Genomic DNA, 115,343 nt, shown 5'->3' on the forward strand with positions numbered 1-115,343 from the left:
GCTTAGGGGCAGGCGCCTCTTCTCCGTGGTAGAAGCCGGCCAGGTCGCGAATCAGTATGCCGGTGGAGCTTCCGTCCGTAATAATATGGTGCATATCGATCATCAGCAGATGGCGTTTTTCTTCAAGCTTCACGAGCTCCGCCCGGACGAGCGGCGCCTTATTCAGCTCAAACGGCCGGATAAATTCTCTGATCGCCGCTTCGGCTTCCGCTTCTTCCGCCACTGATTCCGTCAGGTGAAAAACCGCGTCTTGATGGATGCTTTGAACGATTTCTCCATCGATTAATTCGAACGATGTCCGCAATGTTTCATGGCGGCCGATCAAGGCCCGAAACGCGGCTTCCAAACGCTCCTTATCTAATTCGCCTTCCAAAAGCAGAACCGCCGGCACATTGTAGCTCGTGCTTGCTTCTTCGAGCTGATTGAGGATGTACATGCGCCGTTGGGCGGACGAAACCGGGTAATTCGGACGGGATGGTGCCGGCGTAATCGAAGCGGTTTCCTCTTTTGTTTCTCCTTGAAGAAATTCGGCCAGCTCTCTGATCGTCGGTTTTTCAAACAATACTTTGATCGGCACCTCTTTTTGGAGCTGCTCTTGTATTTTGGCAGTCAGCATCATCGCCTTCAGCGAGTGTCCGCCGATGGAAAAGAAGTTGTCATCGATTCCCGGCTGCTTGATGCCGAGAATCTCTTCCCAGATTGCCGCCAGAATTTCTTCCGTTTCATTTTTTGGCGCTTCGAATCTAGCAGTCTCTTCAGCGATAGGAGCCGGAAGCTGACGTTTGTCAACCTTTCCGTTGGCTGTCAGCGGCATGCTGTCGAGTTCGATCAAATGAGCCGGAATCATATACTCCGGAAGCGACCGGGACAGCTCTGTCCGCAGCTGTGCGGCCGGCCTCGTGCCAACGGCAGTGTAATAGGCGCAAATCTCGTTTTCTCCGGCGTTGTTTTCCCGAATGACAGCGGCCGCTTCTGAAATCCCCTCAAGGCGGGCTAAAGCCGCTTCAACCTCGCCTAATTCGATCCGGAAGCCGCGAACCTTCACTTGATGATCAATTCGGCCGAGGAATTCGATATTCCCGTCGGGAAGCCATTTTGCCAAGTCGCCCGTACGGTACATCCGCTTCCCTTCGGCAAAAGGATCGCCGACAAACTTTTCATCTGTCAGCTCAGGCTGATTCAAGTAGCCGCGCGCCACCCCGTCTCCGCCGACACACAGTTCACCGGGCACGCCGATCGGCTGAAGCGAGCCGTGTTCATCAACGATATAGGCGGTTGAATTTCCGATCGGCTTTCCAATCGGGATCGTCCTCTCATATGCTTGATCGATCAAAAAACAGGTCGAAAATGTCGTATTTTCGGTAGGCCCGTATCCGTTCCAAAGCGACAGTTCCGGTGATTCGCGTTTGACTCTGTTGACGATTCCCGGAACAAGGGCATCTCCGCCGATAATCAGATCGTTCAAGGTTGCAAACATTCCCGGATCCTGCTGAGCAAGCTGATTGAAAAGAGGCGAAGTCAGCCACATTGTTGTGATTCCGGTTTCCTTCAGAAACATGTTGAACCTTTTTCCATCAAGGAGCGTCTCTTTCGGGACGGGATAAAGGGTTCCTCCGTTTAGCAGTGCGCCGAATACTTCAAATGTACTGGCATCAAAGCTGACAGCCCCTGTCTGCGCCATCTTCACGCCGCTCTTCAGCGGGATGTAGCCCGCATTTTTGACAAGGCGGACGATATTGCGGTGTTCGACCATAACGCCCTTCGGCCTGCCCGTCGATCCGGAAGTATAAATGTAATAGGCAAGATCTTCGGGCTTGTTGACATGTTCAAGGTTGGCGGCATCTTCTTTTTCTGCATCCATCGCATTTACGGCGAGCACCTCATACCCTTCCAGCGAAATCTGCGTACTGTCTTTTGTAAGGACGATCTTTGACCCGCTGTCTTCGAGCAAAAAGCGAATCCGCTCTTCAGGATATCCGGGATCGATCGGCACGTACACGCCGCCTGCTTTCAGCACCGCCAGCATGCTGACGGCTGCTTCAAGCGACCGCTCCATCATAATGGCGACGGCATTTCCGTGCATCAAGCCTTTAGCTTTCAGTCTTCTCGCGAGCTGATTGGCTTTCTCATTCAGCCTGCGGTAAGTCAGGCTTCTTCCGTCAGCGGCAACAGCCGTTTTGTCAGGAGACGCTTCAACCTGTTCTTCAAACAGCACCGGGATCGTCTTTTCTCTTGGATAATCGGATTTTGTTTGATTAAAAGCGAGCAGCGTTTGTTGCTCCTGTTTTGATAACACGGCGGCGCTGGCTGCTTTTGATTCGGGGTTTGCAATCGCCTCTTCTGCGAGTCTCGTTAAATGCCCGGCGGCCTGCTCAATGAAAGCCGCGTCAAAAGCCGCACCGTTGTATTTCAATTTGATCGTCCACTCAGCTCCCGGATAAACGATCAAATTAAAGTCGTAATTCGTTTGTTCAAAAGCTCCGGCAGCCTTGATGGAAAAGCCGAGCCTCTCATGAATCGTTCCGTTTTCAAGCTCCTTATCAAGCGGATAGTTCTCAAACGCGACAAGGTGGCTGATCAAGCGGCGGTCCAATGCCGATTGCTTTTGAATCTCATAGAGCGGTAGATAGTCGTACCGCTCCGCGTCAATCGCATGCTGCTGTGCTTGTTTGAATAGCTCGGCAAACGATACGTTTTGATCGACCTTTAAACGGACAGGGATCGTGTTGATGAACAGCCCTGCCATATGCTCGATTCCGTCAATTTCCGACGGGCGCCCGGACACAACCGTGCCGAACACCACATCATCGGTTCTGTTATATTTGGCAAGAACCGCTCCCCAAATCGCCTGAAAAAGGTTTGGAGCTGTGACATGATAGCGGTTTGCCGCCTGTTGAAGAGCATCTACCATATTCTTGTCCCAAACAAACGTAAACTCCTCGTTCCGGTACGATTCTGAATCCGGCCGCGGTTTGCCGCCGGGAATGACGCTCGGACTTTCTAAACCCGAAAGGCGGTGTTCCCAGTAGGATGCCGCTTCACCCTTATCCTGCCGGCCGAGCCATTTAATATAGTCCGCATACGGTTTTCCCTGATCAAGCGGAACCGTCCGGTTTGCTCGAAACGCTTCATAGTTTTGAAAAAGGCGTTTCATTAATATCCCCATGCTCCAGCCGTCCATCACGATATGATGGTTGCTCCAGACGAGACGGTACTTGTTCCGGTCAAGCCGAAAGACTGCCGTTTTAAACAGCATGTCTTTCGCTAAATTAAACCCGGCAGCCTGTACCTCTTGTTTATACCGGTCAATGCGGTTTGTTCGCCTTTCCTCATCCAAGTCCGCAAGATCCTCAAATTCCACTATTGCCTGCCGTTCAGCCAGGACAACCTGGCGCGGTTTTTGCAATTGCTGGTGAACAAAAACCGTTCTGAGAATATCGTATGAATGCACGAGCTGATTCACGCTTTTTTCAAAGATCCCCAAATCAAATTCCCCGTCTATGAATAGCTCCAGCTGTGTGAAGTAAGAGGAAGATTCCGGATCAAGCATTGCGTGGTACAGCATCCCTTCCTGCATCGGTGTCAAAGGATACACCTTTTGAATCTTTTGTTTCCCCATAAGGCACCTCGTTTTTTTGTTAGAAAATCTCCATCAGTTTATCTAATTCTTCAAGCGTGAGTTCGTCATCTCCAAGATCGCTCGGGGTCAGTTCGCCCCCATCCCGCTCTAAGCAATGATCGATCAATTGCAGCAAATAAGTTTTAAAGCTTGCGGCGACAGCGGCGACGGTGCTTTCTTTATATTCGAGTGAATGATAAGCGATTGACATTGTCAAAATGCCGTCTTCGATATAGCCGACGATGTCCAGCGCATTCGGTTTTTCCGTTTCCGGGCTGAGCGGATCGCCGGATGGCAAGATGGATCTCGTGAACAGACCCGAATCCGCCATCTCTGTAAACTGGCCCAAATAGTTGAAGCTGATATCATGCTTGATCGGCTTCGCCTTTTTGCCTTCTTCGGTCAAATAACGATAAATGCCATAGCCGATTCCTTTATTCGGAATGTGGCGCAATTCTTCTTTGATCTGTTTGATTTGATAGCCGATATCCCCTGAATGGCGCATTTGAATCAGCGCCGGGAACTGGCTTGTAAACCAGCCGACCGTCCGGGAAATATTCAAGCCGTCTATGATGTCCTCCCTGCCGTGTCCCTCTAAGCAGATGATAAAGTCTTCCTGCCCCGTCCACTCTTTCAGCGCCAAGCCCAACGCCGTAAGCAAAATGTCGTTCATTTCCGTGTTATATGCTTCATGAACTTTTGTCATCAACTGTTCCGTTTCTTCTTTTGAGAGGGAAAACTCAGCCGTTTTCGTATGGCGCATCCGCTTGTCCTCTGCTTCATCGTCTTTCGGGAGCGCTGCCGTCTCCGCCTGTTCGATTTCCTGCCAATAGCCGATTTCTTTTGCGAAAGCTTTTGACCCTGCATATTCTTCCAGGCGAGCCGCATATTCAGCAAAAGAGTGCGTCTTGTCTTGAAGAATAATCGGCTCCCCTTTTTCAGCCTGGGCGTACCCGGCGGCGAAATCCTCAAGGAGGATTCTCCATGAGATTCCGTCCACAACGAGATGATGAATAACTATGAGAAGATGATCGCCTTGATCCGTTTTAAAGATCGCCGCTTTCAAAAGCGGGCCTTCGGTTAAATCGATACTGCTTTGAATCCGGTTTGATGCCTTCAACACGGCAGCTTCAAGTTCAGCGCCCGATTCATTGAAGCGGATGACTTCAGGGCGAACCGCTGTTTCTTCCAGCCCTCTGTTGTACTGAACAATCCCGTCTCCATTTCGTTGATAAACCATGCGAAGTGCGTCATGATGTTCGATCAGCTTGCTTAAAGCCTTGCCTGCCGTTTCCGGGTCGAATCCCGTTAAAGCGTGAAGCATGACCGACTGATTCCAGTGATGCTCGTTCGTAAATTTGCGTTCAAAGAACCAGCGCTGAATCGGCGTCAATGTGACTTCGCCTTCGACAGGGTTCTGATCGATCGGCTGATCGTCAGCCGCTTGAACATAAGCACTCAGCTCTCCGATCGTCGGGTGCTGAAACAAGTCCTTCATCTCCAGCTTCCACCCGTGCTGCTGAAGCCGGCTTGCCATTTGAATTCCTTTGATCGAGTCCCCGCCGAGCGCGAAAAAATTGTCTGTGATCCCGATTCGGTCTATACCGAGAACCTCCTGCCAAATGTCCGCCAACAGCTGTTCCGTTTCTGTAAGCGGCGCTTTGTATTCGGCTGTCTGCGCTTCGACGTCAGGCTGAGGCAGCGCCCTTCGGTCGACTTTTCCGTTCGCCGTAACCGGAAGCTCTTTAAGCTGCACCCAGAATGACGGTACCATATAGTCCGGGAGCGTCTGCGCCAGCTTCCGGGCGAGGCTTTCTGTATCAAGCTGTTCATTCGCAACGACATAGCCGCACAGCGCTTTGTTGCCGCAGGCGTCTTCGATGTCGGTGACGACGGCTTCCTGCACTTCAGAGAGCCGCGCGAGCTGGACTTCGATTTCAGAAAGTTCGATCCGGAAGCCGCGGATTTTCACCTGCTGGTCGATTCGGCCGATGTACTCAAGCCGTCCGTCTTCCAGCCATTTGACCGCGTCCCCCGTCCGGTACATGCGCTCGCCCGGCACAAACGGGTCTTCCGTAAAACGCTTCGCCGTTTCCTCTGGCTTGTTCAGATAGCCGCGCGCAAGCCCGCGGCCGGCGATGCACAGCTCACCCGCGACACCGACGGGCTGGACTTCGTTGTTTTGTCCTAGCACATACGCCCGCGTATTGGCGATCGGCTTTCCGATTGAAAGCATTCCTTCATCAGGATCAATCGCCGTGCTCGTCGCGACGACCGTGTTTTCCGTCGGTCCATAGTTGTTGACGAGCGTGTAGGAGCGTTTTGCGATCCGTTTCAGCTTATCTCCTCCCGTAAGCAGCACGCGCAGCGACTGGTTGTCCAGCTCCATGAACTGTTCGCACAGCTGTGTCGGCAGGAACGTGATCGTTATTTTGTTCTCTTCAAAGTATTGATTTAAGCGCGTAATATCCATTCGGATCGCTTCATCAATGATGTGAAGCTCCGCTCCGGCGATCCAGTACGGGAACATCTCCCAGACGGAAGCGTCAAAGCCGAAGCCGGCATATTTCGCGCTTTTGTCGTGTTCGGTGACCTTAAAGGCGTCATTATGCCAATAACACAAGTTTACGAGCGACCGGTGTTCGACCATGACGCCTTTCGGCTGGCCGGTCGTGCCCGATGTGTAGATCAAGTAGGCCAGGTTGTCAGACTGTGTACCTGCCTGTGGGTTCACCTCATCGTCTTTTGTGATTTCTTCGCTCAGCATCGAATCGAGAAGAAGTGTTTCACCGCTGAATTCTTCAGGTGCGGCTAAGTTTGTTTCCGTCAGAAGCAGCTCTGCGCAACTGTCTTTCAGCACGTATCCGATCCGTTCAGCCGGATAGCTAGGATCGATCGGCACATAGGCCGCTCCCGCTTTCAAAATCGCGAGCACGCCAGCGGCCATTTCAAGCGAAGGCTTGACCATGATCCCGATCCGCTGTTCAGGACGGGCCCCTTTTTCGATCAGCAGCCGGGCCAGACGGTTCGCCCGTGCGTTCAGCTCTTTATACGTCCACTTCACGCCGTTGTACACCGCTGCCCCACGGTCAGGCGTGCGGAGAACTTGCGCTTCGAACAGCTCATGGACCGTTTTGTCCTCCGGCACATCAAGCTTCGTCTCATTCCAATTTTGAACGATCCGCCGTTTTTCCGCTTCATCCAGAAGCGAAAGCTCTGAAAGGCGGGCATCCGGGTTTTCGGCAACCGCTTCGAGCAGATTGACCCAGTACCCGCGCCAGCGCTCGAGCGATTCATGCTTAAAGAGAGCTGTATTGTATTCCATTTCAAAAACGAGAAGTCCGTCCTCTTCCGCCGCTGTCAGCGTCAGGTCAAACTTCGCAGTCTGATGGGCAAAATCATACGGCTTGAGTGTGATCCCTTCCATTGACAAGTCCTTCAAATCAGCATTTCGCATTGAAAAGACGGCATCAAACAATGGGTTTCGGCTCATGTCGCGCTGGATGTTCAGCTTCTCGATGAGTTCTTCAAACGGGTAATCTTGATGCTCAAACGCGCCGAGCGTCGTTTCTTTCACTTCCTCAAGGAATGCAGAAAACGGCTTGTCTCCTTCAGGACGCGTTCTTATTGCAAGCGTATTGACAAACATGCCGATGATCCGGCTCAAATCAGTATGCGGCCGCCCGGCAGCCGGAGAGCCGACAATGACCTCGCTCTGTCCGCTCAGTTTGGATAAAAGCGCGCTGTATGAGGCAGCGAGCACCATGTATAAAGTGCTGTCCGTTTCCTTGGCCAGTTTTCTCAGCTGCTGGACAAGCTCCGGTTTCAGCGCAAAGCTGAGACGGCTTCCTTCAAACGTTTGAATAGAAGGACGCGGATAGTCTGCCGGAAGCGTCAAAACAGGCAGCTCGCCGGCCAGCTCCTTGAGCCAGTATTCCTCCTGCACTTTGTGCCGTTCTGTCAGCAGATGCTGCTGCCATACAGAAAAGTCTTTATACTGAATCCTCAGCGGTTCAAGCGCCTCTCCCGCATAAAGCTTTGTCATTTCATCGATCAGGACGCTGACAGAAGCGCCGTCTGAAATGATATGATGCATATCCACAAGCAAAAGATGTTTTTCTCCCGTGAAACGTATGATGCTCATTCTAAATAACGGGGCTTTTGTTAAATCAAACGGCCTGATGAATTCTTTAATCAGCTTTTCCGCTTCTTGTTCATCTGCATCGATGACATCAATGGTCAATTCCGCAGCTTCCCAAATCCGCTGAACAGGTTCGCCGCCCTTGATTTCAAATGTCGTGCGGAATGCTTCATGGCGCTTGATCAGCATTTGCGCGGCAGACTCGAGGCGCTTCAAATCAAGCTTCCCTTCAAGCTGGAGAACGGCCGGCATGTGATAGCTTTTCTCAGCGCCTTCGATCTGCTGTAGGACGTACAGCCGTTTTTGCGCCGAAGATACCGGGTACGTTTCCTGATCCGGCGCCGCTTCAATATAAACGGCTGATTTTTTCTCAGTTTTTTCCGCAGCCTGCGCCAGGGTTTCGATTGTCGGCGCCTGGAACAAATCTTTCAGCTGCAGATCAACATTCATCTCTTGCTGGATACGGGCAATGAGCGTCATTCCGATTAAAGAGTGTCCGCCAAGTTCAAAGAAATTGTCATGCACACCGATTTTCGGTACATTGAGCACCTCCTGCCAAAGATCGGTAAGCTGTGCTTCTGTTCGGCTCCTTGGCGCCGTATATTCCTTTTGCGCGGCCTGCGTGACATCCGGCTCAGGCAGCGCCCTTCTGTCGACCTTTCCATTGCCTGTGAGCGGAAGCTCCTGCAGCTGCATAAACACGGACGGGATCATGTAGCCCGGCAGACCTTCTGCCGCATATCGGCGAAGCTCTTCACTAGAAAGCTCCTGATCGGCCGTAAAGTAAGCACAGATCATTTGATCTCTCTTCCCGGTGTCAACAGCAAGAACAGCGGCTTCCTGAACCATTTCATGTGTGAGGAGATGGTGCTCGATTTCGCCCAGCTCGATCCTCTGTCCGCGAATTTTGACCTGATGATCAATCCGTCCGATAAATTCGAGACATCCGTCGGCAAGCCATCTCGCCATATCGCCCGTCCGGTAAATCTTCTCACCGGTTTTGAACGGATGTTCCGTAAACTTTTCAGCCGTCAGTTCCGGGCGGTTAAAATAGCCGCGGACAAGGCCGTCTCCGCCGACGCACAATTCTCCCGCAACCCCTGCCGGCTGTACATTGCCGAATGAATCAAGAATCAGAACCTCCGTATTGCTGACAGGCTTTCCGATCGGTATAGCCTGCGCATCGTCCGGCACTTCGTTGACTGGATAATAGGTTGTAAAGACAGTGCTCTCAGACGGGCCGTACATATGAAGCAGCCGTCCTTTGCCAACTGTGTTCAGAGCTCTTCTGACATGATCGACAGATGCACGTTCGCCGCCGAACAGAACCCTGCGGAGTCCCTTCAAACTGTCCGGCCGCATGTCTGTCAGCAGATTGAATAATGCGGTCGTGATCATTAAGACGGTAACCTTTTCTTTTTCAAGTACATGTGCGAGCCGGCTCATATCAAGAATCGTGTCTTTTGGAGCTATCACCAGCTTGGCGCCGTTCAGCAATGAACCGAACACATCAAACATAAAGGCATCAAACACGTAATTTGAAATTGAAAGAACGATATCGGATGTCATCACATCCAAGTAATTTGTGTTTTTTACCGTACGCAATATATTCCGGTGAGAAACCATATTGCCCTTAGGCGTCCCAGTCGTTCCGGATGTATACGTTAGATTGGCCATTGCTTCCGGTGAAATCGGAAGGCGCAAATCAGACGCATCTCCCAGATAAAGGTGTTCATCCTCAAGAAATAGAATGTCGCCGCCAAATTCAGCCGCCTCAGCGAGCGGCTTCATCGCCTTTTGCGTTAAAAGAACCGCCGCTCCGCTGTCCTCGAAGAAATGTTGCACACGTTTTTCAGGATGATCCGGATCGATCGGCACATAAGCAGCGCCGGCTTTCAGCACAGCGAGAATGCCGATGACCATTTCAGCCGACCTGGCGGTGAGAATGGCTGCCGTCGTGCCGGGCTGCACACCTCTTTCGCGGAGGCGCCTCGCCAATTGGTTCGCTTTCCGATTGAGCTCACCGTATGACCATACTTTGTCTTCAAATTGCAGGGCGGGATGTCCGCCTCTTTCCGCCGCCTGTTCCTCAAATAGCTGAACGATCGTTTTCTCCCTCGGATAATCGCTTGCCGCGGGGTTGAACGCGACGAGCTGACGATTCGTTTCCTCTTCTGTCAAAAGGCTGTACTCGCCGATTCTGCGCAGCGGATCAGCCGTCATGCCCTCCAGAAGGTGCAAATATGCTTTCAGCATCCTTTCTGCCGTATCTTTTTTAAACAGCTTCGTACTGTAATCCAAATCGAGAATCAATTCTCCCTGCTCTTCTTTCGCCTGCAGCGTTAGGTCGAACTTTGCAATATTGAAGTTCGTTTCATAAATCGAGAGGTGCAAATCGCCGAGCATCGGAATGTCTTCCCATGCATTTTGCAAAATAAACATCGTGTCAAAGACGGGATGACGGCTTAAATCGCGCGATGCACCAACCTTTTCCGCAAGCCGCTCAAACGGATATTCCTGATGCTCAAAAGCGTCGATTACCGTTTTCTTTACATCATGCAGGAAGTCTCTGAACGTTCTGCCCGACTCCACTTTTGAACGGATCGCCAGCGTATTGACAAACATGCCGATGATTCCTTCCAGATCGGAATGTCTGCGGCCGGCCGCCGGCGTTCCGACGATCACATCTTCCTGCCCGGAGTACTTTGCTAGCAGCATGTTGTATGCGGCCAGCATGACCATATACAATGTCGCGCCGTTTTGCTCTGCCAGCACGGCTAATTTTTCTTTCATGTCTTTTGGCAGGACTGCGGATACCCTGTCTCCTTCAAAGCTTTGAACAGACGGCCTCGGCTCATCCGTTATCAGCTGCAGTACGGGAAGCTCGCCGGCGAACACGCTTTGCCAATAAGCCTCTTCTTTTTGAAAACCTTTTTGTGCTTGCGTCCTTTGCCAGAAAGCATAATCTTTGTAATGCAAATTCGGCTCCGGCAGTTCTTCCCCTTTATACAGTGCGGCCAGCTCATTCAATATGATCGAAATCGATACGCCGTCAGACACAAGATGATGCATATCGAACAACAGCACATGTCTGCCGTCTGCGAGACGGACGAGACCTGCTCTCATCAGCGGAGCTTTGGCGAGATCAAAGCGGCGGACAAAAGATTTCGCCATTTGTTCGATCGGCTTCCCATCTGCTTTAACCTTCTCAATCTTGAACTGAACCCTTTGATGAATGTTCTGTCTCGGCTCGCCATCGACAACTGTAAACGAAGTGCGCAGCGCCTCATGCCTATCAATCAGTTTTTGAAAAGCAGCTTCAAGGCGCTGAACATCAAGGGTGCCCTCAAGCATCGCCGCGGCCGGCATATTGTAGCCGACTCCGGCATCCTCCAGCTGGCTGACGATATAAATTCGCTGCTGCGCCAATGAGAGAGGATAATCGTCACTTTCCGGCGCAGGTTCAATAACCGTGAATCCGTCTTTCTCCGCTTCAGAAACAAAGCCGCTTAACGCCGCCACTGTCGGTTTTTCGAACAGGACTTGCAACGGAACCTCGACACCGAAAGCTTTATGAATTTTTGCCAGCATGGCCATCGCTTTGAGAGAATGGCCGCCCAGTTCAAAAAACTGGTCGTGGATTCCGACTTGTTCAGTTCCGAGCACTTCCTGCCATATACCCACCATTTTTTCTTCATATTCATTTCTCGGTGCCGCATACTCTGCAGTCCCGCTGACAGAGACTTCATGGCAAAGCAGCGCTTTCCGGTCGACTTTGCCGCTTCCCGTCAGCGGTATTTCATCAAGCTCGACAAAGTGGGAAGGTATCATATAGTCAGGCAGATGCTTGGATAAATGCTCCCTCAGCCCCTGAAGGTGAATTTCCCCGCTTTGTTTTGGCACGACATAAGCGCAAACCTCAAGGCTGCCGCCGGTTTCGGGCCGCGCGAGGACAACTGCTTTTCCGACAGCAGGGGCTCCTTGCAGCACCGACTCTATCTCGCCAAGCTCGATCCGGTAGCCGCGGATTTTCACTTGATCGTCTTTTCGGCCGATGAAATCAACCGTACCGTCAGGAAGCCAACGTACTGCATCCCCTGTTCGATACATGAAACCTCCGGGGACAAACGGGTCTTCCAAGAACTTGTCTGCGGTCATGTCAGGTAAGTTCAAATAGCCTCGGCCGACTCCGTCTCCTGCAATATACAATTCCCCTTCGACACCATCAGGAAGGAGTGCACCGTTTTCATCCAAAATATAAAAACGGTTGTTTCCAATCGGTCTGCCGATCGGGACATAGGCCGTATCGCCTTGAAGATCTGCGTGGTTTGTCATCGTAAAAGAAGAAGCATCCACACAAGTTTCAGTCGGGCCGTAAACATTCGTTACATCAGGCACGGATTCAGCTGTTTCTGCAAATAATTGAAGCAGCCTTTCCGTTGCGACCCTTGATAATGCCTCTCCTCCAACAAGCATATGCCTCAGTTTGACACCTGAAAGATCATCGGCAGCAGACAAAAGCTGCAAATGAGCCGGCGTACCGTCTGTCACATCGATTTGATGGCGGCGGTAATAATCCGATAAAGCGCGTCCGTCGGAAACCGTCTTTTTCGGTACGATGTACAACGTTTGGCCAAGCAATAGAGACGTAAAAATCTGCTGAACGGAAGCGTCAAAATGAAACGGAGCCAGAAGTGCCAGCTTCAAATCATCCTGATCATATGCACCAACGGCCTGCTGAAGCCCTCTTACAAGGTGGTGGACCTGCCTGTGTTCAATCATGACGCCTTTTGGACGGCCCGTTGTCCCGGAAGTATAAATGATATATGCAAGGTGCCCGGCGCCTGCCTCTGAAGACGGATGACCGTTTTCCAGCGATTCAGAAAGCGCTTCGCTGAACCGCACAGTTTCGGCCGTTTCAAAAGTCAGCCCGCTGTCTGTGATAACCACTTTGACCTTTGAATCCTCCAGCATAAAGCGAATTCTTTCTTCCGGAAATCCGGGATCGATCGGTACATAAGCTCCGCCGGCTTTCAAAACGCCCAGCATCGCCGTAATAACCCGCTCTGACCGCTCCATCACTATCGCAGCCGGAGCGTCAGGCCCGATGCCTCTTCTTCGAAGCGCCCTTGCCAGACGATTCGATTGTTCATTCAGCTCACGGTACGAAAGTTTTTGTCCCTCATATACAACGGCGGTTTTTTCGGGATGATCGGCTGCTTTTTGTTCGAATAAACCGTGCAGGGTCATGTTCTTGTCATATGCGATGGTTTGGCTTGATGCACGCTTTAACAGCTGCTCTTTTTCAAATGCGGGAACAATCTCCAGTTCAGCGATTGTTTTTTGCGGAAACAACAAGGCATCTTCAAGCAGCGTCATCAGCCGTTCATATAAAACGGCCATTTCTTCACAGGTGAAAAGCTCCTCCCTGTAATCAAAATCAATCGCAAGCGTCCCGGTATCCCATCTCTCTTTCACGTGAATGGAAATATCGTTTACTTCACTGCCGCTGAAAATCGGCTCAGTAAGAAATGACAACGTTTCTTTCCTCTGCCATTGCATAACTTGATATTCCAGTGAGACGGCGAACAATTTGCTGACATGCGGCTGTCTTTCCCGCAAATCATTAATCAGCAGATTGTACGGATACTTTTGATGCCGAATGATCTTCAGCTGATCTTTCATTCTTTCCTGCACAAATGCACTAAAGTCCTGGTGTACATCAATGGAGGCTTTCATTGGAATCGTCGATACGAACATCCCGAGCATCTGTTTTTCTTTTGCATTTGTCCGGTTACCCATAAATGTTCCGAGAACGACGTCTTTTTGTCCGGTTATCCGGTGCATATAAATGTGCAAAATGGATAAGAACAGGGAGAGCACACTTATGTTGTGTTCCTTACAATACGTTTGAATTTTTTTATACAGGACAGGGGAAATCTCTTTTGAAAAGCGGGCTGCATTCAATTGGATCTGATACGTATCGCTCGCCTTTAACGATACGGGCTCCGGAATCACTTCATATTGTGCGTTCCAATATGCTTTATCCTTCTGGAACCGCTTCGAATTTTCATACTCCAACTCACTCTGAATATGTTCCGTAAATGATGACTGAACAGGTTCGAGGCCGGTTTCCCCTTTAGCAAGCTTCAAATAAATGTCTGTAATGCGGTTGCCCAAGATCGTCATCGAAATACCATCGGAAATCATATGATGAACTTTTGCAAAAAACCAGCTTTCTTCCTCACTGATGCGAACGACGGCAAATTTAAACAGCGGACTTTCATACAAAGGCAGGGGTCGGCGCGCCTCAGCTTGTCCCCATTTAAGAACGCCGTCCGCTCCTCCGATTTCTGAAGCGTCGAAATATTCAATCCGGAAAGGTTCGTCTTCCGCTATATATTGCTTCGGCTCATCCCCTCCTTCAAACAACAGTCTGAATCGCATGGTTTCATTTGTACGGACAAACTGGCGAATGGCTTCAGTCAATAACCCGGAATCGATTCCGGAGGCAGATTTTAATTTTCCAAAACCGCTCAAATTTGAAACACTTGTGCCGGGATAGAACTTTTCAGTGTACCAAATTCTCCTTTGAGCATGTGTCAGCGGGTAACATGTGTTTCCCATTTTTTATTCCTCCTTTATCTTTTGCTATGTATGACGATGCGAACAGCCAAGCCGCAATGCAATGTTGCGGTATTGCGATGAGCGAAAAACGCTGTCACAGATTTGTCATTTCCAATAAAACATTATTTTGGAAATAAAAAAGAAAAGAGTCCACCCGAATAAAAACGGGCGAACTCCCTGTTTATTCGGCAACCTGTCAACCGTAGCACCGTCAGTACCTTAGGCCATGGCTTTGCGTCCCTGCGTTTCCGCAGGTTTGCCTTTATCTGCTTTTATTGCTATAAATTCATTTTCTGCTCACAGTTCACTTTAAATGAAAATTTTGTTTTTTTCACCGAAAAATAGGTGAAAAGTTTCATGCGGGATGCCGAATGTTATCCATGAATGTTAATGCGTGATACCGAAATTGACAAAAAAATATGCGGGAAAACGAAAAAAACCGCTTAATTCCGCAAAAAATTCCAAATCCTAGATAAAGAATATATTAAAATATTAAAAAAACAGCCTTAACTTCATGAATAAATCATGAAAATCCGTTAAGGCTTAGGCGTTTTCTTTTACAATGTTTATTCAAATAAAACGTTTCTTTTACCCAGCCGTTTAAACTGACGAGAAAAAACAAACAGCTTGCGAAAACATTGAAGCAGAACGGAAAATCACTGAACTGTCTCCTCCTAAACGGTATCTTGAAATACTTTCGGTGTTCCATACAAAAAAGCAGGCTGAGTTTCGCCTGCTACACGGTTTTTGAAAGCCCGATCGTCCGCTCGATGATGATCAGCGCGATCACTGAAACTGTGATAAAAATAACCGAAATCGCATTAACACTCGGATCAAACGTCTGGTCAATATAGCTGAACGTTCGCACCGGTACAGGCGTGACAGCAGGTGAAGAAACAAACAGACTGATTGATACTTCCCCGAATGACGTCACAGCGGCAAAAACGGCTCCCGCAATGATTCCCGGTTTAATGAGCGGCAAGGTAACATGAAAAAAGGTATACCATGGACCTGCGCCGAGATTCATGGATGCCAGTTCAAGCTTCGGATCCATGTTCGCCATGCTGACCCCGACCGTCCGTAAGACATACGGAAGGCTGATCAGCATATGCCCGGCAGCCAGGCCGGCAAATGTGCCGTTTACCCCAAGCATTGTCAATAAATAGAGAAATGACACGCCTAATGCGATTTGAGGAATCATCAACGGCGATAAAATAAAAGCTTGAATCCCCTGTTTTCCAGGAAAGTTCAGCCGCGCCAATGCATAGGCTGCAACTGTTCCGAGGATCACCGCAAGAGGCGTTACAACGAGAAGCAGCATACCGCTGACCCAAATCGATTCCATCCAGCCGCTGCTGCTGAAAACTCCGGCAAACCAGCGCAGCGAGACGCCGGATGGCGGGAACTTCGGATATTCGTCCGGGCTGAAAGCCGACAGTATAATCACAAATACAGGCAGCGCCAAAAAAAGGTATACCAATAAACCCGCCGCCCAAACGCACACATCAATCCACTTTCCCCCAGACAGACGGCGCAATCGTCTACCCATTTATTCTCGCCTCCCAACGCTTTTGGAAAAAGCCAAGGATTCCAATAACCACGCTGACAACGGCTAATAAAGTAATCGACATAGCTGCTGCAAGAGGAAGATGAAAGACTTGCATGACCTGCTGATAGATTGATAACGGCAGCAGCGGCTGCATCCTTCCGCCGACGAGAAGAGGCGTAATATAGCTTCCGGCCGAAAGCGAAAACACGATCATTGCTCCTGTCAGCAGTCCTGGAACCGTCATCGGCAAGGTCACGAAAAAAAATGTCCGCAGCCTCCCCGCTCCAAGGCTCATCGAAGCAAATTTAAGATCCGGTTTCATTTCGCTTAAAGAACCGGCAAGCGGCAGCACAGCAAACGGCAGCATAACCTGGACATATGCGATGATGACGGCGTTCATATTCCATAAAAGCGGCAGGGGCTTTTCAATCAGCTTCAAGCTGATAAGCGCCTCATTGACGATCCCGTTTTGCGAAAGCAGCACAATCCAGGAAAACGTCCGAATGACAACACTGGTCAGTAAAGGAGAAACAAGCAATATATAAAACAAAGCCCGCAGCCTGCCGGTCGGCGCCTTAACGAGTAAATATGCTGCCGGATACGCCATCACAAGGCATAATACAGTGGTCTTCAACGCCGTCCAAAGCGTTATACCGATTGTTTTCAAATAAATGTCCGAAGAGAACACTTCGACATATTGAGAAAAACTGTACGTATCGAGCGTATTCATCATAGCGTCCACGTCTCTGAAACTTAATAACAGCAGCAGAACAAGCGGCAACACGAGAAAAACGCCGAGAAATAAAAGGACGGGAACAAGCAAAACCCAATAAAACCGTTTTTGTTCAAGAGCACCCATCTGCATCCTCCTTTACATCGAGCGGAACAAAATCGTCCGGATCCAAAGAAAGATACACTTGATCCCCCGCCTTCGGCAATCTTGGAAATTGAGGATCGGGCGCCTGAATGATCCATTCTCCTTTGAAAACAGCGGCTTTCAGCCTGAGAGCATGCCCGGCATAACTGACTTCCGTTATCGTTGCAGGCATTTCAATCAGCCTGTTCTTCTGCTTCTCGAAAGAGACTGAGATTCTCTCGGGCCGCACCATGAACAATACAGAGGATTTTTTTAAGAGATTCCGGCTGATTTCAAAAGTCAGCGGAACACCTTCATATATTTCAAAATCGACCGCTTCATAGCCATAAACGCCTGATGAAGGCTGTATCTCCGACGCACGCGCTTTCAGCAAATTGACCTGTCCGATAAATTCGGCGACAAATTGATTAGCAGGCGTGCGGTACACGTCCAACGGAGTGCCGAGCTGCTGAAGCCTGCCGCAGCCGAGGATTCCAATTCTGTCTGATAAGCTTAAAGCCTCCTCCTGATCGTGCGTCACTAAAATCGTTGTAATGCCGACGCGCTTTTGGATGCTGCGCAGCTCCGTCTGCATTTCTTTTCGAAGTTTCGCATCCAAGTTGCTCAGCGGCTCGTCTAGCAATAGCACAGACGGCTGAATCGCCAATGCCCGGGCAATCGCCACCCGCTGCTGCTGGCCCCCGCTCAGCTGACGGGGCATGCGATTAGCAAACGCTTCAAGCCTGACAAGGGCGAGGCTTTCCATCACCCGTTCTTCAATCTTGCGGCGGGGCCATTTTCGAACTTTCAATCCGTATGCAACATTGTCAAATACGCTGAGATGCGGGAATAAAGCATAATCCTGAAAAACCATTCCAATATGTCGGTCGTATGGCGGCAAATCAGTTACATCTCTTCCTCCTATATATACAAACCCTGACGTCGGTTCAAGGAACCCGGCAATGATATGAAGGAGCGTTGACTTTCCGCAGCCGCTCGGACCGAGGAGAGAGAAAAATTCCCCTTCTTTGACTTCAAGCTGTACGTCTTCCAATGCGATGGTGTTTCCGAAATGCCGGCTGACATGCTGAATCTGAATTGCGCTCATGTTTGTCACCTATTTTCCGCCAAGTACTTGATTCCAGCGATTTGTCCAATCGCCTAGATCTTTTGCCGCGACTTCATAGTCAACCCATTTTAAATTCCTGTAATAGTCCTCCCCTACTTTAATCTTTCCTTTTAATTTATCGCTGTATTTCACTTTTTTATTGGCCATGCCGTAAAATGTTCTATCGGCAAAATCTCCTTGCACTTTTGGACTGAGCAGGTGATTTAACAGCTTGTATGCGTTATCCTGATTAGGGCTTCCTTTCATCAAAGCCCAGCTTGCAACTGCTGCGACGGCACCTTCCTCGGGATATGCAAATCCCAGGTCAAGACCGGCGTCCTGCAAAGAAAAAGCGCGTCCGTCCCAAAACGGGACAACCCATGCATCCCCGCGTTCCAAAAGCGTTTGTATCGAGCCCGGATTATCGGGATAGGCTGTTATGTTGTTCTTTAAATCCGTCAAACTGTTGAACGCTTTATCCACGTCTTTCCCATTTGACTCCAGGCCGCCCTGGGCATTGATTAATCCTACAAAAAACTGAAGTCCCGCCGAATAAGCCGGCGATGATATGGCCACATGACCTTTATAGCTGCTGTTCCAAAGATCCGTCCAGCGTTTAGGCTCCTGCGGTACAAGGTCCTTTCGGTAGACAATTCCGAGCTGCCCCATACTGAAACCGGCCGCATACTGCTTTCCATCATCAGTGAAGCGTTTCTGAACGGAATGATACAGATCGCGGACATTCGGAACCTTTTCCTGATCAATCGGCGCCAGTAATCCCGCCGACTGTGCCCTGTGAATCGTATCCGGCTGCAGGATTAAGAGATCATACGGAGCATTTCTGCCATTTGCAGCTTTGAGCTTTGTAAACCACTCAGAGTCTGTCCCTGCGACGACTTTGACCTTCAGCCCTGTTTCTTTTTCAAAAGATTCAAGGCTAGGCTTAATATGTTTTTCCCAATCGCCTCCATAGACGCCGATAACGACTGTATCTGATTGTTTGCTTTCCTGACTACCTTTTCCGCCGCAGCCCGAAAGAAGGAGCACCGCTACAAGAGACAGAATAAATAAAGCAGAAATTTTACTTTTCATTGTCATCTCACCATTCCCGTGTTATTTTTGCCAGCCAGTTTTTCCACAGCGGCCGCAACATCGCCTTTGCTGATCGAACCGTTATGTTCTTTTGAAAAATAACGGTGGACTAGATGTTTAACATGTGATCTTTGATGAGCCGGAAACTGTCGCAGAATCCGGGCCAATGTGCTGCTGGCTTCCTCTGTCCAGCACCGTTCGTATTCTTCTCTAGCAAGCCCGAAATCCCAATGTTTCCGAGGTTCGCCTGCTTTCTTTTTTCTGATTTCAGCTGTTTCTTCCAGATCAATAATGAATGAGCCTGCATCGTTTTCTTTTACAGCCGCGCCGTATTGATGGTATGCTGCTTCCGGGCTCAGCAAGCCCGATTCAACTTCCCTCAAAATCGATTCAGCTTCCCGGCTGTATGGATCTCCCCAGCCTCCGCCGCCAGGCGAATGAATGCTGATAACATCCCCTTTGTTGAGCTTTAGAACGTCGATCTTCGAAATCGTTTTCTCCTGAGGCTGCTCCGGATAAAGACGCACCCGTCCGAGCGCTCCTGCCGTTCCCCCGGCGAGCCCCCACGGATGAAATCGCATTCTCTCCATCCCTCTTGCGGTCACAATTGATTCTGGCGCCGTCGCTTCAAACTCCAGCCCGATTGCATGGCCGCCCCTGTGAAAACCGGCTCCGGCGGTATCTTTAATCAGCTCATAGCGGCGGACATGGATGTCAATGTGCTGTTCAAGGCTTTCAATCGGCGTATTTTTTAAAAATCCGGATGCATGGTCAATACCGTCTGCTCCGTCCATGTCATGCTGGCCGCCTCCTCCGCCTCCCATCGGTTCGACCACAGACATCTTCCGGCCGCCCGTTGATTCGCCGGGAACCGACAGTACGACAATCGCTGACTGACCGGCGCCTGCTGCAGGCACAGCTTTCGGAAGCGCCTTGGCCAAAGCGCCCAGTACGGCATTATAAAGTCTCATCGTAATCGAATGACGAATTCCGACGGCCGCTGGATATTCCGGATGAACCAGTGTACCTTTCGGAGCGATGACTTTGATCGGCCTTGTCAGTCCCCCGTTAACCGGAATATACGGGTCTTCACTTATGATAAAGTTGATCAGGCCCTGAAATAGAAATGAATGTTTGCTTCCATTAGTGACAAGGTTAAATGCGGTTTTCACCTGGGGATCACAGTCTGAAAAGTCCAATGTGATTTCCCCTCCCGAGACGTTTGCCGTAACAGCCAAGCGGATCGGAACGTCAGAAATCATATCGTCATCAAGATAGTCTGAAAAACTGTATGTGCCTTCCGGAATCCCGCTGATAACCCGGCCGGCTCTCATCGCTGCTTGTTCGAGCAAATCATCCATTCCTTGTTGGACCGCTTCTTTTCCAAACTTGCCGACCATCTCTGTCAATCGGTTCTCCGCCGTATTGACCGCGGCCACCATCGCATGAATATCCCCTTCATTTAAGTCGGGAACCCTGCTGTTTGCCCGCAGCACATTCAATATATCGCGATTTTCTCTTCCCGTTTTGTAAATTCTCACCGGCGGTATCCTCAGGCCTTCCTGATGGATGTCTGTCGCTGTCGGCGAAATGCTTGCCGGAACAAGGCCGCCGACATCGCTGCAATGGACAAAACACCACGCGTAACTGATGACCTCGCCCTCCATGAAAATCGGCTTCACTACATGTATATCAGGCAAGTGGGTCGCTAATCCGTCCGTTGTATAGGGATCATTTGTGAGGATAATGTCTCCCGGTTCAAATGGGCCGCTTTCTTCGATGATACGTTTTAATGAAAGGCCTAAAAAAATCGTGACGCCGACCGTTTTCGGATAAACGAAAAACTCCCCTTCCGGCGTCGCAAGCGCAGTAGCGAAATCAGCTGACTCTTTTACAAATGTGGTAAAGGACGTCCGTTCAATAACGTGTCCCATTCCCGCGGCTATCGCGTTAAAGTAGCTTCTCATCATTTCCAGCCGGGCAGGATCTGTGCGCATGGTCAGCTCTCCTTCCGTTCAATGATCAAATTTCCGGCATGATCAGTTTTTCCGCTCCAATTTGGCAAAATCAGCGTCGTTGTATCATCTTGCTCAACAATGGCCGGCCCATTTATTCTCTGACCGCAACTTAAATCTGAACGTTGGTATACAGCGGTTTGATATGTACCGCCTTTTATGATGATCTTTCTTTGGCTGACCGGTTCAGCCTCGGGCAGATCACTTCGGCCTCCTTTACCGCCTGGCGGCTTCGGTGTCTTGCCTATGATGCGGACGCGTATATTCATCAACTCAATGCTTGCTTTCTCATCGCTGTGTCCATATTGCTTTTCATGTAAGAGGTGAAAGGAGTCCGCGATTTCACTCGTGCTTTTGCCTTCCAGGCATTCCGGTGAAACAAGGAGCTCAATTTCGTATGCCTGACCTTTATAACGGGCATCAAGCAAGTAAAGAAGAGAGGTTTCCGGCAGCATCTCCGCCTGCTGTTTCCGCAGCCATGTTTCCGCTTGCTCTTGCAGCCTTACAAACTCCGCTTTTAACTCGGCCGTTTTTATTTGTTCAAGCAGCACCTGTCTTGAACATACAGCATCATAAATAAAATCCGCCGTCAGTGCGCCCAAAGCGGACAAGGTTCCCGGATGCGGCGGGATCAGCACATTTTTGGCCTGAATTTCCTCAGCTAAAAAATTAGCAGTGACCGGTCCTGCGCCTCCAAAGGCCATGAGGCTGAATTCACGCGGGTCAAACCCGTTTTGCTCCATAACATTGCTTAGTTCCGTGTACATATTGGCAAGCGCAACCTGAATCATCTGATCCGCGGCCTGCTCCACATCTGTGCCTAAATATTCGGCAACCGGGAGGAGCGCTTTTTCGGATCTTTCCCGGTACAGTTTCATATTTCCTGATGCAAACCGGTTTGGATTTAAATAATGACATATAAGAAACGCATCTGTAAGTGCGGCCTTTGTTCCTTTTCCGTAACAAGCCGGCCCCGGATCAGATCCAACTGACTCCGGTCCTACTTTCAAGAGACCGCCGCTGTCAATCCATGCCACCGACCCTCCGCCAGCACCGATCGAATACATCGCTACAGACGGAATCGTAATCGGAAATCCAGAGATTTGATTTGACTGTGTAAAAGTCGGCTCCCCTTCTTCAACAATCGAAATATCCGCGCTAGTTCCTCCGACATCAAATGTGATGATATTCGCCTCTCCGGCGGTTTCCGCCGTTCTGATGGCACCGATGACCCCTGCTGCCGGTCCGGAAAAAAGCGTTTTGACAGGTGCCTCGGCAGCCGATTCAATGTCCATCAGTCCTCCGTTAGACTGGGTGATAAACGGCTGCGCTGAAATTCCTTCCAGGGCGAGCCTCTCTTTCAGCGTTCGAAAGTAGTGATGGACATTCGGTTTGATGTATAGGTTTGCGACGGCCATAACCGTCCGTTCGTATTCCCTCATTTGCGGCCAAAGCTCCGCAGACGTTGCAACCTCAAGCTCAGGTGCTATTTGTCTGATCCGTTCTGCAGCCTGGCGTTCATGAAGCGGATTCCGATAGCTGTGCAAAAAAGAAACAACGATTCCTTTTAATCCTTTTCTTAAAACTTGTCCAACCGCCTCATCGATCTCTTCCTTATGGAGCGGCAGCTTTTCAGAGCCGTCATAAAGCATTCTTTCTTGAATGGGAAACACGTTTTTCCGGGGAATAAGGGGCTCCGGCATTCTCGATCTAAAATCGTACGGTATCGGAAGCCGGAGGCGTTGAAGCGAAAGAATATCACGGAAACCTTCGGTTACGAATAAAGCAATATCAGCCCCTTTGCGTTGTAATAATGTGTTCAAACCGATTGTCATGCCGTGTACGAAGTGATGAATTTCTGAAGGGTGAACACCCTGGGTCTTCAAGAGAGCCAAACCGTTGATGATCCCTTGGGCCGGATCTTCGGGAACGGTCGGCGTTTTAACTGCGGTCATGCTCCCGTCCGCCTGGTTTAACAATGTAAGATCGGTAAAAGTTCCTCCAATATCAATTCCAAGCCGGTAACCTTCTTCATTCAATCCCGATCCCCCCTTTTAAAAATATCCTTTTTTAAAAATATTTTACTATTATACTAATCAAGCATGAGAAAGTAGTCAATTATGTTTAATTACAATATTCCGAGTCTTTTTTATTTAATATTTAATTTTAAGATACCATATCATCACATTTTCAATTGTGTTGTTCACAGTATTTCACATTTTTAGTTGTCTGCTTTTCTTCAGTCCGACGACACAACTCCGCCATAAAAGGGACTAATTAACTATTAAATCAAAAGTCTCCTATCACGACAAAAAGCCTAAAGAGCTTACAAATTTGATCACAAAGATTCATTTTCATGGATATTCAGGATTTATTGCCCAATCCCCTGTGACAAAGTGGTACACTCTGTACTATATAAGTCGCAGGAAGGGCAGATTTCCAATGAAAGTCTACGAAGCGGAAACCCTATTATCAGCTATGAAGCAAAGATCTGATGAATATAAAAACTTGAGAGAACAGCTCGTCAGCTTAAAACAATCGTTAAACAGCGTCACAGAACTTGATGAGTTCCAAGGAAAAGGCGCTGATGCCATTAAAGCGTTTTACAGAGACCAATCAGGGATCGTAGACGGCTGGCTGGATTTAGCTGATATGCAGATTCAGTTTCTGAATGGTGTATCTGCTGCGGCCGAAAATGCCGGACTTTCAGAGGACACATTCGTTGATGTTCAATTTCTTGAACAGGAGCTTGCAAATGTCCACATTCACTCTCAAAACATGGTCTCTGCACAGCAACAAGAACTGTCGAATATTTTAGGACAGATTGATGATTTAATATCGCTACAGCCATTCTCTTCCGATGAAATCAAACAGCAGCTCGATGCTGCAAATCAAAACAGAAAAGACACGATTAAAGCTGTCGAGGATCTTGACGGGCTGCTCAAAAGAGAATACTCGGCCTCTGAGCAAATTCAGCAAATGATCCAGTCCGACTACTCCGCCTTGATCGACGCAACAGGAAAAGGGAAAAATGCATCTCAGCTAAACTACAATTCACATATCTATCAAAACAGCGAAGTCTACAAACTGAAACAGCGTATGCATCAAGAGGCTAGAAGCTACATCGCAAATAAACAAAAACAGTATGAAACAAAAAAAGCCGAAAAAGCAGAGGAACTTTAGGCTTTCAAATTGTTTAAAACCCCGTTTTCACAACGGGGTTTTTTGTTCATCTTGTCAAAACGTCTCCGTCTTAACCGATATGTATATACTGGTGAAACAAAAGGAGGAATGCAGTAAAAGAGAAAACGATTTAAATTGAAAATGGGGACAAAAATTAATCTTCTCGCGTTGACAAAATCCCAAAACGACTTTTAGTTTTGGGATTTTGTCATCCTTTCAGCGTGACCCGCATCCCTTACAGTCTAGGAAGGCCGAGCATCGGAGAAGACTTTCACAGGATATAATGACGCGGTATTCAGGCAGGAGCCTCAGAACGTCAGCCTCCCGATCCTCCTTCTATTCGTCAGACCGACTTAGCAGGCCTGACAACGACTGCGAGGGTTTGTCGACACGCTGGGCTGTCGTTAAAACGGCTGCTTCATCTTTTTCGCCGTACAGGAAGTCAAGTCGCCGATAATATCTTCTGCACGCTCATACGGCTGATCAATTTGCAACATCTTCCTCAGAACGGATGTAAACCCGGACGATAGGCAGAGTTCTTCTTCCCAGCTTTTTTCTTCCTCGCCGGACGGAGTTAACTCGGAGTACAGGAGAAACAATGCGAAATGTCCCAGCGCATAAAAGTCACTTTTGACGGAAACAGCACGCATCAGCCTTTTTTCCGGGTGCCGGTCATCAACACGTTCTCTTTCAGTCAGATGGCATGCCAGTCCGAAATCTATAATGCGGATCGTTCCTCCGCTCACAATCAAATTGGGAATTCTCAAATCGCGGTGAATAATCCCTCTCCTGTGAAGAAATGAAACGCTGTGAAGCACTTCCTTCAATATGCTGATCGTTTGCTGTTCATCAAAGACATGTCCATCATAAAAGAGCAAATCTTCAAAGGTTTTTCCTTCGATATATTCCATTACGATAAACCGCTCGCCGGCCGCTTGAAGCACCTCATATATACGGGGCGCGGCAGGCAGATCCAATTCCCGCAAAATTTCAGCCTCGCGGTTGAAAGACCTCCGGCCGGCTGATGTCCATGCTTTTGTCTTTCTCTGCTGCTTGATGACGCGGAAACCGGCTCTCCCAAGTTCTTCGGCAAGATATGTGATACCGTAGCTGCCCATCCCGAGCACACGGTTGATTCGATATCTCCCCTCCAAGACGGTTCCTTTTTTGAGCGGGCGGTCAAACAGCCATCTCATCAATGTTTTCACGCGATTTAGCTGCTGCCGAAAAATTTCTTATGCTTTCTTTTGTAATGGTGATGACCGTAACCTTTTCTTTTATAATCGCTGCTGCTGTATTTTTTGTATGATTTCCGTCCGTAGTCACTGCTGCTGTATCGTCGGTTTTTACCGTTTTGAAGTGCCTTCAATAGCTTACGAAGCAACTCAGTCAGCTCCTTTTCTGTCTTGTATTTCATATCATTCGCGCAGGAAAGCTTGATAAAGGGGGCTCGAAAGTTTTTCTTCCATATGAGAAATTTAAATTTTGAACCTCTAAAACCTTCTAAACGAACCGGCAAAATTTTAAAAAAAGGCGATATGATAGACTAAAATTCAGCTTTTCAGGAGGAAAAACCTATTAATCTCCCCTTTATTTCTCAAATCATTTTTACGATAATAAAGTTGTATTTACTTCCGGCCCGCTGCGGCTGAGTGATTCAACTTATAAGAAAGCAGGACAACACGAATGGACAAAATTAAATCTTTGCTGATCACCTTGCTCGCCGTCGCCGTCGTGATCATCGGCATTATATCCGGCGATTTTTTCACTTCAGAACACCAGCCTTCAGGCCGGCAAAACGGCTCAGACTATGATGAAGTGCTGATTTTCCCGTCGGACCGCTATCCTGAAACAGGCGCGCACATTCGAAAGGCCATCAAGAAAGGGCATTCTAAAATCTGTACGATCGACAGGGACGGAGCCGACGAACGCCGAAAGGAATCGTTAAAAGATGTTCCTTCCAAATCGGGCTATGACCGCGACGAGTGGCCGATGGCCATGTGCGAAGAAGGCGGAACAGGTGCTTCCGTCGAGTATATCAGTCCTTCTGATAACCGTGGAGCAGGATCTTGGGTGGGCAATCAGGTAAGCGATTATCCGGACGGCACGAAAATACTTTTCAAGATTAAATAACACTGGAGGTACGTTCTTTGATCAAAAAGTGGGAAGCAGAAGAAATGACGATGTCATACCATCAGTTTACCGTTTATCAAAAAGGCGGAAAGCCGCCCGTTATGGATTGGACAGACGAGGATATTAAAAGAGGCTACACAGCGGGAGAACACGCGGTCTCGTTTGAAGCTCTCGATAATACGGCATCATTAGTAGAAGTTCGTTTGAATGTCCAGGAACAGGTTCCCTCCTTTAACAGGCGCGTCACCGTTTCTTTCGACGTGCTTCATGGCGGGGTCGAAATTGCAAGCGTCCTATCCAAGAAATTGTCATGCGACATCCCGCAAGGCGTCTATCAGCTGACATGCTATACGATTATGCCTGATCAAAGCAGCACTGCGAAGATCACCTATATTCTCGATTTTAAACAGGCCTGATCAAAGAATAAAGGCGCCGGTGTCACCGGCGCCCTTCTCCTAAAGCTCTTCCCCGTTTGTCTGAATGACATTTTGGTACCAGTAAAAGCTGTCTTTTTTAATCCTCTTCAAGTCCTTTACATTCTCTTCATCACGATTAATATAAACGAAACCGTATCTCTTCTGGTAGCCGTTCAGCCAGCTCAATAAATCTGTAAAAGACCAGCTGCAGTAGCCGATTAAATCGACTCCGTCGTTTAAAGCCTGTCTGCACTGTTCAAGATGCGCACGCAAGTAGGCAATTCTGTAATCATCATGAATTGTGCCGTCATTTTCAACCTTATCGAATTCCCCAAGCCCGTTTTCCGTTATGAAAAGCGGAAGCCCGTAGCGGCTGGAAATCCTGCGAAGCCCGATTCTTAGACCGATCGGGTCAATGGCCCAATCCCAATTCGATGTCTCAAGATGAGGATTCCTCTTTGTTTTGTATAAACCGGGCATACCTGTTTCCTGGTTGCTGCCCTTTTGGCCGGTCGTATTCATCTTTCCTTCCGCTACTCCGTCTAGAGGATTCATTTCATATGTGATGGTTTGATAATAATTCACACCGACGAAATCAGGTTTTCCTTTTGCTAAAAGCTCCATATCCCCCTCCTCAATTGTCGGCGCCCAGCCTTTTTCCTTCAGATATTTCAAAGGAATGCCCGGATATGTTCCCCGGCAATACACATCAAGCCACCAATAATTTGTAAATTCCTCAGCATTTTCGAAAGCGAGGATATCATCCGGACGGCTGGAGAGCGGATATGCAGGCGAATAAGCAAAACTCGGTCCGATTTTTCCATCGGGAACATACCGGCGAAAAGAATCGATTGCCTTTGCATTCGCCAGAAATGCAATATGGTTAGCCTCATAGAAGCGTTTCCTGTCCTTCACACCCGGAGGATGCATCGCTGTGATAAAGGCATGATTAAAATTGTAATTTTGCTCGTTAAGGGACACCCAATATTTGACCCTGTCCCCATACCGCTTATAGAGCGTCACGCAATACGTATTGAAATCCTCTATAATCCTTCTGGATTCAAAGCCGCCGTATTCATCCATTAAAGCCTGGGGAAGATCCCAATGATAAAGCGTCAAAACGGGTTCAATATCATGAGCAAGGAGCTCATTAATCAAGTCATCGTAAAATCTCAAGCCCGCTTCATTGACTTCTCCCCTGCCTTGGGGAAAAATCCTCGGCCAGCTGACTGAAAAACGGTATGCTTTTAACCCCATCTCGGCCATTAAAGCAACATCTTCTTTAAAACGGTGGTAATGGTCGACCGCAATGTCTCCATTGCTTCCTTTAAACGTTTTGCCGGGAATCTTTGTGAACACATCCCAAACCGAGAGGCCTTTGCCGTCTTCCTTCCAGGCTCCTTCGATCTGATAGGCTGCTGAAGCTGATCCCCATAGGAAATGGTTTGGAAATGGGCGTAATTGCTGATGAATCATATGGCTCACTCCTGTTTCGTATTTTGATCCGGATGCACTTTATCATATCCTATGAAACGCGTTTCAGATCAAACATCATCTAAAAACAGCTCCGCCAGAAGCTTTTCCCGGTGCTGAAGAAAATACTTGGTTAAGGTGTAATGATCCGTATCCTCATAGTTCAGTTCAGTGATTTGTTCACCATCAAAACTGAAGATGTCGGCTTCCGGATACCCTAATAAAATGGGGGAGTGAGAGGCGATAATAAACTGAGCTTGGTTTGATTTCGTCAAATCATGAAGAATTTTCAAAAATGCCAGCTGTCTTGCCGGGGACAAAGCAGCTTCAGGCTCATCGAGAAGATAGATACCCTTCTCTTTAAAACGATGTTTGAAAAGCGATAAAAAAGATTCACCGTGTGATTGCTCGTGAAGAGATCTGCCTCCGTAGCCTCGAAAACCGGTGATGTCTACTTCATCAATATGAGTGGCAAAATGATAAAAAGATTCGGCGCGCAGAAAAAAGCCGTTTGTTACTTTAGGAAGCCATGACAATCTAATATAGTCTCCCAAATCCGAACCGGAACCGTACACTTCATATGTATTATTTCTTCCCCCGCCAGCCGTGTTAAATTCGCATTTATCTGCGATTGCTTCAAGCAGCGTCGATTTGCCTGATCCGTTTTCCCCCACAAAAAATGTTACGTTTTTTTGAAACGTCAGTTCTTTTAAATGTTGAATAGCAGGAATTGAAAATGGATATTTTGCATAAGAAGGAACTTTTTCCCGAAGTAAAGTCAGCTTTTTTAAAAACATGCGAGCACCCCCTGCTTTGCTTTTACTCAACTGTATCACGTTTTCTTAGCGGATAACGAAAAAAGAGGTTTGCGCCTGAGCACAAACCTCTTGACTTAAATCGAAAATACTTCTTTTAAATGGGCGTCCAAATCAGCTAAATATTGATCTACTTGCGGATTGCTGATGACATCATGAACAGAGAATGTTTTTAAAGGCTTCATGCCGACGAATTCCTGCATTTTGTGCAAATGAAAGAGCGCTTCATCAAGGCTTTTACCTTCGAAGAATGTCCCCTCTTTGGAGAATACATCCTTGGGCGCGTTCCATGTGGTTGAAAACATATACTTTTTGTCTGTAAACAGCCCGCCTCTGCCGTAGTCTTCAGACCCTTGATAAAAAAGCCCGTACTCATAAATTTCATCAATATATTTTTTAAATAAAGCAGGAACACTGAACCAGTAAACAGGCGTCTGATAAATAACAGCATCAGCCCACTTGAATTTCTCGTGCTCCTCAGGGATTTGATATCCGTCTGCCACCACTGTTTTTTTCACTTCATATTTTTCACCCAGCTTGTCCGCCAACGCTGTAAAAATAGTGTGATTAAGCTGTCCTCTTGCATGGGGATAGGCTTCATGTCCGTTGATGATTAAAATATTTTTCATCTTTTCTTATCCTCCTTGTGTTTCAATTTACCAATATCTTTATGATTCCATCTTTCACCTTAAAAAGTAAAGCAGGTTGCACTATCAATTATTTTATTTTTTCCCAATACTAATTATCTTATTGCCTAATCCCTACTTCAGTGCTATGGTTTACTTGACTAAAGGAATAGGAGGATTTTTTAAGTGAATAAATTGCATACGTATAAGCGCATTACATTGTTGATAACGGTGTTAGCGCTCGCTCTTATAACAGCTGCATGCAGCACTACTCAAAATAAGGCTGAAAATCAAAAAACAGCCTGGGATGAGATAAAGGAAAAAGGGAAGATCGTTGTGGCGACTTCGGGAACCCTTTATCCTACTTCATATCATGACACTGATTCCGGCAAAGACAAGCTGACCGGCTACGAAGTGGAAGTCATCCGTGAAGCGGCTAAACGGCTCGACCTGGATGTCGAATTTAAAGAAATGGGCTTTGACGGCATGCTGACGGCGGTCGGGAGCGGACAAGTGGACGCTGCTGCCAACGATATTACAATGACCGACGACCGCAAAGAAAAGTTTTTGTTCTCTACGCCTTATAAATATTCATTCGGAACGGCTATCGTCCGCAAAAAAGATCTATCAGGCATCCACACGCTTGAAGATTTAAAGGGAAAGAAAGCCGCTGGCGCAGCTACGACAGTTTACATGGATATCGCGCGCCAATACGGAGCTGAGGAAGTCATTTACGACAACGCAACAAATGACCAATTTTTAAAGGATGTAGCGAATGGAAGAACCGATGTCATCTTAAACGACTACTACCTTCAAAAACTCGCGCTCGCCGCAATGCCTGATCTGGATCTGACTATTCATCCCGATCTTAAATACTATCCGCATCAGCAAGGCATGATCATGAAAAAAGGAAACGCAGAACTAAAAAAACAATTCGACAAAACGATTGACGAAATGCTGAAGGACGGCACAATCAAAAAGATTTCGAAAAAGTTTTTCGGCGGTGCCGATGTTTCGAAAAAGCAGGATATCGACTTTGTCGATGTCGATGTGAATAAATAGAGGGATGTCAATTGGGCTCTATTCAATGGGAGTATATTTTTAATGCAGAATTGGCTGCGAAATCGTTTCCTTATGTGATGCAAGGCATATGGAATACGCTTTTTATTTCATTTGCGAGCATGTTTGCCGGTTTAATTCTCGGTTTTTTCATCGCGCTTGGGCGCATGTCGGAGATCTCTTTGCTTCGTTGGCCGGCAAGAATCTATATTTCGTTTATGAGAGGCGTTCCGATCCTTGTCATTCTATTTATTCTTTATTTTGGTTTTCCTTATATCGGAATCCAATTTACGGCTTTGACTGCTGCCTTAATCGGCTTCAGCATGAACAGCGCCGCATACATTGCCGAGATTATCCGCTCGGCCCTGTCGTCCGTTGACAGAGGGCAGTGGGACGCTGCAAAATCGATCGGCTTTTCCTACTGGCAGACGATGTGCCACGTGATTGTCCCTCAATCGGTTAGAATTGCACTCCCGCCTCTTGCAAACGTAATGCTTGATCTCGTTAAAGCGTCTTCCCTCGCCGCCATGATCACCGTGCCTGAATTGTTTCAACAGGCAAAAATCGTAGGCGGACGGGAGTTCGACTATATGACGATGTATATTTTAGTTGCCTTGATTTACTGGGCCGTTTGCTCGGCGATCGCTTTGCTCCAGGATTTCCTGGAGAAGCGGACAGAGGTTTATATCAAAAAATAGCAAGAAGCTGCCGGGTGCTCCGGCGGCTTTCCATACTGTGAAACGGAGGCGGTATTATCCATATCCTCAGATCGACTTATTTTCACGCAGATCACCTTTATACGATCGACAGAAACAAATTAAGCTATCAAACCGATCCATCAGGCCATTTCCAAGCATCATACGTCTGCTGCAACCATACGAATGCCGAAGACCGCATCCATATATCCGTTTTCTTTGAAGGAAATGACCGGCCCTCGCAAACCTTTCCATCCATCGTTCCCGCTCATTCGTCCAAGGAAATCAAAATCAGGTTCCAGCATGTTCCTGCGGGCAGACACATCGTTTATATCATCACCCAGTCCTTCATGTTCGACCTAAAGGCTGAGCACGATTGCAAATGGAATCGGGATGCCGACGATGTAGCACCCTACTATTTTGAATTGATTTCACATGCCCCGCATTCTGACCGGCTCTCGACTCATCCTGCTTGCATTGAACCTGTTAACTGTCAAATGAACAGCGGCAGCCCATCTCAAACAAGATTGATTTACTTGTCTGACAAAGCAGGAAACCCGGTTAAAAAAAACGGCCGAGAAGATCTGTATATCTCTTTGGTCAACCAGGAAGCGCATCGTTTAAAGGGCTATTTATATTGCTTTGAAAACGGGGAATATCAAAAGTTCATGGTCAGTCAATCTAAAGCTCAAGCATTCTCCTATGAACTCGCTCCTGAAACCGTCCAGACTTATCCGATAAACTTAAAAATACTCGGGAACCATTATTTCCGATTTCTGTCGACATCCATCCCACCCGAGGGGCCATACAGAGACGTTCCTTTTCCGGCGAGGATGATTTATTACTCCAAGCTTTATACGTGACAGTCTCATACAGGGGGGTATGCCGCTCCCTGATCGTTTCAGCCGCTTGTGCGGCAGCACAAGCGGCTTCTTATTCCATTCCCCTTCACCCGAATATCGCATGGATGAGAGCCTTTTGCAGCATTAAACACCCGCCCCATCCGCATACTCCAAACACAACAGAAATGACAACCGGAAATGATGCTTTTAAACTCAAAACCACGATCAAAAGGAGAACCGCCGTGGCGGGAAACCCCCATAGCACGCCTTTCGCGAATTGGCTTAAATGCTTTAAAGATTCCCCTTGTAAACTAAGCCAAAATAAACTCAGCAGACTGACAAGAGGCAATGCCGCAATCATTCCGCCCATTTCAGGCGATTTTCGTGCAATTTCGGTTATAATGGCGATCAATATTGCAGAAACCCCGATTTTCACTATTAAAAACATGATTTTGCCTCCCGGCTCAACAAGGAAAATGCTGTTTTAATCATTTCGACTTCTTCCTCATTTAATTGCTCCAGCACCTTTTGCAGTTTTTTCGGATGAAGTCTCGTATGCCGTTTCACTGCTTCTTCACCTTCAGGCGTTAACGTGACGTAGACTTTGCGTTCATCGCTGCTGTCCCGGTTTTTCTGTACAAGTCCTTTTTGTATCAGTCTTTTCACATGTTCTGATGCCGTATTATGAGAGACATCCAATAATTTTGCTAAATGGCCAATGGTCACCAAGCGGTTTTTTTCGATATGCTGAAGCATTCGAACCGCGTGGTGAGACAAATGATCATCATGCTTTGTGTGCAGATGGTAGTAAATATCCGTCCAGTCCTGATTCATCATTTCTATGATTTTCTCTGTATTCATTTTCATCACCCTCTCTAATTATATCTTATAATACGATATATTCTTAAATCAAGACATAAAAAAACCCGGCTTCACCGGGTGTTCACTTTTATTCATTTCAGGTGCTTTCTCAAAAACGCCAGCTTTTCGGTTTGGAACGGCGGGATGTATTCGTGTCCAAAATAGCGGTACACTTTTATTTCTTTATCCGTTTTCAAGTGATTGTAAGCCGCAAAGACGGTGGATGGCGGTGTGATGGTGTCAACCAGTCCGATCGACATGAGAACGGGCGCTTTGACCGCTTGAGCAAGGTTCATGATATCAAAATAAGACAGGGTCCGCATGGCCGCCTGTTCAATATTCGGGCTGGTGTTTCTTCTGAAAAAGGAGTTGATTTCGAGATAAGGCTGGTCGATCGCTATATCGATCGCTCGTTGAAAATTGCTTAAATAAGGGTATTCGGACACGGCTGCTTTTGGAATATCGGACAGCGCCGAAACCGCGACAGCCAGCCCGCCTCCTTGGCTTGCCCCGATCACTCCGATCCGCTTTTCATCGACTTCAGCAAAACCGCTGACCACTTCGACTGCTCGTACGGCATCTAAATAGACCCCTCTGTAGTAATATGTTTTCGGATCGAGGATTCCTTTTGTCATCCAGCCGGGTACATGTCCGTGTTGAGAGGTCTCTGTATCTTCACTGCTGCTCTGCCCGCGGACCAGCATACCGAATGCCGCATAACCGTGAAGAGCCCAATTGACAATATCATGAATGTCTCCGTCATAGCTGGCGTTATAGCCGTGATATTTGACGATCGCAGGATGCGGCCCTTGGCGGTCGGGTACTGCACACCAGCCTTTGATTCGCGCTCCCCCGGTGCTTCTGTATGTAAGCCAGTAGACTTTTACCCCGTCAGCCGGATATTCATGCGGTTCAAGCTCAGGCTCCGCTTTTATATTTGACAATTCCTCCAATGAACCCTTCCAGAACTCTTCAAAATCAGCCGGTGCCGTCCGTTCCGGTTTATACTGGTAAAGCTGTTCTAGCGGCATATCATAAGGCTGCTGCATCTTGTCTTTCCCCTCTTCTTTTCATTTTTTGAATATTCTTATCATAACATTCCCCTTCAAGGCTGTGTATGGATTTTATATGTATTGATTCTGTCACTTCTGCTCCTCCCATTATCTGACCCCGCCGCACAAAACCGCTTTTTCAATTTATGTTATAATGCTAGATTGAAACTAAAAATACACATTTGCGCGGAGGTTTTTTTGTGGCTTCACAATCCTTTCTGCAGCTGAACTCAATATTTATCAGTATATTAATAGAAGCGATTCCGTTCGTTTTGATCGGGGTTTTTATATCAGGTTTGATTCAAATGTTTGTGACGGAGGAGATGATGGCGAAAATCATCCCGCAAAACCGATTTCTCGCCGTTTTGTCAGGGACATTTGCCGGGGTATTGTTTCCGGCTTGCGAGTGCGGCATCGTTCCGATTGCCCGCAGGCTGCTTTTAAAGGGCGTACCGCTTCACGCAGCGGTCGCCTTCATGCTGACGGCCCCGATCATCAATCCGATTGTGTTATTCTCGACATTCATCGCTTTCGGGAACAAATGGGATGTTGTGTTCTATCGCGGCGGGTTGGCGATTGCGGTGTCTCTCATTGCCGGGCTGATCATCTCTTATCAATTTAAAGGGAATCAGCTGATCGAGAACGGGACACGCGGCCATCACCACCATACCCATGCGAACCAGTCTTTCCTGCAAAAGCTCGGCGGGACGCTCCGCCATGCAGTTGACGAGTTTTTCTCAGTCGGAAAATATTTGATCATCGGCGCATTTGTCGCAGCGGCAATGCAGACGTATATTAAAACATCTACCCTTTTGGCGATCGGGCAGAATGATGTGTCTTCATCCCTTGTTATGATGGGGTTGTCATTTGTGCTGTCCCTTTGTTCAGAGGTCGACGCTTTTATTGCTTCTTCTTTCAGCAGCACGTTTTCACTCGGCTCACTTATCGCCTTTCTTGTATTCGGAGCGATGGTGGACATTAAAAATCTGCTGATGATGCTCGGCATCTTTAAAAAACGTTTTGTGTTTGTCTTAGTCGCCTACATCGCCGTTATTGTCTTAGCCGGATCACTGTTGGTAAAGGGGTGAGAACATGTTTCGCACATTCATTTTAATGTTGTTTACGTTTTTCTTTTTTCATCTTCATGCATCCGGCAATCTGACAAAATATATTAATATGAAATATGCTTACCTTTCATACATCGCTATTTTTCTTCTGGCCATTTTGACAGCGGTGCAATTCTACATTTATATGAAAGGCTCAGACGAAAAAGGATGTGACCGCGACTGCGGATGCGGCCATGATCACGATCATGAAAAAGATAAGCCTTTTCTGAAAAGGATGTTCATTTATTTCGTGTTCATCTTCCCTTTATGCACCGGACTTTTTCTGCCGGCAGCGACGCTTGATTCCAATATCGTCAAGTCGAAGGGCTTCTCGTTCAAAGCGATCGAACAGCCGGAGCATTATGCCCAAACCCAGTACCTGCGCCCTGATACAAGCATCTACTACGGCGAGGAAGGGTACGATGAATTGATGAATAAAGCGCTGAAAAATTATAAAGGAAAACAGCATATTTCATTAAAAGACGATGATTTTTTGAAGGGCATGGAAACGATCTATCAATATCCGGGAGAATTCCTTGACCGAACGATCGAATTCGACGGTTTTGCCTTTAAAGGGGAAGCGATCAATGATAAACAGCTGTTTGTTCTCCGCTTCGGAATCATTCATTGCATCGCCGACTCGGGAGTCTACGGTATGCTGGTCGAATTCCCTGAACATACGAATATTAAAGACGATCAGTGGCTCCATGTAAAAGGAACGCTGTCTTCCGAATACTATCAGCCTTTCAAATCTACGATTCCTGTGATGAAGGTGAAGGATTGGTCTCCTATAAAAGAGCCAAAAGATCCTTACGTTTATCGGACATATTAAAAGCCGGCACTTCATGCACCGGCTTTTCTTTTTCTGTTTACGATTTGTAGCCTGCTTTCTTCATCAGCATTAAATCGATAAACAATTGACATCTAGTATTAAAATCATTGAGATCGATCGATGTCATTTCTAATATTTGTTTGATACGGTAGTTGAGCGTGTTTTGGTGGATAAACAGCTGTTCTGCGGATGGCTTGACCTTGCAGTTGTTGACGAGATAAATTTCAAGCGTTCTCAAAAATTCGGTGTGGCTTTCTTTATCTTTTTCTTTCAGCAGCTGAAGGTCCGGGTTTACATATTGCAGATGATCGTTTTTTGCGGCGATTTGGTCAAGATACCTGAAAAGCCCGAGCTTTTGGTATTCATAGGGAATGTGTTCCTGGCTTCCCGTGATTTCAGCTGCTTTCGTCACTTGGAGCGCCTCTCTGTAGCTTCTGCCAAGGGACAGCGGGCTGCTGTACTCATTGCCGACCCCGATTAAAATAAGAGGCAGCATTTGCGAGCGCAAATGGGTCAACAGACGGTTGATCAGTTCTGAGGCCGCAGCCAGCGCGGAACGCTTGCGCGACACACTGCCGACAATGATGGCGATATTCGAATGATCCTCCAATACGTGACTGATATTATCTTTCAGGTTTAAATAAGACCGGATCGTTTCCTTCAGATCCTCGAGCAGTTCATCCTCCCCGTCAACGACTTGAAGCACCATGACGGTAAACACGGCCGGCAGGACAACGCTCGCCTTATCGGCGGCGGCTTTCAGCTCTTTTTCCGTTTGAAACTGATCGTTAATTGCCTTTTTGTAAAGCTCTTCCGCCTGTTCTTCTTTTTCTTGTTTGAGGCGTTTTTTCTTATAAATGATCTTCCCGACATGAAAGGATGCTTTGTATAAGAAATCAAGCTCTTCATCAGACAGGTCGTCTTCAATCTCCTGCACCCAGATATAGCCCATAATTTCGTCTTTATACTTGGCGCTGACGACAACCCGCTGGTTTAACCCGATTTCTTCAATCTGTTTTACCCTAAAAGGAGTCGGAATCGTTTTCAATTGATCAATAATGCCTTCTTCGACGAACTTTTCAAAGATCGGCAGCGGACATTTTTTGGAGAAAATCGTTTGCTGGTTTGCTGCATCAAAATGGTTAATATAATAGGAGTTATAAGCTAATAAGAAAAAATCTGCGCTTTCCAGTATGACCGGCTTTTTCAGCTCGCCGCTGATAAAGTCAATGATCTCATTAATGTTTGAAAGAGAAACAACTTGTTCTAATAGCTCTTCCATATCCTTTCTCCTACTCGTTTTTAACTTAATCATACTTCTCCTTTACACTCTTGTATAGACTTATATGCGACTTTTAAAAAAATGGGATCAATCCCCTGTTAGAAGGGGGGAGAAGGCCTATAAAAAGAGAGACGGAGAATGGTTTCCCATCTCCATCATCGTTACAGTGTTTGTTTGTATTGCTCGAATTCATCAAGCACCTGCTGCTCCGGTTTTGATGTCAATAGACTGACGACAAACACAAACAGCAAGCTGGCGGCAAAGCCCGGAATCATTTCATAAAGAACATCGGAAAGTCCGGCTTCCGCCCAAATGATGACGGTAACTGCTCCGGCAACCATTCCGGCAAGCGCCCCCCATTTTGTCATCCTCTTCCAAAACAAACTTAAGATGATCACTGGGCCGAACGACGCGCCGAAACCCGCCCAAGCATAGCTGACAAGACCGAGAATCGTATTGTTTTTTGTCCAGGCGAGACAGAGTCCGACAATGGAAACCGCCAAAACCGAAAGCCGTCCGAAAAAGACGAGTTCTTTGTCAGATGCAGAGCGTTTAAATAGCGTTTTGTATAAATCTTCAGTTAGAGAACTTGATGTAACTAGCAGCTGGGAGGAAATTGTACTCATAACCGCTGCTAAAATCGCCGAGATTAAAAAGCCTGTGATCAGAGGGTGAAACAGGATGTTCCCCAATTGAATGAAGATCGTTTCCGGATCATCCAAGTGAAGCCCGTTCTTCGAGTAATACGCAATACCGAGCAATCCGGTCAGCAGTGCGCCCGCACTTGAAAAGATCATCCAACCCATGCCGATCCGGCGCGCTTTCTTCGTTTCCTTGACAGAGGATATCGCCATAAAGCGCACGATAATGTGAGGCTGTCCAAAGTAGCCGAGGCCCCATGCAAACAAGGAGATGATGCCGAGGACACTCGTTCCTTTAAAAATATTGAGGAGGTTAGGATCGATCGACTGGATTTCGCTGAAGGCTTCTATCGGTCCCCCCGTCTGAATGAACGTAACAACCGGAACAAGAACTAACGCGACAACCATAATGATACCTTGGACAAAGTCCGTCCAGCTGACGGCCAAAAACCCGCCGAAAAGCGTGTAAGCCACGACGACACCCGAAATGATCCACAGCCCTGTATGATATTCCAAATGAAACATGCTGTTAAATAAAACGCCGCCGGAAACCATTCCTGATGATACATAAAACGTAAAAAAGGTAATAATAACGACTCCGGAAAATATCCGCAGGATCTTTGATTTGTCATGAAAGCGGTTTTCTAAAAATGCAGGGATGGTAATCGAATTGCCTGCTACCTCGGTGTATGACCTTAAGCGCGGCGCCACAAAAATCCAGTTTGCCCATGCGCCGAGCACTAGGCCGATGACAATCCATGAACCGCTCAGGCCTGTTGCAAACATGGCGCCCGGCAGCCCCATCAAAAGCCAGCCGCTCATGTCTGATGCGCCGGCGCTGAGCGCCGTGACAGCAGGCCCGAGCGTCCGTCCGCCAAGCATATAGTCTGAGAGGTTTGCTGTCCGTTTGTAAGCGTAATACCCAATATAAAGCATCCCTAACATGTAAATTACGATGGAAATGATCAATTGTGCGTTCTGAATAAGAATCTCCCCCCAAGATGCCGTTTATCTAAATTTTTAGACTAATTTCTCTTTTTTTGAAGGCAGCCTATGAAAGGCTGCCTTCGTCCCCTGTTTAATCCCTTTTCTTACACCTTAAAACGTTTCACTGATCGTTTTCGCCTGCATATGAAGCGCAAGATAATCAGGGCCGCCCGCTTTAGAATCAGTTCCCGACATTTTGAAACCGCCAAACGGATGGTAGCCGACGATCGCCCCTGTACAGTTGCGGTTGAAATACAGATTTCCGACATGGAATTCTTGTTTTGCTCTGTTGATATGGTCGCGGTTTTTAGTAATGACCGCGCCTGTCAGGCCGTATTCGGTGTTGTTGGCAACTTCCAGCGCCTCATCAAAGCTGCTGACTTTTGAGAAAGCAACAACAGGTCCGAAAATTTCTTCCTGCATTAACCGGGCTTTCGGATCCAGATCGGCAAAGATCGTCGGATCGATGAAGTAGCCTTTTGAATCATCGCCTTTTCCTCCGCTGACTAAGCGGCCTTCTTCTTTTCCGATTTCGATATAGTCCATGATTTTATTATACGATGCCTGGTCGATGACAGGTCCCATATAAACGTCCGCGCTGTCAGGCTCTCCGACTTTCTTGGACTCCGTAATTTCGATTACGCGCTTCAATACTTCGTCATATACCTTTTCATGCACGACAGCCCGTGAACCTGCTGAACATTTTTGGCCTGCAAAGCCGAAGGCAGATGTGAAAATTGATTGTGCAGCCAATTCAATGTCACAATCCTCATCAACGACGACCGTATCTTTACCGCCCATTTCAGCAATCACTTGTTTTAAGTGTTTCTGACCAGGCTGAACCTTCGCTGCGCGCTCAAAAATGCGCGTTCCGACTTCCCTTGAACCTGTAAACGTAATGATGCTTGTTTTCGGATGATCCACCAGGTAATCCCCGACTTCAGCTCCGCTTCCAGGGACGAAGTTAACTACTCCTTTTGGAAGTCCGCTTTCTTCAAGCACTTCAACGAACTTGGCAGCAATGACAGGCGCTGCGCTTGCAGGCTTCAGAACAACCGTGTTTCCTGTCACGATCGGCGCAACCGTCGTTCCGGCCATGATCGCGAAGAGGAAGTTCCAAGGCGGAATAACAACCGTTACACCAGTCGGTGTGTACACATATTGATTTCGTTCGCCTTCACGGCTGTTAACCGGCTTTCCTTTCGCAAGCTCAATCATTTGCCGCGCATAGTATTCCATAAAATCGATCGCTTCTGCCGTATCCGCATCCGCTTCATTCCAAGGTTTACCTGCTTCTTTGACTAGAAGCGCAGAAAACTCATGCTTTTTGCGGCGCACATTGGCAGCCGCGCGGAATAAAACAGCCGCTCTTTCTTCAGGATCTGTGTATCTCCAAGTTTCAAACGCTTTCGCAGCCGCCTGAATGGCCTTTTCCGCATGATCCTGAGTAGCCTTGGATACCGTGCCTACAACTTCTTCTTTGTTTGCAGGATTGATCGATACGATCTTGTCTTCCGTTTCATACCTTTCTCCATCGATAACAAGAGGATAGGACTGACCCAGCCATTCGTTATTTACCGTTTCCAGAGCTTTTTCGAATGCCTTCCGGTTTTCTTCGATCCCGAAATTTGTAAATGGTTCGTGTTTGTAAGGTGTTGTCATGCTAATCTCCCCTTTTTATCGTTTTATTTCTTCGTCATGCCTTTAAACGCAAAAGCGATGTTGGCAGGCCGTTCGGCAAGCCGTCTCATAAAGTATCCGTACCAGTCGTCTCCGTAAGGAAGATACACACGCATATTGTAGCCTTCCTTCACCAGTTCCACCTGAGTTTTGCTGCGCATCCCGTACAGCATTTGAAATTCGAAGCGGTCTTTGCCGATTTGATGCTCTTTCGCAATTTCTTTGGTGTAATCAATCATCTTGTCGTCATGAGTTGCGATGGCTGTGTAATGGCCGCTCAGCAGCTGCTTTTTAATGAGCTTTTTGTAATTCTCATCCACATCTTTTTTGTCAGGAAACGCCACTTGCGGCGATTCTTTATAAGCTCCCTTCACAAGTCGGAAAAACGGATTATACGGATTAAGCTCCTCCAAATCCTGTTCGGTCCGGTACAAGTAAGCCTGCAGGACCGTGCTGACATACTCGTATTTCTGCCTGAACTCCTTAAAGAGGTCAAGCGTCTTTTGGCAGCGCACTTCATCTTCCATATCGATTGTGACCATCACTTTGTGCTGTTCGGCACATTCCAGAATGCTGGTCATATTATCCCTGACAAGGTCAAGGTCAATATCGAGCCCCAGTGACGTCATCTTTAATGAAACATGTGAATTAAGCTGTTCCTGAGCAATCAGCTGAATGGCCCGAATGCATTCCTGCGTGCGTTCCCTTGCGACTTCCCTGCTGTCTACAAATTCGCCCAAATGATCAACTGTGACAGTCAACCCTTGTTCGTTCAGCCCCTTAATAATCGGAATTGAAGCTTCAAAATCTTTTCCTCCGATAATTTTTCCGGTCGCGACGGAACTCCCCCAATTTCTCGCCAGGCGATTCAGGATGCTGCTTTTAGATAAGAATAGGAAAAAGTCTCTTGTTATCACTTCCATTACTCACACCCCGCCATCTCATGAAATATTTCTTTATATTCTTAATTTTATAAGAGCAAAGGGTCGATTCACAATATTTCGAAAAAACAAAAAAGCTGACGATTTTTGTGGTTTTTCCACAATGTTTTACATCTGCTGGGATTTTTTCAGAAACTTTCTTCCTAAAACTTGGATGGTATACGACAATAGAATCAGGAAGAAACTTCGGTAAAGAACAGGATGCGTTTTCGGCGAACCCGTTTTTGCGAATGCCCTTTCTGCCGTTCCGCGCCGCTTTATTTGAAAACGCTTTCTGTTATACTCAACCATTTCCCTATGAATGCAAAGAAAAAACCCTTTAAGAATACTTAAAGGGAATACTATGTTATGCCCACACCTCGTCTAGCGTTTCTCTAAACAGCCGGTCAAGCTCCTGCGTCAGATCTTCATGATCTGTTTTATATGCTTTGGCAACCGTCTGAAGCCGCTCCAATTCACGATCAATAAATGCGTGGAGGATAGGGTTTTGAGGTTCAAGATTGAACTCCTCCCCTTTCTTTTTCCTCTCAAGCAGCTGTTGGATTTCCGTTTTCAGCGGTCCATCTTCCGTAAGTTCGTCAAGCAAAACCTGAAATTCAATCGGAGGAACCGTCCGGCGGCTTTCAATCCACTGACAAGCCAGAATTGGGCGGAGCACATAAAAATATTTTTTGATTTTCACTTCTTCCCGCTGCAGATAGTGGCGGAAATTCCCTGATGCCATATTGAGATAATGGTACATGCAGGAGACTGGAGAAAAGGCGCGGCTTTTCAGCCGCCTCATGTTTTCCGCCAGCGAATAGGCTTCATAATAAACCGTTCCCGAGGAAAGCCATTCGAGAAGCGGAGGGTTTGATTTCCTAAACAGTCTTAACGCTTTTGTCAGCTCCCAACCGCTGATATCGAGAGAATCGTCAATCGGCAGTTCAATCACATCGCGCTTTGCATCAATTGACAGATACCAGTCTTTTTGATGGACATAAATAAATCTGACATCGTAATCACTGTCCTGTGAGGGAAAGCCCCAGGCTCTGCTGCCCGATTCAACCGCATAGAGGATTTTAACACCGTATGTCGCTTCAATGTTTTTCAGTTCTTCTTGAATTCGCTGTTTCATAATAAGTGCACCGCCAGTTTATCGTTTCTATTATTTACATTATAGTGTCTGCTCAGGCATTAAGCGACTTTTTTGCGGTCGCAGAGCCAGAAAAGATCTTATCCAGAGAAGTGGCCGCCGTGTATCTTCGGCCTGCCCGTTTTTATGGCGGCGGGACGCCAAACGGTCAAACAAGACCGAAAGAGCCAATGATCAGACAAATCATTGGCTCAATATATTGACACAGCGATAGAAGCAGCTTAATTAAACGTTTGTTTAAGATCAGCTAAGCCCCAGCATCTCCACAATGTAGTCGGCCGTTTCCTCGGCAGACCGGTGATCTGTTTCGACTTTCAAGTTGTGGAATGCATACATGCTCTTTCTCTCATTAAACAGCTGTTTCATTTCTTCGATTGAGCGGTTATGAAGAACCGGCCTGTTCTCAATCAAGAGATCCATCCGCTGCTTCCAACTCTCCCATGTTAAATCAAGAAAGATGACAAAGCAGTGTTCGAGACACTTCTTTCTGATGTCCTCCTGTTGGAAAGCGCCTCCCCCTAAAGATACGATGCTGCCCATTGTATGTTCGCACATCTGAAAAATATAGTCTTTTTCAGTCTGTCTGAAAAACGCTTCCCCTTTTTGTTTAAACATCTCCGGAATAGTCATTTGAAAGTCATTTTCAATCTGCTGGTCGATATCGATAAAGTCGCGGTCTAATTTCTTTGACAGAAGCTGACCGATGGTTGTTTTCCCGACGCCCATAAACCCGATCAGCACGATATTCTTATCTCTCATTGCGGCATTCATTTCCAGCTTCTACTCCTCCTTGCATAAAGGAATCAAATATCTTAATTATATGGCAAATCCAGCTTGAATGATATAGGGTGCCTGTTAATAAAAAAAGAGGCTGAAGTCAGCCTCTTTTTTGCTATTTCCACCAGTCGTCAAACATTGAAGCAGGGACTTGGCGTTTGTGCTCGGATGCCTTATAGCGTTTTTCGATCGCCTCGGCCACCTCGCTGGAGACGGCTTTTCCTTCAAGGTAGTCGTCGATGTTATCATACGTCAGGCCGAGCTCTGTTTCATCGGATTGCTGAGGTTTTTCATCAAGCAAATCGGCGGTCGGAGACTTCGTATAAAGCCGCTCCGGCGCTCCCAGTTCTTCCAGCAGGCTTCTGCCCTGGCGCTTTGTCAATCCTGTTAGCGGCAAAAGGTCTGCGCCTCCGTCTCCGTATTTTGTGAAGAATCCGGTAACAGCTTCTGCAGCATGGTCTGTTCCGATCACCAGCAGCTGATTTTGACCCCCGATCGCATATTGGGCAATCATCCGGACTCTTGCTTTTACATTGCCTTTGTGAAAATCGGCAAGCGCCTCTCCCGTGACTGACTGATATTGATCAGCAAAAGAGCCTACAGTTGAAGCAATGTCAAAAGCAAAAGACTTGTCCGGCTGGATAAATTTGAGTGCCAGCTGGGCGTCATCTTCATCCTGCTGAACGCCGTAAGGCAAGCGGACCGCAATAAATTCCGCCTGAACGCCTTCTTCTCTCAATTCTTCAACAGCCAGCTGGGCAAGCCTGCCCGCCAATGTGGAGTCCTGTCCTCCGCTGATGCCTAAAACAAAACCTTTGGCACCCGTTTTTTTCAAATAGCTTTTTAAAAAACCGACCCTTTTTTCAATTTCCTGTTTCGGTTCGATAGAAGGCTTTACATTCAGTTCCTGCATGATTTTTTCTTGTAAAGTCATCCGTCATTCCTCCTTTTGACTGAATGAACCGTAATGATTATGTCTTTAACTATAGCATATGTTTTATTTCAAAGTGAATATTGAGGTGCGCAGAGAGCCTTTCCTCCCTCTTTTCTTCGTGAATAAAAAAGGCGCCCCCTGGCAAAATAACAAGAAGATTTAGAGGGGTTGAAACGATGAAACGACAAGCGAAAAAAGGAGATTTAAAATGGTGGCAGCTCTCCATGATCGGAGTCGGCTGCACAATTGGAACGGGGTTTTTTCTCGGTTCAAGCATCGCGATTAAGAAAAGCGGCTTTTCCGTATTAGCCGCCTTTCTTCTTGCTGCCCTTGGCACTTTTCTCGTCTTTCAGCAGCTGGCGAAATTAACGGCGGATCATCCTGTTGAAGGGTCTTTTTGTTCTTATGCCAGGGAAGCCTTCGGCAATTGGGCGGGGTTTAGCAATGGCTGGGTCTACTGGTCATCGGAAATGCTGATTATCGGGAGTCAGTTGACGGCGATCTCCCTGTTTACACGCCATTGGTTTAACCAGGTTCCGCTGTGGGTGTTCGCCTCCATTTATGCGATTCTCGGGATGATCGTCATTTTCACAGGGCGCAGCAGTTTTGAAAAAACGGAAAACATACTGGCCGTGTTGAAAACGGCGGCCATTTTAATGTTTATCATCATCGCTGTCTTGGCATTGTGCGGGCTGTTGCCAGGAAAAACGCCTGACGCGCAGTTCCCTGATCGGGTTCACGAATTGTTCCCTTTCGGCTTTATGGGATTATGGACGGGGTTGATTTACACATTTTACGCCTATGGAGGAATAGAAGTCATGGGTCTGATGGCGATTCACTTAAAAGATCCGAAAGATTCATCAAAATCAGGGAGCCTGATGCTCATAACCCTTGCTGTGATCTACGTCGCATCGATCGGGCTGGCCATGCTCCTAGTCCCCCACGGGGCATTTACCGAACAGAACAGCCCGTTTATTACGTCATTAAAAGACTTTCATCTCGATTTGATCATGGATATTTTCAATGGCATTTTTATTATCGCCGGTTTTTCAACGCTGACTGCTTCCCTGTTCGCTGTCACCACACTAATGGGAACAATGGCGAAAAATGGAGATGCACCGGCCTGCTTTGCGAAAAAAGAAAAGGCGAAAGTATCGTGGCCGGCACTCGGCCTGACGGTGCTCGTTCTCGCTGCTTCCATCGTTCTGTCGCTGCTTTTGCCGAAGCAGCTTTATGAACATATGACAACGGCCGCCAGCTTAATGCTGCTCTATAACTGGATGTTTATCCTGCTTTCAAGCAAAAAGCTCACAAAGCCAAAAATGAAAGGGAATGTCCAGATTGTCACAGCGCTTGTCCTGATTTTATTTGCCGTTTCAGGTACGTTATTTGAAAAAAACAGCAGACCCGGCTTTTTTGTGAGCCTTCTGTTTCTTGCCGTTATTGCTGTTGTGACAATGCTGATGAAAAAAAGGTGGGCCCATCAGGAACAGAAAAACGGGCAGACATAATCAGCCTCCCGCCTTCAGCAGTTCGAGCATCCCCTGATAGCCGAAGTAACATCCGAAAACAATCAGACTGATGCCCGCGAGCCAAGTCGTTGCCTGGATCATCCGCGGGCTTAAAAATGTTCTGAATGTCCCCGCAAGAAAAGACATGGCCAAGTCCCACAAAAAAAGTCCGATTAAAATGCCTGAACTGCATATTAGCAGCTGGTATGATTCGTACGTCTCTACCGTTTTCGCCAAAATGCTTCCGTAAATGCCGAGCCAGAACATGATGCTCAGCGGGTTTGAAAGGGAGATCACCAGCCCAGACAAGAAAGATTTGCGGTATGAACCTTTCTCTCCCGCACCCCTCATCAGCGATACTTCCTTCGCCTTGACCAGGCTCTCGATCCCCGTATAGGTCAAAACAAAAAAACCAAACAGCCATAAAAACGTTTTTAAAAATGGCGCTGTCAAAAATTGAGCGACTCCAAAATAGATCAAAGCCATATATAAGACATCCGCCGTCACAGCGCCAAGACCAAACAGCCAGGCATGAAAGAAGCCACCTTTCATCCCCCTGTCGATCTGCGCCGCATTCACAGGGCCGACAGGTGCGGCCAAAGACAAGCCCAAAAACACATAACTCAGGAAGATGTTTATCATATCTCGTCCCCCTTCCGCGGATAACTTGTACAATGTATTCAAAAAGAGGACATGATAGAACAAACAGCTTAAAAAGCCTTTTCCCATTGCGGGAAAAGGCTCTTCTTTATATGCCAAGCTTTGAAAGTGCAAATGTCCAAATGCATATGATGAAAAGCAGGATCAAGCTATATTTAACGGTTTGGCTGAAAAGCTTTGATTCCTGCCCTGTCTCTTGGACCGCGGCTGTTGCAATCGCAATCGACTGCGGTGAGATCAGCTTGGCCATCACGCCTCCCGCGGTATTGGCGGCAAGCAGCAACGCTGAGCTTGTCCCGATTTGCGCTCCGGTGACAGCTTGCAGGTGGCCGAATAATGCATTGTTGCTGACGACTGAACCAGTGATAAACACGCCGATCCAGCCCAATACGGGACTGACGAACGGAAAAATATCCCCCGCTTTGGCAAGCGCCAGTCCGATGGTTGAACTCAATCCGGTATAATTGGCCAGGTTTGCAAAACCCATCACAAAGCAAATGGTCAGAACAGGAAGCCACAGTTCCTTGACCGTCTCTTTCAGGCTGGAAAGTCCTCCGCGGAAACTGATGTTTCGGCTCAGCACAATCGTGAAGATCACGGCGATCAGTATCGCCGTACCCGTCGCTGAAATGAAGTCAAGCTTCATCACGGCATCAAGCGGTGCCGGTTCCGGAGCGATTGGCGGCGTTTTCAGCACTTCCCGGTGAAGAAAAGGCATGTTGAATAAAATCGTCGATTGTTTCAGCCATCCGCCTTCCTGAAAAAGTCCTTTAAAACCGGGCAGGCTCCACACCGCAATGACGGCGGTCAAGATATAAAACGGAGACCAGGCTTTCATAATGTCTGCTGCATGATATTTTTCAGCGGGTTCATGTTCATTCCCGGTTTCTCTGTATATGTGGCGCGGCTGCCACTTTTTCAAAAACAGCGCCAGCGCTCCCATACTGATTAAAGCGGCCAAAATGTCCGCAAGTTCCGGCCCCAATCCAATCATCGTTATAGTCTGCACCGCCGTATAGCTTCCGCTTAATACAAGGAGAGCCGGCAGCGTTTCCCTTATTCCTTTAAACCCGTCCAGTATGAAAACGAGCAGGAACGGGACAAAGAAAGTGATGAACGGCAGCATCAAAGCGAGCGTTCTGGAAAGCTCAACCGGTGTCAAGCCTCCCATCTGTGCTCCTGTGATTACCGGAATTCCGATCGCTCCAAAGGCCCCGGATGCCGCATTCGCAATTAAACATAGAGATGCCGCTTTTAAAGGTTTAAAACCAAGCTCGACAAGAAGAACGGCACTGATCGCAATCGGCACGCCGAAGCCTGCCGCGCCTTCCAAAAAGGCGTTAAAACTGAACCCGATCAGCAATAACTGAAGCCGCTGGTCAGACGAAATCCCGGCAATGCTCGCTCTGATCACTTTAAACTTTCCGGTTTTGACAGAAATTTTGTAAAGCCATACAGCCATCAGGACAATATATCCGATCGGCCAAAGACCGTTTGCAATTCCAAGTAAAACGGCTGAGACAGCTTTCGCAGCCGGCATGTGAAAAAAGAAAACCGCTACAATAAAGCTGACCGCCAGCGTCAAAAATGACGCGATGATTCCTTTCATCTTCAGCACGGTCAATGCAAGGAGAAAGAAAAGAATCGGCAGAATGGCGGCAAAAGCGCTGATAAACAGATTCCCAAACGGATCGTATATCTGCTGCCACATTTTCATCATCTCGCAATCTTCATGATGTTAGTATCTTCATGATGTTCAGTTATGCCTGCAGTTCAAAATGCGGTTTTAAAATTGCTTTTAACACACCTGCGCTATGCTTGAATTGCTGTTTTTCCTTTTCATTCAGGTCGAGCTCAATAATTTCCCTCGCTCCGCATCGGCCGACAACCGCCGGAACTCCGATATAAACATCATTTTCCCCAAATTCGCCTTCAAGATGTGCGCTCACGGTTAAAATCGCTTCTTCATTGCGGTAAATCGCTTTCGTAATACGCGCGAGGCTCATGGCAACTCCGTAGTATGTCGCACCTTTTTTCTCGATAATGTGGTAAGCGGCGTTTTTAACATTGTCAAACAGTTCATCAAGATCTTCTGCTTTGTATTTCTCATTTCTTTTCAGCAAGTCGCTGACGGGAACTCCGCCGATATTCGCGTGGCTCCAGACAGGCAGCTCCGTATCTCCATGTTCACCAATGATGTAGCCGTGGGCATTGTGGGCAGCGACACCGAAATACTCGCTGAGCAAGTAACGGAAACGGGCTGTATCAAGTGTTGTACCGCTTCCGATCACGCGTTCTTTCGGAAGTCCGCTGAATTTCCAAGTCGCGTAAGTCAAGATGTCGACCGGGTTTGTAGCGACAAGGAAGATGCCGTCAAAACCGCTGGCCATGACTTCTCCGATAATTCCTTTGAAAATTCTCAGGTTTTTTTCGACAAGATCCAGACGGGTTTCACCCGGCTTTTGGTTTGCTCCGGCGCATACGCAGACAATGTCGGCGTCTTTGCAGTCCTCATATGTGCCGTACCATGTTTTCACAGGATGTGGGGCAAATGCTTTACCGTGGTTTAAATCCATGACATCGCCCATTGCTTTGTCTTTATTTAAATCAATGATCACAAGTTCGTCTGTGATACCTTGGTTAATTAACGTAAATGCATAACTGCTTCCAACAAAACCCGCACCGATCAAAACTGTACGGTTGACTTTTTGGTTTCTCATGACTCATCATTCCTTTGCCGTTTGTTTTAAAATCTAAGCTGTTTGTGAAACTCTTCACATTCATATTGTGCAATACTTCACATACTTTTTCAAGTGATATACATTTTTATTTATGTCTATTTTGTGTCTCTACATACTTCTTCCTTAAATTTGTACATTTTTTGGTAAAAATATGCCTTACAGCTAAAGAAAAATTGGTAAACGTGCTGCAAAAGACTGCTTTATCTGCAAGTGCATCAGGCCCATTCCAATCTAAGTTTCCCCTTTTCAACAGTCATAACACCTCAAATCTTCAGCAACATTCAATCATCGCCGGGTATAATGCCGTCCAAATTAAAATTTTAAATATTCAATCTTTTAGTTTGTTAGTAAAGCTGACAAAAATACTGCCAACCCTATTCTATTTTGTCATGATAAATTCTAGAATCTATCGGATGGGGAGTGTTGCAATTGAAATTGGCGGATTTGAGGAAGAGCGGACACGCGCCTTCCTTGTTGTCATCTTTTTTATATTTCGATGTCAGCTTTATGATTTGGGTGTTGCTGGGGGCGCTTGGTGTTTATATTACGGCTGATTTTGATTTATCTCCATCACAGGTCGGATTGATTGTCGCCATACCTACTTTGGCCGGATCGTTTTTCCGGATTGTGCTCGGCATTTTAACCGACCGTTTCGGACCGAAAAAAACGGCTATTGGCGGAATGCTGGTGACGATGATTCCGCTGATATGGGGGTGGCAGTTCGGTTCATCGGTCGCCGAGCTGTATATCATCGGAATTTTACTCGGTGTGGCAGGCGCAAGCTTTTCCGCATCCCTGCCAATGGCGAGCCGCTGGTATCCGCCGCACTTGCAAGGCCTTGCCATGGGGATCGCCGGAGCGGGAAACAGCGGAACACTGCTCGCTACACTATTCGGCCCTCGCCTGGCGGAGCAAGTGGGCTGGAACGGCGTCATGGGATTGGCGCTGATTCCTCTGATACTCGTGTTATTCAGCTATTTCCTTATGGCAAAAGAACCTCCGAATCAGCCGGCGCCTAAACCGCTCAAAGACTATTTTGCTGTTTTCAAAGAAAGGGACACTTGGTATTTTTGCCTTCTCTACAGCGTAACATTCGGAGGTTTTGTCGGCTTGTCCAACTTTTTAAGCTACTTTTTTGCATCCCAGTATGCCGTTCCGGCGGTAAGGGCCGGCGAATTTGTCACGCTCGTCGTTGCATCGGGAAGCTGCCTCCGCCCTGTCGGCGGGTTGATTGCCGATAAAATCGGCGGCGTGCGTCTGCTGCAATTCCTCTTTATCGGGGTGGCTCTGTGCATGTTCTCAGTCAGTATGCTCCCGTCTCTTGGCGTTGTCACAGCCGCATTATTTATCGGCATGGGCTGCCTCGGGATGGGGAACGGCGCGATATTCCAGCTTGTACCGCAGCGATTTCAGCAAGAGATCGGGATGGTGACGGGAGTCGTGGGCGCTGCGGGGGGAATCGGCGGATTCTTCCTCCCGAATATTCTCGGAACGCTGAAGCAAATCACGGGTACGTATTCAAGCGGATTCCTCACCTTTACCGTTATCGCATTTTTGGCACTCGGACTGCTTTTGCTTGCTCAGGCCGGATGGAAAAAACAGTGGAAAACCGAGGAGAAATCAATTCGAATATAAAGGGAGCCGCTCGATTCTTTTCGAGCGGTTTTCTATTCCTGCCAGGACCGTGACGATTGGATGCTCGTGTGAATAGAAGCAGCGTATATCACCCTGATCCTCCCGATTGTTGAAATGAAGATTCAAGCACTTTTTTCGCGAATTCCAGCATCCCGCTGTAGAGCGGATAAAGCCCGTTTGGCTCTTCAGATTTGCGAACCTTCCAAAATCGATTGGCTAAATCCTCATGTCCCTTAAATGAGTGATCAAACAAGCACATGATATCCTCCGCGATTTTGCTGTTTTTCACAATCTTACTCACATAAGCTTTTCAAAAGAGATTCGTCAAATTCGAATACCAGATATTCATCCATATCATGTTGTCCGTATAAAGCAGGATGCCGATGACGATCATCAGCGCGCCGCCGATTTTCATGAGCATATTCGAATATTTCATAAGCGGCCTGATGTTTCCGATAAAAAACGCCATGAGCAAAAAAGGAATGGCAAAACCTAGAGAATATGCGGTGATCACCATGAATGCGCTCCCAAAATCAGGGTTCTGAAAATTTGCATATGCGATCGTTCCGAATATAGGCCCGATGCACGGCGTCCAGCCCGCCGCAAAAACCATTCCGACAAGCATTGAATTCAACAAGCCTATTTTCCCTCTTCTAAACGAAAGGCGCCGCTCCTTCATCATGAAAGCCGGCCGGAAAACGCCGAGGAGGAACAGGCCCATGACGACGACAAATATTCCACCCAGCATGCGGATCAAGTTATGGTATTGCAAAAACAGCAGGCCAAACGAGCTGGCGGAGAAACCCAATATGTAAAAAATTACAGAAAAGCCGGCCAAAAAAGCAGCCGCGTGAATCATCACCGATTGTTTGATGCGCTTTGCATCTCGGTCTTTCAAATCGCTGACCGAAATCCCGGTGATGTAGGAAATAAATGATGGATACAAAGGCAGGCAGCACGGAGAAATAAACGACAGGAAACCGCCGCCGAATGCCAGCCATAAAGCGGCCATATACTTCCATCCCCTTCATGTTTATATATTTTTTACCATGTGATTCTCTTTCTCTAGCATAACATAAAAAACCGCCTATCATGGCGGTGATTTTTTGTATATTTGAAGCCGTCGCCAGATCATCCGGCGGACGGCTTCTTCACTATCCTTTTTAACCGTTTAAAGCGGCTTTTTTCATATTGTCCTGAAGTTCCAATATGCGTTTTGCCCCTTCTTCGCGCAGGCGTTTGTTCTCATCTTCAATCTGCTTCGTCTCCTGCATGCCTTTGACAATCGTATTCCAAGACTGTTCGATCGTTTCAATATCGATGCTCGGCCTTCCGGACATTCTCGCGATTTCAACGGACTGGCTCGAAATATTTTCCGCGTTTCGCTTCAGCATTTCGTTGGTGCGGCGGTCGAGTTCGCTCATTGAATCGGCGACAAGCTTTTGGCGCTTGGCGGTCACCGCCTGGATGATGCCGTTTTTGAAAATCGGAATCGTAATGATGAATGCCGAGTTGATTTTTCCGATCAGCTTTGTGTTTCCGCGCTGGAGCAGACGGATTTGCGGCGCGGTTTGAATCGCAACCATCCGCGCCATATCGAGGTCATACACCCGTTCTTCCAGCGCTTGAATACCATTTCGAAGCGTATCAAGCTCCATCTGTGCCATTTGGTTACCGCTGGCCGCTTTCGCTTCATATTCAGGGATGAGCTGCTGCAATTCTTCTATTTTCATCTGGCCGGCTACGACGTATTTCTCCAGCTCCACATAGTAATTGAGGTTGCTTTCATACATTTCATCAAGCGTCACGGTCGATTTTGTCATTTCATCTTTATATTTCGAAATTTCGACGTTGATTTTTTCGATTTCACCGCCGAGCGTTTGATATTTTTTAAATATTTTCTCGATCATGCTGTTGCCGCGCTTAAATAACTTGGAAAGCAGGCCTTTCTGTTCTTCAAAGTCATTCTTGTCAAAGCGGTCCATGATTTTACCGAGCTGCGTCAACATCGCACCTGAATCTGTCACACTGTTTGTTCTCATCATAGAGAGAATACGGTCTGAGAACTTGGATATTTCAAGAGCGGGCTCTTTTCCGAATTCTAAAAGCTCCACTTGGTTTTTTACGTCAATTTGCCGTGTCAGAGCTTGCACATCGGGCTCCCGGCGGAGTTTGGCACGGATGTCTTCCGCTTTTTCAATCGTGATCTCTTCCTCTTTGCTGATATTGACGATGCTTGTTTCATTTGGATTTGCCATCAGAGTGGCTCCCTCCTTAAAAGATTTTATTGATGAACTTCCGGACGATTGACGGCTCTTTAAATTCCTGGTTGAAGGACATGTCATCAAGCCAATGAGTATCGAAATGCTGTCCATCGATATAGCGGTCAATACACTTATAGCCCGGCGGATTATAGATGATGATATCGATGCCGATTTCATTTAACAAAAGCAAGGCGGCCGCGTCTGAACGGGTGAGTGTTCCCGTCTGTTCAGTGTGGTACAAGATCAGCTTCGGCACTGTCTGTGAATAGTCAAATGTCTGAATCATATTCAAAAGCGCTGCCGGAAGCTGTACCGCCTGGGTAAACAAATACAGCTGCACATCGGCTGATTTTTCATTGTTCAAGGCCAGCATCTTCGGGCTTTTGCACAGCCTGGAAACCGCTTGGGCAATGCCGCGCTGCACTCCCTCAGGCAAATGCTTGTAGCGCCATATATTGCTCTCCATTAATCGGCCCGGATCGATCGCCCCCGTTTGATCAAGCGCATGGCTGTAATGGAATTGATAATTGGACGTCTCTTCCTTTGTAAACGGGAAGCGCCGGATCGTATGCGACTCCTTATACTCCGTCAGCGTCTGCAGACGGTCCCAATACTCTTTTTCATTGCTGGAGACGCCCATGACCATCGCGAATAAGTTCGGAATGTTGACCGTTGATTGAGACGCTTGAAAATCGGGTCTGATAAAGGCGCGTTCCTTCGCAATTAAAAACAGTTCATCATACGTGGTCTTCAAAGTCACGGAGACCGGGGTATGCTCCCTGAACTGCCAAGGTTTGTACATGAGCGAATCCTCATTGTGCAGAACAGTATCCAGCTCCTTCGCGGAACGGTACGCCACCGTTGATTTTCGCTGAGGCTTTTCAGTCGGGAACGGCTCTAATGCAGACGTGCCCGGGTATGTGAAAACAAAAGAAAGCTTTTGCTCAGGATCAAGCTGGCGAAATTCGTCTTTTCCCTTCGGATGAAACAGCAGCACATCACATCCGACAAGCATCAAATAGTATAAAAAATACCGTTGGCTCTTTGTGGTGTCCCCATACCAAACCACTTTCGGCATCGCATTTTCGCAGTCGGCTTCTTTCAGCCACTTCTCCAAATGATTGCCCATCCATTTGACAAGGTCGAGGAGGACCCGGCGAAACTCCGGATCGTTCAATCCTTTTTCATGAAAGGACTGAAACATCTGCAGCACTTCGATAAGCGCCTTCCTTAAATGGCGGTGCATCGCGGCGTCAGGGTGCTTAGGAATGAGCTGCTCCCCGTCGAGAAAAGCGGCAAACCGATTGACGGAAAGCCCTTTTTCTCTCTGATTGACCATATGGATGCGCTGTATGGCCTGAAACCTTTCCGGAGAAATGGTCTTATCAAGCGTCTCGCTTAACACATGCACATCACCGGACTCATACAGCTCATGGAGATATATGTAGTAATCCGTTTCATCGTGCGGCGTTCCGAGAATCCGTCCCGCCAGACGGCTTATCATCAGATGTCCGTTTTTTTCATACGGGGTTCTCTCCGGCAGCGGCTTCTTGATGATCTGCTTCCATTCATCATCATTGACCAGGGCGTTTTGAATATTAATCTCTTGATTCATAGCGCTCAGCCGTCTCCCCTTTCTTCTGAGTCAGTGTCACTTTTCCGTCCAAATACGGCACACATGCCCGCTCTTGTTACGGCATAGGTTGTCCCGAACTTTCGGATTGTTCCTGCAGGAAAATCATGCGCTCTCTTTCGGAGCGTAGACGAATCAATCCCCCACTCTTCACAAGCCTGCTGGGAACTGAGAATCTCGCTGCTCGTGAGATCGACTATTTTCATCATGGCTGTTCATCCTAAACATTCATTTGTTTTCTCCTGAGAATATTCACAATATATGATGCCGTCTGCGGCTCTTATTTTTGAGACCGGAGTGATGGTGCGGCATTTATACAGCAAAGGCGCTTTGCCCATTTCTCAACACCCGGCCCGGCCTAACTTCCGAACGATCCAAGATTTGAAAGCGGTTTGGACGCTCTAAGTATGTCTGTATAGCTGCGGTTTTCATGATATACACCGTAGATTTCAGCCTTTAATAATATTTTTTTGGCCCAGCTGAGGTACGGCTTGATTTCGATCATTTTATTTGAAAAAGAGCTTTTCACAACGCCTCGGGTGCCGTCGGCACTTTCGACGATGCTCAGGGCATCCAGATAATCTTCCATTGAGATAACGTGCAGGCTTTGGACCGCTTTTATTTGTGACGGATGAATCACGCTCTTGCCGTGAATGCCGTTGGCCAGATCAAGAAGCGTTTCATTGATCAATCCGTCTATATACCGATTGATCACAAGCGAAGATTCCCCCGCATCAGCCCAATTCGGCCCAAAAGTCTGAACTGTTCGCGAAGCATCTTCAAAGTACTCCCAGACAGGCCCCGAAATCACAAATTGCAAGCCGAAATAATTGACGATATCTTTGATGAAATCAGAGATGACCAAAACGTCATAAATCGGCGTTTCCGGTTTTCTTCTTATCCCATACAGACCGCACAAATCAGTCGCGCCGATCCTAATATTCAGAACGATATCTTGATAAAAGCCCAGCGTTGATTTTAATTCCTGTAACGCCTTTGCCCTCGTTTCCATTGCCAGCAGGTCGGGTGTCTCAAAGATCGGCATTCCGTACAGCACAATGCCGGATTCTTGCGACAATTTCGTTAAAGTATCAAGATAGTGCTCCGCATTCAGCATCGAAAACTTCGGAAATACGAATCCGGTAAACAAGTGAAGCGCGCGGCCGAGCTTGTTGCCCAATTCGAGCATTTGCTCAGGTTCCCGCACCCGGATAAACATCAGCGGCAGCACATCGCCGCTGATGTTCTGCAGTTTTTGCGCCTGGTAAATCATGTCGGCCTGACTGACAAGATTGTTTTCAGCCTGGAGAACCTCACAATCGCCGATCGAATCTTCAAGGCAAAAAACGACCGAGCACAGCTCAGGATACTTGTTATTGATCATGACATCTGCTATATCTTTTCGGTTCCCCGGAACATAAAGCGCAGCTCCAAGCGCATGCTCCAGAATGTGCTTCGGAGAGTCTTTAGTAACCGAACCCGGCAGTTTGAAAAAGACATCTTCTTTTTGAGAGGCGGATAAAAAATCAAAGTATTGCATATGGGTCACCTTCTTTGAATAAGAATCATACACCCCTTTGATGTAAAAAAGGGCGGAGCAGATATACTCCCCCCTTTATGTTTTGCAGTTTGTTATTCTTCCTTTGACGCCGCCGTTTGCTCTTTCACAGCTTTTTGCTTGTTCATATAGTGAATGATGAATGTCACGGCAAAAGCGATAATCAGAATGATAAAGAAGACGCTGTGCGGCATTTCAATATGCCATACACTCGCAGCCATTTTCAGTGCGATGATCCCGATTAAAACAAAGGCCGTTGCTTCAAGTTCAGGCACTTTGTCAATCAGCGTCAGGAAGAATTTCGCAACGGTTCTCATCATTAAGATGCCGAGCATGCCGCCGATCAGAAGCACCCATACCTTTTCAGATACGGCAAATGCCGCCAGGATGCTGTCCACCGAAAATGCGAGATCCATGAGTTCTACCGAAATGACAGTCGCCCAGAAGACCCCGAAAACGCGTACCATCCAGCTGTCTTTTTTGATGGCGTTTGATTCATCATCGCCCTCACCGATGAAGAAGTGCTTGATGACGAGCCATGCCAGATATGCGGCTCCGAGCAGTTTGATCCACCAGAATTTAATCAGGATCATACCAAGTCCAATGAATAGAAACCTAAAGAAGTAGGCTCCGATTAAACCGTACGTCAACGCTTTTTTGCGCTGTTTTTCCGGTAGGTGCTTTACCATGACGGCGAGAACGAGAGCGTTATCCGCCGATAAAAGCCCTTCCAGCACGACCAGCGAGCCGATCAGCCCCCAGGAAACGGGGTCCGTTAATACTTCCACCCACATTTCCCAATCGAAAAATGAGGCGTAAACTGACATAATATGATGAAATAAATCCACTTTGGTTACCTCCTAATGATGAAAAAGCAAGACTGAACCACGCAAACGTGATTCAGCCGGCAAAACTAGACTTGCAGGCCGTAGTTGCGGCAAAGCGATGCCAATCCGCCGGAAAATCCGCTGCCGATCGCATTGAATTTCCAATCGGCTCCATGACGGTACAATTCGCAAACAACCACCGCTGTCTCAATCGAAAAATCCTCTCCCAAGTCAAAGCGAAGCAGCTCCTCATTTGTTGATTCATCAACGAGCCGGACAAACGCATTTGAGACTTGTCCAAAGTTTTGGCTGCGGCTTTCCGCCTCGTGAATCGTCACCGTGATGCCGATCTTTTCAACATGGTCGGGTATTTTTGAGAAATCGACGTTGATTTGCTCGTCATCGCCTTCACCTTCTCCTGTCCGGTTGTCACCCGTATGAATCACGGCGCCGCTCGGATGCTCGAGGTTGTTGTAAAAGACGAAGTCGCGTTCATTGATGCAACGATCGTTCTGATCGACAAGAAAAGCCGACGCATCCAAATCAAAATCGGCGCCGCCAGTATATTTGTTTGTATCCCAGCCTAAACCGATCAGCGCTTTCGTCAAACCGGGGTTCGTTTTCGTTAAATCGATCCTTTGCCCTTTAGATAATTGAATCGCCATCGATAGGACCTCCTTTAAGAAATGTCAGGGACCGGACAAACGGACGCCAGGGCGGCGACTGCTGTCCGGATCGTCAAAATCAGCCGACCTGCAGGCCGAAATCGGTGGCGATCCTCGCCAGTCCGCCTTGATAGCCTGAGCCGATCGCTGAGAATTTCCATTCTTCTCCGTGACGGTACAGCTCTCCCGTGATCAGCGCTGTTTCAATCGAGAAATCTTCACCCAGATCATAGCGGATTAACTCTTCATTCGAGTCTTCATTGATCACGCGAACATAAGCATTTGACACCTGTCCAAAGTTTTGGCGGCGCGCTTCCGCTTCATGAATCGTAATCACAAAAGAAATCTTTTGAATGTCGGCAGGCACTGCATTCAAATTGATTTTTACCTGCTCATCGTCTCCTTCGCCTTCACCTGTTCGATTATCGCCTGTATGTATGACAGCTCCGCCTGCGCCTTCGGTCTGATTATAGAAAATAAAGTCCTTTTCAGAAGCGCATTTGCCTTCTGCATTGAGCAGAAACACGCTCGCATCCAGGTCAAAATCAGCGCCGCCGTCATATTGATTGACGTCCCAGCCAAGGCCCACGACGACTTTCGACAATCCGGGATTTGTTTTTGTTAAATCGATCTTTTGTCCTTTCGCTAATGAAATTGCCATGTTATCTCCCCATTTCTTTTATGAATGTCAGGCGTAGCGTTTGACGATTTCCGTAATGCTCGTATCGTTTGTGCCTTCTCCGACAGCGGTGAATTTCCACTCGGCGCCGTCACGGTAAATCTCGCCCGCGATCAGGCTTGTCCGTCCAGAATAATCGTCCCGCAGATTGTATTTGACCATCTCCACGCGATCGTTCATATTGACGATGCGTATGAAGGCATTTTCAATCATTCCGAAATGCTGGCTTCGTTTCACGCAATCGTATATATTCACGACAAAGACAAGCTTATGAATATGCGAAGGAACTTTTTGCAAATCTACGATGATTTGTTCATCATCTCCGCTGCCTTCCCCTGTCAGATTATCTCCGGTATGTTCGATGCTGCCGCATCTGCTCTTCAAGTTTCCGAAATAAATGACGTTCTTGTTCTCTGTGACTCTTCCGTTTTCCAGCATCAGCACGGATGCGTCACAGTCAATATTCGGGGCTCCTCCTCCAAACAGCTTTCCAAAAAAACCGCCGCTTCCGGATGCTACCGGGTCCCAGCCGAGACCGACCAAAATCTTCGAAAGCCCCGCTTTCCCTTTTGTTAAATCAATCCGCTGACCTTTCTCTAAAGAAATAGCCAAACTGTTCACTCCTCCGTTGAATCATGACTTTCAAGATCACAGTGCTGGATGAGAATAAGAGTTTGATAGATCCAATTATCACGCCAGCGTGATTCATATCTTCACAACTACAAGACCAATGAATCTTTATTTAACCTGCTTAACTATATATACGGAAAGATTCAGGGGAAAGTTTCGCGGTTTTTCGATATTTTTTTATCATCTTTTCATCCTGGCCAAAAGAGAGACGACAATAGTAGCGATTGCACGAAGTCATCGTGTTTGGTATAGTATATCTAAAAGATATATATCAAAAAGATACAGAAGGCGGTATGTATGACAAAAAGAAATCACACGACTTACGCTCTCCTTGGATTGATTACGGCCGGCTACCAGACGGGTTACGAAATGAAACGAATGATCGACCAAAGTTTGAATCATTTTTGGAAAATCAGCTACGGCCAAATTTATCCCGCGCTGCGCCAATTAACAGAAGCAGGCTGGGTCGCTGCATCTCCGACGCTCTCGGACAAAAAGCCGGACAGAAAAGAGTACCTGATTACCGATGAAGGTCAAAAAGCGCTGCATAGCTGGCTTGAAGAACCGATCAATGGCATCGCCTCAGAAAAAAACGAATTTTTGCTGAAGCTGTTTTTCAGCAAGGAAGAAGAGCGGGAGAAAACCGCTTTGAAAGTCAAGGAGTACCAACGAAAGCTTGAAGAACGGCTTGAGGCATATCAAGCAATCGAGCAGTCAATTCTTTCATGCAGCTCCCATTCAAAGGACAGAGAGTACTGGCTTTTCACTTTGGATTATGGAAAACGCACCACCTCGGCCGGAATTGAATGGTGTGAAGCCACAATCAACCGGCTGAATGGAAAGGAAGGGACCAATGGGTAAAACGATCATCAACAAGCCTTTTACTGCCGCCCCTGAAGATGAAGTCGTTGTATTTGTGATCGGGATGAGAATAAACAAGTGGCATGCTGTTCATAAATGGTGGCCGGTTTTTACCGCCATGGCCCCTATGATAAAAGAGCTTCATCAAAACAAAGACCTCGGCTTTCTGGCAACGGAATCATCCATCAATTTCAGGACGATTTTTCTCATTCAATATTGGCGTTCTTTCGAAGATTTGACAGCATATGCAAAGGCTGATAAACATATGGCGGCTTGGCGCCGTTTTTATCAGAAAACTGCCGCATCAGGAGCCGTTGGCATCTATCATGAAACGTATACAGTTCCAAAAGGGCGCTATGAGGCTTTTTACCATAACATGCCGTTGTTCGGCTTGGCAAAAGCGTACGGACATCAACCTGTCACCAGCAGAATCAAAACCGCTGAGCAGCGAATGCGGGGATCAGATATAGCGGGGAAATAAGCAGAAAGGAGCCTTATCGGTTACCCGATAGGCCCCTTTTCTGCTTAAAAAGCTCCTGCCCCGTCGCCTCCGCCCGCTCCGGGACCGCCCGCATCATATGCCCCGGCGTGCTCCTGCGAAGACGGCAGCTGCCAGCTGTAAAACGGATAATGCAAACAGCCTGCTGCGGCCATACCCAGGACAGGGGAAGCGTAATCAAGCCTGCTTGCTGATTGATTAAACCATCCTGCAGATTCATCCTCAACTTCAAGCACAATTGCATAGATCATCGTCTTTTCGTTTTGAGACAGGCTTCTCCCTGAAAACAAATCTTCTTTTCTCAGATGGTTTCTCCAAGAAAGAATCGATCTTCGGCAGATGGAAGCGTACCTGCTCTCTTTTACGGCCGGAATGAAGGCAATCAATAAGATAGACAGCCCGACGCATATGCCGTAATACAAAATGGTATGGATGCTGTCGATAAACACAGATGCTAAAAACAAGCCGGCCAAAAACAAAATCGTATACAGCTTTGATTTTGCAAGAACAATGCCCGCCGACAGTGCAAAGCCAAATATGACGCAAGCCGCCATGAATCCGGCCTGATGCACCACGTCTGCATACAGGATAAAGAGCAGGAGTCCGGTATGGACCGAAAGCAGTGAAAGCGACAGCATTCTCAGCCAGCGGTTTTCTTGAAACAGCTCCTTGAATTCAGGCGCTTGTCTGACACTTTCCGTCCATTTTTGAACCACGTTTTGAAGAATGATCCTCTTTCGTTCATATTTGCCCAGCTGTTCCTTATGCTTGCATTCCTCCTCAGTCGGCCCGCTGAGGGAATCCAGCCTGAACATATAGGTATCGCTGCCCGTTTGCTCAAAAAGTTTTTCAATTAAGAGCTGATCAGGCTTTGGCAAATCCACCTTGCTCCCGGAAAATTCGAATTGATATGTGTCATCAGGCGCCTCAGGATCGTCAAGAAACCTTTCTTCCGCCTGTACCTTCCGCATAGTGACCAATCCCCGCTGATAAAGCGAAAGCATGCCGGCCAGGAGATCACGGTCTGTGAAACGGCCTTTTTTGTAAAGAAAAGCGACAAGTACAGGATCTAAGGACTCGAGTTCTGCAAACGAAAGCATGGCACGGCGTCTCTTCTTCAAAAACGAAAGCATGACAGCCATGATGACCATGAACCCGACAATCCCCGAAAATATCCAAATCATCCTGTCTGCGCCGGCAATCCGTTCATCCCGATCGGCGTATCGTTTCGCCTCGTCTTTCTCCTCCTTCAGCAGCTCATCCTTTGTCTGATAAGAAGGGTGCCGGACCGCCTCTTTCAAGGCGCTCTGCGGAAAATATATCCTCAGTTCCGAGCCCGTGCCTGCGCGATAGAGTCCTGTCTCGTAGATGACTGATGAATCGTTCACCTTCGTAATCTTTCCGTTTCCTTTTTCACGCAAAAACGCATGAATATCACGTGCCTTTACCGAATCAGGCAGATGCACTTCAATCTTTACCCGGCCGAAATCCGTATTTGCCTTTTGGTAAAATGAATGAATCAAAATCGACGTGTCTTCAAACTTTTGGGCGGCATCTTCGATCACATAGCGAAACATCACTTTTTTTGTTTCATCCTTTGATGCCGAATAAGCATAATAAGTCCCGTCTTCTTTCTTTGTCTTCAACGGGATGGCTTGATCGCCTTTTTTTTGATGATTGGGAAGCAGATAGGCTTTAAAATTCTTCAAGCGGCTCGCGGTTTCTTCGCTGAACGATCTTGTCGCCCCTTCGAAAGAGCCTTTAAAATCGTATGTGTAAACTTCCTCTACGCTTAAATTACCGTTTTCTTTTACTGTCGCGCGTATATCAGCCCGCTCGATCGAAAAGGATTTGCCTGCTTCAGAAAAGCCTGTGACGAGAAAAAAGGCAATGAACATAAAAAAGAAAAAGGAGTGCTTCATCGTTTAGTAAATCCTTTCGTTTTTTGTATCTGCCTTATATACGGAAAAGCAAGGAAATTGTTTCAGCGGTTCACAGAAATGACAGAGATGACAATTTTATTATAAAAGCACATCTACGGTCTGCCGCACAAGCCATAAAAGAAAATATGCATCATTTCCTCTGTAAACTGTCTGTTTTTTTCAAAGGCTTCACCCAGAGTTTTTGAATGTTCAATGATCATATTCATAAAGATGAGAAAGCTTTCCGCGGTGATCTTGGGAGAGATTTCGCCTGACCGATGACCTTTTTCAATCATTTGGAGCATAAGGGGAATGATTTTTTCATCGTATTGCCGCTTTACATAATCCATTATTTCACTGTCTTCGATCATCACCTCTTTGACGACCGTTAGAGCAAATTTTTGATTATTGGCTTCCCTTTTCTGCAAAATCATCAATTCGATCTTTTCTTTAACGGAAATATCTTTGTTCATATATTCTTCAAAATCGCTGATGGACTGATCGATATAGTCTTTGAAAACCTCTTTCAGGAGCGCTTCTTTGCTTCCAAAGTAATTATAGATCGTCACCTGCGAAACATTTGCCGCTTTTGCGATATCGGTTATCCGGATGCGCTTTGGCTCCCATGTTTTGAGCATATCCAAAGCCGTCTTTTTGATTTTCTCTTTAATCAGCAAAGCCCTTTTTTCAAATCCGTTCATATAACCATCCTTACATATCTTTCTTAATGAAATTATAACATAAAAATATTTCACTAATTCCGTTGACAAAAAAGTTCATAAGAACGTAAAATTAGTTTTGTAATTATTAATCACTATTATTTCATAATTTTCATTTTGGAGGTGTCACATGCTGACAGTTGAACGTCTTACGAAAAAGTTTTCCAATAGCAAAGGTATATTTGATGTTTCATTTCATGTTCAAAAAGGTGAAGTGTTTGGATTTTTAGGTCCAAACGGAGCTGGAAAATCAACAACCATTCGACATATCATGGGGTTTATGAAGCCTGATCAAGGCGATATCAAAGTAAACGGAATGAACATCCGGAATCATCAAGGCGACATTCAGCGGCATATCGGCTATCTTCCCGGAGAGATTGCATTTATCGAAGGAATGACGGGAAAACAATTTCTCGATTTCATGGCAAACATGCACGGTTTAAAAGATACAGCTAAGCGCAATGAACTCATCGAACGGCTCCAATTCGATGTTCATACGCCGATCAGAAAAATGTCGAAAGGAATGAAGCAAAAAGTCGGGATTGTCGCTGCCTTTATGCACAGCCCTGAAGTCATCATTCTTGATGAACCGACCTCAGGCCTCGATCCGCTGATGCAAAAAGTGTTTATTGAAATCGTGCTCGAAGAAAAAGCGAGAGGAACGACGTTTTTAATGTCTTCCCACAGCTTTCCTGAAATCGAACGAACCTGTGACAGAGCCGCCATTATAAAAGACGGCATCATCATTGCCGTCAAAGATATCCATGAACTGCAGTCGATGCAGCGAAAGGTATTCGAAGTTACATTTGAAAACAAGGGCGACATTCCCGCCTTCATGAATTCGGGTCTGCAAATCGAATCCCGGACGGACAATCGTGTCAAAGTGGCCGTTTTAGGGAACCATGATCAATTTATTAAAGAAACCGCCAAATATCACATTCGGCACATTGATTCTTCTTCACAAAGCCTGGAAGAGATTTTCATGAACTACTATGACAGAAAGGGGACAGTGAAATGAACTTCTCCCTGTACAAACAAATGATGAGAACAAACATGAAAGGAATCATAAGCTACGGGGCAGGCTCCGCTTTCTATATTCTTTTGATACTGGGCATTTATCCAAGCATCGCGGGCAATGCGGAGGATATTGAGAAAATGATCAAATCAATGCCGGAAGGCTTTCTCAATGCTTTTGGGTTTGAAAACGGACTGGGGAATCTTGAAGATTTTATGTCTGGAGAGTATTACGGTTTAATCTTTATCGTGATTTTGTCGATCTTCTCTGTCATGCTGTCGACTAAGCTTTTGGCAAAGCTCGTGGATCAAGGGTCAATGGCCTATATTCTGTCTGCGCCGACAACGCGCGGCAAAGTGGCTTTCACCCAAGCAGCCGTTTTAACGACAGGTCTTTTGATCATTATGGCCGTGACGACAGCGGCCGGGCTGGCTGGCTACCATTTGATGCTGGGCGGTGATTACGATTTTAATGTGTCAAGGTTTCTCGTTCTGAACTTGCTCGGCTTTCTGCTCTTCTTTGCCGTCGGCGGCATCTCGTTCCTCTTTTCGGCCATTTCAAATGACGAAAAAAGAGCCCTCGGACTTTCCGGAGGCATCACGTTTTTATTCTTCAGCTTCGACTTGCTCGGCAAACTAAGCGAAAAGACGGAATGGATGAGGAGCCTGTCGGTTTTCTCTTTATTCAGACCTGGCGATATTGTAAACGGGAGCGCCGATATCGCTCAAGTGTCTCTTGTTCTTGCCGCGGTCGGTTTTGCCGCCTTCGCACTCAGCATTCTCATCTTTAAAAAGCGCGACTTGCCGCTGTAATATAAAAACGCCGCTCCCGATCAGGAACGGCGTTTGTTTCTGTATGATATTTTATTCAACGACCCGTCTGACAACTCCGCTGAAATGCGCTTTCCAGTACGGGTTGCTCATAGAATCGACGGATACCCCGCGTGAGCTGTTATCGTTCAAGAATGTTCCATTGCCAAGATAAATACCCACGTGGCCATTCGTTTTGTATGTGTCAAAGAAGACCAAGTCTCCACGCTTCATTTCAGACGCGCTCACAGCTCGTCCTTTGCCGACAAGCGTACTTGTTGTCGCACCGAATCCAAGCTCTACACCTGCTGATGCATAAGCCCAGCGCACAAATGATGAGCAGTCGAAACGACGGTTGTCGATATCAGCTTGAGAACGTCCGCCTCCCCATACGTACGGAGATCTGCCGACGATGCTTGAACCTGTGCTGATGGCAGCTTCAATTGCGTTTCCATTGCTGCTGACAACAGAACCGGAAGAGTAGTTTCTTGACGGGCTGCTGCTTTTCTTGCTGCTTGAAGAACCGCTGTTGGACGATCCGTTGGATTTGCTGACTGAACCTGAGTTTGATCCTGAGTCTGACTTTTCAGCCGTAGCAGATTCTTCTTTCGCTTTTGCTGCTGCAGCCACTGCAGCTCTTTCTTCTTTAAGTTTTTGTTCAAGAGCGGCTTCTTCTTTTGTCAGTGAGCCCGCTTCTTTTTTCAGATCGCTCAGCTCTGATTCTGCTGCCGCCTGTTTCGTTTGCAGCTGCTTAGAAAGGTTCGCCTGTTCTTTCAGCTGTTTATCAAGATCCGATTTAAGCGTTTTTAAATCGGCTAAAGTTTTTTGGATTTCATCCAGTTTTGTATTTAAGTCAGACATTGCTTTTTCAAGCTTGTTTTTATCTTTCTCCTGCTCGTCAAGCAGGTCTTTATCCGCGTCAACAATTGTTGAAACAGCCGTTGCACGAGTGATAAAATCTCCGAAGCTTTGTGCGCCCAGAAGGACATTCAGATAGTTTTGGGATCCGCCGTTTTCCTGCAGGCTGCGCACGCGATTTTTAATCACTTTTGAACGCTCTTCAATCCGCTTTTCAGTTTCTTTGATTTCTTTTTTCAGAGCTTCCACTTCTTTTTTGGTTTTTTTGTTTTCTTTTTCTTTGTCTTCGATTTTGTTGCTTGTTTCAAGTGCTTTTTTATCAAGCTCTTGGATTTTGGCTTCAAGCTTTTTCTGCTCGTCTTGCAGCTTGGCGATTTCTTTCCGTTTGCCCTCGATGCCTGAATTCACTTCAGAACGCTTTTGCTGAATTTCTTGTTTTTGCTGAGAGGTTTCTGCCGATGCCGTGTTGTTCATAAAGGGGGTAAATAGACTAGCTGTTCCGAGAATCGACGCTAAACCAAAAGTATAAACCTTTTTTTTCACTTTCTACTCCTCTTTCCTTTATGTATTCTTGTTTTTTCATTATGTAAATTCGCTTGAACATTATTAAAAAATGAATCTTATGACCTATGATTAATATATCCGTTACCGATGTACAGACGTTATTATACCATCTATTTTCGACAATAGGCGTCAATTTATATTACATTTATATTTCGTTTTTGTTTCAGCAGTGTCATGTTTTGACTCATCTTGTTTTAACTCTCGTATTCTCTTCGATTTGACCCTTCCTGCTGTTTTTCATATGCTTGTCTTACTGAAAAGGAAGGCCGGTGACAAATGATGCAGCTCAGTGTTCTTGACCAGGTTCCAATATCAAAAGGCTCAGATGCGTATTCAGCCTTGAAGCATTCTGCAGAGCTGGCAGAGCTCGCGGATCAATGGGGGTACAAAAGGTATTGGTTTGCCGAGCATCACAGCACACGCGGACTTGCCAGTACCGCTCCCGAAATCATGATCGCACACATTGCGGCAAAAACTGCAAACATTCGCGTCGGTTCGGGCGGTGTTCTGCTTCCTCAATACAGTCCCTTTAAAGTGGCTGAAAGCTTTCGGCAGCTTGAAGCCCTTTATCCCGGGAGGATTGACCTGGGGATCGGCCGCTCTCCGGGAGGCACAGCCAAAACGAGGCTGGCGCTGACAGACGGGGTTCATAAAAGCCTGGACGAATTCCCGAGACAGCTTCAAGACTTGTTGGGCTTTTTGACTGATTCCGTCCCTTCCGGACACGATTATTTCGGAATCAAAGCGGCCCCTTTGACGGATTCGCCGCCGGAGGTGTGGCTTTTAGGGCTTGGAGAAAACAGCGCGAAATTGGCCGGTGACATGGGAGCGGGATACGTATTCGGACATTTCATCAATTCCGCAAGAGGGAGGAACGCCTTTCAATTATATCGGGAAAGCTTTCGGCCTTCTCCTTTCTTTAAGCGCCCCCAATCTTTGGCCGCCGTTTTCGTCGTTTGTGCGGAATCCGATGAAAAAGCTGAAGAGCTTTGCTTGAGCCAGGATTTATGGCTTCTAAGAGTTGAAAAAGGATTGGACAGTCTTGTCCCAAGCATTGAGGAGGCAAAATCTTCCGCTTACACCGCTGCCGATAAAAAAAAGCTTGCCCACAACCGCAGCCGTATGGTGATCGGGTCTCCTCGAACGGTCAAAAGAAAACTGCTCGAGCTCTCTGACCGATATCAAACAGATGAGTTTATGGTTTTGACGAACGTTTACCGGTTTGAAGATAAGAAGCAGTCTTACGAAAGACTTGCAGAGTTATTTTGACCAAAAAACATCCCTTTTCAAAATCCGTTGAAAAGGGATGTTTTTATTAAAACGTATTATAGACATTCTCACACTCTTCCGCTGTCGGCTCATAAAAACAATGCGCTTTAAAGCGGCCGACATGCGGCTGATTATACCACTGTGCGGGACACGCCCCTGCCGGTCTGAAATACCACAAACTGAACTTTGCCGGCCAGAGCCGCTCTCCGTTGATCGCCCTGCGCGCCAAGCGCCTTTCGCTTTCCCGTGCCCTTTGATAGAAATAACCGTGCGTCACGGCTTCAAACGCATGCGGCTGATGGATCATCTGCGGAATGGTGCGAAGTCCCACAAAGTCGGAACAGTTTGCCCTGATGCGGTTGATTCCGACATTTCCGACCATCAGCATTCCTTGCACGCCTTCGCCTTCAGCCTCCGCTCTCAAAAGTCTGGCCAAAAGATTGATATCTTTAGAAGAAGCCTTAACTACTGCCATATTAGTCACCCCCATGATGTCGTCACCTTTATCATATTCTGTTTCATTTAGGTGATGACGATTTCGGGATTTATCTTTGACATTCCCCTTGAAAGAAAGCTATTCTTCTATTATCAGAACCCGAGAAAAAACAAAGGGGAGCGGAGGGATCGGATTGTCAGTATTGAAAAGCCCTGAATGGGTATACAAACGATTAAGGGAAAATCCGGACCAAACGGTTATTGTCGATGTGAGGTTTCATTTGACAAAACCGGACGAAGGCCGGAAAACGTATACGAAAAGCCATGTGCCGAGAGCCGTTTACATTGATTTAAAAGAGGATCTGTCGCGTAATGCGGAAGTGCACGGCGGCAGACATCCGCTTCAAGACCCTGACCGTCTGGCCGCAAAGCTTGGGAAAATCGGCATTGACCGGGAAACAGATGTCATTGTTTATGATGACAGCGGCGGCATGTTTGCAGCGCGCTTTTGGTGGCAGCTTCACTACCTCGGGCATGACAGCGTCTATATTATGGATGGGGGTCTGTCCAACTGGATCAAATCGGGCTATGCGATGACCGCCGAGGTTCCCCGTCCTATCCAGCGCGAGTTTAAGCCGGCGCTCAGAGAAAACGAACTCCTTGATGCCGGAGACGTGCTGAAGCGAATCGGCAGAAAAAACTCCATCCTGATTGATGCGCGTGATCCTTCTCGATACACAGGGGAAAACGAGCCACTCGATCACCGGGCCGGCCATATTCCCGGAGCCAAAAACTTTTTTTGGAAAGGCAATCTGACCGAAAGCGGATTATGGAAAAGCAAAGAACAACTCAGACAGCACTATGCTGTTTTAGACCCGGACAGTGAAATTGTCGTCTATTGCGGATCGGGCGTATCAGCCTGCCCAAATGTGCTCGGCCTGAAAGAAGCCGGATTTGAAAATGTGAAGCTGTATGCCGGCAGCTGGAGCGATTGGATCAGCTACCCCGACCATCCGATCTCCACTGGGACAGAGGACGACACCTGATCTTACAAGAGACGGCGGCCGGGGGCCTTTGTGCCTTAGCCAGCCGCCGTTTATTACATGTTTTTGCTCATAAACGCCTTTCCGTCATGGGCATCGATAAAGTACGGGTAGACCGGCCGGTAAATAAGCCTGTAGAAGTCATCCTTTTCCCGACTGTAATCCCTTTCCCATTGCAGCTTCACATCAAATGCCGCTGCAAAAACCGCTTTCGCTTCTTCCTCTGAAATAGATGGCGAAGGACTCAGATCGGCCAGCGCTTCCGGCTCGATTTCCGGACCGTTATAACCGACGACCCTGCCGGTTGTCCGACTGATACTGATATTGGCAGAGCCAAGCCTTAACGGCACCTCTTTGTATTGAAGATCAAATTGAAAAAAAGCGTTTTGCCTGTCCCCGTCATTTTCCGCCGGATGCATTCGAAAAAGCTGATCTGCGCCGGGATAAAGCTTGTACAAAAATTGCAGCGCCCGTTTCAAGCAGTCTTCCACGCTCAAGGAAAGGTGTCCTTCTGATTTGATGAAAGAAGCTACCCCTTTGAGCTTCCCTGACTTTTTATCTTTCATGATTTTCAACGTATTTTTGTTCCATGTTTCGAAATAGCCGGCTATACTCCGGTCTCTCGGCTCAGGTTCGTTTCCCAGGCGCCATACCGTTCCAATTGACTCTCCCATATCGGTTTCACGGATTTTCCGCATCGAAGGAGTATAGCCGATCATGTCATCGATATCAGCATGACGGTCAGCCTCAGGCAGCAAAGGGAGCGGCAATGTTTCCTCCTCTTCCTCTTCATCCGCCGCAGGCTTCATATGGCATTTTCCCGTGATATCGGCAGGATAGCTGAAAAACGGCAAGTCTGCTTCGTAAATGAGATGCGGGCGATCATCTCCCCCTTCATAAAGCTCACTGCGGACTTTTTCGACCGCCAATTCGAATTGAATATGTTTAAGATAATCGGCTGTCACCGATTCCTTATCAGCGATCTGCTTTGGAATGGAGAAAGAGCTTGTTCCACCGTTATAGCGAAACTCCATCACCTCTCCGTTCTTGGCGACCTTGACGTAAAAGCCTGTTTGCGGCAGCGGAAGATCAAGGACAGTCTGAACATACGTAAAACGGACGAATTGTTCTGTTTCCTTCTTTTCATGGTAAACAAATTCATGAGACGCACTCGGGTAATGCTGTTCTGTAAACTGAAGGGCGATTTTCAGCAGCCTTTCCTCTGGAAGAGATTCCTCGACCGCCGGTTCATACTCTTTTGTCAAACTGATTAAGCGGCCGTGATGATCTAACTCTACCGATATGTCCTGATCCGGCTCTTCAATATCCTTCCAGACGAAAAAAACCGGCCTCTCTTTTTCGTCCTTTTCTCCGTAATCTTCGATCATGAGCTGATAATGTGAGGGAACCTTACTGATGGACTGCGCTTTTTGTTTTAACTGTTCACGAACCAAATCCTGTCTACCTCTCTTTCATTTTCGTCTCCTTATGTATACGAAATATACCATTAATCGTTTCATGAAAATTGAGATAATTGGATTTAAATGGTGAACTTAAATGGCGATTTTAACCTTATGCTAAAATATCTCATTCCTTTTGGTACGCCTTCCATCTCAAAAATGCCTTTGCGGATCAGCTCTAAAATGCGGTACTCGATGAATTCATCTCCGATGTTCTCCTTCAGATGGCCAATGACTTCGCCGATCAGGCGGGGACAGTTGATAAAGGTATTGGTTGAACGGTTTTTTTGAAGCTGTGCGAGCTTGCCGATGATGAACGAATCATAAAAGTCTTCTTTCACGCTTTTAATTCTGCCGTCTTCCCATACTCGCAACACGCTTGTCTGCTGAGACAGCGCTGTCCATTCCTCCGCAAGGCCCCGTCTTTCAGCGGCTGTCAAAGCCGACTGATCCCCTTGTTCATAAATGAATCTCAGTTTTTCATCATTCAATTCACCAGAACTTCGGGTATAGGGAAAGTACTTCGACGTATTCAGATGGAAAACAGCCAGGTTCATTTGCCGAAGGATATGATGTACAAATCTCAGGCCCGTTTGTTCGTGTGCATGATCGCCCGTCCACATAAAGACGGAGGCTTGCTCCTGAATACGGCTTAATGCAGAAACCGCATCTTCAAAACGGCTGTATATCTCTCCAAGCTCGTGAAATCGGTCATTGAGATATGTTTTCAACCATTCATAACGATTGACCCTGCCTTCTTTAATTTCCAGGTTTTGAAGCGGCCCGATGGAAAATAATTCAGGAATGACGATCAGACTCTTTTCCTGGGTTCCTCCCGACTGTTTGAGCATCATGTTAATACTGCCGCCGGCAGATTCGCCGAAGGCAATGTGAACGACATTGTTTTGCATTATAATCTCCTTGTTAGTTAAGTTGTAATAGCATTAAAGCTATTAAACTCATCTTTTTAACTATTATATACAAAAACAGGATATAAAAGGTGACGCAATAAAAAACCCCCCATTCCGCCATTCGAAAAAGGCAGAACGGGAGCTGAAAAATGCACTTGCTATTCCAGCTGTGACGGGTAAAGCGTCATGCCGCCGTCAACGAACAAAGTCGCGCCCGTTACATAGGCGGCTTCTTTCGACACAAGCCATGCCGCTGCGGAAGCCACTTGTTCAGGCTCGCCAAATTCGTTCATCGGTATCTTTTTCAGCTGTGCCGACTTGTGGCTTCCCTCCAAGTCTTCATTGCTTTCGGTTGCGATCGTTCCCGGCGCGATCGAATTGACGCGGATTCCTTTGTCCGCATAATCAAGGGCAAGCGTTTCTGTCAAAAGCTTCATTCCGCCTTTTGAAGCGGAGTAATGAACATTTTTCGGCCTCGGAATTTGCTGATGAACGCTTGATATATTGAGTATGCTCCCTTTCATGTGGCGGTCCGCCATATATCTTAAGGCTTCCCGTGCGCCGAGAAACGTACCGGTTAAATTAACGTCGATCACTTTCTGCCATTCACCAAGTTCAAGTTCGTGCGGGAGGGCTTCTGCGCCGTTAAATCCTGAATTATTGACCATGACATCAAGTGAGCCGAAATGTTCAACTGCTGATTTAATCAGCTTTTTTATATCCTCTTCAGAAGACACGTCAGCTTCTACCGCAAGGGCGTTTCCGCCCGCTGCTTGAATATTGTCGACGGCTTCCCGTGCGCCTCCGGGATCGCTGTGATAATTGACAACCACATTCATCTTTTCTTTTCCAAACCGTTCTGCAACCGCCTTGCCTATACCTTTTGAAGAACCGGTCACAATTGCTGTTTTTCCTTTTAAATCACTGTACAACTTAAACCCCCCTCAATTTCTTTTCTTCATGTACATTACCCGGTATCAATATGATCAAACAAAATGTTAATACATGCCTCTAGTATGATCTTTTTTGAACATATGGAAAATTCAGAATTATTTTGTTAATATCTAACTTGAACTTACAACAAAATAAGGAAGTGATACGATTTGGTTAGTAAAAAGAGTGTTAAACGAGGTTTGATCACAGGTCTCATTGGTATTTCTATTTATTCTTTAGGTATCCACCCGGCCCAAGCCGCACCATCGCCTCATTCTCCTGTTTCAAGCGATCCTTCATACAAAGCGGAAACATCGGTTACCTATGATCCAAACATGAAAAGCGATCAATACGGCTCGTATTCAAAGGCATTTACAGGCACCGGCAAAGTGAATGAAACAAAGGAAAAAACGGCAAAAGAGTCCTCCGCCAAAGCTCCTTACAGCATTAAATCGGTGATTGGTTCTGATGATCGGACAAGGGTGACCAACACAAGCGCATATCCGTACAGAGCGATCGTTCATATTTCAAGCAGCATCGGTTCGTGCACCGGATGGATGATCGGTCCGAAAACCGTCGCAACAGCCGGACATTGCATCTATGACACATCAAGCGGTTCATTTGCCGGGACAGCTACTGTTTCGCCGGGACGGAACGGGACAAGCTACCCTTACGGCTCTGTTAAATCGACGCGCTACTTTATTCCGTCAGGATGGAGAAGCGGTAACACCAATTACGATTACGGTGCAATCGAACTAAGCGAACCAATCGGCAATACTGTCGGATACTTCGGATACTCGTACACCACTTCATCACTTGTCGGGACAACTGTTACTATCAGCGGTTATCCAGGCGATAAAACAACAGGCACACAATGGCAGCATTCAGGACCGATTGCCATCTCCGAAACGTATAAATTGCAGTATGCAATGGACACGTACGGAGGCCAGAGCGGTTCACCGGTATTCGAACAAAGCAGTTCAAGAACGAACTGCAGCGGTCCATGCTCGCTTGCCGTCCACACAAATGGAGTTTACGGCGGCTCTTCGTACAACAGAGGCACCCGGATTACAAAAGAAGTGTTTGACAATTTGAGCAACTGGAAAAACAGCGCCCAATAACACACGAAGACAGCCCGCTTCCTTTTGGAACGGGCTGTTATATCTAACGGCTGCACACTTACTTCACATTAAGCCTGTACTTTTTTCCATCTATTGATATCGTGAAATTTGAAGGGCCGCTGATCGGCAAATAATAAACAAGCTGAAACTCCGCCGCCTCACCAGGTTTAATCGTTTTCCAGCTTGATAGAGTCACTCCGATGCGGTGGAAATCTCCCGTCAGTCCGCCAATGTTCGGTCCCGTATGCCCTTTAGCAATCACTTCAACTTGATCGCCGCTCCAGCTTCCAAACCGAGGGGAAGTGGATGTCGGCACATCAAATTCGATAACAGAACCTCCCGTAATCGTGACATCGCTGTTATTGATCAGCTTCATTACCGGGTGGATCGGGTAATTTTGATCTCCTAATGGAAAGTTCGTCAGCTCTATGTCTACATCCAATGATTCATCAGGAAAAGGCGATGTGCTGAGCCGGTTATCGTATGGTGTTGTATCCGAGAATTTGTGATACAGCGTGCTCGTTAAAGTATTGCCAATATCGAATTCTCCTTTATTGCCGTTTCGTTCGGGATACCAGTCATAATCGCCGCTCAAATCCCAAAACATGACACCCCCGATTCCTTTATCAACGACATAATCCGCCTTCGTTTTGATCGATTCCTCATCCTCTGTCGATAGAAACACTTTCTTTTCTGGATTCCAAAGCCAAGGCGCTGCCAGCCCCGCGTCATAATGCCTTTGATAAGCGCCTGTCAAATCAGCCTTGCTCAATCCATACCTTTCCAGATAAGAACCGGCAATGCCCTTTTCAAGGTTTTTGGCGTGCCACATCGGGTTTGCCCCTGCTCCAATTTCATTCCCCTGCTCATCTTTATCGTGCCAAATATTATCGATTCCAGTTGCTCCGTCACCGCATTGCCTGAGTCCCTGAGGACAATCTGCGCTTTTGGATGTTCCCCACAGCCCGTTTACTCCGCCGTTCACATTCTTCCAGCCTCTCGTATAATAAGGAACACCGATATTGATTCGCCCCGATTCCATAGCTCCTCTAAAATAATGGTAAGCCCAGTCCGTATTTAAATATCCGATCCCTTCGTATTCCGGCGTAGTATATATGTTGGAATGCTTGAGTTCGGCATCTTCGCCGTTATCGAATAAAGAAGCGTTCGGTCCGACAAACTCATTCCAGGCTCCATGAAGATCATAGGACATGATATTGACATAATCGACATATCGAAGCGGCTTAAACGTTTCCATCCCTCTCAGTAAATATGCCGATGATGGCGCTGCAATGGTCAGCATGTAGTACTTTCCATCTTCAGCGGACGCTTGATCAAGCTTTTCTCTTAATATTTTCATCAATGCCTCAAAGCTTTTATTTAACCCGTTGCGCCGCGGATTGGCGATGTTCCAATCTGCAGGATTTCCTGCATCCTGCATTGATGTAGGGTACTCATAGTCAATATCGATTCCATCGATCTCGTATTTTCTGAGAAACGCAACGACCGACTCCGCAAAGGTGTGAATACCCTTGTGGTTTACAGATCCGTCTCCATTCGTTGTCATCGAATAAAAGCCGCCGCTTGGAATCCGCTTCCCGTCCCTGTCAACATAACCGCCGGTTTCGGCCCAACCGCCGACAGCCGCCAAAACTTTTACATTCGGGTATTTCTCTTTATATTGATGGATAAGGTTAAAATGCCCCTTATACGGCAAGGTTTGATCCATTTTTACATCGGAATGCTCCGGCCAGGTCATCCCGATGGACGGGTTGTTCTCATCTGTCTCATCTCCGACTGAAATCCGATGATCTTCCCCGATGTGGGCAAACGCATAATTAATGTGGCTCAAGTACTTCCAGGGGATATCATTTACTAAATAACGATCTTGATTGCCTTTTCCAGTACGCCAGCTTGTAAAGTACCCGATGATTCTCCGGTCTAACTGATTGGCAAGCTTTTCACGGCCGTCCCGGTCGTATACATCGCAGTACGGCACATGTTCAACGCCTGAGTCCCAAAGCCCTTCCGGACGGCAGTCCGGTTGTTCATTTGAAGTCTCTGCAGAAATGTGCCGGTTCGGGATAAAAAGCGCAAGGAGCAGCACACAGGATAAAATAGATGAAGCGGCTATCTTCATGTTTATTCAGACTCCTTTGTCCATAAAGAGAGACGTGAGAAGCTTTTTCCCAAATCTCTCTTTATCGTTTTCTATCCATTTGACTTTCTGTTATTCGCAGCCTCCGACCAGCCGCCATACGCCCCATTCACCGGATTGATCCGGCCGGTCGCCTTTCGTCCACCATTTCGCTTCATACACTTTTCCATTAAATGCAACCCGCTCTCCGCCCGTGTATGCGTTCGTCTCTTTCCATTCGTCATATGAACATGCCTGGTCAGAATTCGTCGTGACCTTTACTGTTGGTCCGGTATGGAGTTCTCCATCGGCATCCTTTGCTGAAACTGTAAATGAGTAGGCCATACCCGGCTTCAAGTTGCCGATTTCCGCTGATGTTTCTTTTACAGATATCGACCGGTTTTCAAATGACACGACATATTCCGTAATGTTTGCTCCGCTGCTCGGCGCATCCCAAGCCAGGTTGACACTTGTAGCAGTTTTTCCGGTTACACGCACATTCACAGGTGCCGATGAAGGCGGCTCCGGATTGCCTCCGTCCGGTGCAAAATCTAAATCGGCTGCCAATTTATTGAGAAGCGTCCGATTGGAATCGCCGCTGAAATCCCAGAACATCGCTCCGCTTAATCCGTTTGCTTTAATAAAATCCGTTTTGTGGCCGAATGATTGTTCATCATCATAAGTGATGAAATTGCCATTTTCCGCGTTATACAAAAACGGCACTTTCGCTTGATCGTTCCAATACCTTTTATAGCCGTTTTGATTTACATAATTCTTTTCAAGATCTGAAAAGTCGAATACTCCATTTTCCCATGTCCCTTCTTTCGCCGGTCCGCACTTCTGATATTCTCCGTGGCCGCCGGACTCACAACCGCTCCAGCCCCTTCCGTAGAACGGTGTTCCAAGCACTAATTTGTCCCCTTTGACACCGGCTTCCTTATAGCGTTTCACAGTGTTTTCAATGTTGTAGGTCTCAGCATTTGGAACGCCTGCTTCTTTTGCTTTTGGATCATAGAACAGCGGCGCATTATGGGCGCTTATGCTTTGCCATCCGCCATTAAAGTCATAGGTCATGATGTTAATCCAATCCACGGTTTGAGCAATTTTATCAAGCTCAGTGTTGCTCACATACTCCGGACTTGCGCCGGATGCGATCGTCAGCAAGTATTCCTTGCCGTCCTTTGCTTCTGCAGCATCAAGTTTTTTACGCACCTCTTGCAGGAGCAGCGTGTAATTTCTTTTATCTTCCGGCCGTGTACTATTCCCCGGCAATCCTCCGCTGACCGGGTATTCCCAGTCAAGATCGACCCCGTCAAACCCGTATTTCCTTAAAAATTCAACGGCCGAAGCGGCGAAATTCCCCCTTGCCACAGGATCTGCCGCGACATCTGAAAAGCGGTTAGACCAAGTCCATCCGCCGACCGATATGAACGTTTTCAAATGAGGGTGGCTCTTTTTCAGCTTCAGCAATTGTTTAAAGTTGCCGCGGATCGGTTCATCCCAGACATCCCCGGGATTTGACTTTTGTGCGTCAATCCAGGGATCGCCCATTACGATTGTTCCATTTGGCGCGTCGATCACTCCGTTTTCATCCTGACATGACCATGTTTGGGGATTGGGGCCTGTCGGATCGGGGTTCCCGTGCCTTCCTTCCCAGCAAATATCAGCAAAAGCATAATTAATGTGGCTGACTTTTGAAACGTCCATATCCCAAACTTGAAAATTCCTTCCGTAAGCACCCCATGATGGATAGTAGCCGATGATTTTATAGTTTTTTCCGGAATCGGCCTTTGCAACTTCCCCATTTACAAATGACAAGCTCAGCAACATGACAAAAATGAAAGAAAAAACGAAAAACTTTTTGCTTTTGTTGACCAACACGATGTTCATCTCCTTTTCATCCAATTTTTTTGACAAACCATGAAACTAGAAATCTCCTATTCCTCACCGCCTTTTTTGTTTGTTTTATATTTTTCCTTGTCATCTAATAGCTGCAGCTGCACAGAAGCCAACAAGGGAAAACGCTTACATAAATGAGATTGACATCATGATTTCATTAAAATTTCGGGTGTGTTCGTTTGGAAAAGCTGGTTGTGCTGAGGGTGAAACACGTATAGATGTCTATACATTTGCGTATAAAAGAAGACTTTTTAATGGCGAAGGGTTGCTGAATTTGTTATGACAAATCTATATTAATCAGAATTTTCTGAACTGTCAACTTGAAGACATTGACTACACAACCGCCGCTTTCTACTCCATTTAAGGAATAGAAGCGGCGCCTCTAGCCTCTTCATAGACTAGCGTAAGACGTAAGACGAATATCCGGACATTGTTGCAAAGCCGATTTAAGAGAAGGTTCCGTCAGCAGTGAAAGTTCATATACCCGAGGATAATGGAAAGACGATTTTTCAAGCAGACATTTATCGACGTAAGCCGGATGGCACATCACTTCAATCACTGCTGCGTCTTGATAATCACGAAGGATGCTCGAAAGATCCTTCAATCGATCGACTTTCAGCTCAAAAGCATCGTTCGACCTTACACCCTTCCACAGTGAAGGATGATCATGATTGACCTTTCTGCATGGCAGGTCATACTCTTTCGCAAGCTTTACAAACACCTCAGGGAGATTTCCGTATGTATGAATATGATGATGGCTGTCGATATGTGTCGGATTTAAACCGAAAGACAAAGCTTTCTCTATTTGCGCTTTCCACTCTCGGTATACTTCATCAAGGTCAATGTCGAAGAAACCCTGGTAGTACAAAAGCTTGCGAAAATTCCCTTCTTCATCCGTTATCGTATGCAGTCCGCCGAGAATCGGGCGCCCGGCCGTCAATGCCAAGTGGACGCCGACTCCGAGTTCACGATTTTGCCGTGCGAGTTCGACGGCATGCTCCGCTTCTTGCATATTGACCATGAGCGTAGTCGATGTGAGCACCCCGTGCTGGAAAGCTTCAATGATTCCAAGGTTGACTCCCCTTGAAAATCCAAAATCATCCGCATTTATGATTAGAGATTTCACCTTTCATTCCCCCTTTGTTCATAATCACGTTCAATGAAGAACTCAACACGGTCACCGCGAAAATAGGCCATAGAATACTCGACGACTTCTTCCGACGCCAAAAATGTTTGCGTCGATATCTGGAAGCAAGGTGTGCCTTGTGTAATATTTAAATGTTGTGCAATCTCCTCATCAGAAATCACAATTTTGATTTGTTCCTCTGTTCTTTTTATGTTGTTTCCTTGCCTGCTGATGCACTGGTAAAGTGAAATATTCGCCATTTCTTCCGTTACTTCGGGGACGAGATCCGTTCTGATATAGGCTGTTTCAAACTGGATTTCTTCATCGTCCGCATAGCGGATTCTTTTGATTTGATAGACCATTTGTTCAGCGTCGATTCCGAGGAGGGTTTGGATTTTTTCAGACGGCTTTATTTTTTGCAAATCAACAACTTTGATTTTCGGTTTAAAGCCTTGAGCCTTCAATTGCTCTGCATAACGGAGGCTGCTGGAGCTCAAGATCTGCTTTACTTTTCCTTTGGCGACAAATGTCCCTTTTCCCTGCTTTCGGTAAATGGCCCCTTCCATAAGCAAATGATTCAGCGCGGTCCGCAGCGTCGTCCGGCTGACATCATACAGTTTGCAAAACTCGGACTCCGTCGGCAGCAGGCTGCCAGGCGGATAATAACCGCTTTCAATCTTATCTACAATATCTTGTTTAATTTGACTGTGGAGCTGTGGTTGTTTCGCCATACATGTTCTCCTTTGGGGTGTGTTCGTAATTATAGAATAACACAAAAGGTTCCTAAAAAAAACAATTTGTCATAACAAATATGTATGGACAAATTTGTTATGACATGTTAAGTTTCAATTGTGTGAAGCGCTTTCATATAAAGAGAATGAAGGAGGGGGATTATGGCGCTGAAAGTAGTTGTTATAGGCGGAGGGTCCAGCTACACACCGGAAATTATTGAAGGCATCATCAAACGGCAGCATCAATTTCCGGTGAATGAGATTGCACTTGTTGATATCGAGGAGGGCAAAGAAAAACTTCGCATCGTCTCAGAACTCGCGAAGCGAATGATCAGGCATGCGGGGGTTCCCATCGAACTGAGCCATACAATAGATCGGGCAGAAGCGTTGCAAGGTGCCGATTTCGTCACGGTTCAAATCAGAGTCGGCGGACTGAAGGCGAGAGCTTTAGACGAAAAAATTCCGCTCAGCCACGGCCTAATCGGGCAGGAAACAAACGGAGCCGGCGGTATGTTTAAAGCTTTCCGCACAATTCCTGTCATGCTGGATATCGCTCGCGATATCCAAAAGATTTGTCCCGAAGCATGGCTGATCAACTTTACCAATCCGGCCGGCATCGTGACGGAAGCTTTGCTGAAGCACGGACCTCATCAAAAGGTCGTCGGGGTATGCAATATTCCTTACAACATGAAAAATAGCATTGCAGAAATATTCGGCGTGGATGTGAACCGCGTCATGATTGAATTCGCAGGCCTCAACCATTTTGTTTTCGGAAAAAGGGTATGGATCGACGGCATCGACCGGACGGAAGAGACGATTGAGCATCTGTTGAATGATCACCTCGGCTACTCGCCCTCCAATATTGCGGCGTTGCCGTGGAATCGCCAATTTCTGCGGTCTTTACGTATGCTTCCGAGCCCGTACCATCAGTACTATTATCAACATGAAGATGCGCTCGCAAAAGATATCGAAGCGTACAATAACAACGGAACACGAGCGGAAACCGTCATGGAAGTGGAGCGGCAGCTGTTTGAGAAATACAAAGACGCCGAGATCCATGAGAAGCCTAAAGAACTGGAAGGCCGCGGCGGGGCTTACTATAGTGAATCAGCCTGCTCATTAATGAACTCGCTTTATCATCATTCAATGGATATTCAGACCGTGAACACACTGAATAAAGGAAGCATACCAGACCTTCCCGATGATGCGGTGATCGAAGTCAACAGTGTCATTACAAAAAGCGGACCGATTCCTCTGACCGTCGGAAAACTGCCTGCTGCCATTTGCGGGCCGATCTGCCTGATGAAAAAATTTGAACAATTAGTGATTGAAGCTGCGGTCACCGGCGACTACAATACGGCATATTCAGCCATGATCACCAATCCGTTGGTCTCCTCTGATCACAAAGCTCAAAAGGTACTGGATGAAATGCTCGAGGCGCATAAACGTTACCTCCCGCAATTTTTTGAGGAGGTCTGTGAACATGAAACAAAATAAAATGATGGCATTCATCGAAGCAAACATCATGCCGATCGCCGGAAAGATCGGTTCCCAAAGACACCTGATTGCAATACGCGACGGATTCATCGCCATTATGCCTCTTATTATCATCGGTTCCCTCGCCATCCTGGTTAATAATTTTCCAATACCGGCGTTTCAAAACTTTATGACCGGCCTGTTCGGAGAGGGATGGACTGCTGTCGGCGGGGCGATATGGAATGGCTCTTTTGCTCTGTTGAGCCTTTTAGCCGTTGCGGCTGTCAGCTTTAAGCTGGCCGAGTCCTATCACACAGATGGCCTGTCTGCCGCATTAATCGGGATTGGCGCATTCGCCGTGCTTACGCCGACCACTGAAGACTTTGGCTTTTCAATGACTTGGCTGGGAGCACAAGGCCTGTTCGTCGGCTTAATCGTGGCTTTGCTGTCGACGGAAGTCTTCCGGCTGTTTTCACAAAATGAGAAATGGAAAATCAAAATGCCTGAAGGAGTGCCTGACGGCGTCACAAAATCCTTGAATGCTCTATTGCCGGCTGCCGTCATCTTATCCACTGCCGGGCTATGTAATGCTCTGATTGTTCATTATTCGGGACAAAGCATCCATGAGCTTGTTTTCAGCACGATTCAAGAGCCGCTTCAAGGTCTTTCCAACACGGTTGGGTCAGCCTTGATTTTCACTTTCTTGAATCATTTGCTCTGGTTCTTTGGATTGCATGGAACAAATATCCTCGGGCCGATCATGGAATCCGTCTACCTCCCGCTCATTCAGGAAAATCAACACTTATTCTCGCAAGGAATGAGCGCTTTTGAAGTGCCTTATATTGTGACAAAGCCTTTCTTCGATTCTTACGTATTTATGGGGGGATCGGGAACGACATTGGCTCTGCTTGCCGGCATTTTAATTGCCGTGAAATCGAAGCACTACAAAACGATCGGGAAGGTGTCTCTCGCACCCGGCCTTTTTAACATCAATGAGCCCGTTCTGTTCGGACTTCCTATTGTATTAAACCCGATCATGTTCATTCCGTTTATCTTGATTCCATTAATTTTAACGATTACGTCATATGTCGCTTTGGCTTCCGGTCTCGTCCCGAAAACTGTCGCGATCCTTCCGTGGACAACGCCGCCGATTGTCAGCGGGTATCTCGTCACCGGAGGATCAGTCCGGGGAGTCTTATTGCAAATCTTCAACCTGGTGCTGGCCACCCTGCTCTACCTCCCGTTTATAAAAGCAGCAGAACGTTCCGCCTTGCACCAGACAGAAAACGAATAAGTAAGGAGTGAATGTCATGGCAGATACACTACAATTGGAACAGGTCTCATTTGAAATCATTCTTCACGCCGGAAATGCGCGTTCTTCTGCAATGGAAGCATTGCAGCTTGTGAAACAACACGAATGGGAAACCGGATATCAAAAAATACAAGAAGCAGAATCGGAGCTGAGCCAAGCTCATCAGGCGCAAACCCGCCTTCTGCAAAAAGAAGCACAAGGCGAAGGCCTTTCACCCAATCTATTATTAATCCATGCGCAGGACCATTTAATGACAGCCATTACTGTAAAAGATTTGGCGAAAGAATTGATTCATTTATATCAAGAGCTTCAGAAAGGAAGGGAAAAATGAAGATCGCACTTGTATGTTCAGCCGGAATGTCTACGAGTATACTGGTCAAAAAAATGAGGGAAGAAGCGAAAAACCGTTCATTGAAGGCCGAAATTAATGCATATGCGGAGGCAGATTTGCCAAGTCATCTGGATGAAATTGATGTGATACTGATTGGTCCGCAGGTCCGGTATTTAAAAGGGCAAATGACAGAGCGCGCCGAGCCTTATCATACGCCCGTGGCCGTCATTGATCAAATGGCTTATGGAATGATGGACGGAGCAAAAGTGCTGAATCAGGCAATCAGCCTTGCAACCTGATGCCTCCTGCAAAGAACCGCGTTTTCTTTGAAAACGGGTTCTTTTTTTTTGAAGTTTAAAAGAATGATTTTTTGAAAGCGTTTGTTTTTGTATAATAATTGGTAAAGGATGTGATCATACATGATTTCCTCACAAGTGAAATCCCAGTTGATTGAAATTGTCGGCTCTGTCAATTATGACGATTCGAACGCCGGACGGCTCGTCTATTCTTATGATGCGACACCCCAGTTTCAATCGATGCCTGACGCGGTCATAGCCCCGCGCAGCACAGAAGAAGTATCGCAAATCGTGAAAATCTGCAACACGCACCGCATTCCGATTGTGCCGAGAGGTTCAGGTACAAATCTTTGCGCCGGCACATGCCCGACTGAAGGAGGAATTGTCCTCCTGTTTAAGCATATGAATCGAATTTTAGAAATCGATGAAGAAAACTTAACGATAACCGTTCAGCCCGGCGTGATCACGCTTGATTTAATTCACGCCGCTGAAGAAAAGAGATTATTTTATCCGCCCGATCCGAGCTCGATGAAGATCTCGACAATCGGCGGCAACATCAATGAAAACTCGGGCGGCCTCCGCGGGCTGAAATACGGAGTGACACGCGATTATGTCATGGCGCTTGAAGTCGTTCTCGCAAACGGGGATATCATCCGCACTGGCGGCAAACTCGCCAAAGACGTTGCCGGCTATGATTTGACGCGTCTTTTCGTCGGTTCTGAAGGAACGCTCGGCATCATTACTGAAGCAACATTGAAACTCATCCCGGCACCCGAAACAAAAAAAACCGTCCTCGCCCTCTATCAAGATATCGACTCTGCAGCCCAAACGGTTTCAAATATCATCGCACACAAAATCATTCCGACGACGCTCGAATTTCTCGATCAGCCCACGATTCAGGTGATCGAAGACTTCGCGAAAATCGGCCTTCCCGTCCATGCCAAAGCGGTTCTCCTGATCGAACAGGACGGCACCGAGGAAGCAGTCCGCCGTGACATTGCCCTGATTGAAGAGATTTGCACAAAAGGAAATGCTGTGTCCGTTCAAACCGCGCAAACAGAAGCTGAAGCGGAAAATCTTCGGGAGGCCCGCCGCACCGCACTTTCCGCTTTAGCCCGTTTAAAGCCGACGACCATTCTGGAGGATGCCACGGTACCGCGCTCTGAAATTGCCGAAATGGTAAAAGCAATTAATACGATCGCCGAAAAGCACAAAATATCGATTTGTACATTCGGGCACGCAGGCGACGGCAACCTTCATCCGACCTGTACGACAGATGTCAGAAACAGTGAAGAAATGAAACGGGTCGAACAGGCTTTTGAAGACATCTTTAAAAAAGCGGTTGAGCTGGGAGGAACAATCACCGGAGAACATGGGGTCGGCGAAATGAAAGCTCCTTATCTGGAACTGAAGCTGGGCAAAGCGGGAATCGCCGCCATGAAGGCGGTAAAACAGGCGCTGGATCCTAACAGCATCATGAATCCCGGGAAGATATTTGCGAAAGACTCCCGCAAGCGGGTGGTGGTGACAAAATGACGACAGCTAACGAAAGAAAGGTCATTGAACAGCAGTTTAAAAAAAGAATGGACGAGGAAGAGCTGCTGAATTGCATGCGCTGCGGCTTTTGTCTGCCGTCATGCCCCACCTATATCGAATCCGGTTTTCAGGAAAGCCATTCACCGCGCGGACGCATCGCGCTCATGAAAGCGGTCGTCGATGGGGCGATTGAGCCTGATGAGGATGTCGAACGGTCACTGGAGCTTTGCCTCGGCTGCCGGGCGTGTGAACCTGTATGTCCTTCAGGCGTAAACTACGGGCGCTTGCTTGAAGAAGCGAGGGATATTATTCAGCAGAACAAAAAACACACCCTTCCGGTTAAAGTGCTTCGCCGCGCGGTATTCAAAGGGCTTTTCCCCCACCAAAACAGAATCAGGGCGCTGACTGGAATACTCGGCGTGTATCAGCGTTCCGGCATGCAAAATGTGATTCGCAAATCGGGCTTACTTCGTCTTTTGCCGGACCATCTCGCGAAAATGGAGGCTGTTTTGCCGAAGGTTCCCGATATGAAACAGCTGAAAAAACGGCCGCACCTGCTCCCTGCGATCGGAGAGAGAAAAAAACGGGCCGCCTTTTTCTCGGGCTGCCTCATGGATACGTTGTTTTTAGATACGAATATGGCAACCATCGAGCTGCTGCGGCTGGCCGGCTGCGAGATCATCATTCCCGAACAGCAGACCTGCTGTGGTGCCCTTCACGGACACAGCGGCGAAAAGTCTGAGGCCGTCCTGCTCGCAAAACGAAATATTCAGGCATTCGAGGATTCAAACGCGGACTTTATCGTGACAAATGCAGGGGGATGCGGAGCATTTTTAAAGGAATATGATCATCTCCTGAAAGATGACTCTGAATGGCGGAAACGGGCAGCGGTTTTTACAGGGAAACTGAAAGACTTTTCTTCCGTCCTGTTGGAGCTGAACTTTGATCAGCGATCCCTTGAACTGCCGCAGCAAATCGTCACCTACCAAGATTCGTGCCATTTGCGAAATGTCATGAACACCTCCGCTGAGCCGAGATACCTTATTCGCAGCATCAACGGCATTGAATTCAAGGAAATGAAAAATGCCGAAAGCTGCTGTGGATCAGCCGGTATTTATAACATTGTCGAATCCGAAATGTCGATGAAAATTCTCGATACAAAAATGGAAGCAGCAACAGCGACCCGGGCTGCTACGATCGTTACAGCTAATCCCGGATGTCTGCTGCAAATGAAGCTCGGCATTGAACGAGCGGGGCTTACAAACCAAGTGAGAGCTGTTCATCTGGCGGATTTACTGCTGGAAGCCGTCCAGGAGTGACTAGGCGGCTCACACTTGGTATATTTCTCGGGAAATAAATCGAAATATGTCTTCTGCTGCTATTTCCGAACAGCAGGAAATTCTCCATTCGGCTGGATGAAGCGCAAACCTGTTACCTGTCCGGAATCGCCGGCTTCGAACCGGACGCTGAAACCCGGCAGGTTTTTGATTTGAAATGTCAACTCACGGTAAGGCTCAAGTTCGTAATCAGGCTGACCGGGCAATGAAACCCAGAGCGTCCGGTTGTTTCTGAAAGACACAACGACATCTGTTCCGGCTTCCAATGCATATTCGCCCGTTAAAGAAGCAAGAAATTCAGGATCGTACAACCGCTGATCCGGCTTCCTGACAAATTCGATTTCTCCAGCGCCTTCCGCCATTTCAAACGGTACGGAAAGGCGGCTGATATGTCCGTGTATATCAGCGCTGAAAGATGAGAGCATCGCCATCTCCGTGAGCGGCATTTTCATCTCGAATATATTGTAATGATAATGCTTCAAAGGCATCACAAACGAATTGAAGAGCGCCTGTAACATACCGTCTTTACACTCTATTTTGATTTCACCGTAGCCAGGGTGCTCGTATACACCTGTGTAGTCCTTCAGGTCATGAGAAGGCTTCGTTCCTTCAATTTTGGTAAGATCCGCGGTTCGATCCACCCCTAAAGCCGCTTTCATTATTTTTTCCGCTTCGCCTTTCAGCCGGCCGTTCCAATCGATCTCTTCCAATCCAAGCAAGCGGTCAAAAATATTGTACGCCAGAACATTTGGGAGAAAGCTGCCGTTCATATTTGTCAAAATGGCAATCCCGATCTTTTCATAAGGCATGAAAGCAACAAGCGATGAAAAACCGTCAATATTTCCGCCATGATGAATCATATGACGGCCACGGTACGGTTCAACAAACCAGCCGAGCCCATAGCTGCAGACAGGGAGTTCCTTCGCTTTAAGAATGGAGTCGCAGGAAATGCAAGGCGTATGCAGCTCATGAAGGCTTCCCTCTGATAGAACACCGCTGAATTTGTCGCTACCAAGCTGAAGCAGCACCCAATTTGCCATATCCAAGGCATTGGAATTGATCGATCCAGCCGGCCCGATCACATCGATATTGCGAAAAGGAATTTTTTCAACTGTTCCGTTTTTCTCTTGATATGGAAAGGCAAAATCGGAAAGCTTTTGCATATCTTCGACCGAGAAGCTGCTGGATGTCATATGCAAGGGTTTGAAAATCCGCTCATGAACAAACTCCTCCCATGTCGTTCCCGCTATTCTTCCTGCAAGATAACCGGCCGTCATGTACATCAGGTTCTGATACTGCCATTTTGATCGAAAATCCAGATTCGGCTCAAGGTAGCGGAGCCGTCTGAAAAGCTCTTCCCTTGAAAAGGAGGAATTGTACCACATCATTTCGTGTCTTGGGAGGCCCGAACGATGGCACGCCAGATCACGGGGAGTCATCCGTTCGGTTGCCACCGGATCATACATCTTAAACTCCGGGAGGTATTCCCTTACCGGCTTGTCCCATTCCATTTTCCCTTCATCAGCCAAAACCGCCATCGCCGCCGTTGTAAATGCCTTGGAAGCGGAACCGATCGCAAATACCGTTTCCGGGTTCACTTTTAATTTCCGTTCTTTATCCCTGAATCCAAACCCTTCCGCCATGATGATCTCGTCTTCCTTAATGACTGCAACAGCGGCTCCGGGAACGTTCCACTCCTTCATTTTTTCCAGGGCAAATGCCCGAAAGCCTTTTAATTCCTTTATAGGCTGTCTCATTTTACTCTCCTCTCTTGATTTAAGCGTCTTATGCCTGTTCCAGGTGTCCGTATTCCATACGTTTGTTCGCCCGAATGGTTTCATTTAGAGAAAATTTGTATATTTATTCACGAATTCCAAAAGATAGGTATAAGGCTGAAAATGTCTAAAAAACAAGGAGGTTTTGTTCAATGTTTGGATTTATTTGGTCATTGATCATCGGCGGAATTTTAGGCTGGCTGGCCGGCCTCATTATCAGACGTGATGTACCCGGAGGAATCATTGGAAATATTATCGCGGGATTTATCGGTTCATGGCTCGGCTCCATGATTTTGGGACGCTGGGGTCCGATGATCGGCGGATTTAATATCATTCCGGCTCTGATCGGTGCGATCATTTTGATTTTCATCGTCAGTCTTGTCATGAGAAGTATGGGCGGACGAAACCGCAATGCTCAATAATGGATGATTTACGACGGTTTCATTAGAAACCGTCGTTTTTTATTTCATTCTGCTGCCGTCTTTTATATAATTAATTAGAAACACGAAATATTTTCAAGGGGAGGCTGTACATTGGAAAAAGTGGCAGAAAAAAGACCGAAGCGCTCTGAGGTGCCGCAGGAACTGACTTGGAATCTTACTGATTTATTTTCTTCTTATGAAGCTTGGGAAGACGCACTTGTGAAAATTGAGGAAGATCTCGTATCCATCGGCTCATTTAAAGGAAGGCTTCACGAAGGAGCTGACGTGTTGCTCGATTGTTTAATGCTGCAGGAAAAACTGCTAGAGCGCCTAGTCCGGGCCGCCGCCTATACTCACCTCAGAAAGTCCGAAGATTTGACAAACCCCGTCAACCAAGCCGACGCTTCAAGGATGGCCGCACTTCAAGCAAAACTAAACGCCGGGCTTTCATTTATCCAATCGGAAATTCTCGAATTCCCCGAAAATCAAGTGGAGACGTACATAAAAAATGAGAAAGGACTGGAGCCTTTCAGCAAAATGCTGTCCGAGATAATGGAGCGCAAGCCGTATAAGCTTGCTCCCGAAACAGAGGAAGCGTTAGCCGTTTTAGGCGAAGTGCATGATGCACCGTACAAAATTTTCGGGATGGCGAAGCTTGCAGATATGCAATTTTCACCGATTCAGGACCGGAACGGCAATGATTTGGCCAATTCGTTCGCGTTATATGAAGGAAAATACATGTTCTCTCCTGATACGCATATTCGCAGAACCGCCTTTGACTCCTTTACAAATACCCTGCAAACATACAAAAATACCATCGCCGCCGTCTATGAAACAGAAGTCAAAAAACAGGTCGGCATGTCAAGGCTTCGCGGATATCAATCCGCCACCGATATGCTTCTTCAGCCGCAAAGCGTCACGCTCGAAATGTACCACAACCAGCTTGATGTGATTAAAAACGAACTTGCACCTCATATGCGCAAGTATGCCGCCTTGAAAAAACGCGTATTAGACCTCGACGACATGCGCTTCTGCGATTTGCAGGCTCCGCTTGATCACGACTTCAGTCCAAAGACGACTTACGAACAGGCCGGCCGGATGATCTTGGACGCTTTACAAGTGATGGGACCCGAGTACGCGGAAGTCATGGAAACCGCATTGACTGAGCGGTGGGTTGATCTCGCTGACAACATCGGCAAATCCACGGGTGCGTTTTGTTCAAGTCCGTACGGAGTGCATCCCTTCATTTTGATGACATGGACGGATACGATGCGGGACGCCTTTACCCTTGCCCATGAACTCGGTCATGCCGGTCATTTCTACTTGGCAAACCGCAAGCAGCGCATCATGAATGTCAGACCGTCTCTATATTTCATCGAAGCGCCTTCTACAATGAACGAAATGCTTCTCGCCCAGCATTTGTTTTCCAAAACAAATGACCCGAAAATGAAGCGCTGGGTCATCAACCAATTGATGGGCACGTATTACCACAATTTTGTCACCCATCTGCTTGAAGGGGAATATCAGCGGAGAGTCTACGAACTCGCCGAACAAGGGTGCGCACTTACCGCTTCCGTACTGTCTGAACAAACCACCGCCGTGCTGTCCGAATTCTGGGGCAGCGGAGTGAAGCTTGATGAAGGGGCAGGTTTAACATGGATGCGTCAGCCGCACTACTACATGGGGTTATACCCTTACACCTATTCAGCCGGGCTGACAGCATCGACAATCGTCTCGCAGCAAATTAAAGAAGAAGGTCGCCCTGCCGTCGAGAGATGGCTGAACGTTTTAAAAACAGGCGGTACAATGAAACCGCTGGACCTGTTGAAACACGCGGGTGTTGACATGTCGACGGATCAACCGATACGCCAGGCAGTTGCGTATGTCGGAACATTGGTTGACGAGCTCGAAAAACTGTATGATCCAAAAGAAGACCGGCCTGATTAACAGCCGGTCTTCTTTTATGCGGTTACAGACTGCCGAACTTCGGATTGCCTTTCATTCCGATCCATAAGTCTGATTGCTCTAATAAATGTGCGGTGCGAAGCAGCCAATGTTCCTTTCCTTTCGGTGCCGTCACTTGAACGCCGAGCGGTAAACCTTCATTTGTGAGGTGGACCGGGACGCTCATCGCAGGCTGTCCGGTTAAGTTGGCAAGCTGTGTGAATGGTGTATATGTCAAGCTTTTCAAAAACATTTGATAAATCAACGACTGCTGCTCATTTTTTTCCAGCTCACTCACTTTCAGGAGCGCTTCGGCTTCTTTTTCGGTATGAGTAAGCTCGCCGACCTTTGGAGCGGGGTAAGCCGTTGCAGGGGTCACATACAGATCATAGGTCTCATGAAACGCCGCCATTTGTGCAGCTGCTTGATCCCAGGAAGCAAGGCTTGCCGTAAATTCGGCTGCCGACACTTTTTTGCCTGCTTCATTAAGCACCCATGTGACAATTTCAACATCCTGAACAGTGATCGCTCTTCCAAGCGTTTTTTCCATTCCTAGAATCATCGCGGAAATTTCACCGCTGTTCATTAAGTAGTAGTTCTCCATTAACCGGAGTCCATCAACGCCGTTCGCCTGCTCTTCGACGCGGTGTCCCTGCGCTTCCAGCCATTTAACGGTGCGGTGAACGGCTTGTTTGGCTTCATCACTGACAGGCGTTCCGACGGGTGATTCTACAGAAAATGCGATATTCAACGGGCGCTCCAGCCCTTTTTTCATATCCTCTTCATAATGGCCCGGAAATAAAGGCGTTTGAAAAGCGGCTTCAGGCTGAACGGTTTGCAGGATATCAAGGAGCGCAGCGCTGTCCCTGACCGTACGGGACAGCGCAAAATCGATCGATGCTCCCTGCCATTGCCGCCCGACGCCCGGTCCTACAGGCGTTCTGCCCCGGGTCGGCTTCAAACCGAATAGCCCGGTAAATGAAGCGGGGATCCTAATGGAGCCTCCCCCGTCACTAGCTCCTGCAAGGGGAACGATTCCGGCCGCCACCGCTGCAGCGGAACCGCCGCTTGAACCGCCGGGTGAATAATCGGTGTTCCAGGGATTTCGCGACGGCCCGTATAATTCAGGCTCAGAAATATTTTTCAATCCGTATTCGGGCGTATTCGTTTGGCCGAGAAATAAAAAGCCGGCGCCGCGCAATTTAGCAACGAAATTCGAATCGCGCTTTGGTTGATAAGATGAAAGTAGCTTGGCGCCGGCTGTAAGAGGCTCCCCTTTCAACGCTTGGGAAATGTCCTTTAAAAGGATCGGCACCCCGGCAAACGGCTGCTGTCTGATATCGAGCTGTCTGCATTCATGTTTGACTTGTTCTTTTCTCGTCCGAACGACCGCATTCAGTTCTGGATTGACTTCTTCAAGGCGGGAAAAAGCAGCATCGATTAATTCGTTCACCGTTACTTCCCCATGTTTGATAAGCTTAGATAAAGCAACTGCGTCATGCTTCATATAGTCAGATATATTCATATCAGTACCTCACTTTACTGTTCGCTTGTGTTTACTATTGTGCATGAGCCTTTTGAGGATTTCAATGTTTTCAGTTTAGATCAAAAAGGAGATGAGTGAAATGAATATTCGAAGGTTACACCCAGAACATGAGCCGCCGCTTGATTTACTGTTGACGGCAGACCCTTCCGAAAAACTGGTTATCGATTATCTCAAACGGGGACAATCCTATACAGCAGAAATCGACCGCCGGATTGTAGGTGTCTATGTGCTGCTGCCGACGAGACCAGAAACAGCAGAGCTCGTCAATATCGCCGTCAAAGAAGATCTGCAGGGAAAAGGAATCGGCAGACAATTGGTTATGCATGCGATTGAAACGGCAAAATCACAAGGATTTAAGACAATTGAAATCGGAACCGGGAATTCAAGCATCGGGCAGCTTGCGCTCTATCAAAAATGCGGATTTAGAATCACCGGCATCGACCGCGACTTTTTCTTGAGGCATTACGAGAAACCGATATACGAAAACGGCATGCGCTGCATCGATATGGTTCGCTTAGCGCTCGATCTTTAAAAAATCCGCCGGGCTCCCCGGCGGATTCTCGTCAATATTCTTCAAAATAGGACTGGATCTTTTTCGGATCATCTGTTTTGGTCAGCGCCAGCATCAGCAAAATCCGGGCTTTCTGCGGGTTCAAAGAGTTGGAAGCCAATATGTTTTCCTTTTCAAGATCAGGATTGGGCGTGACAACCCCGCTGCCGGTGCGTGTAGAACGCACGACTGCCGCCCCTTTTTTCACCGCTGCGACTGCCCCTTTTTTCGCCTCGTCAGAGACTGAACCGTTTCCGCTTCCCGCATAGATAATGCCTTTCGCTCCCGCCTTGATTGCAGCGTCAAACAGATAGCGCCCGTCGTTTTGATACCCGTATATGATGTCGACTTGAGGAAGCAGATTGATCTTGGAAATATTAAAATCGGTATCTTTCGTATGCTTTTTTGTGATGTCATTATGAAAATAGATGCCGTCGGCAATATTGCCGAGGTAACCCATTTCTTCCGACTTGAAAGTGTCAGGAGCTGTCGTATGGGTTTTCGTCACATATCTTGCCGCAGCAATCCGGTCATTCAGCACCACCATGGTTCCTTTCCCGTAAGCTTCCTTGCTCGCAGCGACCTTTACAGCATTGTACAAGTTGGCAGGCCCGTCGGCTCCAATCGCTGTGGAAGGCCGCATAGATCCGACCACAACGACGGGTTTATCACTTTTGAGGACGAGATTTAAAAAATAAGCCGTTTCTTCCAAGGTGTCCGTTCCGTGAGTGACGACAATTCCATCGACATCATCTGAAGCTAAAAGCTTCGCAGTGCGCTTGCTCAATTTCAGGAGCGTTTTATTAGTCATATTCTGACTTCCGATGTTTGCCACTTGTTCTCCGCTGATATTCGCGATATCCTTCATTTCCGGAACGGCTTCGATGAGCGAATCAATCCCGACTGCACCCGCTTTATAATTGGTCGTCGACGTTTTGGACTGATTCGCTCCGGCAATCGTCCCCCCTGTGGCTAAAATTCTTATGTTGGGCAGGCCCTCATTTCCTTGAGCAGTCTTAGCTGACGCAGTTTCCGTCTTCGCCCGGGCCTTTGTTTCATTTCGAGATTCGTTTGAACCGGAGCACCCGGCATTGATCAAAAGCAATAAGCCTAACACAATAAATAACATTCGTTTTTTCGTCATGTTTTGATCTCTCCCTGCTGCGAAGTCCGCTAATTATATATGTATTTTCTCTTTCCTCCTCTCTTTCATACCAGTTTAAAATGCATTTATACGCTGTCTATTTATATGTTAGATTTTCTTCTGCGTTTTTTTGCATTAAAAAAAGGGAAACCTCGTTTCCCTCTTCAGACCTTCTATTGTTTTAAAAAGCTGAATTCTTCCTTTATTTTTCTCAACAGCTCTTCATTGGTGAGCACATCATAGGCCGTGAATGCCATAGATTTTGCGCCGAGCATTAAGCCTTCGAACCCTTGGCTGCTCATGGCTGCCTCCCGAAACTCGGGTGTGTGGCACGCGTACGGTTCATCGCAAATTTGTACATAAGGATGAATGGAAGGTGCGATCTGGCTGACATTCCCCATATCAACTGAACCTCCTCCGTCCGCTTTTTCATGAATCGAATCGGGATCGACGCCCAACTCGATCATGTTTTGTGTAAAGGCGTCTGACAGCGTTTCATTTGTTTTCAAATCATCGTAAGACAGCTCATAAAAAGAGCTCTTAAGTCGGGCTCCAGTCGCAAGTGCGGCTGCTTTTGCACAATTTTTTACTTTATCGAGCAGTTCATTGACATAAGCACGTTCTGTTCCTCTGACATAAAACTGGGCAACCGCATAATCCGGCACAACATTTGCCGCTTTCCCTCCCTCCGGAATAATCCCGTGAATCCGGGCATCAGGGAGAATATGCTGTCTGAGCGCATTAATGCCGTTGAATGTCTGAATGACGGCATCGAGCGCATTGATTCCTTCGTGAGGCGCTCCCGCCGCATGCGAGGCCTTTCCAAAGAATTCGAATTGAATCGCATCCATCGCCAGCGATGTTCCGCTTTTTTCATGCCTGCAATACGGATGAACCATCATAGCGGCGTCCAAGTGATCAAAAACCCCTTGTTCGGCCATGGTTACTTTTCCGCCTTTCGTTTCTTCCGCAGGCGTTCCGTAAACATACACTTTCCCTCCGCATGATGCGATGACTTTGCTGACGCCGATCGCGGCGCCGACCGCCATCGTGCCGATCAAATTGTGCCCGCAGGCATGGCCAAGGTCAGGTAATGCATCATATTCAGCCATAAACCCGATGGCAGGGCCGGGACGGCCGCTGTCAAATTCGGCCGTAAACGCCGTCGCAAGGCCGCATGTTCCTAACTCCACCTGAAAACCGTGTTTTTTCAGCTCCTCGGACAGAATCTTTGAAGCTTTGAATTCTTCATGTCCCAGTTCAGGGTGATTGCCTATATACTGGCTGATATGCAGCAGCTCTTCACGAATATGTTCGATCTCTTTCTCAATTTGTTTTTTCATAACGGTTCTCCCTTCTCCATTACCGGAAGTTCTTTTCCAGGGTTGACAAAGTAAAGCTCATATCCTCAAAATGATTAAATATATAATTATATGAATATTAATACATTATAAAGGAGACGAACGGAATGAGCAATGGCACCTCCCAGAAAATAAAACTGCACTTCCCTCATACTTATGCTTTGATTTTTTTCATTATCATTTTAGCTGCACTGGCTTCATACTTCATTCCATCAGGAGAATTTGAGCGGGTTGAAGAAGACGGCCGAACGGTTATCGTACAAGGGAGCTACACACAAACTGACGCCGGTCCAGTCGATTTTTTCGAGATGTTTAAAGCCATACCGGAAGGCATGATTCAATCGGCGGATATTATTTTTTACATCTTTTTAATAGGCGGAGCTTTCGGCATCATCCATCAGACCGGGATGATTCGTGCAGGTGTTCATGTGCTCGTGCAGCGCTTGAAGAAACGCGGTTTCCTCCTGATTCCCGTCACCATGTTCGTCTTTTCCATCGGAGGCGCAACGATCGGTTTATCTGAAGAGACGATTATTTTTATTCCGATCGGCATCGCTGTTGCAAGAGCGCTTGGCTATGATTCAATGACCGGGCTGGCGATGATTTCCCTTGGCGCGGCTGCAGGGTTCACCGGCGGCATGTTGAACCCGTTCACAGTCGGAATCGCACAGACAATTGCGGAAGTCCCGGTGTTTAGCGCCCTCGGTTATAGATTGGCCGTTTATGCCGCCATGCTCGGTTTCTCCATTTTTTATGTCATGCGGTACGCTGAAAAAGTCAAAGCGCACCCAAATACCGGTTTGATGTATGGAAGCGAAACAGAGATGAATGAAGAGACAGCCGCAGGACAAGCTGATCTTTCCTTCACCGGAAGACACGGCCTCGTCCTGCTGATTACAGTATTGGGCTTCGGCATCAATATGTTCGGTGTATTTCAATGGGGGTGGTTTTTAAGCGAGCTGTCGGCCGGGTTTCTCATCATCGGCTTTGCCGCCGGCCTTGCGGGAGGACTCGGCATCAACGACACATTCCATTCATTTGTCGATGGTATGAAACAGGTTGTATACGGAGCGCTGATTGTCGGCTTCGCCCGTGCCATTGTCATCGTATTGGAAAACGGACAGATTATCGATACGATCATCAATAGCCTTGCTTCAGCCATCAGCTCACTTCCGAACGAAATCAGCGCCATTGGCATGTTCGCCGTGCAAATCGTGATCAACACATTTATTCCATCCGGAAGCGGACAGGCAGCCACAACGATGCCGCTTATGGCGCCGCTGGCCGATTTATTGGGATTCGAACGCCAGATTGCCGTATTCGCGTATCAATACGGAAACGGAATCACCAACTCCATCATTCCGACCTCCGGTGTACTGATGGCTTCGCTGTCAATCGCAGGCGTCACTTACGAACGCTGGGTCAAGTTTGTCTGGAAGCTGGTCGCAGGCTGGATTTTCATCGGCGCCGCCGCAATTGTTATCGCCATGATCATCGGTATTAAGTAAACATCCGGTCCACAACATGCAGCCGGAGCCCCCGGCTGCATTCCTCATACATGTCTCCGTCTCCCTGACCATAGAGAAGCTAAACCATCAAAACCGGCGTTTCTGAGACGATTGATCTACTAAATTTTAAGCTCAGGTTAAGAAAACCCGAAAATAGGACTTTTTATCCACCATAGTCCAATTTCAAAATTCATCAACAAAGTGGCGGATTCTAAACAAAACACTTATATTTTTCACCTGTTCTGCCTTGTCATGGCTAAGGTGGAAAATGGATCAATCTCAATTAAATGCACCGTTTTGTAAGTCATTAGTTTTAGTCTATTCATACTATCCAAAGTTTGAAAACATGCCTAATCTTGCAAAACATTGACCAAAATTAGTATTTAACACCTATTTATTATTGATTCTTCAAACCTTAAAATGAGTGATGTTGTTTCTGTTTTTTTAAAGAAACTAAGGAAAAAGGAAGAATTATAATCAAATTTTCACTGTTAGATAAATGAAATGACCGGGACTTGAGTAAGATTTGTCCCGATGAAGGGCCTTTTTACCCTAACCACCCATTCTTTTCATTTACATAACATTGAAAAAATAATAATAAAAAAGGAGACAGACCATGCGAAGTAAAAAGTTTTTTCTAATGATGCTTTTGATGATTGTAGCAGTCGTGTCAACAGCCTGCGGAGGCAGCAAAAGTGCGAGCGGAGAGAAAGAAGATACGAAAAAAGCAGATAATGCAGAAGTTAAAATACTAAGCTCCGAATATACGCTTCCGGATGATTCATCAACAAACCTGCACGAAAATGAACTTATACTAAAGATCAATGTTTCCGTTAAAAATACAGGAAAAGAACCATTGATGGTTGATAAAAGCCAATTCAGCCTTTACGAAGGCGACTCAAAAATGTCGGACGTCAGCGTATATGATGAAAGAAACAAGAGACTTCGTTCTTCCACGCTGAATTCTGACAAGGAAGTCGACGGAAATATCTATTACATCGTTGAAAAGGGCAAAAAGTTTCAGCTTGAATACACACCTGACATGTACGGTGAAAACAAAGCCGATCCTGTCAAATTCGAGATCGACGGCGGCAGCGACGATTTGCTGAAAACAGCCAAAAAACTTGAAGATCCGGCAAAAGCTTTGCTGGCTTACACAGATGTAACGATTTTCGGCAAAGATAATGATAACTTTGATAAACTGGTCGACGAAAATAAACGTGAAGTCGTTACCGATTACCTTGAAGGCGCTCAAAAATCAATCGTTCGCTCTTTAGGATATTATGATGAAGAAGATGTCGATAAAAAGAAATTGAATAAACTGATCAGCGCCATCCAAAACGCTTATCAAGAAAAATCTCAAGTCAAAGCAGTTACAAAATCAATTTCAGGCGATGAAGCAACTGTTGAGGCAACCGTTACACCAATCGATAATACGGATGTCCAAAAGAAAGTGAAGAAAAGACTGGAAGACTATGTGAAAGACAGCGGCAAAAACTTCATGTCCAGAGATGAATTGATCAATCCTGCGATTGACATCATGAGTGAAGAAATCAAAAAAGCACAGGCGACTTCAAGTGAGAAAACAGTTGAAGTTAAGCTTGAAAAATCAAAAAATGACAAATGGAAAATGGATGCTGATAATTACAAGACCGAACAATACTTCTCAAGCTTCCTTAAAAGCAACAACTAAAAAAAGCACCCTAGTGGTGCTTTTTTTCAATTACAATAAAACAAGTGCTGTCCGGCAGCGGCACGCGTCGGCCGAGCCGGTCTGTCAGCTCGATTTTAGGGTTAAGGTGTTCTTCATACCCTTCCTGTACATAGTGTTCGAACACAAGAATGTTCGCGCGTTCCCCCAACTCTTTCTCAATACAGCGCCGGAATTCAGTCGGCGTAAAATAGCCGAACTGCTCCTTCACTTCGTGCGGATAGGCTTCTTCTCCCCAAGTATATGTATAGAGGAATTCCATCGCGTCATTCACAAACAGTACGGCCGCATCCTTCTCAGCCTCAAGAATTTGCACCTTTCTCCCTTTAAAATCATGGACATACCGTTTCAAGAAATCCATTCCATCCGGGTCTTTAAAGCGAATCCGCCGCGTTTCCTCTTTGTTTTCGGTCATGATTCCGTCCCTGATGATGATTCTGCCTCCCCGCTTCAGAATATCAAAGGAACTTTTTAACGCTTGGGCAATGACGAGATGATTAAATCGTTTTCCTTCATACGGAATGTATGAAAACAATTCGTGCAATATCGATGAAAATACAATCGTGTCGACGCTTTCCTGTTCGAAGTACTCAGGAAGATCCAACGCATCAGCCTGTTTCACATGCCACGGCTTATGTTCGCGCACTTTTCTTTTTTGGAGCTCCTCAATGACATTAACGGAAAGATCGATGCCGATGACCTCTGCTTCAGGATGCTGGTCCGTCAGCAAATCAAGCATCACGCCGCCTCCGGCTCCGATGTCGAGCATTCTTTCTCCAACTGCATAATCGGCAATCTTCTTTTTATAATCTTCCGCACCGTTCATGTCAGACAGATAAGCCGCTTCATTTTGCAGCCGGTCAAACGAATCCTTGCGAAACTCAAAAAAATCATATAGCAGCACGATCGCCCGTTCATATAAAGGCGATTTCTCCGCTTCCTGGCAAAATTCAATCAGCTTCAGTCCGGCCTGCGAAAACGAAAACGTGACGCCGACAATCTCGGAAGCCTGATCAAACGGCTGAACAGCAAGCGAAACGTGTTCATTTACAGGCACCCCGCCGAAAAGCAAATCGCTGATCGACATCTCTTTTAAGCACGCTTCGATAATCCGTTTTTTATAAACATTCGTATGACGCACACCCTGGTAATCACGGTACATGTCCTTCATCAGCGGCTCAAAGCTGATATGCTTGACTGATAAAGGATTGACAGAACGAAGCACTAGCAAAAAGATTTTGACAAACTCTTCAAAACTGAACGATGACAAGGCGGATTCCACATACCATAAATCGACCCGCTGAAAGAAGCGTCTCAGCGCATCTTCCGCGGCATGTTCCCTCAAAAACCGCTCGTACCGGCTGCTGTCTTCGCCGGAATCGAGCGCCTGTCCCCGCAGTTTTCTGATCCTTTCCGCAAACGGCCAATCTTTGTTTCTTTCTCCTGTGCAGATTTGGCCGATTATCCGGTTCACGTCTTGTTCAATCGATTCCCAAAGTGCCGGCGAAACCCCTTCAATGATACATTTGTTCAAAACGTACAGAACCCGCCTGATGTCGATGTGCTGAAGTTCGGATGCTTCAATCCAATCGATAAGAGGAGTGAATTGGCGATACCTTGATTCCCCGCGGATATACTGCCCGACGAGTCCATGCGTCAAAATCAAAATATAGATGAGTTCCTCAATATCCTGCCGCTCCGGCATATACGCCTGTCTTCGATCAGCATAAATCTGCGCCGACCCGATATTATGGATCGCAAGCTGAAAGCCTTTCTCACGCCATTCCTTTCTTTTATGAGGCTGGCCGCACTTAGCCGTTTCACTCCATATAAGAACCTCTTCAATGATTTCTTTTTCCCGCTCAGGAATGTTCGCTTTCTCCAAGATGGAGAGCGTCTGTTCCACATAAAGAAACACGGGATTCTGAGGCATGTTCTCCAGCGAAGATATCCGCTCCAGATTGACATTTTGTTCTTCAGTTAAAACAAGATACTTGAGCCATTCGGCATCACGCAAAACATGATAATCCCCGCTTTTCACTTTTTCAATGGCTTCTAACGATTGTAAACGCCTCATACGTTCTTCCCTCTTTTTTCTATTTCGATATGACTAATCATAAGGTAAATGGTTTCATATAGAAATAGGACAATAGACTTATAACCGCTATAATGTTTGGCCGCAGTCCGCCGTTAAGATTTGACCAGTAACCGTTTCTTGTTCGAGCAGCGCGCAAATGAGCAAGGCGATATCTTCCGGCTTTGCGATCCGTTCAAGCGGTAGCTTTTGGCTGAGCCGCTTCATTTTCTCTTCATTCCCCTCCCACCATCTCGTCGATACAGCGCCAGGTGCCACACAGCTGACCCTGATATCCGGAGCGAGCGCATGCGCCAATGATTTCGTCAGTCCGTGGACCGCCGCTTTTGATACGGCATAGGGGAGCGAAGAACCTGAGCCCGTCAGTCCTGCGATGCTGCCGACATTTACGATGGCGCCTTGCTTATTTTGCTTCATTAAAGATGCCGCCGCTCTCGCGCAATAAAACATCCCTTTGACATTTACCGCATACAGTTCATCCCAGACTTCTTCAGAAGCTCCATCCAAGTCATCAAGCTCGATATGCCTGGTGATGCTTGCATTGTTGACGAGCAGATCGACGGTGCCGAACTCACGGGCCGCCCGATCAAACATGCCTTGAACTTCATTGACCTTAGAAACATCGGCTTTAATCGCGAGCGCGCGGCCGCCTTGATTTTCAATCATCCCAACCGTCTCTTCAGCCTCCGCTTCGGAACGCGAATAGTTGACAATAACCGCTGCGCCGCGGTTTGCCAAAGCGAGCGATACCGCTCTGCCGATCCCAGTGCCGCCTCCTGTGACAAGGGCTGTTTTATTTTTCATTTCCATTTTTCATCACTCCCTTTTCAACTGATGCAAGCTGTGCTGTTCCATTCCCAAACGACCAGTTCTCTTTCACGTTTTCGGCCGCAATGATCATGACGTCCTCTTGGCGGATGCCGGCGTTTTTTTGTAAACATTCTGCAATGCGTTGATACAGCGCCAGCTTTTTTTCGACCGGTCTCTCTTTCATTGTGATGTGAATATAGATCAAATCCTTCGTCCGTTCGATATTCATATAGCCGGGATCGAAAAAGAATTCTTCCTCATCGTGCTGGGTGATGACCTGAAAATAATCATCTTCCGGAACATCGATCGTCTCCGTCATCGCCTTGTGAACCGTTCTGCTAATCCGTCGAAGCTCTTCGTTTGATCTTCCTTTTAAAAGATCCATCCTGACAAATGGCATATATTTATTCCTCCTTTGTATTGTTTAATAGTGTATAACGGTTATATCATTTTGTATAATTGAATCATTTGAAGGATTCATTCAATTTTATTGAACTTGAGGTGATGGGATGGATTTCAAAACGTTAAAGACGTTTCATAAAATCGTGGCTTGCGGAAGCTTTAACCGCGCGGCTGAAGAACTGAATTATGCGCAGTCCACAGTCACAATGCAAATCAAAAAACTCGAAGAAGACCTCGGCATCCGATTGCTCGAGCGGGGGAAAACATTCCGACTGACTGAAGCCGGCAGGCTTTTTTTTGAAGAAAGCAGCCATATTGTCAAGAATATGGATCACCTTCAACATCATATGGCCGACTTATTGCTTGGCGAAGCGGGAAATATCCGTCTGGGAGCGGTCGAACCAATCGCGAGCTGTGATTTGCCGCGGATGTTGGGGAGGTTTTTAGCGGATTATCCGAAGATCCGGGTTTCCGTAGATATCGCCAACTCATCGACATTGGGGGAACGGCTGGTTCAAGGCAGCCTGGACCTTGCCGTCTGTTCGACTCCGGCAATGGGAACTGATCTTTATTTTGAACCGCTATATGCTGAAGAGCTCGTAGTGCTGCTTCCTGAAGGACACCCCGCCGGAAACAATGAACACATCCATCTGAAAGATCTTAGGGAGCACCGTCTACTGATCACAGCCAACAATTGCACCTACCGGAAGAAAGTCGAAATCGCGTTTCAAGAGCTGCCGGGAAGCCAAATGAACACGATGGAGATTGGAAGCATGACCGCTTTGAAAAATTATGTTGCCGCTGGACTCGGCGTTGCCCTGATTCCGAAAAGCATCGTCTCCCCTCCTCCTCCCGGAACGATTGTCCGGTTTATCGGCGATGACCCGATCAGCGTAACCTTCGGCATCCTTTGCAAAACCGCGTCTTTCCCGCTGAAACAAGCGGACGCAAAGCTTTACCAATATTTGAAACAGGAACTGGGAGAACCGAAAAAACCTTCCGGCTGATGTCGGAAGGTTTGGGATGATGACATAATGGGACATTGAATGATGATGATCTGGTCTCAGAGGGGGATGGTTACTTGCACCTGTCCGCCCCCCGCTTCACCGTTTTTAATCGATAAATCGCCTTGATGAAGCTTGACAACACGGAGCGCAAAGGTAAGTCCCATACCGTAATGCCCATTCGATGTCCGGCTTTTATCTTCCATATAGAAAAGCTCGGCAGCTTTCTGCAGGCCTTCTTGAGAAAATCCTTTTCCGCTGTCAGTGATTGTGAAAATCAATTGATCATCCGTACACACAGCTTCAAAATCGATTCTCCCGCCTTCTGGTGTGTGATCTGCAGCGTTCGTCATGATGTTCATCAACGCTCGATGAAGCAGCTGTTTGTCCAACAGTGCTTTTTTATCTTCAAGGTTCTGTTCCTTCAGCACAATGTCAACCGATTTGTTCCCTATGTATGCTTCAGTGTCATTGAGAACACTTTCGACTAACGGTTTCACAGCACTTTCTCTATAATCGATATTTAATGCTTCCTCCGTTTTTGACAAATGGATTAATTGGTCAATGTACTGATCGATTTTTTGCCCCGCATCAAGTATGTATCTGATATATTCCGACTGCTCTTGATTTTGCGGTGATAAGCTCAGCAATTCCGCATTACCTTTAATAATGGTCATTGGAATTTTAATGTCATGAGCCAATGCGCCGATCTGTTCTTTTTTCGTTTTCTCTAAGTGCCACTGCGCACGGAGGGAGGCTTGAAGGGCATTCCTCATGTCTATCAGGGAACTGATCACATGATCAAATTCCTTAATATTCGAAAACTCCGGAGTGAAATTTAAATTTTGTTTTTTAATTTGCTCAGCGATGGTGTTTAATGTTTGAAAATGATCTTTTAACCTGTTTGCAAATCGGGTTGTTACCGCAAAAACGACCGTAATTAGAAGCAGAATGATGATGCATAAGCTTGTCAGCTCATAGTTCGGGAGAAACCGTCTCAGCAGGGGAGACCGAAACTCAGCGCGCAAAGGATACTCCAACACACAATACTCGTCTTTGCGTTCGATGATCATATAGCCTTTTTGACTTAAGGTGACATACGGCCTGCTCTCAATTTTTTTCCGTACAATTGAAAGATTCGTTTCTTTCATGTTTCCCGCTGTCTTTTGTTTCGACTTTTTATCCAATATGGCATACAGCATCGTATCAGGTATCATGTCTTCCGTTATCCGTTCAGCCGATTGAAGCTTGGGCTTAAGCTTTTCAGCTTCGATTTCATTGTAATTGGCAGGATAAAACAGCCCTGCATTCATTCCGATCATATTGATCAAAACATATACAGCCGTGATCGCGATCAGGCTGAAACTCAAAGTGAGCATATATTTGATCAGTTCTCTGCGCAGCGTCTTTTTTTTACGGATTATTCCCATCTGTACCCTACGCCCCATACCGTTTTGATCGGATCTCTTTCGTGTTCTTTGCATTTTTTTCGGATCGTGCGGATAAATTCGGTTATCGTGGAGTATAATGCATTGCCTTCCAGCCCGTATACATAATCATAAATTTCTTCTCGTGTAAAAGTTCGTCCTTTATGCTGAGCCAACAGCTCACATATTTTAAATTCATTTTTTGTTAAATTCAGCTTTTGATCATGAATAAATACTTCTTTGCTGTCAAAGTGAAATAAAAAACCGGAAATCACACGTTTAGTTTCGTGTTTCTCTCTTTTTTCCCTTCTCAAGTGTGCATTTACTCTCGCACTGAGCTCAAGAACGCCGAAGGGTTTTGAAATATAGTCGTCTCCTCCAGTCAGGAGGCCCTTAACGATGGCCTCTTCCTCCGTCTTAGCGGTGAGAAACAGGATCGGACAATCTACCAGCGGCCGGATTTTCTCGCATAATTCAAATCCGTCCATCCCCGGCATCATCACATCAAGCAAAATTAAATCATACCCTGAAAACACGTCGAGAGATTCGGCGTTAACTTGACTCAATGTATGAACTTGATGCTGATCGCGGCGCAAAATATTTTGTATGAGTACAAGAATATCTTTCTCATCATCTACTGCCAAAATGTTCGCCACTTGCTGACCACCCTTTTTCATTATTCATAAGCTTTTCTTCCTTCCCAGCGGATAAACCAAACGATGCTTAGAGCGAATACAGCTATTATAGCAAACACCATGATGAAAGCCCCCTGCTTGATTTCCCCGTCTAGAACAGAACGCAGAGACGAATCAATTTGGACAAATCGGTCAATCCCCTTATACCCTGTCAGCCTGATTCCCCATGCCCAGGGATTATATTTCCAAATGACATCGCCCAATCCCGTATTCATCAGTGCTGTCATCAAAAGACCTGCCCCGCCTATTAAAATCGAAGCCCCCATTCCAAATATGCAGCTGATCAGAAAATAAATGAAATAAAGTGTGACACTTCCGGCTGTCAGCCATGCCCCAGCCTCTAAAAAAAGGGCGATTGTCAGGTTCGGCACATGAAATAGAACTTTGAGCCCCAATACATAGAGTCCAATAGCCAAGAATACCGCACACAAGTTCATGAACAGAAGCAGTGTGACTTTGCTTAAATAAGCCGTTAATTTGGGCGCCGTGCCGCCCAACAGCACTTGAAAACGGCCTGCCCGCTCCTCTAATGAAGCCGTCATTCCGCACACTATTCCAATCAGAAGCGGCAGGGCAATCGCAATTGCCTCAAAATACGTGCGGTATAATTGATATGGATCATGATCTCTGTTATAGAAATAAAGCAGAAAAACACTCGCACAGATAACCGGAACGGTCAAGTGAAGCCAAATAAAAGATGTGCGCTTTGTTTTTTGAAAATCAGCCGCAAGGCATCTGAAAAATAGCAACAAATCAAACCGCCTCCCGTTTTATCGATTTGCGATCAACGGCAGGGGAAAATGACCGCCTGGTCAGACGCGCCAAAATAGCAAATAAAACAACAGATAGAACAACAGCCGGAGGAACGACTGCCCAGCTTGTTAAAGGATCGCCATTTTCAAGAGGCACACCGTTGGGATGGATGCCAATTGTCGGACACATGACCCTGATCGGCCAGCTCCACGGATTCAGCCACCAAAAAGGACTTGATGCCGACATGATGCCCAACACGATACTGCCCAGCATATTGAACAAAACGGCAGATATAAACCCAAATTTTCGCGCTATCCATAAACAGATGGGGATCTCCCACAGTGTCGTAAGCCAAAGCAGCAGATTCGCGGCAATGACTGTCAAATGAATGCTCGAAAATTGAGGAATGACAAACTGCATCACAACCATGAACCCTAAAAAAACAGCTTGAGACGCTAAAGAATAGAGCGCAATGACGCTTATTTTTGCAGACCAGATCATATGTAAATGTACGGGAGAAGAAAAAATGCCGTTATAATTCGACGCTTTCATTTCTTTCTGGTGTGATAATGCACAAAGCAAGGCGATCATGACCGGCATCAAGATGACAGACCACCAATTATACGTACCTGCTACAAAGAATCCTGGATTCATTAAAAAGGCGAAGCAAATATTAATCAAAGGCACAATGAAGATCATCTTTCTCGAAAATGTTCTTTTAAACTTCAGGTTTTCCGCTTTCGCATAATATCCGATCATTGTTCTCCGCCTTCTTTCCCCCGCGTTGATTTGACAACATCCATAAAAAGCCGCTCGAGATCGTCCCCCTTATTGATTTTCCCCTGATATCCGAGGTATCCTCCGCTGATAATCCCAATATGGTCTGCGATCTGCTCGACTTCCGACAAAATGTGGCTTGATAAGATGACCGTCATCCCTTGCTTTGGAAATGACCTGATCAGTTCCCTTAACTCTTGTATACCGATCGGGTCGAGACCGTTCGTAGGCTCATCAAGTATGAGTAATTTAGGGCGATTTAAAAGAGCGATGGCGATTCCCAGCCTCTGTCTCATCCCCATAGAAAACTGCCCCGCTTTTTTCTTTCCGGCATGATGCATATCAACAGTTTTAAGCACCTCTGTTATTCTCGCATCAGGAAGACCCAATAATGTGGCATGCACCTTGGCATTCTCGTAGGCTGTTAAATTATCATACAGAGGCGGGGATTCTATTAAAGAACCGATGTCTTTTAATACAGACCTTTTCCATTTCCGCCCCTCAACCAAAATGTCCCCGGCAGTCGGGTTTAAGATTCCGGTTAAAAGTTTTAAAGTCGTTGATTTTCCTGCTCCATTCGGTCCAAGCAATCCGTAAATACTGTTCTTTTTAACTGACAATGAGACGTCTGAGACCGCTTGCGACCTTCCAAACTTTTTTTGAAGATGCCTTGTTTCCAATAGAATTGTACTCATCTTAATCTCTCCTTGTTTGATCTGATCGGTACCGATATCTTAAAATACCTTTCTCAAGATTTAATCAGAATCAAACACAAAAAACCTTCCGGTTCCCCGAAAGGTTTAGCGGCCTTTGCCTTAAGAAGGCATAAGCTCAAGATGATGATCCAGTTCGTCCTGCAGGACGGCTTCAATATCTTTAAAACGATTCGATACAGTCGAAGCGCTGACACCGTATTTTTTTGCAAGCTTCGCCTGGGATAACGATTTTTCCGATTTGGAGATCGTATTGATAAAATACTCCAAAGCAGCTGCAAAGGCTTCTGTTTTCTTGATGACCGGCGCTTTTTTAACACAATACGATTTCCAAAGGCCGACCGCCCAGGAGACAAATGATTCAGAATGTCCTTCGTCAAGCATACCTTTCTCAAAGACAAGCGCTGTTTCTTTCTCCATCTCATTGGCCCATTCGATGTCTTCCGACCCTTGTTCAGACGGTGCACTCTCTTCCTGACGGCAAAGCTGCATTAACACATGATGAAAATCATCTCTCATCAGCTGTTCTTTTGTTCCGCCTTCTTCTGTGAAACGGCTTAAAGCATCGTTTAACCTGTCTTTGAGAGCATCCGCCATTTTTGCAGGATAGATGGTGAATTGTAAGAAGAACTCGGTATGGCTTCCGATCTTGATCGGAAAGCCGAGCACGTACTCGCCTACAAAAGGCCCTTCCCGCTTCACATTCATCCTTATAGTGAGCTCTTCATTTGTTACAGCATCCTCAAAGCGAATGCCGCCATCTGTTATATGTTTCACACGCAGCAGCGCAGGGGAGAGGTCTTTCCACGATTGAACGGCTTCCTTAGTCTGCGATCTGAGAATCGAAGAACCCTTTTTCTGTAAAAAGTCTTCGAAAATCGTCAATCCTCCGTCTGCCAACGGCCGGGAAAATACTCCCCACACGCCCAGATTAAAAACACATATCTTTTGTGCAGACTGATCCAAGTCTGACAGAAAAGAATACTGATTAAGAAATTGATCGATTGTGTCTTTATGTTCCGTAAAAGCGAATTCCATGACGTCTTTCTGGATTTGTTTCAATTCCTGCACCGCGACAGCCGGAAACGCTCCCTCTGCTTTGCCGCAGCATTTTTTATATTTCAGCCCGCTGCCGCAGGGGCAAGGCATATTTCTCTTTACTTTTCCCACGTTTAAACCTCCGTATCTTATACTACAACTTATTTATTTTATCAAAACTTTCAGGAGGGGGAAATCCGATAATGAAAATCAGTATGATTTAGCTGAAAAGTAAAATTTTATAAAAGAGGACAAATAGAAAAAAAGACTATAAAATAGTTAGTTCTGTGTTTTTATCATCCATTTATGACAGAGGGTGTTATACATTTTGCAATACGCTGGTTTTTGGGTTAGAGCGGGTGCATTGTTGATCGATTGCGTATTGGCGGTCGGATTACACTTTTCATCCGCATTGATTTGGAGACGGATCTCCTGAGGTCGGTGCAACAGCACTGCTGGTATTCGTTTTTGTATCCGCTTTTGATGCCGCTGACAAAGCTCCGGGGCACATTGGAAGAGCACTTTTTAGAATTCGCATTGTTTCTGATGATACAGGCTGACGGATGAAGCTATGGCAGGCTTTCGTGCGCTACATCGTCTCATGGGTGCATATTGCTTTCGGTCTGCTGTATTTAACCGTCGTTTTTTCAGAAACGAAACAAGCTGTCCACGATTTTGCGGCTAGAACTTATGTTATGAAAACAGGCGACACTGAGTAAGCTATCTTTATTATTGAAGCGTAGAAAGGAGGCAAGCTCCCTGAAGAAACTGCTGATCACAATTTGTTTTTGCAGCGCTTTTTTATGGATAAACTCAGAAAAAACCACAGCCTACACGACAAATGAAAGGGATGTCAAAGATTTAATTCTTACATTATTGGATCCTTACGCACAAAAAGTCATGAAAAAAGATTACGGATTATATGATGCAAAAATCGTATCTGTAGAGAGAGTGAATTATGGAAGGACGACCGCCGAAAAACAATTCAACAACGGATCATATGAATTTATTGCAAAGGTTCAATACAGGACGTATACAGGCCCCCACAATCCTCCCGAAACCGTCGAGGAAGTGACGTTTTTCATTGCACCAAGCGGCGTTCAAACGGTCGGACATACTGTCAAAAAACAGAAATGAAAAAGGGATATGAACCCCTTTTTCTATTTCCGGTATTCCAGCAGACTGATGGTCAGGAGCACAAGGAAGCACCCCAGCCACTGAATGGATGTTAAACGTTCGTTTAAAAACAAAACACCTCCGAAGATGGTAAGAACGGGGCCGATCATAGAAATGACGGCTCCCCGCTCCGCTCCTATCCGCTTCATGCCTTCCAGCATGAATAAAAAAGGAATGACCGTCGTCACCGCCGCAATGATCATAAAAAAACCATACATTGCGGGAGGATAAGAAAGCAGGATTCCCGGCTGTTTTCCTGTTGCGCGAAACAGCGCATAACCGGCCATCGCAAGACTTGCCGCCGACATTCCATAGGCATTCATCCGAATCCCGCCGATTTGACGGACAAGGCCTCCCGCCACAACAAGATAAACCGCATAGGCGACAGCGGACAATAAGATCAAAAAAGCTCCTGACAGGTTCGCTTCAAATGCTTGCACATCCCATCCGCCGACAGCCAAGAACAGCCCGGCATTCACAAGCAAGATGGCAGCAAACGTTTGACCCGAGATCATTTTTTTATTTACAAAGGCAGTGATGATCAATACGAACATGGGATAGCTCATCACAATCATCCGTTCAACGATTGCCGAAACATCATGAAGGCCGATAAAATCAAGCAATGGCGACAGAAAAAAACAAAGCAATCCGGCCGCATAAGCTTTAAAAATCTCCGCTTTTTCTGGTTTAGCCGGAAGCTTTGAACGATACACAACAAAAATCAGCCAAAACAGCGGCGCCGCAAATAATTGCCGGTACAACAGCACCGCTTCCGGCTGTGCACCTTGTTCATAAGCCCATTTGACAAAAATGGATTTTGAAGCAAAACACATCGTCCCAAAGACCATAAAAACGACCCCGGCCGCTTTTCGAACGCCGCTTTGAATATGGCCGCTCTGCTCAGCTGTACTCTTCTCTGCTCGACTCAACTCGTATCACCCGTCCTTTTTATTCGTGGATATGTTTTTTTATAAAATGGAGCAATGTGCTTCCCTGGGCCGTCAAAATCACACCTTTTCCCAAACATTTTGGACAAGGCTCCGGCTCTTCTCTTCCGCTTCCATTGCAATTTGGACATGTCGTTTCCAAATCGTCCGTTGCAATCACCATTTACCATCACACCTCCGTTTCCATTTAACATGATGCGGCCACTCCGGCCAGCCTTCCTCCATGGCCACCACCTCCTTAAAAATACAAAAAACCCCCGTCACAAAAGGACGAGGGTCTCGCGGTACCACCTTTATTAATCGCATCAACGATTCGCTTGGAACATACGGAAAGGGAACAGTCAGCCCTTTCGATACGCTTCTCTTGATAACGGAGAGAACTATCCCGGCTCCGCCTACTGTCCGTTTCAGCGAAGCGATTCAGAAGCCCATTCGGCGTCAGAAGGGCATCGGTTCACACCAGCCACCGACTCTCTTAAACCCATGCTCTGACACGTACTTGCTCTTCCTCAATATCGTTTAACCGTACATGATTTGTAAAAAATATATTACTCTGAAAATTAGCATGTGTCAATCAGCATTAAATTCTTGTTTTTTTACGAACCTTTAATATACACACGGTCAACAGACACAAAACAAGGAGATTGAATGCTGCTATCCAATAAAAATATCCAGGGATGCCTATGACGAGAAGCGGTAGTCCCAAGCTGAGAAATACACTGGCAAATGCAGCATACAGCACTTTTAGTAAGCCATTATATTTTTCTGCTTCAGATTCGCGGTCTGTATAAATCGCATTTGTTTGAACTTGACTGGGATCAGCCGCAAAGTAATGCCAATTTAAAAACTGTGTCACATGCTTCCAGCCTGCATCCTCGTATATATGAATATATTCTTCCTGATCCAGGTTTGATGTTGTCTTATAGTCGAGCCGATATACTGTATTGCTTGGTTTTGTCTTTTCAAATATATAGATAAATAAAAAGAAGGACTTTAACATCCACCCCTGTTTTGCCATTTCATTCAGCCAGTTCTCCTCCTTCCGGTCTTGCCAAGCAAGAAAAAAACGGAATTTACGCTTTCTTTTTTTACTCATGACTTGTATCTCCCTCTTTTTGAAAAATAGATTGACTGATCGTCACTAATTTGGATAGGCGTTTAAATTCGAGTTCAATCACCTGCCATCCTTCATTCGTTAAAATATACTGCTTTCGCCGATTATCGCCGGATTCGCCTTCCTTTCTAATCAGCCCCTGCTTTTCGAGTTTGCTTAGTGCACCATAAAGAGTGCCAGGCCCTAGTTTGACCTCACCCTCACTCATGCTCTCAACCCTTTGCATAATGCCGTAGCCATGTAATGGTTGAGTTAATGACAATAATATGTAATACGTAGCCTGCGTAAGCGGTAAATAGCTTTCCGCCGTTTTTTTCTTCACTTTTCGCACCTCATTTTAAGTATGGCGTTTTTCATTTATATATCTCATGAGCAGTACAACACCTATTAGATTGAAAATGATGCTGCCGCCAAGAGCTAGTCCCCACCATACACCGTTTATTCCTGATAAAATCGCTAAATTTAATAAAAAAATTCCGCTCAAAACAAATAACATCCCGGTAAAGTGTGTATTCAAATCATTCGCCTCCTTATTTTACATCGCCTTACGATATATCGACTGACGATATAATAACATATTAGAAGATTCGACACAAATCAAACACAGCATTTACCCTGCAAATCAAATAAGTGAGCACAGGCTATTGCCCAAAAGGAATAGCTCACATTAAAATTAAAAAAACCGCCTAAAAGGTCATTTCACGACCTTATCAGGCGGTTTCCAGCGATTATTCCTTATTCCTGTCAGCAAACACCGTCATGGCGTCGCACATGAACTTCGCCAAGCCGGCGCCGTATTGATCAATGTTTTTCGTAAAGCGCTCGTCAGCGACATACATTTGTCCCAGACCTTTGAAAGCTTCGAGCGAATAGCTGTGGCCGGTGTTATTGTTCAGAAAGTCGTACCATTCCTTTATAGCCGCCTGTGCTTCCTCTGAGTCTGAGGCGCCTTTTCTGAGGGCGGCGATTTTTCTGTAAATGGCATCATATTGCTGTTCCATCTTTTTCCGTTCACCTTCGGGCATGGATTCGATATAGGCCTTCGATCTGTCGACGGCTTCATCGCCCCAGCGTTCCCGCGCTTCTTCCTCATACGGGTTTTGACTGAAATCAAATCCCGCGAATTTTTCCTCGTTTGTCATGTTGATTTCTCCTTTCGCGAATTGGATCGTTTTATCGATTGTCGCAATCATTTGGTCAAGCCGGCTTCTTTTCTCCAGCAGCGCTTTGCGATGGAGCTGAAGCGCCTCATTCCTGTCAAATGAAGGGTTCTCAAGAATGCTTTTAATCTTTTTTAAAGGGAAGTCAAGCTCTCTGAAAAACAGGATTTGCTGCAGCTTTTCCAGATCGTCATCTGAATACAGCCGATACCCGGCTTCGGTCGTCTCCGACGGAGCTAATAATCCGATTTCATCATAATGATGCAGTGTGCGCACACTGATGCCGACTAAGTCGGCCACTTCCTTTACTTTCATTTTCATTTATCTGACCTCCCTTCAATATTGACTATAAAGTATCCCGCAACGTGAGGGTCAATGCGAAATTTGAAATTTTTTTATACAAACAAAAAACCCGGCAAAATTGCTTTGCCAGGTCTTTTAAGAATTGTTCAGCAAGACTTCTTTAAGAAACGGATCATCCAGCCACTCGTTCAGCTGGCCCGCGGAGAATCCTTTTGATACATTGAGATCGATGAGCGTTCCGCCGGCATATCCGAAAGAAGCCGATCTGTCCGCAATGGTGTCCGGCCCTTTCGCCAGAACATTCTTCAGCTTCTTCAGCATGTTTTGAAAGCTCTTCTCCAAGTCGCTTTTCGGGTCTTTGGCAGATTCAATCACTCTGATGAGCCTCTCATTTCCGCCTTCAAGCTCTCCTTTTTCATCCAAACTGACATCAGCCAAAGACAGACCGGCAATCGTTTTCAAAAACTCATTCACATGCCATTTTTCATAAGCTTCTTTATCCAGCGGCGTTCCATTTTGTTCACCGATCAGTTCCGCATGGCTCAACAGACGGGCGCCAAACCGTTTATCACTGTTATTTAAAACGGCTTCGATCCGGGTTCTTTTTTGTTCATCTTCGATGCCTTCAACTGTAATCCGGTTATTTCCGTCTACTTGCAATGTCAGATGTTCACTCTCGGAAAGAGAAATTCCGCTCTCGCGCAGCGTCTCATCGATCTGGCTGTTCAAACGCTGCCTGTCCACATAAAGATTATAGATCTCAAATTGAACGCCGTTCATTTGTGATCGTAATGACGGTGCATTTTTTTGAGCCGCTTCAGCCTGTTTGCTGATGGAGAGGGTATCTGTTTGGCTGCCGGCCATTCTCTTGGAACCTCTATTCTCGGCCGGCATCTCCGCGGCGGCAGGCTTCATCAGCTGCTCGGAATAAAGCGAAAGTTTTACCCTGTCTCTAATATTCATGGGAGCTCCTTTCATGCCAATTACATTCGATTACTTTTTATATCGGACGGAATTTGGATCCATTTACCAGCCGTATGTTGAATCGTATTGATAATTGATCTTCAGCTGCGGCGATCTCCATGTTGAACTGCTCCAAGCGAGCGAATAGTATCTCACATTCCATGTCGTTTTGACCGGAAGCGCAAGTTCAGGCTTTAGATCCGGAAACAGTGTGCCGCCGGAAACCGATGTGTGCCAAACGCCTTCTTCCTTGTTCAGAACTTCCCTGTAGGTGTGTCCGAGGCTCGGAGAAATGGTTCCCTCGGCGGAAACGCTTTTCACAGTCGCTCCTTCGGGAATGGCCGAGACATTGGCAAGATTGACGGCGGCAACCGGAGAAACGACTCCCTGTCCCGGGCTTGAGATGGATGATGGAGACAAATTCGCCGTATAAGCACCGCTCTTCATTCTGTCGATAAATTCAAGTCTGTAAAATCCCCAACCGTCATATGAACCGTCTTTAGACGTAACGACCGCAATGTACCGGCCTGTCTCCGGAACATCCAAGCGGATGATTTCATTTTGGTTTCCCGTTCTTTCAGAAGATCCTACTGCAGGATAGCCGTAAGCATCTTTAAATAAGTAAAGATCATAGTCTGTATTTGCTGGGATGTTCTTTAGGTGAATGGCAAGCTGTTCTCCCTTTGTCGCGTAAAATTTGTAATAATCTTTATCGCTTTCGCTGTGAATCGTCGCCGAAATCGTCTTGTATTTCCACAATCCTAAATCATAAGCCTCAGCGAAAGAATTGTTGGGTTCATACTCATCTTCGTAAACATTTGCCGAAGCCGAAAATGCTGGAATCGCCATCAAAAACACACTGAACACGAAAAGAAACAAACTTTTTTTCATTTGTCATTGCCTCCCGTTTATTCATCACCATAAAGGAACTCCCTTCCTTATATCGGTAATTGAATTGGAAGTTTAATGAATATTTTATAAAATAATAGAATTTTTCCAAGTTTACTCATCCGACGGCTCTGCCACACTGCCCACAAAAAGGTTCATTCCGGATGTTTCATCAACAATCGCGAAATAAAACGGGTGGTCTGCAGTCATCGTCACTTCAGGGACGGGAGCTGATTCGATGATCTCAACCGCCGTTGCCGCGGATGCTTCGGTACCCGCTTCATCTACTTTGATAAATGTTTTATGTCTGACTTTATCAATTTGAGCGGCGCCTTCTCCGGCAAACATATTTGAAAAATCCGCGCTGCTAAACACGGTTTTCATTCCAAGCCGTTTAAGCGGTTCATTTAACATGTAGTCTGTTTGAAATGAGAAGCGCGGCAGCTTGAGCTCCACCTGTTTCATCGTCCAGCCCTTATGCAAGGCGCGCCATTGATCATACGTCATGCCAGCTAGAAGCTGTTCAAGATTTGCCGCTTTTTTCGGCAGAAAAACAGCCAATGACAGACCTTCGTCTTGAAAAGGAAGCTTGACGGCTTGAAAATGTTTGTTTTCCAGATAAGGAAAGCGGTTTGTCTGCGTCATCATGGGGTGTTTTTTTGCGGAGCCGTCCGCAGAATAAAATGGCTGTTCCGCTGTCATGTGAGGATCAAATGGATGCTTCCAGCTTTCTCTAAAATAGACGGCATTAATGATGTAGGCAATCGTATTCGACGAGACCTTGTCAACGATCTGATCAATGCGGTCTTTCGTTTTCTTTTTGACCCAGCCGTTGATTTCTTCTGCTGCCCGATTTGGATCATCATGAAGCTGATAGGCGTCGCCAAGGCCTTTGATCGCGTCTTGAAAGCTTTCTTTCAGCTCCCTTTTGGACCATATCGAATTGGCCGATGAAAATTCGCCGTGAGGCAGCGTTTCTAGCGAACGATTCACAGATTGTGACATCCTGTTGATCGATGTCATATCCGTCTGGTTGAGGTTTAAAGTGCCGAGCAGTTCCTTTCTGCTGTCTCCCGCGGCACCGTTTGCCGTCATCACAAGTGCCTGGTGAATACTGTAAGGCGAGAGGAAGATGTTTTTCCGGCTTCCTTCCTCTTTTATCATGTCTTGAAACAATGCGAGCGCAAACCGCTGTTCAGCTTCAGATAACGAGGCGTCCGTTTTTTGCGCGGATCTG

Annotated in this window: 99 protein-coding genes, 1 riboswitch and 1 other annotated feature (2 of these 101 only partly in view); of the genes, 30 read left to right on the plus strand and 69 right to left on the minus strand. The window is 46.7% G+C overall.

The window, feature by feature from the left end:
* From licB to M1E03_RS19585, 8 genes are all read right to left on the minus strand, one after another.
* A protein-coding gene (gene licB, locus M1E03_RS19550; RefSeq protein WP_429674027.1) for a lichenysin non-ribosomal peptide synthetase LicB crosses the window boundary here: on the minus strand, positions 1 to 3,619 show its 5' portion. 7,151 nt of this gene lie to the left of the window's left edge; only the first 3,619 of its 10,770 coding nucleotides appear in the window; the start codon lies at positions 3,617 to 3,619; its stop codon lies off the left edge, out of view.
* A gap of 19 nt (positions 3,620 to 3,638) precedes the next feature.
* Complete coding sequence (licA, locus tag M1E03_RS19555; RefSeq protein ID WP_458110570.1) at positions 3,639 to 14,387, minus strand: lichenysin non-ribosomal peptide synthetase LicA; 10,749 nt, start codon at positions 14,385 to 14,387, stop codon at positions 3,639 to 3,641.
* A 184-nt stretch (positions 14,388 to 14,571) separates the two neighbouring features.
* A riboswitch (cyclic di-GMP riboswitch) is annotated at positions 14,572 to 14,658 on the minus strand.
* Between the two features lie 465 nt (positions 14,659 to 15,123).
* On the minus strand, positions 15,124 to 15,936 hold the full coding sequence (locus M1E03_RS19560; RefSeq protein WP_095292869.1) for an ABC transporter permease: 813 nt from the start codon (positions 15,934 to 15,936) through the stop codon (positions 15,124 to 15,126).
* A complete protein-coding gene (locus tag M1E03_RS19565; RefSeq protein ID WP_025810784.1) occupies positions 15,929 to 16,795 on the minus strand; it encodes an ABC transporter permease in 867 nt (288 codons plus the stop codon). The genes M1E03_RS19560 and M1E03_RS19565 overlap by 8 nt, the downstream gene beginning before the upstream one ends.
* Complete coding sequence (locus tag M1E03_RS19570) at positions 16,782 to 17,900, minus strand: ABC transporter ATP-binding protein (RefSeq protein ID WP_026580514.1); 1,119 nt, start codon at positions 17,898 to 17,900, stop codon at positions 16,782 to 16,784. Before M1E03_RS19570 ends, M1E03_RS19565 begins: the two co-directional genes overlap by 14 nt.
* A 9-nt stretch (positions 17,901 to 17,909) precedes the next feature.
* A complete protein-coding gene (locus tag M1E03_RS19575) occupies positions 17,910 to 18,998 on the minus strand; it encodes an ABC transporter substrate-binding protein (RefSeq protein ID WP_020450101.1) in 1,089 nt (362 codons plus the stop codon).
* Positions 18,995 to 20,989, minus strand: a complete 1,995-nt coding sequence (locus M1E03_RS19580; RefSeq protein WP_035337268.1) for a hydantoinase B/oxoprolinase family protein — start codon at positions 20,987 to 20,989, stop codon at positions 18,995 to 18,997. Before M1E03_RS19580 ends, M1E03_RS19575 begins: the two co-directional genes overlap by 4 nt.
* 2 nt (positions 20,990 to 20,991) lie before the next feature.
* Positions 20,992 to 23,046 (minus strand): hydantoinase/oxoprolinase family protein, encoded by a 2,055-nt coding sequence (locus M1E03_RS19585; protein WP_020450099.1) that lies wholly within the window; start codon positions 23,044 to 23,046, stop codon positions 20,992 to 20,994.
* A 403-nt stretch (positions 23,047 to 23,449) separates the two neighbouring features.
* On the opposite strand from M1E03_RS19585, the gene M1E03_RS19590 reads away from it, so the two are divergent.
* Positions 23,450 to 24,190 carry a ribonuclease YeeF family protein gene (locus M1E03_RS19590; protein WP_212110314.1) on the plus strand — a complete coding sequence of 247 codons (741 nt, stop codon included), beginning with the start codon at positions 23,450 to 23,452 and terminating at the stop codon, positions 24,188 to 24,190.
* 404 nt (positions 24,191 to 24,594) lie between these two features.
* Here the strand turns inward: M1E03_RS19590 and M1E03_RS19595 are convergent, their stop codons facing one another.
* Together M1E03_RS19595 and M1E03_RS19600 are read right to left on the minus strand one after the other, a co-directional pair.
* Positions 24,595 to 25,398 (minus strand): serine/threonine protein kinase, encoded by an 804-nt coding sequence (locus M1E03_RS19595; RefSeq protein ID WP_458110571.1) that lies wholly within the window; start codon positions 25,396 to 25,398, stop codon positions 24,595 to 24,597.
* 5 nt (positions 25,399 to 25,403) lie between these two features.
* The gene (locus tag M1E03_RS19600) at positions 25,404 to 25,574 is read right to left on the minus strand and encodes a hypothetical protein (RefSeq protein ID WP_023855671.1); all 171 of its coding nucleotides are present in this window, start codon (positions 25,572 to 25,574) and stop codon (positions 25,404 to 25,406) included.
* Positions 25,575 to 25,876: 302 nt separating this feature from the next.
* Here M1E03_RS19600 and M1E03_RS19605 point away from each other — a divergent pair, with 302 nt between their 5' ends.
* Together M1E03_RS19605 and M1E03_RS19610 are read left to right on the plus strand one after the other, a co-directional pair.
* Positions 25,877 to 26,323, plus strand: a complete 447-nt coding sequence (locus tag M1E03_RS19605) for a NucA/NucB deoxyribonuclease domain-containing protein (protein ID WP_020450096.1) — start codon at positions 25,877 to 25,879, stop codon at positions 26,321 to 26,323.
* Positions 26,324 to 26,340: 17 nt separating this feature from the next.
* On the plus strand, positions 26,341 to 26,739 hold the full coding sequence (locus tag M1E03_RS19610) for a competence protein ComJ (protein ID WP_023855672.1): 399 nt from the start codon (positions 26,341 to 26,343) through the stop codon (positions 26,737 to 26,739).
* 39 nt (positions 26,740 to 26,778) lie between these two features.
* On the opposite strand, the gene M1E03_RS19615 is transcribed toward M1E03_RS19610, so the two are convergent.
* The 3 genes from M1E03_RS19615 to M1E03_RS19625 form a co-directional block, all read right to left on the minus strand.
* Positions 26,779 to 28,215, minus strand: coding sequence for a glycoside hydrolase family 1 protein (locus M1E03_RS19615; RefSeq protein WP_020450094.1), 1,437 nt, complete (start codon positions 28,213 to 28,215; stop codon positions 26,779 to 26,781).
* A 68-nt stretch (positions 28,216 to 28,283) separates the two neighbouring features.
* Positions 28,284 to 29,009 carry an AAA family ATPase gene (locus M1E03_RS19620; RefSeq protein ID WP_035337274.1) on the minus strand — a complete coding sequence of 242 codons (726 nt, stop codon included), beginning with the start codon at positions 29,007 to 29,009 and terminating at the stop codon, positions 28,284 to 28,286.
* Between the two features lie 95 nt (positions 29,010 to 29,104).
* Positions 29,105 to 29,656, minus strand: coding sequence for an NAD(P)H-dependent oxidoreductase (locus tag M1E03_RS19625; protein WP_035337275.1), 552 nt, complete (start codon positions 29,654 to 29,656; stop codon positions 29,105 to 29,107).
* 183 nt (positions 29,657 to 29,839) lie between these two features.
* On the opposite strand from M1E03_RS19625, the gene M1E03_RS19630 reads away from it, so the two are divergent.
* Together M1E03_RS19630 and M1E03_RS19635 are read left to right on the plus strand one after the other, a co-directional pair.
* Positions 29,840 to 30,715, plus strand: a complete 876-nt coding sequence (locus M1E03_RS19630; RefSeq protein ID WP_026580508.1) for a transporter substrate-binding domain-containing protein — start codon at positions 29,840 to 29,842, stop codon at positions 30,713 to 30,715.
* Positions 30,716 to 30,726: 11 nt separating this feature from the next.
* The gene (locus M1E03_RS19635; RefSeq protein WP_020450090.1) at positions 30,727 to 31,410 is read left to right on the plus strand and encodes an amino acid ABC transporter permease; all 684 of its coding nucleotides are present in this window, start codon (positions 30,727 to 30,729) and stop codon (positions 31,408 to 31,410) included.
* A gap of 945 nt (positions 31,411 to 32,355) precedes the next feature.
* Here the strand turns inward: M1E03_RS19635 and M1E03_RS19640 are convergent.
* The 3 genes from M1E03_RS19640 to M1E03_RS19650 form a co-directional block, all read right to left on the minus strand.
* Positions 32,356 to 32,697 carry a DUF3147 family protein gene (locus tag M1E03_RS19640; protein WP_035337278.1) on the minus strand — a complete coding sequence of 114 codons (342 nt, stop codon included), beginning with the start codon at positions 32,695 to 32,697 and terminating at the stop codon, positions 32,356 to 32,358.
* Positions 32,688 to 33,116 (minus strand): MarR family winged helix-turn-helix transcriptional regulator, encoded by a 429-nt coding sequence (locus tag M1E03_RS19645; protein WP_025810789.1) that lies wholly within the window; start codon positions 33,114 to 33,116, stop codon positions 32,688 to 32,690. The genes M1E03_RS19640 and M1E03_RS19645 overlap by 10 nt, the downstream gene beginning before the upstream one ends.
* Before the next feature lie 86 nt (positions 33,117 to 33,202).
* On the minus strand, positions 33,203 to 34,159 hold the full coding sequence (locus M1E03_RS19650; protein ID WP_103750328.1) for an acetylxylan esterase: 957 nt from the start codon (positions 34,157 to 34,159) through the stop codon (positions 33,203 to 33,205).
* 185 nt (positions 34,160 to 34,344) lie between these two features.
* Between M1E03_RS19650 and M1E03_RS19655 the strand changes: the two genes are divergently transcribed.
* Positions 34,345 to 35,250 carry a permease gene (locus M1E03_RS19655; protein ID WP_458110572.1) on the plus strand — a complete coding sequence of 302 codons (906 nt, stop codon included), beginning with the start codon at positions 34,345 to 34,347 and terminating at the stop codon, positions 35,248 to 35,250.
* A gap of 4 nt (positions 35,251 to 35,254) precedes the next feature.
* On the plus strand, positions 35,255 to 36,100 hold the full coding sequence (locus M1E03_RS19660) for a TIGR03943 family putative permease subunit (protein ID WP_023855678.1): 846 nt from the start codon (positions 35,255 to 35,257) through the stop codon (positions 36,098 to 36,100).
* Between the two features lie 37 nt (positions 36,101 to 36,137).
* Here M1E03_RS19660 and M1E03_RS19665 read toward each other — a convergent pair whose 3' ends face one another.
* The 7 genes from M1E03_RS19665 to nadE all read right to left on the minus strand — a co-directional run bounded on the left by M1E03_RS19665 (position 36,138) and on the right by nadE (position 44,477).
* Positions 36,138 to 37,382 carry a PucR family transcriptional regulator gene (locus M1E03_RS19665; protein WP_023855679.1) on the minus strand — a complete coding sequence of 415 codons (1,245 nt, stop codon included), beginning with the start codon at positions 37,380 to 37,382 and terminating at the stop codon, positions 36,138 to 36,140.
* A gap of 161 nt (positions 37,383 to 37,543) precedes the next feature.
* Positions 37,544 to 38,959 carry a sodium/proline symporter PutP gene (gene putP / locus M1E03_RS19670; protein WP_231692420.1) on the minus strand — a complete coding sequence of 472 codons (1,416 nt, stop codon included), beginning with the start codon at positions 38,957 to 38,959 and terminating at the stop codon, positions 37,544 to 37,546.
* 162 nt (positions 38,960 to 39,121) lie between these two features.
* Positions 39,122 to 40,672, minus strand: a complete 1,551-nt coding sequence (pruA, locus tag M1E03_RS19675; RefSeq protein WP_103750330.1) for an L-glutamate gamma-semialdehyde dehydrogenase — start codon at positions 40,670 to 40,672, stop codon at positions 39,122 to 39,124.
* A 23-nt stretch (positions 40,673 to 40,695) separates the two neighbouring features.
* Positions 40,696 to 41,607 carry a proline dehydrogenase family protein gene (locus M1E03_RS19680; RefSeq protein WP_171866290.1) on the minus strand — a complete coding sequence of 304 codons (912 nt, stop codon included), beginning with the start codon at positions 41,605 to 41,607 and terminating at the stop codon, positions 40,696 to 40,698.
* Between the two features lie 370 nt (positions 41,608 to 41,977).
* Positions 41,978 to 42,748 carry a nucleotidyltransferase domain-containing protein gene (locus tag M1E03_RS19685; protein WP_026580500.1) on the minus strand — a complete coding sequence of 257 codons (771 nt, stop codon included), beginning with the start codon at positions 42,746 to 42,748 and terminating at the stop codon, positions 41,978 to 41,980.
* Positions 42,749 to 43,009: 261 nt separating this feature from the next.
* Positions 43,010 to 43,537 carry a shikimate kinase gene (locus tag M1E03_RS19690; RefSeq protein WP_059230719.1) on the minus strand — a complete coding sequence of 176 codons (528 nt, stop codon included), beginning with the start codon at positions 43,535 to 43,537 and terminating at the stop codon, positions 43,010 to 43,012.
* Between the two features lie 121 nt (positions 43,538 to 43,658).
* Complete coding sequence (gene nadE / locus M1E03_RS19695; RefSeq protein ID WP_020450077.1) at positions 43,659 to 44,477, minus strand: ammonia-dependent NAD(+) synthetase; 819 nt, start codon at positions 44,475 to 44,477, stop codon at positions 43,659 to 43,661.
* A 176-nt stretch (positions 44,478 to 44,653) separates the two neighbouring features.
* Between nadE and M1E03_RS19700 the strand changes: the two genes are divergently transcribed.
* On the plus strand, positions 44,654 to 45,988 hold the full coding sequence (locus M1E03_RS19700) for an amino acid permease (RefSeq protein ID WP_429674029.1): 1,335 nt from the start codon (positions 44,654 to 44,656) through the stop codon (positions 45,986 to 45,988).
* Here M1E03_RS19700 and M1E03_RS19705 read toward each other — a convergent pair whose 3' ends face one another.
* The 3 genes from M1E03_RS19705 to M1E03_RS19715 all read right to left on the minus strand — a co-directional run bounded on the left by M1E03_RS19705 (position 45,989) and on the right by M1E03_RS19715 (position 49,368).
* Positions 45,989 to 46,627: a LysE family translocator gene (locus M1E03_RS19705; RefSeq protein ID WP_023855684.1), complete on the minus strand. Its 639-nt coding sequence runs from the start codon at positions 46,625 to 46,627 to the stop codon at positions 45,989 to 45,991.
* 109 nt (positions 46,628 to 46,736) lie between these two features.
* The gene (locus tag M1E03_RS19710; RefSeq protein WP_429674054.1) at positions 46,737 to 48,359 is read right to left on the minus strand and encodes an L-lactate permease; all 1,623 of its coding nucleotides are present in this window, start codon (positions 48,357 to 48,359) and stop codon (positions 46,737 to 46,739) included.
* A 49-nt stretch (positions 48,360 to 48,408) separates the two neighbouring features.
* Positions 48,409 to 49,368, minus strand: coding sequence for an L-lactate dehydrogenase (locus M1E03_RS19715; RefSeq protein ID WP_048350469.1), 960 nt, complete (start codon positions 49,366 to 49,368; stop codon positions 48,409 to 48,411).
* Positions 49,369 to 49,818: 450 nt separating this feature from the next.
* Here M1E03_RS19715 and M1E03_RS19720 point away from each other — a divergent pair, with 450 nt between their 5' ends.
* On the plus strand, positions 49,819 to 51,024 hold the full coding sequence (locus M1E03_RS19720; RefSeq protein ID WP_023857806.1) for a nitrate/nitrite transporter: 1,206 nt from the start codon (positions 49,819 to 49,821) through the stop codon (positions 51,022 to 51,024).
* A gap of 88 nt (positions 51,025 to 51,112) precedes the next feature.
* Here M1E03_RS19720 and M1E03_RS19725 read toward each other — a convergent pair whose 3' ends face one another.
* From M1E03_RS19725 to M1E03_RS19770, 10 genes are all read right to left on the minus strand, one after another.
* Positions 51,113 to 51,283, minus strand: a complete 171-nt coding sequence (locus M1E03_RS19725) for a hypothetical protein (protein ID WP_224066822.1) — start codon at positions 51,281 to 51,283, stop codon at positions 51,113 to 51,115.
* 51 nt (positions 51,284 to 51,334) lie between these two features.
* The gene (locus tag M1E03_RS19730) at positions 51,335 to 52,036 is read right to left on the minus strand and encodes a cytochrome c biogenesis CcdA family protein (protein ID WP_020450070.1); all 702 of its coding nucleotides are present in this window, start codon (positions 52,034 to 52,036) and stop codon (positions 51,335 to 51,337) included.
* Positions 52,037 to 52,187: 151 nt separating this feature from the next.
* Entirely contained in the window at positions 52,188 to 53,282 is a 1,095-nt protein-coding gene (locus M1E03_RS19735) for a toxic anion resistance protein (protein ID WP_020450069.1), read from the minus strand.
* Positions 53,283 to 53,298: 16 nt separating this feature from the next.
* Positions 53,299 to 54,903, minus strand: a complete 1,605-nt coding sequence (locus M1E03_RS19740) for a YceG family protein (protein ID WP_020450068.1) — start codon at positions 54,901 to 54,903, stop codon at positions 53,299 to 53,301.
* 5 nt (positions 54,904 to 54,908) lie between these two features.
* Entirely contained in the window at positions 54,909 to 55,130 is a 222-nt protein-coding gene (locus M1E03_RS19745; protein ID WP_003178729.1) for a helix-turn-helix domain-containing protein, read from the minus strand.
* A 149-nt stretch (positions 55,131 to 55,279) separates the two neighbouring features.
* The gene (locus M1E03_RS19750) at positions 55,280 to 56,461 is read right to left on the minus strand and encodes an HpcH/HpaI aldolase/citrate lyase family protein (RefSeq protein ID WP_020450067.1); all 1,182 of its coding nucleotides are present in this window, start codon (positions 56,459 to 56,461) and stop codon (positions 55,280 to 55,282) included.
* Between the two features lie 92 nt (positions 56,462 to 56,553).
* Complete coding sequence (locus M1E03_RS19755) at positions 56,554 to 57,327, minus strand: TerC family protein (RefSeq protein WP_020450066.1); 774 nt, start codon at positions 57,325 to 57,327, stop codon at positions 56,554 to 56,556.
* 65 nt (positions 57,328 to 57,392) lie between these two features.
* Positions 57,393 to 57,971 carry a TerD family protein gene (locus M1E03_RS19760; RefSeq protein WP_458110573.1) on the minus strand — a complete coding sequence of 193 codons (579 nt, stop codon included), beginning with the start codon at positions 57,969 to 57,971 and terminating at the stop codon, positions 57,393 to 57,395.
* 79 nt (positions 57,972 to 58,050) lie between these two features.
* Positions 58,051 to 58,632 (minus strand): TerD family protein, encoded by a 582-nt coding sequence (locus tag M1E03_RS19765; protein ID WP_020450064.1) that lies wholly within the window; start codon positions 58,630 to 58,632, stop codon positions 58,051 to 58,053.
* Positions 58,633 to 58,659: 27 nt separating this feature from the next.
* On the minus strand, positions 58,660 to 59,262 hold the full coding sequence (locus M1E03_RS19770) for a TerD family protein (protein WP_020450063.1): 603 nt from the start codon (positions 59,260 to 59,262) through the stop codon (positions 58,660 to 58,662).
* Positions 59,263 to 59,577: 315 nt separating this feature from the next.
* On the opposite strand from M1E03_RS19770, the gene M1E03_RS19775 reads away from it, so the two are divergent.
* Positions 59,578 to 60,141 (plus strand): PadR family transcriptional regulator, encoded by a 564-nt coding sequence (locus M1E03_RS19775; RefSeq protein WP_025810795.1) that lies wholly within the window; start codon positions 59,578 to 59,580, stop codon positions 60,139 to 60,141.
* Positions 60,134 to 60,622, plus strand: a complete 489-nt coding sequence (locus M1E03_RS19780; RefSeq protein WP_023857802.1) for a DUF4188 domain-containing protein — start codon at positions 60,134 to 60,136, stop codon at positions 60,620 to 60,622. Before M1E03_RS19775 ends, M1E03_RS19780 begins: the two co-directional genes overlap by 8 nt.
* 44 nt (positions 60,623 to 60,666) lie before the next feature.
* On the opposite strand, the gene M1E03_RS19785 is transcribed toward M1E03_RS19780, so the two are convergent.
* A complete protein-coding gene (locus M1E03_RS19785) occupies positions 60,667 to 62,562 on the minus strand; it encodes a DUF2207 domain-containing protein (protein ID WP_458110574.1) in 1,896 nt (631 codons plus the stop codon).
* Positions 62,563 to 62,675: 113 nt separating this feature from the next.
* A complete protein-coding gene (locus M1E03_RS19790; RefSeq protein WP_023857800.1) occupies positions 62,676 to 63,263 on the minus strand; it encodes a TetR/AcrR family transcriptional regulator in 588 nt (195 codons plus the stop codon).
* Positions 63,264 to 63,411: 148 nt separating this feature from the next.
* Between M1E03_RS19790 and M1E03_RS19795 the strand changes: the two genes are divergently transcribed.
* Positions 63,412 to 64,299, plus strand: coding sequence for an ABC transporter ATP-binding protein (locus tag M1E03_RS19795; protein ID WP_458110575.1), 888 nt, complete (start codon positions 63,412 to 63,414; stop codon positions 64,297 to 64,299).
* Positions 64,296 to 65,108: an ABC transporter permease subunit gene (locus M1E03_RS19800; protein ID WP_023857798.1), complete on the plus strand. Its 813-nt coding sequence runs from the start codon at positions 64,296 to 64,298 to the stop codon at positions 65,106 to 65,108. The genes M1E03_RS19795 and M1E03_RS19800 overlap by 4 nt, the downstream gene beginning before the upstream one ends.
* A 51-nt stretch (positions 65,109 to 65,159) precedes the next feature.
* Here the strand turns inward: M1E03_RS19800 and M1E03_RS19805 are convergent, their stop codons facing one another.
* Entirely contained in the window at positions 65,160 to 66,506 is a 1,347-nt protein-coding gene (locus M1E03_RS19805) for a C40 family peptidase (protein WP_128823225.1), read from the minus strand.
* 297 nt (positions 66,507 to 66,803) lie between these two features.
* On the opposite strand from M1E03_RS19805, the gene M1E03_RS19810 reads away from it, so the two are divergent.
* Positions 66,804 to 67,796, plus strand: coding sequence for an LLM class flavin-dependent oxidoreductase (locus M1E03_RS19810; protein ID WP_231562562.1), 993 nt, complete (start codon positions 66,804 to 66,806; stop codon positions 67,794 to 67,796).
* 46 nt (positions 67,797 to 67,842) lie between these two features.
* Here M1E03_RS19810 and M1E03_RS19815 read toward each other — a convergent pair whose 3' ends face one another.
* Positions 67,843 to 68,271, minus strand: a complete 429-nt coding sequence (locus M1E03_RS19815; RefSeq protein WP_023857795.1) for a cell wall hydrolase — start codon at positions 68,269 to 68,271, stop codon at positions 67,843 to 67,845.
* A 154-nt stretch (positions 68,272 to 68,425) separates the two neighbouring features.
* On the opposite strand from M1E03_RS19815, the gene M1E03_RS19820 reads away from it, so the two are divergent.
* The gene (locus M1E03_RS19820; RefSeq protein ID WP_186440101.1) at positions 68,426 to 69,277 is read left to right on the plus strand and encodes a sulfurtransferase; all 852 of its coding nucleotides are present in this window, start codon (positions 68,426 to 68,428) and stop codon (positions 69,275 to 69,277) included.
* A 53-nt stretch (positions 69,278 to 69,330) separates the two neighbouring features.
* On the opposite strand, the gene M1E03_RS19825 is transcribed toward M1E03_RS19820, so the two are convergent.
* From M1E03_RS19825 to M1E03_RS19835, 3 genes are all read right to left on the minus strand, one after another.
* Positions 69,331 to 70,728 (minus strand): YcdB/YcdC domain-containing protein, encoded by a 1,398-nt coding sequence (locus tag M1E03_RS19825; protein WP_025810798.1) that lies wholly within the window; start codon positions 70,726 to 70,728, stop codon positions 69,331 to 69,333.
* Positions 70,729 to 70,814: 86 nt separating this feature from the next.
* Positions 70,815 to 71,645 (minus strand): DUF1835 domain-containing protein, encoded by an 831-nt coding sequence (locus tag M1E03_RS19830; protein WP_025810799.1) that lies wholly within the window; start codon positions 71,643 to 71,645, stop codon positions 70,815 to 70,817.
* A gap of 158 nt (positions 71,646 to 71,803) precedes the next feature.
* Positions 71,804 to 72,577, minus strand: a complete 774-nt coding sequence (locus M1E03_RS19835) for a glucose 1-dehydrogenase (protein WP_020450052.1) — start codon at positions 72,575 to 72,577, stop codon at positions 71,804 to 71,806.
* 171 nt (positions 72,578 to 72,748) lie between these two features.
* Between M1E03_RS19835 and M1E03_RS19840 the strand changes: the two genes are divergently transcribed.
* On the plus strand, positions 72,749 to 73,699 hold the full coding sequence (locus M1E03_RS19840; protein ID WP_023857791.1) for a trypsin-like serine peptidase: 951 nt from the start codon (positions 72,749 to 72,751) through the stop codon (positions 73,697 to 73,699).
* Between the two features lie 58 nt (positions 73,700 to 73,757).
* Here M1E03_RS19840 and M1E03_RS19845 read toward each other — a convergent pair whose 3' ends face one another.
* The 4 genes from M1E03_RS19845 to M1E03_RS19860 all read right to left on the minus strand — a co-directional run bounded on the left by M1E03_RS19845 (position 73,758) and on the right by M1E03_RS19860 (position 79,592).
* A complete protein-coding gene (locus tag M1E03_RS19845; protein WP_328067003.1) occupies positions 73,758 to 75,839 on the minus strand; it encodes a glycosyl hydrolase family 18 protein in 2,082 nt (693 codons plus the stop codon).
* Positions 75,840 to 75,929: 90 nt separating this feature from the next.
* On the minus strand, positions 75,930 to 77,726 hold the full coding sequence (locus tag M1E03_RS19850) for a glycosyl hydrolase family 18 protein (protein ID WP_206761293.1): 1,797 nt from the start codon (positions 77,724 to 77,726) through the stop codon (positions 75,930 to 75,932).
* A 400-nt stretch (positions 77,727 to 78,126) separates the two neighbouring features.
* Positions 78,127 to 78,861: a chitin disaccharide deacetylase gene (chbG, locus tag M1E03_RS19855; RefSeq protein WP_023857788.1), complete on the minus strand. Its 735-nt coding sequence runs from the start codon at positions 78,859 to 78,861 to the stop codon at positions 78,127 to 78,129.
* Positions 78,858 to 79,592 carry a GntR family transcriptional regulator gene (locus tag M1E03_RS19860; protein WP_020450047.1) on the minus strand — a complete coding sequence of 245 codons (735 nt, stop codon included), beginning with the start codon at positions 79,590 to 79,592 and terminating at the stop codon, positions 78,858 to 78,860. The genes chbG and M1E03_RS19860 overlap by 4 nt, the downstream gene beginning before the upstream one ends.
* Before the next feature lie 162 nt (positions 79,593 to 79,754).
* Between M1E03_RS19860 and M1E03_RS19865 the strand changes: the two genes are divergently transcribed.
* The 6 genes from M1E03_RS19865 (at position 79,755) to M1E03_RS19890 (ending at position 85,862) form a co-directional block, all read left to right on the plus strand.
* Positions 79,755 to 81,089 carry a 6-phospho-beta-glucosidase gene (locus M1E03_RS19865; RefSeq protein WP_026580483.1) on the plus strand — a complete coding sequence of 445 codons (1,335 nt, stop codon included), beginning with the start codon at positions 79,755 to 79,757 and terminating at the stop codon, positions 81,087 to 81,089.
* Positions 81,076 to 82,362 (plus strand): PTS cellobiose transporter subunit IIC, encoded by a 1,287-nt coding sequence (gene celB, locus M1E03_RS19870; RefSeq protein ID WP_020450045.1) that lies wholly within the window; start codon positions 81,076 to 81,078, stop codon positions 82,360 to 82,362. Before M1E03_RS19865 ends, celB begins: the two co-directional genes overlap by 14 nt.
* A gap of 16 nt (positions 82,363 to 82,378) precedes the next feature.
* A complete protein-coding gene (locus M1E03_RS19875) occupies positions 82,379 to 82,711 on the plus strand; it encodes a PTS lactose/cellobiose transporter subunit IIA (protein ID WP_212110300.1) in 333 nt (110 codons plus the stop codon).
* On the plus strand, positions 82,708 to 83,010 hold the full coding sequence (locus M1E03_RS19880) for a PTS sugar transporter subunit IIB (RefSeq protein ID WP_023857786.1): 303 nt from the start codon (positions 82,708 to 82,710) through the stop codon (positions 83,008 to 83,010). The genes M1E03_RS19875 and M1E03_RS19880 overlap by 4 nt, the downstream gene beginning before the upstream one ends.
* Positions 83,011 to 83,130: 120 nt before the next feature.
* Positions 83,131 to 84,543, plus strand: a complete 1,413-nt coding sequence (gene glcD, locus M1E03_RS19885; RefSeq protein ID WP_458110576.1) for a glycolate oxidase subunit GlcD — start codon at positions 83,131 to 83,133, stop codon at positions 84,541 to 84,543.
* Complete coding sequence (locus M1E03_RS19890) at positions 84,540 to 85,862, plus strand: (Fe-S)-binding protein (RefSeq protein ID WP_458110577.1); 1,323 nt, start codon at positions 84,540 to 84,542, stop codon at positions 85,860 to 85,862. The genes glcD and M1E03_RS19890 overlap by 4 nt, the downstream gene beginning before the upstream one ends.
* A gap of 59 nt (positions 85,863 to 85,921) precedes the next feature.
* Here the strand turns inward: M1E03_RS19890 and M1E03_RS19895 are convergent, their stop codons facing one another.
* Positions 85,922 to 87,637: a serine hydrolase gene (locus M1E03_RS19895; RefSeq protein ID WP_020450040.1), complete on the minus strand. Its 1,716-nt coding sequence runs from the start codon at positions 87,635 to 87,637 to the stop codon at positions 85,922 to 85,924.
* A 170-nt stretch (positions 87,638 to 87,807) separates the two neighbouring features.
* Here M1E03_RS19895 and M1E03_RS19900 point away from each other — a divergent pair, with 170 nt between their 5' ends.
* Positions 87,808 to 88,077 carry a GlsB/YeaQ/YmgE family stress response membrane protein gene (locus M1E03_RS19900; RefSeq protein ID WP_017474015.1) on the plus strand — a complete coding sequence of 90 codons (270 nt, stop codon included), beginning with the start codon at positions 87,808 to 87,810 and terminating at the stop codon, positions 88,075 to 88,077.
* Positions 88,078 to 88,188: 111 nt separating this feature from the next.
* On the plus strand, positions 88,189 to 90,024 hold the full coding sequence (gene pepF / locus M1E03_RS19905; protein WP_458110578.1) for an oligoendopeptidase F: 1,836 nt from the start codon (positions 88,189 to 88,191) through the stop codon (positions 90,022 to 90,024).
* 22 nt (positions 90,025 to 90,046) lie between these two features.
* Here pepF and M1E03_RS19910 read toward each other — a convergent pair whose 3' ends face one another.
* Positions 90,047 to 91,546 carry an amidase gene (locus M1E03_RS19910; RefSeq protein ID WP_020450038.1) on the minus strand — a complete coding sequence of 500 codons (1,500 nt, stop codon included), beginning with the start codon at positions 91,544 to 91,546 and terminating at the stop codon, positions 90,047 to 90,049.
* 100 nt (positions 91,547 to 91,646) lie between these two features.
* Between M1E03_RS19910 and M1E03_RS19915 the strand changes: the two genes are divergently transcribed.
* Positions 91,647 to 92,099 carry a GNAT family N-acetyltransferase gene (locus M1E03_RS19915; protein ID WP_039073159.1) on the plus strand — a complete coding sequence of 151 codons (453 nt, stop codon included), beginning with the start codon at positions 91,647 to 91,649 and terminating at the stop codon, positions 92,097 to 92,099.
* A gap of 31 nt (positions 92,100 to 92,130) precedes the next feature.
* Here the strand turns inward: M1E03_RS19915 and M1E03_RS19920 are convergent, their stop codons facing one another.
* Complete coding sequence (locus tag M1E03_RS19920; RefSeq protein WP_095292812.1) at positions 92,131 to 93,261, minus strand: type II asparaginase; 1,131 nt, start codon at positions 93,259 to 93,261, stop codon at positions 92,131 to 92,133.
* A gap of 173 nt (positions 93,262 to 93,434) precedes the next feature.
* Positions 93,435 to 94,604, minus strand: a complete 1,170-nt coding sequence (locus tag M1E03_RS19925; protein WP_039073158.1) for a M20 family metallopeptidase — start codon at positions 94,602 to 94,604, stop codon at positions 93,435 to 93,437.
* 125 nt (positions 94,605 to 94,729) lie between these two features.
* On the opposite strand from M1E03_RS19925, the gene M1E03_RS19930 reads away from it, so the two are divergent.
* On the plus strand, positions 94,730 to 96,130 hold the full coding sequence (locus M1E03_RS19930) for a YfcC family protein (RefSeq protein WP_458110579.1): 1,401 nt from the start codon (positions 94,730 to 94,732) through the stop codon (positions 96,128 to 96,130).
* 616 nt (positions 96,131 to 96,746) lie between these two features.
* Entirely contained in the window at positions 96,747 to 97,823 is a 1,077-nt protein-coding gene (locus tag M1E03_RS19935; RefSeq protein WP_020450033.1) for a DUF4352 domain-containing protein, read from the plus strand.
* A gap of 10 nt (positions 97,824 to 97,833) precedes the next feature.
* Here M1E03_RS19935 and M1E03_RS19940 read toward each other — a convergent pair whose 3' ends face one another.
* The 3 genes from M1E03_RS19940 to M1E03_RS19950 form a co-directional block, all read right to left on the minus strand.
* Positions 97,834 to 99,918: a class I SAM-dependent methyltransferase gene (locus tag M1E03_RS19940; RefSeq protein WP_105980683.1), complete on the minus strand. Its 2,085-nt coding sequence runs from the start codon at positions 99,916 to 99,918 to the stop codon at positions 97,834 to 97,836.
* An 87-nt stretch (positions 99,919 to 100,005) separates the two neighbouring features.
* Complete coding sequence (locus tag M1E03_RS19945; RefSeq protein ID WP_043054035.1) at positions 100,006 to 100,746, minus strand: SDR family NAD(P)-dependent oxidoreductase; 741 nt, start codon at positions 100,744 to 100,746, stop codon at positions 100,006 to 100,008.
* Positions 100,730 to 101,146, minus strand: a complete 417-nt coding sequence (locus M1E03_RS19950; protein WP_020450030.1) for a tautomerase family protein — start codon at positions 101,144 to 101,146, stop codon at positions 100,730 to 100,732. Before M1E03_RS19950 ends, M1E03_RS19945 begins: the two co-directional genes overlap by 17 nt.
* Before the next feature lie 109 nt (positions 101,147 to 101,255).
* Between M1E03_RS19950 and M1E03_RS19955 the strand changes: the two genes are divergently transcribed.
* Entirely contained in the window at positions 101,256 to 102,155 is a 900-nt protein-coding gene (locus tag M1E03_RS19955) for a LysR family transcriptional regulator (protein WP_020450029.1), read from the plus strand.
* Positions 102,156 to 102,211: 56 nt separating this feature from the next.
* Here the strand turns inward: M1E03_RS19955 and M1E03_RS19960 are convergent, their stop codons facing one another.
* The 6 genes from M1E03_RS19960 to M1E03_RS19985 form a co-directional block, all read right to left on the minus strand.
* Positions 102,212 to 103,582 (minus strand): sensor histidine kinase, encoded by a 1,371-nt coding sequence (locus M1E03_RS19960; RefSeq protein WP_020450028.1) that lies wholly within the window; start codon positions 103,580 to 103,582, stop codon positions 102,212 to 102,214.
* Complete coding sequence (locus M1E03_RS19965) at positions 103,573 to 104,235, minus strand: response regulator transcription factor (protein WP_020450027.1); 663 nt, start codon at positions 104,233 to 104,235, stop codon at positions 103,573 to 103,575. The genes M1E03_RS19960 and M1E03_RS19965 overlap by 10 nt, the downstream gene beginning before the upstream one ends.
* Before the next feature lie 20 nt (positions 104,236 to 104,255).
* Positions 104,256 to 105,026, minus strand: a complete 771-nt coding sequence (locus M1E03_RS19970) for a lantibiotic immunity ABC transporter MutG family permease subunit (protein WP_245117812.1) — start codon at positions 105,024 to 105,026, stop codon at positions 104,256 to 104,258.
* Between the two features lies 1 nt (position 105,027).
* Positions 105,028 to 105,786 carry a lantibiotic immunity ABC transporter MutE/EpiE family permease subunit gene (locus M1E03_RS19975; protein WP_023857778.1) on the minus strand — a complete coding sequence of 253 codons (759 nt, stop codon included), beginning with the start codon at positions 105,784 to 105,786 and terminating at the stop codon, positions 105,028 to 105,030.
* Positions 105,783 to 106,499 carry a lantibiotic protection ABC transporter ATP-binding protein gene (locus tag M1E03_RS19980; protein ID WP_020450024.1) on the minus strand — a complete coding sequence of 239 codons (717 nt, stop codon included), beginning with the start codon at positions 106,497 to 106,499 and terminating at the stop codon, positions 105,783 to 105,785. Before M1E03_RS19980 ends, M1E03_RS19975 begins: the two co-directional genes overlap by 4 nt.
* A 120-nt stretch (positions 106,500 to 106,619) precedes the next feature.
* Positions 106,620 to 107,687 carry a YecA family protein gene (locus tag M1E03_RS19985; RefSeq protein ID WP_023857777.1) on the minus strand — a complete coding sequence of 356 codons (1,068 nt, stop codon included), beginning with the start codon at positions 107,685 to 107,687 and terminating at the stop codon, positions 106,620 to 106,622.
* A gap of 431 nt (positions 107,688 to 108,118) precedes the next feature.
* On the opposite strand from M1E03_RS19985, the gene M1E03_RS19990 reads away from it, so the two are divergent.
* A complete protein-coding gene (locus tag M1E03_RS19990; RefSeq protein ID WP_224146494.1) occupies positions 108,119 to 108,274 on the plus strand; it encodes an RDD family protein in 156 nt (51 codons plus the stop codon).
* A gap of 181 nt (positions 108,275 to 108,455) precedes the next feature.
* Complete coding sequence (locus M1E03_RS19995; protein ID WP_145929797.1) at positions 108,456 to 108,692, plus strand: hypothetical protein; 237 nt, start codon at positions 108,456 to 108,458, stop codon at positions 108,690 to 108,692.
* A gap of 23 nt (positions 108,693 to 108,715) precedes the next feature.
* On the opposite strand, the gene M1E03_RS20000 is transcribed toward M1E03_RS19995, so the two are convergent.
* The 9 genes from M1E03_RS20000 to M1E03_RS20040 all read right to left on the minus strand — a co-directional run.
* Entirely contained in the window at positions 108,716 to 109,660 is a 945-nt protein-coding gene (locus M1E03_RS20000) for a DMT family transporter (protein ID WP_216921603.1), read from the minus strand.
* Between the two features lie 19 nt (positions 109,661 to 109,679).
* Positions 109,680 to 109,841 (minus strand): anti-TRAP regulator RtpA, encoded by a 162-nt coding sequence (locus tag M1E03_RS20005; protein ID WP_020450020.1) that lies wholly within the window; start codon positions 109,839 to 109,841, stop codon positions 109,680 to 109,682.
* Between the two features lie 100 nt (positions 109,842 to 109,941).
* Positions 109,942 to 110,200: a binding site (T-box leader), on the minus strand.
* Positions 110,201 to 110,258: 58 nt separating this feature from the next.
* The gene (locus tag M1E03_RS20010; RefSeq protein WP_020450019.1) at positions 110,259 to 110,774 is read right to left on the minus strand and encodes a DUF2812 domain-containing protein; all 516 of its coding nucleotides are present in this window, start codon (positions 110,772 to 110,774) and stop codon (positions 110,259 to 110,261) included.
* Entirely contained in the window at positions 110,767 to 111,114 is a 348-nt protein-coding gene (locus M1E03_RS20015) for a PadR family transcriptional regulator (RefSeq protein ID WP_023857772.1), read from the minus strand. The genes M1E03_RS20010 and M1E03_RS20015 overlap by 8 nt, the downstream gene beginning before the upstream one ends.
* A gap of 15 nt (positions 111,115 to 111,129) precedes the next feature.
* Entirely contained in the window at positions 111,130 to 111,309 is a 180-nt protein-coding gene (locus M1E03_RS20020) for a hypothetical protein (protein WP_023857771.1), read from the minus strand.
* A 211-nt stretch (positions 111,310 to 111,520) separates the two neighbouring features.
* On the minus strand, positions 111,521 to 112,273 hold the full coding sequence (locus M1E03_RS20025) for a MerR family transcriptional regulator (RefSeq protein ID WP_020450017.1): 753 nt from the start codon (positions 112,271 to 112,273) through the stop codon (positions 111,521 to 111,523).
* A 117-nt stretch (positions 112,274 to 112,390) separates the two neighbouring features.
* Positions 112,391 to 113,218 carry a DUF4885 family protein gene (locus M1E03_RS20030; RefSeq protein ID WP_458110580.1) on the minus strand — a complete coding sequence of 276 codons (828 nt, stop codon included), beginning with the start codon at positions 113,216 to 113,218 and terminating at the stop codon, positions 112,391 to 112,393.
* A gap of 63 nt (positions 113,219 to 113,281) precedes the next feature.
* Positions 113,282 to 114,109, minus strand: a complete 828-nt coding sequence (locus tag M1E03_RS20035; RefSeq protein WP_020450015.1) for a PPC domain-containing protein — start codon at positions 114,107 to 114,109, stop codon at positions 113,282 to 113,284.
* A gap of 111 nt (positions 114,110 to 114,220) precedes the next feature.
* On the minus strand, positions 114,221 to 115,343 hold the 3' portion of the coding sequence (locus M1E03_RS20040; RefSeq protein ID WP_023857768.1) for a serpin family protein. 92 nt of this gene lie beyond the right edge of the window; 1,123 of the gene's 1,215 nt are visible here — the last part of the coding sequence; its start codon lies off the right edge, out of view; the stop codon is at positions 114,221 to 114,223.

Source organism: Bacillus sp. PK6-013 (assembly GCF_054161445.1).

Bases quoted from the DNA above. Each gene is read 5' to 3' on its own strand.
- M1E03_RS19960 (WP_020450028.1), bottom strand. From the start codon at position 103,582: ATGGGAATAATCCGTAAAAAAAAGACGCTGCGCAGAGAACTGATCAAA.
- M1E03_RS19645 (WP_025810789.1), bottom strand. From the start codon at position 33,116: ATGAAAATGAATACAGAGAAAATCATAGAAATGATGAATCAGGACTGG.
- M1E03_RS19620 (WP_035337274.1), bottom strand. From the start codon at position 29,009: ATGTTTTTAAAAAAGCTGACTTTACTTCGGGAAAAAGTTCCTTCTTAT.
- M1E03_RS19790 (WP_023857800.1), bottom strand. From the start codon at position 63,263: ATGAACGGATTTGAAAAAAGGGCTTTGCTGATTAAAGAGAAAATCAAA.
- M1E03_RS19570 (WP_026580514.1), bottom strand. From the start codon at position 17,900: ATGAGCGCAATTCAGATTCAGCATGTCAGCCGGCATTTCGGAAACACC.
- celB (WP_020450045.1), top strand. From the start codon at position 81,076: ATGAAACAAAATAAAATGATGGCATTCATCGAAGCAAACATCATGCCG.
- M1E03_RS19800 (WP_023857798.1), top strand. From the start codon at position 64,296: ATGAACTTCTCCCTGTACAAACAAATGATGAGAACAAACATGAAAGGA.
- M1E03_RS20010 (WP_020450019.1), bottom strand. From the start codon at position 110,774: ATGAGTAAAAAAAGAAAGCGTAAATTCCGTTTTTTTCTTGCTTGGCAA.
- glcD (WP_458110576.1), top strand. From the start codon at position 83,131: ATGATTTCCTCACAAGTGAAATCCCAGTTGATTGAAATTGTCGGCTCT.
- M1E03_RS19890 (WP_458110577.1), top strand. From the start codon at position 84,540: ATGACGACAGCTAACGAAAGAAAGGTCATTGAACAGCAGTTTAAAAAA.
- M1E03_RS19785 (WP_458110574.1), bottom strand. From the start codon at position 62,562: ATGAAGCACTCCTTTTTCTTTTTTATGTTCATTGCCTTTTTTCTCGTC.
- M1E03_RS19865 (WP_026580483.1), top strand. From the start codon at position 79,755: ATGGCGCTGAAAGTAGTTGTTATAGGCGGAGGGTCCAGCTACACACCG.
- M1E03_RS19795 (WP_458110575.1), top strand. From the start codon at position 63,412: ATGCTGACAGTTGAACGTCTTACGAAAAAGTTTTCCAATAGCAAAGGT.
- M1E03_RS19575 (WP_020450101.1), bottom strand. From the start codon at position 18,998: ATGACAATGAAAAGTAAAATTTCTGCTTTATTTATTCTGTCTCTTGTA.
- M1E03_RS19830 (WP_025810799.1), bottom strand. From the start codon at position 71,645: ATGCAAAACAATGTCGTTCACATTGCCTTCGGCGAATCTGCCGGCGGC.
- pruA (WP_103750330.1), bottom strand. From the start codon at position 40,672: ATGACAACACCTTACAAACACGAACCATTTACAAATTTCGGGATCGAA.
- nadE (WP_020450077.1), bottom strand. From the start codon at position 44,477: ATGACTTTACAAGAAAAAATCATGCAGGAACTGAATGTAAAGCCTTCT.
- M1E03_RS19640 (WP_035337278.1), bottom strand. From the start codon at position 32,697: ATGTTTTTAATAGTGAAAATCGGGGTTTCTGCAATATTGATCGCCATT.
- M1E03_RS19775 (WP_025810795.1), top strand. From the start codon at position 59,578: ATGACAAAAAGAAATCACACGACTTACGCTCTCCTTGGATTGATTACG.
- M1E03_RS19980 (WP_020450024.1), bottom strand. From the start codon at position 106,499: ATGAGTACAATTCTATTGGAAACAAGGCATCTTCAAAAAAAGTTTGGA.
- M1E03_RS19740 (WP_020450068.1), bottom strand. From the start codon at position 54,903: ATGAATCAAGAGATTAATATTCAAAACGCCCTGGTCAATGATGATGAA.
- M1E03_RS19745 (WP_003178729.1), bottom strand. From the start codon at position 55,130: ATGATGAAAATAGTCGATCTCACGAGCAGCGAGATTCTCAGTTCCCAG.
- M1E03_RS19730 (WP_020450070.1), bottom strand. From the start codon at position 52,036: ATGGCCGCTTTATGGCTGGCATTCGGCGGCGGTTTCCTGTCGTTTATT.
- M1E03_RS19700 (WP_429674029.1), top strand. From the start codon at position 44,654: ATGAAACGACAAGCGAAAAAAGGAGATTTAAAATGGTGGCAGCTCTCC.
- M1E03_RS19975 (WP_023857778.1), bottom strand. From the start codon at position 105,786: ATGATCGGATATTATGCGAAAGCGGAAAACCTGAAGTTTAAAAGAACA.
- M1E03_RS19920 (WP_095292812.1), bottom strand. From the start codon at position 93,261: ATGACGAAAAAACGAATGTTATTTATTGTGTTAGGCTTATTGCTTTTG.
- M1E03_RS19685 (WP_026580500.1), bottom strand. From the start codon at position 42,748: ATGAAACAGCGAATTCAAGAAGAACTGAAAAACATTGAAGCGACATAC.
- M1E03_RS19815 (WP_023857795.1), bottom strand. From the start codon at position 68,271: ATGGCAGTAGTTAAGGCTTCTTCTAAAGATATCAATCTTTTGGCCAGA.
- M1E03_RS20025 (WP_020450017.1), bottom strand. From the start codon at position 112,273: ATGAAAATGAAAGTAAAGGAAGTGGCCGACTTAGTCGGCATCAGTGTG.
- M1E03_RS20030 (WP_458110580.1), bottom strand. From the start codon at position 113,218: ATGAATATTAGAGACAGGGTAAAACTTTCGCTTTATTCCGAGCAGCTG.
- M1E03_RS19750 (WP_020450067.1), bottom strand. From the start codon at position 56,461: ATGCAATACTTTGATTTTTTATCCGCCTCTCAAAAAGAAGATGTCTTT.
- licA (WP_458110570.1), bottom strand. From the start codon at position 14,387: ATGGGAAACACATGTTACCCGCTGACACATGCTCAAAGGAGAATTTGG.
- M1E03_RS19580 (WP_035337268.1), bottom strand. From the start codon at position 20,989: ATGCGCACAGATCCTGCCCGGCTGGAAATGATGAGAAGCTACTTTAAC.
- M1E03_RS19935 (WP_020450033.1), top strand. From the start codon at position 96,747: ATGCGAAGTAAAAAGTTTTTTCTAATGATGCTTTTGATGATTGTAGCA.
- M1E03_RS19915 (WP_039073159.1), top strand. From the start codon at position 91,647: ATGAATATTCGAAGGTTACACCCAGAACATGAGCCGCCGCTTGATTTA.
- M1E03_RS19660 (WP_023855678.1), top strand. From the start codon at position 35,255: ATGTTTCGCACATTCATTTTAATGTTGTTTACGTTTTTCTTTTTTCAT.
- M1E03_RS19710 (WP_429674054.1), bottom strand. From the start codon at position 48,359: ATGTGGCAGCAGATATACGATCCGTTTGGGAATCTGTTTATCAGCGCT.
- M1E03_RS20005 (WP_020450020.1), bottom strand. From the start codon at position 109,841: ATGGTGATTGCAACGGACGATTTGGAAACGACATGTCCAAATTGCAAT.
- M1E03_RS19900 (WP_017474015.1), top strand. From the start codon at position 87,808: ATGTTTGGATTTATTTGGTCATTGATCATCGGCGGAATTTTAGGCTGG.
- M1E03_RS19945 (WP_043054035.1), bottom strand. From the start codon at position 100,746: ATGGAAATGAAAAATAAAACAGCCCTTGTCACAGGAGGCGGCACTGGG.
- putP (WP_231692420.1), bottom strand. From the start codon at position 38,959: ATGCTTTATATTGGGTATTACGCTTACAAACGGACAGCAAACCTCTCA.
- M1E03_RS19780 (WP_023857802.1), top strand. From the start codon at position 60,134: ATGGGTAAAACGATCATCAACAAGCCTTTTACTGCCGCCCCTGAAGAT.
- M1E03_RS19690 (WP_059230719.1), bottom strand. From the start codon at position 43,537: ATGAATGCCGCAATGAGAGATAAGAATATCGTGCTGATCGGGTTTATG.
- M1E03_RS19910 (WP_020450038.1), bottom strand. From the start codon at position 91,546: ATGAATATATCTGACTATATGAAGCATGACGCAGTTGCTTTATCTAAG.
- M1E03_RS19895 (WP_020450040.1), bottom strand. From the start codon at position 87,637: ATGAGACAGCCTATAAAGGAATTAAAAGGCTTTCGGGCATTTGCCCTG.
- M1E03_RS19950 (WP_020450030.1), bottom strand. From the start codon at position 101,146: ATGCCATTTGTCAGGATGGATCTTTTAAAAGGAAGATCAAACGAAGAG.
- M1E03_RS19845 (WP_328067003.1), bottom strand. From the start codon at position 75,839: ATGAAGATAGCCGCTTCATCTATTTTATCCTGTGTGCTGCTCCTTGCG.
- M1E03_RS20035 (WP_020450015.1), bottom strand. From the start codon at position 114,109: ATGAAAAAAAGTTTGTTTCTTTTCGTGTTCAGTGTGTTTTTGATGGCG.
- M1E03_RS19880 (WP_023857786.1), top strand. From the start codon at position 82,708: ATGAAGATCGCACTTGTATGTTCAGCCGGAATGTCTACGAGTATACTG.
- M1E03_RS19925 (WP_039073158.1), bottom strand. From the start codon at position 94,604: ATGAAAAAACAAATTGAGAAAGAGATCGAACATATTCGTGAAGAGCTG.
- M1E03_RS19650 (WP_103750328.1), bottom strand. From the start codon at position 34,159: ATGCAGCAGCCTTATGATATGCCGCTAGAACAGCTTTACCAGTATAAA.
- M1E03_RS19760 (WP_458110573.1), bottom strand. From the start codon at position 57,971: ATGGCGATTCAATTATCTAAAGGGCAAAGGATCGATTTAACGAAAACG.
- M1E03_RS19765 (WP_020450064.1), bottom strand. From the start codon at position 58,632: ATGGCAATTTCATTAGCGAAAGGACAAAAGATCGATTTAACAAAAACA.
- M1E03_RS19940 (WP_105980683.1), bottom strand. From the start codon at position 99,918: ATGAGGCGTTTACAATCGTTAGAAGCCATTGAAAAAGTGAAAAGCGGG.
- M1E03_RS19590 (WP_212110314.1), top strand. From the start codon at position 23,450: ATGAAAGTCTACGAAGCGGAAACCCTATTATCAGCTATGAAGCAAAGA.
- M1E03_RS19990 (WP_224146494.1), top strand. From the start codon at position 108,119: ATGAAGCTATGGCAGGCTTTCGTGCGCTACATCGTCTCATGGGTGCAT.
- M1E03_RS19995 (WP_145929797.1), top strand. From the start codon at position 108,456: ATGAAAAAAGATTACGGATTATATGATGCAAAAATCGTATCTGTAGAG.
- M1E03_RS19605 (WP_020450096.1), top strand. From the start codon at position 25,877: ATGGACAAAATTAAATCTTTGCTGATCACCTTGCTCGCCGTCGCCGTC.
- M1E03_RS19625 (WP_035337275.1), bottom strand. From the start codon at position 29,656: ATGAAAAATATTTTAATCATCAACGGACATGAAGCCTATCCCCATGCA.
- M1E03_RS19850 (WP_206761293.1), bottom strand. From the start codon at position 77,726: ATGAACATCGTGTTGGTCAACAAAAGCAAAAAGTTTTTCGTTTTTTCT.
- M1E03_RS19930 (WP_458110579.1), top strand. From the start codon at position 94,730: ATGAGCAATGGCACCTCCCAGAAAATAAAACTGCACTTCCCTCATACT.
- M1E03_RS19715 (WP_048350469.1), bottom strand. From the start codon at position 49,368: ATGAGAAACCAAAAAGTCAACCGTACAGTTTTGATCGGTGCGGGTTTT.
- M1E03_RS19615 (WP_020450094.1), bottom strand. From the start codon at position 28,215: ATGATTCATCAGCAATTACGCCCATTTCCAAACCATTTCCTATGGGGA.
- M1E03_RS19725 (WP_224066822.1), bottom strand. From the start codon at position 51,283: ATGTGCTTGTTTGATCACTCATTTAAGGGACATGAGGATTTAGCCAAT.
- M1E03_RS19955 (WP_020450029.1), top strand. From the start codon at position 101,256: ATGGATTTCAAAACGTTAAAGACGTTTCATAAAATCGTGGCTTGCGGA.
- M1E03_RS19565 (WP_025810784.1), bottom strand. From the start codon at position 16,795: ATGGGTGCTCTTGAACAAAAACGGTTTTATTGGGTTTTGCTTGTTCCC.
- M1E03_RS19810 (WP_231562562.1), top strand. From the start codon at position 66,804: ATGATGCAGCTCAGTGTTCTTGACCAGGTTCCAATATCAAAAGGCTCA.
- M1E03_RS19560 (WP_095292869.1), bottom strand. From the start codon at position 15,936: ATGGGTAGACGATTGCGCCGTCTGTCTGGGGGAAAGTGGATTGATGTG.
- M1E03_RS19860 (WP_020450047.1), bottom strand. From the start codon at position 79,592: ATGGCGAAACAACCACAGCTCCACAGTCAAATTAAACAAGATATTGTA.
- M1E03_RS19735 (WP_020450069.1), bottom strand. From the start codon at position 53,282: ATGGCAAATCCAAATGAAACAAGCATCGTCAATATCAGCAAAGAGGAA.
- M1E03_RS19665 (WP_023855679.1), bottom strand. From the start codon at position 37,382: ATGGAAGAGCTATTAGAACAAGTTGTTTCTCTTTCAAACATTAATGAG.
- M1E03_RS19875 (WP_212110300.1), top strand. From the start codon at position 82,379: ATGGCAGATACACTACAATTGGAACAGGTCTCATTTGAAATCATTCTT.